The sequence below is a fragment of the Pseudomonas sp. SJZ079 genome (genome assembly GCF_007993865.1).
In the GTDB taxonomy this organism is placed as follows: domain Bacteria; phylum Pseudomonadota; class Gammaproteobacteria; order Pseudomonadales; family Pseudomonadaceae; genus Aquipseudomonas.
On sequence record NZ_VIUH01000001.1, the window covers coordinates 340,127 to 454,700 of the forward strand.

Below are 114,574 nucleotides of genomic sequence, written 5' to 3' on the forward strand. Positions count from 1 at the left end.
ACTCAGCCGGCGTCCGACATTTACGAGGACGAAGGCATCCTGATGATCAGCCCGGCGTCCACCAGCCCGGACATCACCTCGCGTGGCTATGAACTGATCTTCCGCACCATCGGTCTGGACAGCCTGCAAGGCCCGACTGCCGGCAACTACATCGCCGACCATATCAAACCGAAAAATGTTGCAGTCCTGCACGACAAGCAGCAATACGGTGAAGGCATTGCCACCGCGGTCAAGCAGACTCTGGAAAGCAAAGGCATCAAGGTTTCCCTGTTCGAAGGCCTCAACGCCGGCGACAAGGACTTCTCCGCCATGATTTCCAAGCTCAAGCAAGCCGGCGTGGACTTCGTCTACTACGGCGGCTACCACCCGGAGCTCGGTCTATTGCTGCGTCAGTCAGCCGAGAAAGGCCTGAAAGTAGGCTTCATGGGACCGGAAGGCGTGGGTAACAAGGAAATCTCGGCCATCGCCGGCCCGGCTTCCGAAGGCATGCTGGTGACCCTGCCGAAATCCTTCGACCAGGATCCGAAGAACCAGGCCCTGGTCGCTGCATTCAAGGCCAAGAACGAAGACTCGACTGGCCCCTTCGTATTCCCCGCCTACGCAGCCGTGCAAGTGATTGCCGAAGGCATCGAGAAAGCCGGCAGCACCGATACCGCAAAAGTCGCGGCCGCCCTGCGTGCCAACACCTTCGACACCCCGACCGGCGCCCTGTCCTTCGACGCCAAAGGCGACCTCAAGGACTTCAGCTTCGTGGTTTACCAATGGCACCAGGACGGTACTAAAACCGAAGCGCCTCTTAACTAAGAAGACGCTTCAGGCCTGAACCCAAAGCCCACTGCCGATGCAGTGGGCTTTGTTTATCAAAAGAATTCCGGTCTCACGCTGCGCCACAAGCGCCGCCTTGCGTGACGCGCCCAGGAGTTAGGCAATGCCTGATCTTTATCACTACCTGCAACAGCTGGTTAACGGTCTGACCGTTGGCAGCACTTATGCCTTGATCGCCATTGGCTACACAATGGTCTACGGCATCATTGGCATGATCAACTTCGCCCATGGCGAGGTTTACATGATTGGTTCGTACATCACCTTTATCGTGATTGCCGGGCTTGCCATGTTCGGCATCAACAGTTTGCCGATCCTGATGATCGCGGCCTTCGCCGGCAGCGTCATCGTCTGCAGTGCTTATGGTTACAGCATCGAACGAGTCGCCTATCGCCCCTTGCGCGGCGGCAACCGCTTGATCCCGCTGATCTCTGCGATTGGCATGTCGATCTTCCTGCAAAACCTGGTCTTGCTGTCCCAGGATTCCAAGGACAAAGCCATTCCCAATCCGCTGCCGGGAAACTTCGTGTTTGGTGAAAGCACCATGAATGGTGTGGTTATTTCCTACATGCAGGTGCTGATCTTTGTCGTCACCTTTTTAGTGATGGTTGGTTTGACACTGTTCATCTCCCGTTCGCGTCTTGGCCGCGCTTGCCGCGCCAGCGCCGAAGACCTGAAGATGGCCAACCTGCTGGGCATCAACACCAACAACATCATCGCCCTGACCTTCGTCATCGGCGCCGCCCTGGCCGCGGTGGCCGCCGTGCTGCTGGGCATGCAATACGGTGTGATCAACCCGCACCTGGGCTTCCTCGCCGGCATCAAGGCATTTACCGCCGCGGTATTGGGCGGCATCGGCAGCATTCCAGGTGCCGTACTCGGCGGCCTGGTACTCGGCATAGCCGAGGCCTTCGGTGCCGACATTTTCGGCGACCAGTACAAAGACGTGGTGGCCTTCAGCCTGCTGGTACTGGTGCTGCTATTTCGCCCGACCGGCATCCTCGGTCGTCCGGAGGTTGAAAAAGTATGACTTCTGCAGTTACGAAAAACCTCAAAACCGCCTTCTTCAGCGCCCTGTTGGTGCTGGCCGTAGCCTACCCGGTACTTGGCCTGAAGCTGACCATCGTCGGCATCAAGCTGGAAGTGCATGGCGCCAGTTCTGCGGGGCTGTGGGCCATCGCCGCGGGTGCCATCGCCATGTTCTTCTGGCAGCTGCTGCGCAGCCGGTTGAGTGCGGCCTGGGCTCTGGCGCCTAAACTGCCGCGCGTGCCGAGCCAAGCCAGCGACTTCTTGACCAAACCGTCGACGCAACGCTGGTTCGTCCTCGCGCTGGTTCTCGTTGGCCTGGCCTGGCCGTTCTTTGGCAGTCGTGGGGCGGTCGACATCGCTACGCTGATCCTGATCTACGTGATGCTCGGCCTCGGTCTGAACATCGTGGTCGGCCTGGCCGGCCTGCTCGATCTGGGTTACGTCGCCTTCTACGCTGTCGGGGCCTACAGCTATGCGCTGCTCTCTTACTATTACGGCCTGAGCTTCTGGGTATGCTTGCCGATCGCCGGCCTGATGGCCGCCTCCTTCGGCTTTATCCTGGGTTTCCCGGTGCTGCGCCTGCGCGGCGATTACCTGGCCATCGTCACCCTGGGTTTCGGCGAGATCATCCGCATCCTGCTGAACAACCTGACCTGGCTGACCGGCGGCCCCAACGGCATCGGCTCGATTCCCAAACCAAGCCTGTTCGGCCTGTCCTTCGACCGCCGCGCGGCCGAAGGTATGCAGACCTTCCACGAGTATTTCGGTGTCCCCTATAGCTCGATCAACAAGGTGATCTTCCTCTACCTGATCGCCCTGGTGCTGGTGCTGCTCACTCTGTTCGTGATCAACCGCCTGCTGCGCATGCCGCTCGGCCGCGCCTGGGAAGCCCTGCGCGAAGACGAGATCGCCTGCCGTACACTGGGTATGAACCCCACTGTGATAAAGCTCTCGGCCTTTACCCTGGGCGCCTGCTTCGCCGGTTTCGCTGGCAGTTTCTTCGCCGCCCGCCAGGGTCTGGTGACCCCGCAATCCTTCACCTTCATCGAGTCGGCGACCATCCTCGCCATCGTCGTGCTGGGGGGCATGGGCTCGCAGCTCGGGGTGATCCTCGCGGCCGTGGTGATGATCCTGCTGCCGGAGCTGATGCGTGAGTTCAGCGAATACCGCATGCTGATGTTCGGCGCCTTGATGGTGCTGATGATGATCTGGCGTCCCCAGGGCTTGTTGCCCATGCAGCGCCCACACCTGGAGCTGAAGCCATGAGCCGCCCGATTCTCGAAGTAAGCGGTCTGTCCATGCGTTTCGGCGGCCTGCTGGCGGTCAACGGGGTTGACCTGGTCGCCAATGAAAAACAAGTGGTATCGATGATCGGCCCGAATGGTGCCGGTAAGACCACGGTATTCAACTGCCTGACCGGCTTTTACCAGCCAACCAGCGGCAACATCCGTCTCGACGGCGAGCAGATCGAGGGCCTGCCAGGGCACAAGATCGCCCGTAAAGGGGTGGTGCGGACCTTCCAGAACGTACGCTTGTTCAAGGACATGACGGCGGTGGAAAACCTGCTGGTAGCCCAGCATCGCCACCTCAACACCAACTTCCTTGCCGGTTTGCTGAAAACCCCGGCATTTCGCAGGAGCGAGCGCGAGGCGATGGAGTACGCCGCGCACTGGCTGGAGCAGGTCAACCTGACCGAGTTCGCCAACCGCCCGGCCGGCACCCTGGCCTACGGTCAGCAGCGCCGCCTGGAAATCGCTCGCTGCATGATGACGCGCCCGCGCATCCTCATGCTCGACGAGCCGGCCGCCGGTCTCAACCCACGCGAAACCGACGACCTGAAAGCCTTGATCCGTATGCTGCGCGATCAGCACAACGTCACCGTGCTGCTGATCGAGCACGACATGAAGCTGGTAATGAGCATTTCCGACCACATTTTCGTGATCAACCAAGGCTGTCCGCTTGCCAACGGCACACCGGAACAGGTCCGCGACAATCCGGATGTGATCAAAGCCTACCTGGGGGAAGCTTGATGCTGTATTTCGACAATGTTTCCACCTTCTACGGCAAGATCCAGGCGCTGCATGACGTCAGCGTCGAGGTTCGCCAAGGCGAAATCGTCACCCTGATTGGGGCCAACGGCGCCGGTAAATCAACCCTGCTGATGACCCTCTGCGGCACGCCGTGCGCGTCCAGCGGCAGCATCCGCTACCAGGGCGAGGAACTGGTTGGCCAGGACACCCCGGAGATCATGCGCAAGAGCATCGCCGTGGTCCCGGAGGGCCGCCGCGTGTTCGCCCGCCTGACCGTGGAGGAGAACCTGGTGATGGGGGGCTTCTACACCGCCAAAAGCGACTTCCAGGATCAGCTGGATAAGGTGCTACACCTGTTCCCGCGTCTGAAAGAACGTTTCGAGCAGCGCGCCGGCACCATGTCCGGTGGCGAACAGCAGATGCTCGCCATCGGCCGCGCCTTGATGAGCAAGCCCAAGCTGCTGCTGCTCGACGAGCCATCACTGGGTCTGGCACCGATCATCATCCAGCAGATCTTCGACATCATCGAACAGCTGCGCAAGGACGGCGTCACGGTATTCCTGGTCGAGCAGAACGCCAACCAGGCGCTGAAGCTGGCCGATCGCGGATACGTGCTGGAGAACGGTCGAATCGTCATGCAGGGCAGCGGCCAGGAATTGCTGAACGATCCCAAAGTGCGCGACGCCTACCTGGGCGGTTAAAAACGACTGGCTCGACACGTTTTTAACCAATGCCGCATAGCCGCCTGACTAAACCGCTCCTCGGAGCGGTTTTTTTATCCGCGTCAGCGCACCCCGGCCAGTTACAATGACGGCCAACACTTTACCGATGACGCTACCATGACCGACCCTATCCGCCTGTCCAAACGCCTGATCGAACTGACCGGCTGCTCACGTCGTGAGGCTGAGTTGTATATCGAAGGCGGCTGGGTAATGGTGGATGGGGTGGTGGTGGACGAGCCGCAGTTCAAGGTGCAGGAGCAGCGCGTCGAATTGCATACCGATGCCGTCGCAGCCCCGGTCGAGCCCGTCACCTTGCTGCTGCACATCCCGGCCGGGCACAACAGCGCCGAGCGTATTGCCGACAGCATTAGTCAGGACACGCACTGGGCGGAGGACAGCTCGGGCATACGCATGCTCAAGAGTCATTTCGTCAACCTCAAGCCATGCATCCCCTTGCAGGCGGGTGCCGAAGGCTTGCACGTGCTGACCCAGGACTGGCGCATCGAGCGCAAACTGCGTGACGACCAGAGCAAACTGGAGCAGGAATATGTGGTCGAAGTCAGCGGTCAGCTGAGCGCCAAGGACCTCAAGCGCCTGAGCCATGGCCTGGTCTTCAATGGCTTCGCGCTGCCACCGTGCAAAGTCAGCTGGCAGAACGAAACCCGCCTGCGCTTCGCCCTGAAGAACCCACAGCCGGGGCAAATCGTCTTCATGTGCAATGAAGTCGGGCTGAAAGTATTGAGCTTCAAGCGCATCCGCGTCGGCGGTGTACCGCTGTCGAAAGTACAGCCTGGCCAATGGCGTTACTTGGCCGCTAAAGAGCGTTTCTAAGCGCCCTTCCCGCATTTACCTGGCAGTTAGGCCGAGTCCAGCTGCCCACTACGTTTTCAGGACAATCTCATGATCAATAACGATGTACTGCGCAGCCTGCGCTACCTGCTCGATATCAGCGATGCACAAGTGGCCTCAATCGTCGAGCTGGCTGGCCGGCCGACCAGCGAAGCCGAAGTCGGCGTGCTGCTGAAGAAGGACGACGAAGAGGACTATCAGGATTGTCCGGATGAGCTGATGGCGCACTTTCTCGATGGCCTGGTGGTCTTCAAGCGTGGTAAGGATGACAACCGCCCCGCGCTGCCGCTGGAGCTGCCGGTCACCAACAACATGGTGCTGAAGAAACTGCGGGTGGCCTTCGAACTCAAGGAAGACGACATGCATGCGATCATGCAGAGCGTCGATTTCCCGGTGTCCAAACCGGAAATGAGCGCACTGTTTCGCAAGTTCGGCCACAGCAACTACCGCACATGCGGCGACCAGTTCCTGCGCAACTTCCTCAAAGGCCTGACCCTGCGCGTGCGCGCCTGAACCTTAGCGAACCGACAGCGCAGCGCTGCATGGCGCTGCATTCCCAAGCGCAATAGTGGCTCCCGTATCGCGGTCGCGCGCATAGGGTAGTGGCATCCCCTCCCACAAGGACTCGCCATGCACCCTTACTTCTCCCTGCAAGGCCGCACCGCCCTGGTTACCGGCGGCACCCGCGGTATCGGCAAAATGATCGCCAAGGCCTTTGTCGAAGCCGGCGCCAACGTGTATGTCTGCGCCCGCGATGGCGAGGCCTGCGCGCAAACCGCCGAGGAACTGTCGGCCTTCGGCAGCTGCCACGGCATCGCCGCCAACCTGGCCCAGGAAGAAGGCGTGCAGGCCCTGGCCAGCCAGCTTGCCGCTGAAATCGGCCAGCTGGATATTCTGGTCAACAATGCCGGTACCACCTGGGGCGCGCCACTGGAAAGCTACCCGGTCAAAGGCTGGGAAAAGGTCATGCAGCTCAACGTCACCTCGGTGTTCAGCTGCATCCAACAGTTGCTGCCGCTGTTGCGCAAGGCCGGTTCGGCCGCCAACCCGGCGCGGGTGATCAATATCGGTTCGGTCGCCGGCATCACCTCGCACGGTGAAGATGCCTACGCCTATGGACCGAGTAAGGCCGCGCTGCATCAACTGTCGCGCATGCTCGCCCGCGAGCTGGTCGAGCAGCACATCAACGTCAACGTGATCGCCCCAGGGCGCTTTCCCAGCAAGATGACTCAGCACATCGCCAAGGACGAAGCCGCCATGGCCGAAGACAGCGCGCTGATCCCGATGAAGCGCTGGGGCCGCGAAGAGGAAATGGCCGCCCTGGCGATCAGCCTGGCGAGCACCGCAGGCGCCTATATGACTGGGAATATCATCCCGATCGATGGCGGTTTCAGCCTCTAAGAGCGGCCAGTCGGCTCAGACTGAAGACTGCCTGCAAGCCCTGAGACGGCCGGTTGCCTGGCCACTGGTCAGGCATACCGGCCGACGACTGTGGCCTTGCTAAGCTTAGTGACTGGGGCAATAGCACCTCACGCCGCACCGACGGCAAGGAGGTAGGCCATGAGCATGGCTGACTGGCGCATGCAGGGCGTCGAGTTTGCTACCTGCAACTGCAACTGGGGCTGTCCGTGTCAATTCAGCGCCCTGCCCAGCCACGGTAATTGCGAAGCCGTGGTGTCCATGCGGATCGAGCAAGGCCATTACAACCAGACAAATCTGCACGGCCTGTGCTGGGTCGGCGTATTTGCCTGGCCGCGCGCCATCCACGAAGGCAACGGTCGCTGCCAGCTGTTCATCGAGGACAAGGCCACGCCGGAGCAGCGCGAGGCGTTGCTGCGCATCCTCGCCGGCGAAGACACCGAGCCCGGCACTACCGTGTTCTCGGTGTTCGCCAGCACCATCAGCGAGATGCACGAACCGCAGTTCGTGCCCATCGAGTTCTCGGTGGATGTCGATCAGCGCGTGGCGCACACGCGAATACCCGGCCAACTCGAGGTGACTGGCGAGCCAATTCGTAACCCGATCACCGGCGAACCACAGGAGGCGCGGCTGACATTACCCAAGGGCTTCGAGTTTACCGAGGCGCAAATGGCCAGTGGCAGCTTCCAGACCCAGGGCGCGATCAAGATCGGCTCACAGGGCAGTCATGGCCACTTCGCCCGGCTGCACTTCACCGGCCAAGGGGTGGTGCGCTGAGCCTGCTTGACAGCTCCGAGCGGCTCGCCGAGCGCCTGCCGCACTGGCCTCTGCACAGGGAGCAGTGGCCAGTACTGCTCTGCCTGCTGACCCTGACGGGGCTGGCATGGCTGGCGCTGCAACGCATGGCCGTCGCGATGGCTGCGCCGGGCGGCATGGCGGATATGGCGATGGCCGGCATGCCGATGCCCTGGAGCCTGGTCGATGCGTTGCTGATGCTGGCGATGTGGGGGGTGATGATGTTCGGCATGATGCTACCCAGCGCCCTGCCGATGATCCTGCTCTACCAGCAGATACTGCACAAACGGTCGGCGAACGCGCAGCGCCACCTCGCCCTGCTGTTGTTCTGCCTGGCCTATCTAGTGGTCTGGGGCGGCTTCAGCCTGATCGCGACTGCGCTGCAGTGGGGGCTGGATCAGCTCGCCCTGCTCAGTCCGGCGATGCGCAGCCAAAGCCACTGGCTGGGTGCCGGCCTGCTGCTGGCTGCTGGCGTTTACCAGTGGCTGCCGGGTAAAGCCGCATGCCTGGCGCACTGCCGTGGTCCGGTGCTGTTTCTCATGAGCCACTGGCGCCCCGGCGTCGCCGGCGGCTGGCGCATGGGCCTGCGCCATGGTCTCTACTGCCTGGGCTGCTGCTGGGCGCTGATGGGCCTGCTGTTCGTCGGCGGGGTGATGAACCTGCTGTGGGTGGCGCTGATCGGCGCCTATGTATTGCTGGAGAAGCTCCTACCACACGGGCGCTGGCTCAGCCGATCTGCCGGAGCGCTGCTGATCGCCTGGGGATTCGCCTTGTTGCTGACTTAAGGCCACCTCGCGTTACGGGTAAGATGGCACTCCTTGCCACTGCTGGCCGCGTCCCCATGCCCTACTCCGTCTCGCCCATCGGCTTCATCCGTTCCTGCTTCAAGGAGAAATTTGCCATTCCTCGCCAACCGCAGCTGGCACCGGCGGCGCGCGGGGTATTGGAGCTGCTGACACCCTTCGACCAGGGCGAAGCGGTACAGGGCCTGGAGCAGGTCAGTCACGTCTGGCTGCTGTTCCTGTTTCACCAGACCCTGGAGGACAAGCCGCGGCTGAAAGTACGCCCACCACGTTTGGGCGGCAATCAATCGGTCGGCGTGTTCGCCAGCCGCGCCACCCATAGGCCGAATGGCATCGGTCAGTCGGTGGTCAAGCTCGACAGGGTCGAAGCGGGCAAGCTCTGGCTGTCCGGCATCGACCTGCTCGATCAGACCCCCGTGCTCGACATCAAACCCTATGTGCCCTATGCCGACAGCGTGACCGATGCCTACAACCGCATTGCCGACAGCGCCCCCAACCTGATCGAGGTCGAATGGCAGGAGACCGCGCGGGAACAGGCACATCGGCATGGCCTGCGCCTGGACCAACCGTTGTGCGAGTTGATCGAGCAGTGCCTGGCGCAGGACCCGCGCCCGGCGTACCAGCAGCCTTTGCCCGAACGTCGTTACGGGACACGCCTGTGGGATGTCGATGTGCGTTGGCACTACCCACAGCCAGGTCAGATTCGGGTATTGGAGGTGGTCGCAACCAGCTAGCAGGTTGACCTGCGCAGGCAGGGCCGATCGAAGCAACCAGCCGTAAACCACGGCAATGCCGCTGCTACCTCGCCGTCAGCTACGCTGCGGATTGAGCCCCAGCACATCCGCCTCTATCACCTGCTGGCTGAGAATCAGCGGATTGACCAGCGGCCTGCTGGCGAGGAAATGCGCGGTCTGGGTATGCGCCTCGAACGCGGCTTCGTCGTGGTAGAGCTCGTACAACCAGACGAGATCGGGATCACTGCGATCGCGCAGCACATCGAAGGTCACACAGCCCAGTTCGTCGCGTACCGAAGCCGCCGCATTGAGCGCCATGGCCTCGATGAAAGCATCGAAGCTGCCGGGTTTGAGTTGAGTCTTGAGTAGCAAGCAGTACACAGGGCGTTCCTTTTTGTCTTATATTCAACGCGAATTGTATACAAACTGGAGTACAGATAAATGCTCGAACGCCCCAGCCGCCTCAACGGCCTGCGCCACCTCGCCCTGCTGGTACCGAATCTGGAGGCCTGCGAACGCTTCTACGTCGATGTCCTCGGCATGCAGGTGCTGCACCGTGCCAATGACGACCTGGTCTACCTGACCTGCGGCAACGACAACCTCTCCCTCGGTCGCGCCTATGTCGAGAGCAGTGGTGTGCAGGCGATGGACCACTACGGTTTTATCGTCGACAGCGTGGAAGAACTGGAGGCTTGGTACCAGTACCTCAAGGCCCAAGACGTGACGCTGCTGGATCGCCCCTTCGATCATGGCGACGGAGCACGCAGCTTCCACCTGCTCGATCCCGCCGGTAACAAGGTGCAGCCGATCTATCACCCCGCCGTATCCGGACAGCGCTTCAGCCCGCCAGAAAAGGCCTGAGCCGCGCAAACGAAAAAGCCCGCCAAAAGGCGGGCTCGGTCTTCGCTCGCGCGCTTACTTCTCGACGAAGGCGCGCTCGATCAGGTAGTCGCCCGGCTCGCCCATGCGCGCCGAGACTTTCAGGCCGAAGCTCTCCAGCACCTGGCTGGTCTCGTCGAGCATGCTCGGGCTGCCACAGATCATCGCGCGATCGTCCTGCGGGTTGATCGGCGGCAAGCCGATGTCGCGGAACAATTTGCCGCTGCGCATCAGGTCGGTCAGCCGGCCCTGATTCTCGAACTCCTCGCGGGTCACGGTCGGGTAATAGATCAGCTTGCTCTTCAGCGACTCGCCAAAATACTCGTTCTGCGGCAAGTGCTCGGTGATGAACTCACGGTAGGCCACTTCGTTGGCATAACGCACGCCGTGCACCAGCACGACTTTCTCGTAGCGCTCGTAGGTCTCCGGGTCCTGGATCACGCTCATGAACGGTGCCAGGCCGGTACCGGTGCTGAGCAGATAGAGGTGCTTGCCCGGCAGCAAATCGTCCAACACCAGGGTACCAGTGGGCTTGCGGCTGACCATCAGCTCATCGCCCGGCTTGAGGTGTTGCAGCTGCGAGGTCAGCGGGCCGTCCTGCACCTTGATGCTGAAGAACTCCAGGTGCTCTTCATAGTTCGGGCTGGCGATCGAGTAGGCACGCATCAAGGGACGCCCCGTGTCCTGCTGCAGGCCAATCATCACGAACTGACCGTTGTCAAAACGCAGACCCGGGTTGCGGGTGGTCTTGAAGCTGAACAGGGTGTCGTTCCAGTGGTGGACGCTGAGCACTCGCTCGACGTTTAAATTACTCATGCAGGCTTCCTCGGAAAGTCGCGGACACCGATCGTGGGTGGTTGCACGGCATTCTAAGCGGAGGCAGAATATCTGTTAAGTTGATTATCAAGATATAGAATATCGGTTATATAGATATGCGATTTACGCTTAGACAACTCCAGGTATTCGTCATCGCCGCCCAGCAGCAGAGCGTTTCCCGCGCGTCCGAGGCGTTGGCGCTGTCGCAGTCGGCCACCAGCACCTCACTGAGCGAGCTGGAGCGCCAATCCGGCTGCCAACTGTTCGACCGCGCCGGTAAACGCCTGCGCCTCAACTCCCTGGGTCAGCAACTGCTGCCGCAAGCGGTGGCCTTGCTCGATCAAGCCAAGGAAATCGAACGCCTGCTGGTCGGCAAGAGCGGCTTCGGCTCATTGGATGTCGGTGCCACCCTGACGGTGGGTAACTACCTGGCAACCTTGCTGATCGGCCGTTTCATGCAACGCCACCCGGAGTGTCGGGTGAAACTGCAGGTGCACAACACCGCCCATGTCGTGCAGCAAATCGCCCAGTATGAGTTGGACCTGGGGATGATCGAAGGCGATTGCCAGCATCCAGATATCGAGGTGCAGCCTTGGGTCGAGGACGAGCTCGTGGTGTTCTGCGCACCGCAGCACCCACTGGCCAAACGCGGCGAGGCGAGCCTGGCGGAGCTGACCCGCGAGACCTGGATTCTTCGCGAGCAGGGCTCCGGCACCCGCTTGACCTTCGACCAGGCCATGCGCCACCACCCGGCGGCATTGAATATCTGCCTGGAGCTTGAGCACACCGAGGCGATCAAACGGGCGGTGGAGTCGGGGCTGGGTATCGGCTGCATCTCGCGCCTGGCCCTGCGCGACGCCTTTCGCCGCGGTAGCCTGGTGCCCGTGGAAACCCCGAGCCTGGATCTGCGCCGGCTGTTCTACTTCATCTGGCATAAGCAGAAGTACCAGACGCCGGTCATGCGTGAATTCCTCAGCCTGTGCCGGGAGTTGACCGCCGGCGTCAGGCGCAGCGATGAAATTGTGCTGCCGAACATCGCCTGAAGGCGTATGCCGCACTGCCGCGCGCGGCAGCGGCAACCCCCGTTCGCGGCTGACCGCCCGGTTCAGCCCAGTAGAATCACCGCCCAAACACTGGCGATGAGCGCCAGGGCGACGAATTGCGCGGCGCTGCCCATGTCCTTGGCTTTCTTCGACAAGGGGTGCAGGTCCAGCGAAACTCGGTCAATCGCCGCTTCAACCGCCGAATTGAGCAACTCGACGATCAGCGCCAGCAGGCAGACCCCAACCATCAACGCACGCTCGCCTCGGCTGACCTCGAAGTAGAACGCCAGCGGAATCAGCAGCAGGTTGAGCAGCAACAACTGCCGAAATGCGGCTTCACCGACAAAGGCCGCGCTCAGCCCGTCCAGCGAATAGCCCGCAGCATTGAGGATACGTCTCAGGCCGGTCTGGCCCTTGAATGGCGACATAGGATGCTGTCCACGATAATAAAAGCCCGGCAGGCTACGCCAACCCCAGGCAAAAGTCCGGGGAAATCTGTTAGTTGGCCGGGATCGATTCCATCTGCTGCAACAACAATGCGGCCTGGGTTCGCGTACGCACACCGAGCTTGCGGAATATCGCCGTGACATGCGCCTTGACCGTCGCCTCGGAAACACTCAGCTCGTAAGCGATCTGCTTGTTCAGCAAGCCCTCGCAGACCATGGTCAGCACGCGAAACTGCTGCGGCGTCAAACTGGCCAGCCCTGCACTTGCAGCTTTGGCCTCGGCGGAAACGCCGGCCGCTTGTTCGGACTGCTGAGGCCACCAGGCATCACCGTCGAGCACCTGGCGCACCGCTTGCTGGATGGTTTCCAGCGAACTCGATTTGGGGATAAAGCCGCTCGCCCCGAACTCGCGGGAGCGTGCCACCACTGCGGCATCTTCCTGCGCCGAGATCATCACCACGGGAATTTGTGGGAATTGCCCACGCAACAGGACCAACCCGGAGAAACCATGGGCGCCGGGCATGTTGAGGTCGAGCAACACCAGATCCCAATCCGCTTTCTGCGCCAGGCAGGCTTCCAGCTCGGCGATGCTGGCCGCCTCCACCAGGCGTACGTCTTGGCCCAAACCCAAGGTCAGCGCCTGCTGCAGTGCACTGCGAAACAGCGGGTGATCGTCGGCAATCAGGATTTCATAAACAGCCATTGGCAGATCCTGTTCTTGTTATATGAATACCGGTTGGCGGTATTTCCCGAGGCAGTGCCGAAAAGCACTTGATACTGCCATCCAGTTGCGCGGCAAGTACTACAGCCCGCAAGCGGAAATGCGCCGGAGGCGGCGCCCAGCATGCCGAGCGATGACGGGGTGGTCAAGCGCGATGCTTTGCGGCACAGTCAGCGCTTTTGTTCAGCGAGAACCTGTAATGCGGAACCAAGCCTTGCGCGCCGACCTGTTGATGCTACTGACCGCAATGATCTGGGGCTCGGCGTTTGTCGCGCAACGGCTGGGCATGGACTCGATTGGCCCCTTCCTCTACAGCGGCATACGCTTCGCGCTCGCTGCCTTGATTCTCCTGCCCCTGCTGCCATTGCTGCAATACCGCTCGCGCGGCACGCCGCAGCCCCCGCTAAACCGGCACTTGCTCGTAGGTGGCAGCCTGATGGGCTTGGCGCTAGCGCTGGGGATCAACCTGCAACAGGCGGGCTTGTTGTTCACCAGCGTGACCAACTCAGGCTTCATCACCGGTTTGTACGTGATCATCGTGCCATTGCTCGGCCTGTTCATCGGCCAGAAAACCGGCCTGGGCATCTGGCTGGGCGCCTCGCTGGCCGTGACCGGGATGTTCTTGCTGAGTGTCGGCGAAGGCTTTCAGGTCGCCTCCGGCGATTGGCTGCAGCTGGCCGGGGCATTCGTCTGGGGCGTGCATGTATTGTTGGTGAGCTTCTTCGCCGGGCGACATGATCCACTGCGCCTGGCCGTGGTGCAGTTCGCCGTGTGTGGGCTGATCAGCCTGCTGCTGGCACTAGTCTTCGAAGAGATTCGTCTCGACGCGATCATCGCCGCCGGTCCGGCGATTCTCTATGGCGGGGTGTTCGGCGTGGCGATCGGCTTCACCTTGCAGGTGGTGGCGCAAAAACACGCGATCGCCTCCCACGCCGCGATCATCCTCTCGCTGGAAGCGGTGTTTGCCGCGGTTGCCGGGGCCTTGCTGCTGGGCGAGTCACTGGAACTGCGTGGCTATTTCGGCTGCGCACTGATGCTCGGCGGCATGCTGCTGGCGCAGTTGTGGCCGAAGAAGTTACCGCCACAGGCGCAAGCTCAACTGCAACCGCAGCAAACCTTATAAGAACACCCCCAGCCGCTGATGCAGCGTATCGCTCAGGTCTACCGCGCGCGGCGCCTTAGCCGCCAGATAATGCTGACTGAAGACATCCAGATAGGCATCCAGCGCCTCAGCGGCGCTTAGATCGCCCGCCAGCTCCAGACACAGCGCGGCCACCTCGGCGGTACACAGGTGATCATCGCGCTTGGAACGCCGCAACCGATAGCGCGACAGCTGTTCCGGCTGCAGGCTCAGCACCGGCAAGCTGTCGAGGTAGGGGCTTTTGCGAAACATCTTGCGCGCCTCGGTCCAGGTCGCATCGAGCAAGACGAACAAAGGCCGCTTGCCAGCCTTCAGCTCGACCGTACTGACCACCCGTTCAGGCGCCGCATATTCGCCAGGAAACACCAGATAGGGTTGCCATTGCGGATCACTCAATAGCGCCGGCAAGGCCGGGTCGACCAGCGTGCGCAACCAGCCGAATGCCGAGGTATCGGCCAGCACGTCGGCAATCAGCCAGCCGGTATTGCTCGGTTTAAGCACCTCGATATCGTGCATCAACAGGCACACCGCCGATTGTGCCGCGACCCGCGGGCGCCAGGCGCACAGACAATGACTCAGGGCCAGCCGACAGGCGTGGCAACGCACCGCCTTGGAACCACGGGCGAGGAAGGGTTTTTCACTGCGTGCCAGACGCGCAGCACGTAAACGGGCGACGGCGTGGCTCATAGAGACAGCGCCACGAGGTAGGTAGGGGACGGCATACTTGATCCAGAGTCGACAATCGCGGCAGTCTAACAAAGTGCTTCCCGCCATAGCGCCACATGCGACTGACAGTACAAAGATCCAATGACCCAGTAAGATTGTCGCCTGCTGAACCTCTATGGGCACCCGCCTGTCGAAGGTTCGAACCGTTCCTGGAGAACCCCATGCTGCGCCTCACTGCTCTACTTCTCGCCTTGAGCCTGCCCTGCCTCGCCCACGCCGAGTCGCTGAAAGACTTCGAGCTGACCAAGCTGCTCGAACAGGTCGCACGGCAAAGCAGCCAAGGCACGCCACGCGCGATCAACGCAGACATCCTCGATCAGGGCTACACAGTCGAAGGCAATGAACTGGTCAACCACCTCAGCGTGCGTGCCGGCCATGCCGCACAGATGCGTGGCAACCCGGACACGGTACGCGCCCAACTCGCCAACAGCGTGTGCCGTAATGCCGGTTATCGCCAGCTGCTCGCCCAAGGTGCGGTACTGCGTTACGAGTTCAGCGAATACAAGAGCAATCGCCCGGTGAGCACAGAGCGCTTCAGCAGGAACGATTGCGGGCAACCGTAATAGGCGGGCCTCGCCGACAACAACAGTTAGCCCTTCTGGGTCCGCTGCTGCTCGTCGTCCGTGTCCAGCTCTGCGAGCAACGCCTCCAGATAGCGGGATCGGCGTCCCCCTCCGTCCAGACGCCGCAAGCATTCGTCCTGCAAGCTGAGACCGTTAGTCCGAGCCGTCTGCAACAGCAGACGGTAGAGGTCGATGTCGACCTCGATATTCAACACAGGCATGTCCGTCCCTCCATGACCCGCCAGCACGCTGCTGACGCCTCACTGTCCTTTCTTTAATGTCACCCATGTCCGCTCAATATTGGCACGCCGGATCGCCATGACCCGTGAGCGCTGCCCGCTCATGCTCGGCCAGCAGATCGCCCAAGGGCAGACTCAACAACTGAGCCGATGCTTCCAGCACGCTGGCCCAGTTGGCGCGATTAGCGAATAGCAATCCCGCTTCGTTCAGGGCGCCACCCTGATTACGATAGCCCAGTCCGCGATTGTTGCGCGCCTCCCCAAGAATCGGCCAAAGGTGTCCTGTGTCACTTCCGCACGCACATGAGTGAGCAATACACGGCGTTTGCACTGCTCGGGAAGCAGCACATTGCGCACGGCTGCCTCGGCCGCTCGCGTCTGCTTCACAACGATCGCGCGGTGCGCGAAAGCGGCCCGGCTCTTGTAGATAAATCAGGCGCCAGGCACAGCCTGCAACGCTCAGTCTAACTGCCGCACGGCGCATTCCCGCCAACTGGTAACCGCCTATCGCAAACAGCAGCAGCGCCTCATCGGCTGTCACTTGCTCATTCAGCACAATGGCACCGTCACGCGCCAGCACGAACAAATTGGCATACCAGATGGCACTGCAACAGGCACTGCACGAGCGGCTCAACGGGATCGTCACTATCCCCGAACAAAGCGAACAAATCGCCATCTGAACCGGACGGCTCTGTTGTACCTATTAATCGGTTCACCAAAGTCGGCTGAAAGACCGCGGGCTTGTTCGGCGTTTTCCTCACAAACTTTCACGGCCCAGCCATACTTTGAAAAGAGCTGGGCTTTTCAGGGAGTTGAAAAGATCCGGCCGGCATCCAGAAAGGAGAAGTTGAATGCCTTACGAACCGGACGATTACCTATCCCGTCACTTCCAAACCACCGGCATCGACCTGACCCATAAAGTCGATGAGCTGGTTAATTTGGTCGCCCCCACCGGCAGCCCGAACCTGAAACTCTATCGCGACATGCTGACCACGGTGATGCGCATGGCTCAGGCCGACCGCAACCGCTGGGACGCCAAGATCATGCTGCAAACCCTGCGCGAGATGGAACTCGCGTTCAGCACTTTGGAGAAGTTCAAACGCCGGCGCAAAGTCACCGTATTTGGCTCGGCGCGGACACCCACCGATCACCCTCTTTATGCCCTGGCCCGCGAACTGGGCGCCACCCTGGCGCGCCATGACCTGATGGTCGTTACCGGCGCCGGCGGCGGCATCATGGCCGCCGCCCATGAAGGTGCTGGCCGGGAAGACAGCCTGGGCTTCAACATCGCCCTGCCCTTCGAGCAGGGCGCCAACGCCACCGTCGAAGGTAGCGGCAACCTGTTGTCATTCCATTTCTTCTTCCTGCGCAAACTGTTCTTCGTCAAAGAAGCCGATGCGCTGGTGCTCTGCCCTGGCGGTTTTGGCACATTGGATGAGGCACTGGAAGTGCTGACGCTGATTCAAACGGGCAAGAGCCCGCTGGTACCCGTGGTACTGCTCGACCAGCCGGGAGGTAGTTTCTGGAAGGATGCAATTGGGTTTATCGAAAAACAGCTGCAAGGCAACGGTTACATCCTGGCGAGCGACATGAACCTGATGCGACTGGTGCACAGCGCCGAAGAGGCGGCCGAGGAAATTGCCCAGTTCTATCGTAACTATCACTCCACCCGCCTGCTCAAGGATCGCTTCGTGATCCGCCTGAACCATGCGCTAAACGATACCGCCATGCAGTTGTTGAACAGTGAGTTCGCCGAGCTGTGCCTGAATGGTGGATTCCGCCAGCAGCCACCTGCCGAGGCCGAACAGGACGAGCCCGAGTTACGCCACCTGACTCGCCTGGCGTTCGCCTTTAATGGCCGCGACCATGGGCGCTTGCGTGAATTGCTCAATACGGTCAACCAACCCCAGCACTGGGCTTAGTCCAGCGGGTTCAATCCGCCAGTCGAGCGTACAGCCCATGCGCGGCGCGGTTAGCTTAAGAGGGCAACCTCTTTAATCCTCAAGCGCGCCGCGCAACAGGCGGCCTATAAGCTCCACTGGATAGCCACGATAACTGAGAAAGCGCCCCTGCTGCGCCCGCTCGCGGGCGTCGCCAGGCAACTGACCGGCGAACTTGCGTCGCCAGGTACTTTCCAGTTGCTCGCGCCAGTCGATCCCACTGTCGCGCAACGCCTGCTCGATATCCTCACGCGCCAAACCCCGCTGCGTCAGCTCTTCGCGGATCCGCAGCGGCCCGTAACCGGCACGCGCGCGGTAACTGACGAAACTCTCCAGATAACGCGCCTCAGACAACAAGCCCTCTTCCGCCAGGCGGTCGAGGGCTGTGTTTATCAGGTCGAGGGGAGCGCCACGTTTGCGCAGCTTGCGCGTTAGCTCGACGCGTCCGTGTTCACGGCGCGCCAGTAGGTCCATGGCCGCCCGCCGCACTGCGACGGGATTATCGAGGACGATGGACATACTCGGCTAAATCAGGCGTCGGCTTCTGCGGCAACCAGATCGGCGGCGGCAGCTTTAGTCGGCGTGGCGGGAGCCAGCAACTTCTCGCGAATCAGGCCTTCGATGGTACGGGCCACCTCTGGATTATCTTCCAGGTACTTGGCCGAGTTGGCCTTGCCCTGACCGATCTTGTTGCCTTGGTAGCTGTACCAGGCACCGGATTTCTCCAGCAGACCCTGTTGCACGCCCAGATCGATGATCTCGCCGTTGCGGTAGATGCCCTTACCGTAAAGGATCTGGAATTCGGCCTGACGGAACGGTGGCGCGACCTTGTTTTTAACCACCTTGACCCGGGTTTCGCTGCCGACCACTTCGTCGCCCTCCTTCACCGCGCCGGTGCGGCGGATATCCAGACGCACCGAGGCGTAGAACTTCAGGGCGTTACCGCCAGTCGTGGTTTCCGGGCTGCCGAACATCACCCCGATCTTCATACGGATCTGGTTGATGAAGATCACCAGGCAATTGGCGTTCTTGATGTTGCCGGTGATCTTGCGCAGCGCCTGGGACATCAAACGGGCTTGCAGGCCCACGTGCATGTCGCCCATCTCGCCTTCGATTTCCGCCTTCGGCACCAGCGCCGCTACGGAGTCGATGACGATCACGTCGACGGCGTTGGAGCGCACCAGCATGTCGGTGATTTCCAGGGCTTGCTCGCCGGTATCCGGCTGAGACACCAACAGATCATCGACATTGACGCCCAGTTTTCCGGCATATTCGGGGTCAAGCGCGTGCTCGGCATCGACGAAGGCGCAGGTAGCACCCAGTTTCTGCGCCTCGGCAATCACCGACAGGGTCAGCGTGGTTTTACCGGAGGACTCCGGGCCGTAGATTTCGACTATCCGACCTTTCGGCAGACCGCCAATGCCCAGCGCGATATCCAGACCCAGCGAACCGGTGGAAATGGCCGGAATCGCCTGGCGATCGTGATCGCCCATGCGCATCACCGCGCCCTTGCCGAATTGCTTTTCGATCTGGCCCAGGGCTGCCGCCAAGGCGCGCTTCTTATTCTCGTCCATTGAAGTCCTCACGTGATCAAGAGGGCCTGACGGCCACCAACAACTGTATAAGTAGACAGTATTATTCCATAGGGCAAGTCGCCCGCCTACCCCAGTATTGGATTTTCTTCTGTAGCAAGCCGCAGCAGCCCCTCTAGTGCGGCCTCAACCGTTTGTCGGCGAACCTCGGCGCGGTCACCGGTAAACTGCCGGCGCACGCTGTATACCCTTTCCGCATCGCCCCAGGCCAGCCATACGGTGCCCACCGGTTTGTCTGGCGAGCCGCCATCCGGGCCCGCGACGCCACTGACCGCTACCGCGTAGCGTGCGCCGCTGTTGGCCTGGGCGCCACGCACCATGGCTTCGACCACCTCACGGCTGACCGCCCCCACGGAGGTAAACAGCTGCTCGGGCACCGCCAGCTGTTTACTCTTCTGCGCATTGGAATAGGTGATGTAACCGGCCTCGAACCAGGTGGAACTGCCGGGAACCCGGGTAATGGCCTCGGCAATCCCGCCACCGGTGCAGGACTCGGCGGCAGTTACTTGAACCTTGGCGGCAGCCAGGCGCCTACCCAGCTCTGTCGCCAGCCGAGTCAAACGTCGATCGTTTTCGGTCATTTGAACTCCAGGGGTGAACGCGGGTTAGAGAAAAACCCTAGACCAAGTATTTGGCTGGCTCAGGCTAATTGTGACTCAGCGCGCCAGCACAAGCTCGTCATGGTGCCGTCTCGAGCATCCCAGGCCGCCGCTGAATGGTCGGAGGCACCGAGGCGCTCGAGTCCTAGCAAACTACAGCGGAAGTGGCACACGATGGCAATCTTTACTGCACATGCTGGCGGCTAACCGCCTCGCCTCACCGGTTAGCGAGCAACCGTCTGACCTCGCGCTGAACCATGCTGGCGTATTCAGGTGGCGACATGTTCCCAAGCTGGCTTCGCAGCCACTCCTCCCACTTGCCTTTGCGCTTGGCCTTCTCGCCAACCAAACGCGCCGCATCGACCTTGGCACGATGCAAGTTCTGCTGCCACAGCTGGAAAAGTCGCGACTTCTCGTCCTCACCGGCATTGCGTACTTCGGCGGATTGGTTGGCCAAGTTAAAGCTCATCGAGCGCTCCAGTTCGTAAAAAAGGGCGCGCATTCTACGCATTTTATCCGGGCCCGCCAGGGCAACGATGCCACCAGCAATCGCTTAGTCGACGTCAAAGGCAGAGTTGCAGAGACGCGAGGAGAAGGCTCGATCAGCCTGGCCGGATGATCGAGCATCAGCTGACAAACTAATGGTCAGTTTACCGGATACTCCGCGACCACTTGATCGCTACCGGTCTTGCTCAAGCCGATGACCTGATAGGCCTGCTGCTGCCCACCGACCTCCATGCCGGGAGAACCTGTCGGCATACCCGGTACAGCGATCCCAAGCAGGTCGGAGCGTTTGCTCAACGCCACGATCTGAGCCGCAGGAACGTGCCCTTCGACGAATTTCCCATCGATCACGGCGGTGTGGCAGGCGGCTAAGCGCGGAGCAACGCCGAGGCGCTGCTTGACTGCCGTCATGTTCGACTCGACATGATCGATGACCTTGAAGCCATTGGCCTCGAGGTGCGCGACCCATTGCTTGCAGCAGCCGCAGTTGGCGTCGCGGTGCACATCGATGGTCAGGGGATCAGCCGCTTGCGCCGCAGAGCCGCTGAACAATGCCGCCAGTGCGGCGACACGCAGTAATCGCCCCCGGTGAAAGCGTCTTTTAGTCGGCATGCATGTGCTCCTTGCCATCGGCATGGGTGTGGGAACTGTCAGCCAGTTTGGACTTGGGCGCAGGCTTGTCAGCGGCTTGCTTGGCGCCATGGTGACTCATGTCAGCCTTTTCGCCGGCATGGTGATCTTCGTTGGCTGCGTCATGCTGGCTTGCCCCAGCCGCCTCGCCGGCGTGATGATCTTCGACGGCCGCGTCATGCTGACTGGCGCCAGCCATCTCAGCGGCATGCTGGTCTTCGCCTGCCGCTTCTGCGCCGCCGTGCTGGCCTTCATGGTTGTGCATGATGGTCTCGCCACCGCCATGCTGGTGACCGCTGCTGGCGGCGACCAGCGTTTGATACTGCTGCGCATCGAGCGTCGGCAACTGCTGCAGGAAGGCGACCATTCCCCAAATATACGGATCACCCATGCTCTTGCCCCACGCGGGCATGCCAGTGGCCTTGATGCCATGCTTGATGGTCCAGAAGGCCGCCGCCGGGTTGCCATCGACGCCCAGCCTGGTCAAGTTCGGCGGTGCGGGGTAGAGACTCTGGCTCAACTCGGTTTCGGCTGTGCCAGGGGCCAGGTGACAGCCGATGCACATCGAGTTGTAGTTACCGGCCCCGGCACGAATCAGCGTCTCATCCTGCAGATCAGGCACCTGGATATCCCGGGAGCGCACCTCGATGGAGCGATCACGGGCCATACTCAAGAAGGCATACACGGCCGGCAGATGGGGATCGTCGGCACCGACGTTAACCAGACCATAGTAGGCACCGGCGGTGACCGCGACGCTGGCGACAACACTGGCTGCAAGCAAGGTTTTAATGGTTCTTTTCATGTCAGGCTCTCAAAACCACAGCCGAATACCGGCGACCAAGCGTGCCTCGCTGACATCGCCGCCTTCATCGCGCAGCAGGTCGGCGGTATTGCCGTAGGCGCGATTCCAGGTCACCCCGATATAGGGCGCGAACTCGCGGCGGATTTCATAACGCAAGCGCAGGCCCACCTCCGTATTTGCCAGCCCGGAGCCAATACCGCGCTCAGGGTCGCTCTTGCCATAGAAGTTCACTTCAGCAGTGGGCTGCAGGATCAGGCGGTTGGTCAGCAGGATGTCGTAATCGCCTTCCAAACGTGCGGCAGTCTGGCCGTTCTCGCCGATGAAGGCCGTGGCTTCAGCTTCGAAGGCATAGAGCGCCATGCCCTGGATACCGAAGGCCGCCCAGGTCTGTGGCGAGCTGGGTTTGAAGTCTTGGCGCACCCCGCCGACCACGTCCCACCAGGGACCGATGGAGTGGCCCCAGAGCGCCTGGATTTCGGCATCTTCGGTCACGCCATTGGTCCGCTCACCTTCGGAGCGCAACCACAAACGGTCGATATCGCCGCCGATCCAACCTGAGGCGTCCCAACTGAGCACGCTGCCTTCATCGGCAGCCTGATACTCCAGCTGGTCGAACAGGAAGAACGAATTAATCGCGTCGTCATGCACGGCATGACCATCCAGCGGCGGGAATGCAGCTTCACGATCGGCATCGGTGAGCACGGGAATCGGCGTGCGACTGGTGGTGCGCGGGGAGTCCTGTGCATCGCCCTGGTCCATCTTGCTGTGATCCATGGAGCTGTGATCCATGGCGCCGTGGTCCATCGAGCTCATTGAGCCCTGGTCCATCTGCGCATGGTTCATTTTGCTGTGATCCATCGCGCCCATTGGGCCGGACTGCGTGGACTGCATGGCGCCATGCCCCATTGCCGCATGATCCATCGGGGCGTCGCCGCCGTACTGTTTGGCCGAGGGCTTTTTAGGCGTTGATGCAGGTTGTGCCTCGACCGTCGCCGCCGCGGCCGCAGATGAGTGCATCGAGTGATCCATAGGCTCGGCAGCGCTGGCCATGCCGGCCGTCACGGTGCCGAGCGAGACCGCCAGGGCAATCAGGCTCGGGCGAGAAAACCTACTGGTCATGATGGTTATCCGCCGCAGCCGGGTTGGCGCTGTGCCCATGCTGCTTGGTGTCATGCGCCATCTTGCTGTGATCCATCGAGGCATCCGCCATGGAACCCTTGGTCATGGCGGCGTGATCCATTTTCTGGGCGTCAGCGGCATGGCCCATGTGCTGGGTGGTGGCCTTGTCCGCAGCAGGCGCTGCGAGGTGTGCATGCTCGGCATGATCGCCGGCTGCAAGCGCGCCGGACAGCTGTGCAAGGCTCAGCCAGCCGAGCACCAAGGCGCTAGCGACCAGCGCTTTACGATTCATAAATGTGCTCATCATCGGTCTTCCTAATTACTCATCCACACGGACTTCACGGAACATGCCCATTTCCATGTGCAACAGCAGGTGACAGTGGTAGGCCCAACGACCTAGCGCGTCTGCAGTGACCCGGTAGCTGCGCTTGGAGCCTGGCGGCATGTCGATGGTGTGCTTGCGCACCATGAAATTGCCGTTCTCGTCTTCCAGGTCGCTCCACATGCCATGCAGGTGAATGGGGTGAGTCATCATGGTGTCGTTGACCAGGGTGATGCGCAGACGCTCGCCGTACTTGAGCCGCACAGGCTCCGAGCTGGAGAACTCGATGCCGTCGAACGACCAGGAGAATTTCTCCATGTGACCGGTCAGGTGCAGCTCGAGGGTACGGCCAGGCTCGCGTCCGTCCGGATCGGCGAAGGTGCTCTTGAGGTCGGCATAGGTCAGCACCCGACGACCGTTGTCGCGCAAGCCCATGCCCGGATCATTCAATTTATGGGTTGGCATCATGGTCTGCATGTCGACCAGCGGGTTGTTGGTCTCGGACGCCGGGTGCGATTGCATCTGGCCGCTCATGCCAGCCATACCGGCCATCTTGCTGTGATCCATGCCGGCCATGTCGCCCATACCGGCCATCTTGCTGTGATCCATGCCGGCCATGCTGCCCATACCGGCCATCTTGCTGTGATCCATGGCGGCCATGTCGCCCATACCGGCCATCTTGCTGTGGTCCATGCCGGCCATGTCGCCCATGCCAGCCATCTTGCTGTGATCCATGCCACCCATGCTGCCGTGGTCCATACCCATGTCGCCCATGCCGATCAACGGGCGTGGATCGAGTTCAGGCACAGGCGCGCTCAGCCCTTCACGCACGGCCAGAGTGCCGCGGGCATAGCCGGTGCGGTCCATGGACTGGGCGAAAATGGTGTAAGCCTCGGCACTGGACGTTTCAACGATCACGTCATAGGTTTCCGCCACGGCAATGCGCAACTCATCGACGCTGACCGGCTTGACGTGCTGGCCATCGGCGGCCACCACGGTCATTTTCAAGCCTGGGATGCGCACATCGAAGTAGCTCATGGCCGAGCCGTTGATGAAGCGCAGACGGAGCTTCTCGCCCGGTTTGAAGATACCGGTCCAGTTACCGTTGGGCGCCTGGCCGTTCATCAGGTAGGTGTAGGTGTAAGCGCTGACGTCGGCGAGATCGGTGGGACTCATCTTCATCTCCGCCCACATCTTGTGATCGGCCACGGCCGCGGACCAACCTTGCTGGCTGACGTCGTCGATGAAGTCACCGACTGTGCGCTTATGGAAGTTGTAGTAGTCCGACTGCTTCTTCAGCTTGGCCATGACCCGCGAGGGATCTTCATCGGTCCAGTCGCTCAGCATCACCACGTAGTCGCGATCGTACTGGAAAGGCTCCGGCTCTTTGGCGTCGATGACCAGCGGCCCGTAGACCCCGATCTGCTCCTGCAGCCCCGAGTGGCTGTGGTACCAGTAGGTACCGTTCTGCTGCACCTTGAACCTGTATTCGTACATGCCATCGGGCGCGATGCCATGGAAGCTCAGGCCGGGGACACCGTCCATGTTGGCCGGTAGGATGATGCCGTGCCAGTGGATCGAGGTGTCTTCACTCAGGCGATTGCGCACCCGCAGGGTGACAGTATCGCCCTCGCGCCAGCGCAGCAGAGGCCCCGGCAGACTGCCGTTGATGGTCATGGCGGTACGCGGCGAACCGGTGATGTTCACCGGGGTTTCGCCAATGAACAGTTCGAAATCGGTGCCGCTGAGCACGTTCGGCTGGCCTGGGCTGACGACTGCCCAGGCTGGGGCTCGCCACAGGCCTAGCCCTGCCAGTATGCCGCCGGCGGTCAGGCCCTTGACGAATGTTCGCCTCGAGGTTTTGGATTGCATGCCGTTTATGTCCAATCGATCAAAGGAAATCAGTGCTGAGTAGCCAGCGCGCAGACTTGCAGCTTAGGGAGCTCGCCCAGGAAGACTGCTCGGCCCCACGCCACCCAGCCACAGCTTGGTTCAATGCGCGCGGCCAGCGAGCCCAGAAACTGCCACAGTTAAACCGTCGGGGTGATTACATTTCTGTCAGCTTGGGCACGCCCTGCCAAGATCAGCAGCTGGCGTGGTCAGTCATCTTGGCCTGGCTTTTGACCGAGGGCGCCTCACGCTTCTGCGCCTGGGCAACTTGCTCGACTTGCGACGATACTTGCTGAGCTTGCTCGACGCGGGCAAGGGTTCGCTCGGCGCCCCCTTCGGCCAACGCCAAGGAGGAAAGGCTCAGGGCGGCGACTACGAAGAGCGTTTTCATGGATTTCATCTGGGTATCCTCAAGTGCGATTCGGTTAGCCCATCGACGCCACCTCTCACAGTGGTACTTAGGGCTGAGCTTCAGGCTCGCAGTGACCTTAACTGGCAGACCCTGTCGGCAACCTGAGGCGAACATTACGGTTCAGTCAGTTCGATATGGTCTTCGTAAAAGGCCACCTGCGGTTGGGTAGCGCTTGGCTCAAGCGAGCGCCCGAATGCCTGGGCTTGGTTAATCCAGGCTCGGATAATGGAGCCCATCAACCCGGCAGTGCGATGCCTCATAGCGCCACCACCCCGAGCGCACACTGCAGCAGCGCGAACTCAACCGGCACAACTGGAGCAATACGACCGGGCCGCACCGATTTGAACGGCGCTAACAACACCGGCATGTTGCATCCTCTGCATGCGTCAGACTGCAAGCGCTCACGCACCTTGCTCACCCCCAGCCGCATTTCGGCGGCTAGAGAAGTTAAGAATTCTATGGGTTAGCTATGTGCCCAAACCGGGAGACCTACTGTCAGCGTGTTACCGGGCGATCTTGACGGGGTAGCCCAAGGCTTCGATCAAGGCGCCTATATGCTCCGGGCTTTCAGTGCTCTCAACCCTTACTTTGCCGCTAGGACGGTCGATCGATACGCTGGCCTCGGCATCGTCCGCCTTGATCGCACGGGTGATCTTACTGACACAACTTCCACACCCCATGCCTGACACTTCCAAGACGAACATACGGGTTCTCCTCAAGTTAAGCGGCCAGTTGAACCGCAGCTACAGCTTCAGCCTTGCCACGACAGCAAGGTCAAGAGCCGCTATAACCTCATTTCGTTGTCGACAACCCGCGGCAACCCTGAGCTCGGCGTTGCGCCCAGTGCGGCCATCCCGCTCGGCGAACTGATCCGGGAGGATTACATTTCTGTCAGCTTCTAGTTGCTTGGCCCATCTCCCTGCACACTTATGCAGTCCTTTAGGTATGAGCGGTCATATGAAACTTCTAATCGCAGAAGATGAACCCAAAACCGGCACCTATCTGCAGCAAGGGCTTAGCGAGGCCGGATTCACTGTCGACCGGGTCACCACGGGAACGGATGCCCTGCAACATACGCTCAGCGACGCCTACGACCTGCTGATCCTGGACGTGATGATGCCCGGGCTGAGCGGGTGGGAGGTCCTGCGTCAGGTCCGTGCTGCGGGTAAAGACGTCCCGGTACTGTTCCTGACTGCCCGCGACCATGTAGAAGACCGGGTCAAAGGACTTGAACTGGGCGCTGACGACTACCTGATCAAGCCTTTCGCTTTTTCCGAGCTGCTTGCCCGAGTCAGAACGCTTCTACGCCGAGGGAACAGTGCGCCAGTGCAGACGCACATGCGGGTCGCCGATCTTGAGGTCGACCTGATGAAGCGTCGGGCGGTTCGTAGCGGCAAGCGCATTGACCTGACCGCCAAGGAGTTCGCGCTCCTGGAATTGCTACTGCGTCGGCGCGGCGAGGTACTGCCGAAGTCGCTGATCGCCTCGCAAGTCTGGGACATGAACTTCGATAGCGACACCAACGTCATCGAGGTGGCCATCAGGCGTTTGCGCGCGAAAATCGATGATGACTTCGAGCCCAAGCTTATCCACACCGCTCGCGGCATGGGCTACATGCTGGACGCCCCGGAGAGCACATGAGGCGCCTGTCCCTGACCGCACGCCTGAGCCTGATGTTCATGCTCGCAGTGACTGGGGTACTGATAGTGGCCGGGCTCAGCTTTAATCGTCTGAGCCAGCATCATTTCGAAGCCCTTGATCGGCAAGAGCTGCTGGAAAAGGCCCATGCGGTCCAGGGTATTCTCGGAGAGCTGAAGAGCCTCGAGAACTTTGCAGCACTGAAGCCGCAACTGAGTGCCTTGCTCGGCGCCCACAGAGACCTGAAAGCGGTCATCAAGGACAGCGCTGGCCGGGTGCTGTTCGCCGATCCTGGGCCGGTCGATCTTCCCGAACGCTTCAACGTCATCGCGAGCAACGTCATCTGGATGTGGCAGGATCGGCAGCAGGTGTTTCGTGGCCTGACCCAGCAGGTAACAGGCCCCGCCCTGGAGACCCCTCTGACCCTGGTGCTGGTGCTCGATGTAACCCAGCACATGCACTTCTTTAATGCGCTGGAGCGTTGGTTCGCGATTGGTCTGATCATCAGCGCCCTGGTCAGCGCCGCACTGGGCTGGGTATTGGCCCGCAGTGGTTTAGGCCCCTTGCGTCAGGTCACTGCAGTGGCGGCCGCCATGTCAGCCAAGTCGCTCAAAGAACGCATTCCCCTGGCGCCGGTGCCATTAGAACTGCAGCAACTGGTTTCATCCTTCAACGCCATGCTGTCACGCCTGGACGAGGCCTTTGTGCGGCTCTCCAATTTCTCCGCCGACATCGCGCACGAGCTGCGCACGCCCGTCAGCAACCTGATGACCCACACCGAGGTGGTGCTGTCCAGAAAGCGCAATACCGAGGACTACGAGAACAACCTGCACTCGAACCTGGATGACTTGAGACGCATGTCGCGGATGATCGATGACATGCTCTTCTTGGCCAAGGCGGACAACGGCTTGATCACCCCGGAACATAAGAAGATTGCCCTTGAGCAGGTAATCGACAAACTGTACGAGTATTACCGCCTGCTGGCAGACGAACATCATATCGAGCTCAAGCTGACCGGCTCTGGCGAGGTTCAGGGTGATGTACTGATGCTCCACCGCGCCATTTCCAACCTGCTGTCCAATGCCCTTCGCTATACGCCAGAGCACCACGCCATCACTGTGAATATCAGTCAGACCACGCAGAGCACCCTGCTGACCGTGGAGAACCCGGGCGAGACCATCTCACCCGAACACCTTGAACGACTGTTTGACCGCTTCTACCGCGCGGACCCTGCCCGCCGCGAAGGCAGCCCGAGCAATGCGGGCCTCGGCCTGGCCATCACCCGTTCCATCGTCGAGGCGCACCAGGGCAAGATCTGGTGCACCTCAGCCAATGGCCGGACCGCATTCCATATGCAGTTTCCTCGGCCGGAGGACTCTGCCGCGCAGCAATGACAACGGACGAACCTTGAATAGCGGGCGGGTCTCTCGCCTGTGGCGATTAACGATCAGCGCTACCCAACGCCGCCCACCTGCACCTGCTTGTGATCGGCAGCCCGTGGTACCCTTGCGCCCATTTCTAAACAGTTGGGCCGCAGGGCATCGGCATGCGGGTCTGGTTCTATTCAAATTGGATAGCCAACCCGTCGCTCAACGGGTCGCAGCCACCTGCTACGGCCTGCACCACGCCCGGCGAACAGCCCCAAAATCTGCCCCATCCAATTTAAAGACTCGCGCTAACTATCGAATGAATATGGCTACTCTGGATTTATCCGCTCACACCCCGATGATGCAGCAGTACTGGCGACTGAAGAGTCAGCATCCGGATCAGCTGATGTTTTACCGCATGGGCGACTTCTACGAGATCTTCTACGAGGACGCCAAGAAGGCGGCCAAGTTGCTCGACATCACCCTGACCGCGCGTGGCCAATCCGCCGGCCAGGCCATCCCCATGTGCGGGATTCCCTATCACGCCGCCGAAGGTTATCTGGCCAAACTGGTCAAGCTCGGCGAATCGGTGGTGATCTGCGAGCAGATCGGCGACCCGGCGACCAGCAAAGGCCCGGTGGAGCGCCAGGTGGTGCGCATCATCACCCCCGGCACGGTCAGCGATGAAGCCTTGCTCGATGAACGCCGCGACAATCTGCTGGCTGCGGTATTGGGCGACGAACGCCTGTTCGGCCTGGCGGTACTGGATATCACCAGCGGCCGTTTCAGCGTGCTGGAGATCAACGGCTGGGAAAACCTGCTGGCCGAACTCGAACGCCTCAACCCGGTCGAGCTGCTGATTCCGGATGACTGGCCGCAAGGCCTGCCGGCCGAAAAGCGCCGTGGCGCAAAGCGCCGTGCGCCCTGGGACTTCGAGCGCGATTCGGCGCTCAAGAGCCTCTGTCAGCAGTTTGCCACTCAGGACCTGAAGGGCTTCGGCTGCGAGAACCTGACCCTGGCCATCGGCGCCGCCGGCTGCCTGCTCGGCTATGCCAAGGAAACCCAGCGTACCGCCCTGCCGCATCTGCGCAGCCTGCGTCATGAGCGCCTCGACGACACGGTGATTCTGGATGGTGCCAGCCGGCGCAATCTGGAGTTGGACGTGAACCTCGCCGGCGGTCGCGACAACACCCTGCAGTCGGTGGTCGATCGCTGCCAGACCGCCATGGGCAGCCGCCTGCTCAGTCGCTGGCTGAATCGTCCGCTGCGTGATCGCCTGGTGCTGGAGGCGCGCCAGGAGTCAATCGCCTGCCTGCTCGAGCGTTATCGCTTCGAGACCCTGCAGCCACAACTCAAGGAAATCGGCGACCTGGAGCGCATCCTCGCCCGTATCGGCCTGCGCAATGCCCGCCCACGGGATCTGGCGCGCCTGCGTGACGCCCTGGCGGCGCTGCCTGAGCTGCAAACGGCCATGGCGGAACTGGACTCGCCACACCTGAGTGAGCTGGCCGACACGGTGCGTACCTACCCCGAGTTAGCCGAGCTGTTGGCGCGCGCGGTGATCGACAATCCTCCGGCGGTAATCCGTGACGGCGGCGTACTGAAGACCGGCTACGACGTCGAACTGGACGAGTTGCAGTCGCTCAGCGAAAACGCCGGGCAGTACCTGATGGACCTGGAGACCCGGGAAAAAGCCCGTACCGGCCTGGCCAATCTCAAGGTCGGCTATAACCGCGTGCATGGCTACTTTATCGAGCTGCCGAGCAAGCAGGCCGAACAGGCACCCGCCGACTATATCCGCCGGCAGACCCTGAAAGGCGCCGAACGTTTTATCACCCCGGAGCTCAAGGAGTTCGAAGACAAGGCGTTGTCGGCCAAGAGCCGCGCCCTGGCCCGCGAGAAGCTGCTGTATGACGAGTTGTTGGAACACTTGATCAGCCATCTCGCCCCTTTGCAGGACAGCGCCGCCGCACTGGCCGAGCTGGATGTGCTGAGCAACCTGGCCGAACGGGCGCTGAATCTCGATTTGAATCGCCCACGCTTCGTCGACGAACCCTGCATGCGCATTGAGCAGGGTCGTCATCCGGTGGTCGAGCAGGTGCTGTCCACGCCGTTCGTCGCCAACGACCTGAGCCTGGATGATGCGACACGCATGCTGATCATCACCGGGCCGAACATGGGCGGTAAATCCACCTACATGCGCCAGACCGCCTTGATCGTACTGCTCGCGCATATCGGTAGTTTCGTCCCGGCGGCCAGCTGCGAATTGTCCCTGGTTGACCGCATCTTCACCCGCATCGGCTCCAGCGACGACCTGGCCGGTGGCCGCTCAACCTTTATGGTGGAGATGAGCGAGACCGCGAACATCCTGCACAACGCGACCGAACGCAGCCTGGTGCTGATGGACGAAGTCGGTCGAGGCACCAGCACCTTCGATGGCCTGTCGCTGGCCTGGGCCGCCGCCGAGCAACTGGCCCACCTGCGTGCCTATACACTGTTCGCTACCCACTACTTCGAACTCACCGTGCTACCGGAAAACCAACCGATCGTAGCCAACGTGCACCTCAACGCCACTGAACATAACGAGCGCATCGTCTTTTTGCATCACGTCCTGCCCGGCCCCGCCAGCCAGAGCTATGGTTTAGCGGTCGCCCAGTTGGCCGGCGTACCCAACCCGGTGATCCTCCGTGCCCGTGAGCACCTGGCCCGGTTGGAAACCACCAGCCTGCCACACGACTTGCCACATCCCGAATCCGGTCAGAGCAGCACGCCGCAACAGAGCGACCTGTTTGCCAGCCTGCCACACCCCGTGTTGGAAGAATTATTGAAGATCAACCTGGATGATCTAACGCCACGTCGAGCACTTGAGCTGTTATATACATGGAAAGCACGAGTCTAACGTCCGCCCGTTCAAGCTGTTAGAATCGCGCGCGCTTTGGAGTCTGCGGCCTATAGCCGAGCGTCGCAGCAATAGTTTCCGAGCCGAGGGGCTGTCTATGAGGGACCGCCCCCTGCCTTAGCCTGAGGAGAGAATTAGAAATGACCTTCGTCGTCACCGACAACTGCATCAAGTGCAAGTACACCGACTGCGTGGAAGTCTGTCCGGTGGACTGCTTCTACGAAGGCCCGAACTTCCTGGTGATCCACCCGGACGAGTGCATCGACTGCGCGCTCTGTGAGCCAGAATGCCCAGCCCAGGCTATCTTCTCCGAAGACGAAGTGCCCGAGGACATGCAGGAATATATCGAGCTGAATGCTGACCTGGCCGAGGTCTGGCCAAACATCACCGAAAAGAAAGAAGCTTTGGCTGACGCCGAAGAGTGGGATGGCGTGAAAGACAAACTGCAGCACCTGGAACGCTAAGCTATATCCTGCGCTAACTAGAAGACCCGCCTAGAGCGGGTCTTCTGCTTTTCTTCAGGCAAAAAAAGGGGCGGTATTACCCGCCCACTCTTTTGTCCCTATTCCCTCTATTTCCCAGCTCATCATCCTGATGAAGTTGCATCCCGCTACTGTCCTGGCCACCATCCTTAGCAACCCGTGTCTGTCCGTTGACACAGGTGTAATACTAGCGCTTTCCCGGTCCCGCACAAGTCACGCACAGCGCGCCGAGGACAGCGAATCCATCTAACACAAAATTTAAACTTCATAAAAATCAGCAAGTTATCTAAAACAAAAAAGAACAATAGCGCTTTACCAGCCCTCGTTCACCGCAATCACTTACACACCGTGTAAGTGATGACTTACGCGCCCGCGCACAAAAAACCCGGCAGAAGCCGGATTCAGTGTGGATGAGTGGGTGATATCACTGAAACAAGGCATCACTCGATAGACCATTCTTTTCCAGAATTTCCCTCAATCGCTTGAGTGCCTCAACCTGGATTTGCCGCACGCGCTCACGGGTCAGGCCGATTTCCTGGCCGACTTCTTCCAAGGTACAGCTTTCATGGCCACGCAGACCAAAGCGGCGCACCACCACTTCACGCTGCTTATCGGTCAATTCACACAGCCATTGATCGATGCTTTGCGAGAGATCATCGTCTTGCAATAACTCGCACGGATCGGTGGGACGGTCATCGGTCAGGGTGTCGAGCAGCGTTTTGTCCGAATCCTGACCCAGCGAGACATCCACCGAAGACACCCGCTCATTCAGGCCAAGCATGCGCTTGACGTCACTCACCGGTTTATCCAGCAGATTGGCAATCTCTTCGGCTGAAGGCTCGTGATCGAGCTTCTGGGTGAGCTCACGAGCGGCGCGCAGGTAGACATTGAGTTCTTTGACCACATGAATCGGTAAGCGGATGGTCCGCGTCTGATTCATGATTGCCCGTTCGATGGTCTGACGAATCCACCAGGTCGCATAGGTCGAAAAACGGAAACCGCGCTCGGGATCGAATTTTTCGACAGCCCGGATCAGGCCGAGGTTGCCCTCTTCGATCAAGTCCAGCAGAGACAAACCACGATTGACGTAGCGGCGAGCAATTTTCACCACCAGACGCAGATTGCTCTCGATCATGCGCTTACGCCCAGCCGGATCGCCCTTCTGCGCTAGGCGTGCGAAGAACACTTCCTCTTCGGGGGTGAGCAGGGGGGAAAAGCCAATTTCGTTGAGATACAGCTGAGTCGCGTCGAGTGCGCGAGTGTAGTCGATGTACTTGTGCTGCTTGCTGCTGGTGGAGTTTTTAGCCTTAGTGCGAGCGGGTTGCTTTTCAGCCTCCTCATTCGACACATCGTCCAAGACAATGCCTGGCTCCATCAGGAGCACTTCATCGTCGACGTCAAACTCCGGCGCTTCTTTTTTTTTGAGTGCCATTATTGTTGTCCCTTGCTGAGTTCGACAGCAAGCTCGGGCGGCGCCACTCTCCTTGGCATCACCAAAGCCCGTCCATCCCACGTGGAGGATCAGGCTGAACGCAGATCAACGGCGAGGCAGGTACTGCAGTGGATCGACAGGTTTTCCCTGACGGCGAATTTCGAAGTGAAGCTTCACCCGGTCGGCTCCTGTGGAACCCATTTCGGCAATCGTCTGCCCGACTTTGACCCGTTGTCCCTCCTGCACCAGCAGCCTGCGGTTGTGTCCGTAGGCACTTACGTAGGTATCGCTGTGTTTGATGATCACCAACTCGCCGTAGCCCCGCAAACCACTCCCGGCGTACACAACTGACCCATCAGACGCAGCTAAAACAGGCTCGCCCAATTCCCCGGCGATATCAATGCCTTTATTCAAACTCCCGTTTGAGGAAAATCGCCCGATGACTGTGCCCTTCGACGGCCAAGCCCAGCCGGCTGCAGAGCGCGGCACCGACTGCACAGGAGTGGTCGCAGGCGTGACCTTGATGGGCACTGGTGCTGTAGTCGCAGTGCGCGCCGGAGGGGCTTGAATCGGGGCCGTCGGTCGACTGACTGGCGCCTTGGTCACCAGCACGGGCGCAGGCGCCCTGACAACCTGGCGAGCCGGCTGGCGACCATCGAAACGAATTACCTGACCGACCCTAATCAGATAGGGCGGCGCTATCCGGTTGCGCGCGGCTAGAGCCTTCCAATCCCAACCGAAGCGAAACGCAATCGAATAGAGCGTATCGCCCCGCCGCACCACATAGTGGCCTTTAGTGACTGGCTGGCGCTGCCGGGTAGACGCGCCACCAGCGTGATTGCGATCGACAACCTGCACGCCTCCTGGCGGCGGACTGGCGCATCCACTCAATAAGGCGCTAAGAATCAGGGCAGCCAACAGGCATCCAGCGCTAGCGTAGCGAATTCGCGGTTGCATGGCAGTTGAACTCACCCGGCTCTCCCGTTTTGGCGTCTAAGTATTGGCGCGTATTGTGCCGGAATTATTCGACGCAGCCAGCGCTTTGCTGGTTGCGCCCGGCCAGCCACTCCAAACCGAGCACCAGAAACACACCGGTCAAGGCCAAGAGGAGAGCCAACACTAACTGTGGATCCTGGCCACTGATCTCGGCGAAGCGTCCCGGCAAGAGATTGACCTGTGACAGCGGCACTTGCAGGCCGTGGCTGTCGGTGCGCCAGGTCAGGGTTTCCTTCCACGGCCAGACCTTGTTCAACGAGCCCAGCATCAAGCCCGTCAGAAAAGCCAGGGCCAAGTCACGCCAACGTACCAGCAGCCAGCGCAATACCCCGGCAAAGCTGACGATACCGACCAAGCAACCGCTGGCGAACAACACCAGCACGCCCAGATCCAGGCTTTTCACTGCCCCGAGAACAACCGGATACAGGCCCAATAACAGCAGAATGAAACTGCCGGAAATCCCGGGCAATATCATCGCGCAGATGGCAATTGCACCCGCCAAGAACAGGCTCAATGGGTCGCTACTCCACTGCGTCGGTGACGCCACGGTAATCCAGTAAGCGAAGGCCACGCCGCAAACGAAGCTGACAGCACGACTCCAGTTCCTGCGCTGAATCTCCCGCGCCACCATATGGGAAGAAATCAGGACCAAGCCAAAGAAAAACGACCAGACCAAAATAGGCTGCTGGACCAACAGATAAGTGATCAAGCGCGCCAGACTGATGACGCTGGTCAGAATACCCGCCAGCAAAACCAGCAAAAACGTGGCATTGGCTGCCTGCCACGCGGCGGCAACCCGGCCACGCAGCAGTAAACCGAGCGCAGCAGGCACGCTGGCTATCGAACGCAGCAATTCATCGTAAATACCGGTGATGAAGGCCACGGTGCCACCGGAGACACCGGGAACGACGTCGGCCGCGCCCATGGCGATGCCCTTGGCGTAGAGCAAAAAGTAGTTTTTCATAGACCCATCTAGACAGAAATCAGGCCAAAGGCCCATTGAGCAACGGCACGAAACGCACCGAATCCAGTACGTGCCTGGAGAATCCATGCTCTTCGCGCGTGATGAGCAACAGCTGTTGCACATCGCCGGCACCGACTGGAATCACCAAACGCCCCCCAGGCGCCAACTGGTCAAGCAGGGCCTGCGGCACCTCGGCGGCGGCAGCGGTCACGATGATGCCGTTGTACGGCGCCAGTGCCGCCCAACCTTCCCAGCCATCACCCCAACGAAACACCACATTGCGCAGACTGAGCTCGGCCAGACGCTCTTTTGCGCGATCCTGTAAGCCCTGAATACGCTCGACGGTAAACACCCGCTCGACCAGTTGCGCCAGGACTGCAGTCTGGTAGCCGGAGCCGGTGCCGATCTCCAACACCTTATCCAGCGGCCCAGCTGCCAACAGCAGCTCACTCATCCGCGCCACCATATAGGGCTGCGAGATGGTCTGGTTATTGCCGATCGGCAGCGCGGTGTCCTCATAGGCGCGGTGCGCCAGGGCCTCATCGACAAACAGGTGTCGCGGGGTCCGCCGAATCACTTCCAGCACCTGGGCGTTCGACAGCCCCTCTTCATACAGGCGCTGAATCAGCCGCTCGCGGGTACGCTGCGACGTCATGCCGATACCATGCCGGTGCAGCTCATCTTGCTCGCGATTCATTAGAGCAAACCCTCAAGCCAAGGCTGCAAACTGCTGAAGCCATCCTGAAAGGTACGATCCAGCTGCAACGGCGTTATAGAGACGTAACCCTGCATGACCGCATGAAAGTCCGTCCCCTCGCCACCGTCCTCGGCATCGCCGGCGGCCGAAATCCAGTATCCCTCTTTACCCCGTGGGTTAACCACCTTGACTGGCGCTGCGGCCCGCGCACGGTGCCCCAGGCGGGTCAGCTGGATGCCGCGAATATGCTCCAGAGGCAGGTTGGGAATATTGACGTTGAGCACGGTGCGCGGCGGTAAATCGAGACGCTCATGGGCCGCCACTAACTTGCGCGCGATATAAGCGGCAGTCGGTAAATTCTCTGCAGAGCGCGACAGCAAGGAGAAGGCGAACGCCGGGCGCGCCAGGAAACGGCCCTCCAAGGCGGCGGCCACGGTGCCTGAATACAGCACGTCATCGCCGAGATTGGCCCCCAGGTTGATGCCCGATACCACCAGATCCGTCGGATACGGCAACAGACCGTTCAAGCCCAGATGAACGCAATCGGTGGGCGTGCCATTCACGCTGATAAAGCCATTGGCTAAGGTTTGTGGGTGCAGCGGACGGTCGAGGGTCAGCGAACTGCTGGCACCGCTTCTATCCTGATCGGGAGCAATCACCGTGCAGTCGGCATAATCGGCCAGTGCAGCATGCAGCGCGGCGAGGCCCGGTGCAGCCACTCCGTCATCGTTAGAAATCAGAATACGCATGGGTTATCCGTCTGCCCTGCCGGCAACAGATCGACGAGTTCGCGCACCAATACGGTGGCAAAGCATCCAGCCGGCAGGACGAATTCCAGTTGCAGAATGTCAGGCTCGGGATAATGCCACGTCAGGCTGCCAATGGGGAGGCGCAGTATGCGTCGTTCGTGCGCCATGCCCGCTTCAACCAACCATTCGACCAGTGGCGTCTCATGATGCGCGATGGCCTGCTCCTGAAGCTGCACCGCAACTCCCGTGGGCGAAACGCCGGCGCCCCACAGCGGACCGGTCGGATGCAGGTCGAGAATGGCCAGTCGCGGATCGCTGCACTCCGCCTCGCCGGCCATGAAGAAGCTGCGACTGTCGGTAAACGCCAGCAGGTCGCCGACCCGGGCCTGATTCCAGGTACCGTCGGCGACTCGCTCGGCCAGCAATCGATTGAACAGATAGCTGCGCGCCGCCGACAGCAGGCGCGAGCGCAGGTTGCGCCGCTCAGGCAAGACCTTGCGCTCGGCATACACGCGGGCCTCGAAGACATTGCCACCCTCGTAACCGAAACGCTGCAAGCCAAAGTAGTTGGGGATGCCTTCCTCGACGATGCGTTGCAATCGCTGTTGCAAGGCATCGCGGTCGGCATCCAGCTGAGTCAGGCGCAGGGTAAAACCATTGGCCGAATGAGCGCCGCGCTGGAGTTTGCGCAGATGACGGGCGACCTTGAGCACTTTAAGGTCCGCCCCTTCTGCAGCCGCCAGTTCGGGGTCGGCCTTGCCCGGTAAATGCAGGCTGAACCACTGCCGAGTCAGCGCCTGGCGATCCTTCAATCCGGCATAGCTGATCATCCGCAGCGGCACACCCGCGGCACGGGCGATGCGGCGTGCCGCCTCTTCGGTATTCAGGCCGCGCTTCTCCACCCACAACCAGAGATGCTCGCCCTCACCGGCCAGGGGGATATCCAGTACTTCATCGACCTGAAAGTCTTCCGCACTGGCCTTGAGGACCGCTCTGCCGCAGGCCTCGCCATAGGCACGCGGGCCAAGCAGTGCGAGTTCATTCATAGGCTGACCAACAACGCGACGGCATGCACCGCGATGCCTTCCTCGCGTCCGGTAAAGCCCAGCTTCTCGGTGGTGGTAGCCTTGACGTTGACCTGCTCCAGGGCGACTTGCAGATCATCGGCAATCAGCTCGCGCATGGCCGGGACATGCGGCGCCATCTTCGGCGCCTGGGCGACGATAGTGGCGTCGACATTAGCGACCTTCCAGCCCTTGGCCTGAATCAGGCCGAGCACATGGCGCAGCAGCACACGGCTGTCGGCGCCCTTGAAGCGCGGGTCGGTGTCGGGAAAGTGCTGGCCGATATCGCCCAGCGCGGCGGCGCCGAGCAGTGCGTCACTCAAGGCATGCAACAGCACATCGCCATCGGAATGAGCGATCAATCCGAATCGATGAGGAATCAGCACGCCACCGAGGGTGATGAACTCGCCCTCGCCAAAACGGTGTACGTCGTAGCCATGGCCAATACGCATGGAAGCGGTCATATCAAAGTCGGGCCTTGAAAAAGTCAGGGCCCGATTCTACAGGACTCGCAGCATCTAGGCGTTCCGTTGCCCGGATGAAATCCGCGAGCGTGAACGCCCAACCTCGCCCACACTGCATCCGGGTTATTTGAGGGCCTGGGCGTGATGACGAAGATGATCGTCAATAAAGCTGGCGATAAAGTAGTAGCTGTGGTCGTAGCCGGGCTGCAAACGCAGGGTTAGCGGGTGCTCCGCCGCCAGCGCGGCAGCTTGCAAGGCCTCGGGCTTGAGCTGATTACTGAGAAAGTCATCGCGGTCGCCCTGATCGACCAGCATCGGCAACTTCTCCGCGGCCTCACTGAGCAGCGCGCACGCATCCCACTCACGCCAGCGTGAGCGATCTTCACCCAGATAACGGGAAAAGGCTTTTTCACCCCAAGGACAGTTCAGCGGATTGGTGATCGGCGCAAAGGCCGACAGCGACTGGTAACGTCCCGGGTTGCGCAAGGCACAGACCAAGGCGCCATGACCGCCCATGGAATGACCACTGATGCCGCGCTTGTCGCTAACCGGGAAGTTCGCCTCGATCAGCGCCGGCAACTCCTGCACGACATAGTCATGCATGCGGTAATGCTTGGCCCAGGGCTCCTGGGTGGCATTCAGGTAGAAACCGGCGCCCAGGCCGAAATCCCAGGCGCCGTCCGGGTCGCCCGGCACCTCGGAACCACGCGGACTGGTGTCCGGCGCAACGATGATCAGCCCCAGCTCGGCGGCAAGCTTGTGCGCGCCGGCCTTCTGCATGAAGTTTTCATCGGTGCAGGTCAAGCCAGACAACCAGTAGAGCACCGGTAGCTTGGCACCCTGTTCGGCCTGCGGTGGCAGGTAAACGGCGAACGTCATGTCGCAGTTGAGCGTGTCCGAACGATGACGGTAACGCTTATGCCAGCCACCGAAGCTTTTCTGACAGGAGAGGTTTTCAAGAGTCATGTTTTCAGCTCACATCAAACAGGAGTTAGCAGTGACGGAGAACTCCATCCCTGCAAAACGCCCCGCATCAAGCGGGGCGTAAGCGACTTAGAAGTGAATGACCGTACGAATGCTCTTGCCTTCATGCATCAGGTCGAAGGCCTGGTTGATATCGTCCAGCGGCATGTTGTGGGTGATGAAGGTATCCAGCGGAATCTCGCCCTTCTGCGCCTTTTCCACATAGTTCGGCAGCTCGGTACGGCCTTTCACGCCACCGAAGGCCGAACCGCGCCAGACGCGACCCGTCACCAACTGGAACGGGCGCGTGGAGATTTCCTGGCCCGCACCGGCCACACCGATAATCACCGACTCGCCCCAACCCTTGTGGCAGCACTCCAGTGCCGCACGCATCAACTGCACATTGCCAACACACTCGAAGGAGTAATCCACGCCGCCGTCGGTCATCTCGACTATGACCTCCTGGATCGGCTTGCTGTGTTCCTTCGGGTTGACGAAATCGGTGGCGCCCAGTTGCTTGGCAATGTCGAACTTGCTCGGGTTGATGTCGACAGCGATGATCCGCGAGGCCTTGGCCATCTTCGCGCCGATGATCGCCGCCAGGCCGATGCCGCCGAGACCGAAAATCGCCACGGTGGCGCCTTCTTCGACCTTGGCGGTATTCAGCACTGCACCAATACCGGTGGTGACGCCGCAGCCTAGCAGGCAGACCTTGTCCAGCGGCGCGTCCTTGGGAATTTTCGCCAGGGAGATTTCCGGCAGCACGGTGTACTCGGAAAACGTCGAGCAGCCCATGTAGTGGTAGATCGGCTGGCCCTGGTAGGAGAAGCGCGAGGTGCCGTCCGGCATCAGCCCCTTACCCTGGGTCGCGCGCACCGCCTGGCACAGGTTGGTCTTGCCCGAGGTGCAGAATTTGCAGGTCCGGCACTCGGCGGTGTACAGCGGGATCACATGGTCGCCAACCACCAGCGAGGTGACGCCTTCGCCCACGGCCTCGACGATACCGCCGCCCTCATGGCCGAGAATGCAGGGAAACACGCCCTCCGAATCTTCACCAGACAGGGTGTAGGCATCGGTATGGCAAACGCCGGTGGCGACGATGCGCACCAACACTTCACCAGCCTTCGGCGGCTCGACATCCACTTCGACGATTTGCAGCGGCTGATTGGCAGCGAAAGCAACGGCGGCACGTGACTTGATCATTTCTGGGTTCTCCGTGGAGTGGAAAAACTCAGTGTATTTCATGCACCAACAGGGATAATCAATCAATTGATAAAACATTATTGCTGGGCTGGGATAATCGATGAGCGAGCAAGGCTGGCAGGGGTTGGATGAATTTGTCGCAGTCGCCGAGTGCGGCAGCTTTATGCGCGCGGCCGAACGCCTAAGGGTGTCGTCCTCCCACGTCAGCCGCCAAGTGGCGCGTTTGGAGGAGCGGCTGCAGGCGCGCCTGCTCTACCGCACCACCCGCCGCGTTTCACTGACCGAGGCCGGGCAAACCTTCTTCAGTCGCTGCCAGCGGCTGATCGAGGAGCGCGAGGAAGCCTTCCTCGCCGTCAGCGACCTGCACGGCACGCCAAAAGGCCTGCTGCGCATGACCGCCGCCGTGGCCTATGGCGAGCGCTTTATCGTACCGCTGGTGAACGAGTTCATGGCGCAACACCCGCAACTGCGGGTCGAAATCGAGCTGTCCAACCGCCCCCTGGACCTGGTGCAGGAAGGTTATGACCTGGCCATTCGCCTCGGCCGCCTCAGCGAGTCGAGCCTGGTCGCCACCCGCATCGCACCTCGCGCGCTCTACCTCTGCGCATCGCCGAGTTATCTGCAGCGCTACGGCCGACCACACACCCTGTCGGAATTGGCCCAACACAATTGCCTGATAGGCACCAGCGACACCTGGATGTTGCAAGTCCAGGGCCGTGAACAACCCTTCAAACCCAGCGGCAACTGGCGCTGTAACAGTGGCCAGGCGGTGCTGGATGCCGCACTCAACGGCCTAGGATTATGCCAGCTACCCGACTACTACGTGCTCGAGCCGCTGCGCCAAGGCGTGCTGGTTTCACTGCTAGAGGACAACCGCCCGCCTGACAGCGCGGTCTGGGCGGTCTATCCGCAGCGGCGCTACCCGCTGCCGAAAGTCCGCCAGTTGATCGACAGCCTCAAGCAGGGGCTGGCCCTGCGCCGCGAATATGCCTGAAGAAAAACCACAGGATGTAACAGAGAACAGCGACCAGCAAACGTAGAGCCCCCCAGCAGCCGGGGCAGCAGGCGTATCTATCCAGGTAACGAATAGCAACCAGGGTCAGGCCTGTCTCGAAACGGGCGGGGCTAAACAGACAGAATCCTGCTTGACCTGGACTGTCACAAAGCAGGATTCTTAGCCCAAGGCTCTCGTCAGGCGAGCCTGAGTCACGACGCCATACACAAGGAAAAGCACCATGCAAATTCTAGTGAACAGCGACAACCATATTGATGGCTCCGAAGCACTGGCCGTAAAAGTACGGACCCATATCGAACACAAACTCCAGCGTTTCGAGGAGCACCTGACCCGAATCGAAGTCCACCTCAACGATGAAAATGCGCACAAACACGGCGCCCTGGATAAACGCTGCCAAGCCGAAGCCCGGATCAAGGGGCGCGCGCCGATCTCCGTGACGCACAATGCCGAATCGCTGCACCTGGCCTTTGAGGGAGCAGCGGAAAAACTCAGCCATGCCGTCGAGCGTGTCATCGGCAAGGCGCGAGAAGCGCGCGTCAAGCAAGTCTTCACCGACGTGCATGCCCCGGAGGAAGAGCTTTCGGACATCGAGTAACTGCGCCGGCCCCGGTCGGTGCAATGTTTCTTTTGCGCTGACCACTTGAAACCGCCGCGACCTGTTCGCGGCGGCCTTCAAATCCCAACCTTCCCGCCTTGCCTTAACTCACCCAAGCGCCTGACACCGTAACTGGTACAGTCTTAATCGGGCGTTCTATCGCGCCAGAGTTGGCTCAACCACTGCAAGTCTTCGGGATGGGTGATCTTCAGATTGTCCGCCCGCCCCTCGACCAAGCGCGGCGCCAAGCCCATCCACTCGATGGCCGAGGCCTCATCGGTGAGCCTGACGTCCGCCGCCAAAGCCGCCTGCATGGCCTGGCGCAGTGGCCCCAAACGAAACATCTGCGGCGTGTAGGCTTGCCAGATCGTCTGCCGATCGACGGTTTGCAGCACCCGCCCATCGTCGCCCACCCGCTTGAGCGTATCGCGCACCGGGACGCCCAACAGCCCCCCCACCAAATCCTCGGCCAGGGTGCCAAGCAGCTTGTCCAGGTCCTCACGGGCCAGATTGGGTCGAGCCGCGTCATGCACCAGCACCCAGTCTGAATCGCCCGCCCCTAACTCCGTCATGCGCAGCAAACCGCTGAACACAGAATCAGCCCGTTCGCAGCCTCCTGCGACGCGCTCGATACGAGAGTCGCGGGCACAGGGCAACGCAGGCCAGAACGGATCGTCCGTCGCCACACTGACCATCAAGCCTTTGAGTTGTGGGTGATCGAGAAAACAGCTCAGGGTATGCTCGAGAATCGAGCGCCCCGCTACCTGCAGGTACTGCTTGGGCCGATCGGCGCGCATCCGCACACCGATACCGGCCGCTGGAATCACCACCCAGAAACCGGGCAGAACGGACTTAGTCACTCGGCCAACTGATAGAGGGTCTCGCCCTCTTTGACCATGCCCAACTCGTGGCGGGCGCGCTCCTCAACGGTTTCCATGCCCTTTTTCAGCTCCCTGACTTCCGCCTCGAGGATGCGATTACGCTCCAGTAGGCGCTCGTTCTCGCCCTGCTGATTGTCGATCTGCTGACTTAGCTCGGTCACCTGGGCCAGGCTCCCGTCGCCCACCCACAGGCGATACTGCAAGCCAGCCAGCAGCAGAATGAGCACAACGAATAACCAATAAGGATTACGCATAACGGCAAAAGTATCCGAACGAAAGAAGGGCGACTCGCGCCGCCCTTCTTTTATCACGCCTGCAATCAACCACGAAACTCGGCGCGGCCGCGATACGCCGCCTTGCCTGCCAACTGCTCTTCGATGCGCAGCAACTGGTTGTACTTGGACACCCGGTCGGAGCGGCACAGCGAGCCGGTCTTGATCTGACCCGCGGCGGTGCCCACGGCCAGGTCGGCAATGGTGCTGTCTTCGGTTTCACCCGAGCGGTGCGAGATCACCGCGGTGTAGCCTGCGGCCTTGGCCATCTGGATGGCTTCCAGGGTCTCGGTCAGGGTGCCGATCTGGTTGAACTTGATCAGGATCGAGTTGCCGATCGACTCATCGATGCCGCGCTTGAGGATTTTGGTATTGGTTACAAACAAGTCGTCGCCGACCAGTTGAACTTTTTTGCCGATTTTATCGGTCAACACCTTCCAGCCAGCCCAGTCGGATTCGTCCATACCATCTTCGATGGAGATGATCGGGTAACGCTCGGCCAGACCGGCCAGGTAATCGGCAAAACCAGCAGCGTCGAAGACTTTGCCTTCGCCAGCCAGGTCGTACTTGCCGTCGCTGAAGAACTCACTCGATGCGCAGTCCAGGGCCAGGGTCACGTCGTCACCCAGGCTGTAGCCGGCATTGGCCACGGCCTCTGCGATAGCCGCCAGAGCGTCTTCGTTGGAGGCCAGGTTCGGCGCAAAACCACCTTCGTCACCGACGGAGGTGCTCAAGCCGCGTGCTTTCAGCACAGCCTTGAGGTGGTGGAAAATCTCGGTGCCCATGCGCAGCGCGTCGGCGAAGGTCTTGGCACCAACCGGCTGGACCATGAACTCTTGGATATCGACGTTGTTATCGGCATGCTCACCGCCGTTGATGATGTTCATCATCGGTACCGGCATGGAGTACACGCCTGGGGTGCCGTTGAGGTCGGCAATGTGCGCGTACAGCGGCACGCCTTTGGCCTGAGCAGCGGCCTTGGCAGCAGCCAGGGATACCGCGAGAATGGCATTGGCACCCAGGGTGGCTTTGTTTTCGGTGCCGTCAAGGGCGATCATCGCCTGATCCAAGGCTTGCTGGTCAGCAGCATCTTTACCCAACAGCAGATCGCGAATAGGGCCATTGATATTGGCCACGGCCTTCAGCACGCCCTTGCCCAGGTAACGACTCTTGTCGCCATCACGCAGTTCCAGCGCTTCGCGCGAACCGGTGGATGCACCGGACGGCGCGCAAGCGCTGCCGATGATGCCGCCATCGAGAATCACATCGGCTTCCACAGTCGGGTTACCACGGGAATCGAGAACCTCACGGCCTTTGATGTCGACGATCTTTGCCATTGCGTGTAGCACTCCAAAAAGTTGACGAAAAGGGTAGTACCGAGATGCACACTCATTCAGTGCGCAGTGCGCGCGGGAGGCTACTCCAGCGCACAACATGTACCGACTAATTAGTCACATTGTATACAAAGCGCACTTTACCGGAGAACGGCCGTTTCAGGCAGTCTCAATCGGCGGAAAACTCTTGATCAGATCATCCAACTGCTTGAGTTGGGTGAGGAAGGGCTCCAGCTTGTCCAGACGCAAGGCGCAAGGGCCGTCGCACTTGGCGCTGTCCGGGTCTGGGTGCGCTTCCAGGAACAGTCCGGCCAAGCCCTGGCTCATGCCGGCCTTGGCCAAGTCGGTGACCTGGGCACGACGCCCGGCGGCGGAGTCGGCACGCCCGCCCGGCATCTGCAGGGCATGGGTGACATCGAAGAATACCGGGTACTCGAACTGCTTCATGATGCCGAAGCCGAGCATGTCCACCACCAGGTTGTTGTAACCGAAGGAGGTTCCGCGCTCGCAGAGGATCAATTGATCGTTACCCGCCTCCACGCACTTGGCCAGGATGTGCTTCATTTCCTGAGGGGCGAGGAACTGGGCTTTCTTGATGTTGACCACCGCACCGGTCTTGGCCATGGCCACGACCAAGTCGGTCTGCCGCGAGAGGAAGGCCGGCAACTGGATGATGTCGCACACATCCGCCACCGGCTGTGCCTGATGGGGCTCATGCACATCGGTGATCAGCGGCACGCCGAAAGTTTTCTTCAGCTCTTCGAAAATCTTCAGGCCCTCATCCAGACCAGGGCCACGGAACGAGCTGACCGAAGAGCGGTTGGCCTTGTCGAAGCTGGCCTTGAACACATAGGGAATCCCGAGTTTCTCGGTGACTCGCACGTATTCTTCGCAGGCGCGCATCGCCAGATCGCGCGACTCGAGGACATTGATGCCGCCGAACAGCACGAACGGCTTGTCGTTGGCGATCGCTATGTCACCAACGCGGATGATTTTCTGCGCCATGCCTTAGGCCTTCTTCGCTTTCTGAACCAGAGCGGCGTTAACGAAGCCACTGAACAGCGGGTGACCGTCACGCGGCGTCGAGGTGAACTCGGGGTGGAACTGACAGGCGACGAACCAGGGATGATCCGGCGCTTCCACCACTTCGACCAGGGCGCCGTCGCCAGAGCGACCGGTAACCTTGAGGCCAGCCTCGGTCAGCTGCGACAGCAGGTTGTTGTTCACTTCGTAGCGGTGCCGGTGGCGCTCGACTATCACATCCTTGCCATAACACTGGTGCACGTTAGAGTCGGCCTGCAACTGGCAATCCTGAGCGCCGAGACGCATGGTGCCGCCCAGATCGGAAGCATTGGTGCGCTGTTCGGTAACGCCCGTGGCGTCCTGCCATTCGGTGATCAAGCCCACGACCGGATGCTCGCTGGTGGTGTCGAACTCGGTGGAGTTGGCATCCGTCCAGCCCAGCACGTTGCGGGCAAACTCAATCACGGCAACCTGCATACCGAGGCAGATGCCCAGGTAGGGAATCTTGTTTTCGCGGGCGTATTGCACGGTCTGAATCTTGCCTTCCACGCCCCGCAGGCCGAAGCCGCCAGGGACCAGAATGGCATCGGCGCCCTCGAGCAGGCTAACGCCCTTGTTCTCGATGTCTTCGGAGTCGATATAACGCAGATTGACCTTGGTGCGATTCTGGATACCGGCATGACTCATCGCTTCGATCAGTGACTTGTAGGCATCCAGCAGCTCCATGTATTTGCCCACCATGGCGATGGTGACTTCTTGTTCCGGATTGAGCTTGGCATCGACCACCCGATCCCACTCGGACAGGTCGGCCCCGCCGCACTCCAGGCCGAAACGCTCGACGACAAAGTCATCCAGGCCCTGGGCATGCAACACGCCCGGAATCTTGTAGATGGTGTCGACGTCTTCCAGGGAAATCACCGCACGCTCTTCAACGTTGGTGAACAGGGCGATCTTGCGCCGCGAAGACACATCCACCGGATGGTCGGAGCGGCAGATCAGCACGTCCGGCTGCAAGCCGATGGAACGCAGTTCCTTGACCGAATGCTGGGTTGGCTTGGTCTTGGTCTCGCCAGCGGTGGCGATGTACGGTACCAGGGTCAGGTGCATCAGCATGGCACGCTTGGCGCCCACTTCGACGCGCAACTGGCGAATCGCTTCGAGGAACGGCTGTGACTCGATGTCACCCACCGTGCCGCCGATCTCGACCATCGCCACGTCAGCATCGCCGGCGCCCTTGATGATGCGGCGCTTGATCTCATCGGTGATGTGCGGGATGACCTGAATGGTCGCGCCCAGGTAATCACCCCGGCGCTCGCGGCGCAGCACGTCTTCATAGACGCGACCGGTGGTGAAGTTGTTGTTCTGGGTCATGGTCGTGCGGATGAACCGCTCGTAGTGGCCCAGGTCGAGGTCGGTCTCAGCGCCGTCGTGGGTGACGAACACCTCACCGTGCTGGAACGGGCTCATGGTGCCCGGATCGACGTTGATATAGGGATCCAGCTTGAGCATCGTGACCTTCAGGCCCCGCGCCTCCAGGATAGCCGCCAATGAAGCCGAAGCGATGCCTTTCCCCAATGAAGAAACAACACCACCCGTGACGAAGATGTAGCGCGTCATGAAAAACCCTAGAAGTCTGCGTTTAAGCGGTTTGCGCCGCCGGGGAAAGCGAAGGAAGGCCGGAGCCCCCAATTACGATCAGCGCCGTAACTGGCAAGCGGTTGCCGACTCCAATTCTCAAGACGAATTCTCAAGACGAAAAGGAATCTACAAAAGCTCTAATAAGACGGGAGCGTAGTCTACCGGAAAGGCCTTTTCAGCTCAAACCTTGATCACAGGTCGGCGGCCGCCAACTGAGCCGCCACTGGCCATCGGTTGGCCCGTCCAATCCCCTCAGGTTGGCCACGGCGCGCACCTCGTCACTGCACAACAGCAACGGCAGGCGACCTCGAGCGAAAACCGGCACCTGCCGCTCATTGAGCAGACGCTTCAGATCGCGATGACCGCGCCCCGGCAGATTCAGCAGCTCGCCGCCCTGGCGATAGGCCAGACGCCATTCACCGGCGGGCAACTGACCATCAATGTACGCACTGCCATTGCCCGGCAAGTTCAGCGTTTGCTGCGCCCGCAGCGGAGTCTCTGGCGCAGCGGGCGCCTGCAGCCACTCGCCCGCCAACCACCACAACCGCTGGTCGGCTCGGTGCACCGCCCCTGTCGCCAGACGCCAGACCGGAGCCGTATCGCTGGCGGCATCACGCAGACTCCGCCAGCCAGCCCAGTGCTCGGTATCCGGCATCAAGGTCAAATCGCGCAACCAGTAACGCAAGGCGTTGCGCTGACGCGCCTCACTCAAGTCGCGCAAAGGCGCCAAAGCCAGGCTCTGCAGATTCAACCAGTGAAAGGCGCATGGTGTCCGCGCCGACTGCAGATCCTGCTGCGCCAGCTCGTCGAGCAGCTGCGCGGCCTCGCTCAGGTGCCCTGCGGTTCGCGTCATGTTGGCGGCAACCTGCGGCCAGCGCGTAGCCAGTACCGGCATCACCTGGTGACGCAGATAATTGCGTGAGAAGCGGTTATCGAGATTCGACGGGTCCTCCACCCACAACAACTGGTGCTCGACGGCGTAAGCCTGCAATTCGGCTCGGGAACAGCTGAGCAAAGGCCGCAGCAAGTGGCCCGCACCGAGCGGCCGACTCGGCGGCACTGCCGCGAGACCCGTCACGCCGGCACCGCGTAGCAGACGAAACAACAGGGTTTCCGCCTGATCATCGCGATGCTGCGCAGCGAGCAGCACCTCACCCGCACCCAGCACAGCCTTGAACGCCGCGTAACGCGCATCCCGCGCGGCGCGCTCAAGACTCGCACCCGGCCGTACCTGAACAGACTGGATGAGCAACGGCACACCAAGCGCATCACACACACCCTGACAGTGCGCAGGCCAGGCATCAGCCGAGGCTTGCAAGCCATGATGGATATGAATAGCGGAGAGTGGCGGCAACGCCTCGGTTTGCCCGAGGCTGGCCAATAGATGCAACAACACGGTGGAATCGAGGCCACCAGACAGGGCGATGCGCCAGGCTGGCGCATCGCGCCAGGGCGCCAGATTTTCCAGCACCCTGGCCTGCAGACTCATTTAGGCGACGCCGTAGCTCATCAAACGCTCGTAACGGCGCGCCAACAGCTCGGTCGTGTCCAGCGTTTTCAAGGTTTTCAGCTGCGCTGCCAGTTCCTGACGGATCGATTCGGCGGCGGCGGCCGGGTCGCGATGGGCGCCACCCAACGGCTCGGCAATCACCTTGTCGACAATGCCCAGGCCTTTTAGCCGCTCGGCGGTAATGCCCATGGCCTCGGCGGCATCCGGTGCCTTGTCTGCGGTCTTCCACAAAATAGATGCACAGCCTTCCGGGGAAATCACTGCATAGGTGGCGTACTGCAGCATGTTCAAGCGGTCACACACACCAATGGCCAAGGCACCACCGGACCCCCCTTCGCCAATCACCGTGGCAATCACCGGGATCTTCAAGCGAGCCATCACCCGCAGGTTCCAGGCAATGGCCTCGCTCTGCCCACGCTCCTCGGCGTCGATCCCTGGGTAGGCACCCGGCGTATCGATAAAGGTCAGGAGTGGCATCTTGAAGCGCTCGGCCATTTCCATCAAACGACAGGCCTTGCGGTAGCCCTCTGGGCGTGGCATGCCGAAATTGCGACGGACCTTCTCACGCACCTCGCGGCCCTTCTGATGACCGATAACCATCACCGGCTCACCGTCCAGACGCGCCACACCGCCGACAATCGCCGGGTCGTCGGAGAAATGCCGATCGCCATGCAACTCATCGAACTCGGTAAAGATGTGCTGCAGGTAGTCCAATGTGTAGGGGCGCCGTGGGTGACGGGCCAGCTTGGCGATCTGCCAGCTGTTCAGGTTGCCGAAAATACTTTCGGTCAGGGTGCTGTTCTTGTCCTGCAGGCGAGCGATCTCGTCGCTGATATTCAGCGAATTGTCATTGCCGACCAGGCGAAGCTCTTCGATCTTGGCTTGCAGGTCGGCGATCGGCTGTTCGAAATCGAGATAATTCGGGTTCATAGGCATCCGTCTTGCGTCGACGGCCAAGTGGCCGGGGAGCTGTATCCGTTTGGCGCCCTACCTTATAGGATCAGGCACATTCAGGTCGACACCAGGGTTTGTCCAAAAAGCATCCAAACACAGGTTTTCGTACAAAGCCTAACTAGTGTCGCTGCCAAGGTGCGAGGCCTAAGCCCCACAAATCAGCGGTAGTGCAGGAAGACGTTGTCTCGCCCGAACTGGTCACGCAATGCCTGAATCAAGCTGTCGGCCGGTTCGATTTTCCACCCCTCGCCAAACTGCAACAAGGCCCGCGCATCGTCACCCGTGTAATCCAGGGTGACCGGGCAGGCGCCACGATGACGACCGCACAACTCAGCCAACCAACGCAGGCGGTCGCCCTTCAATGCAGCACTGGCGACCTTCAGGCGCAGGCTGTCGGCCAATCCGGTGCGGGCTTCCTCCAGGCTCATCACGCGCTTGGCGCGCAGGCGCAAGCCACCGGAAAAATCGTCGTTGCTCACTTCGCCTTCGACCACCACCAGGGCATCGGTTTGCAGCAAGGCCTGGGCGCTATTGAAGGCATCGGCGAACAACGAGGCTTCGATCCGCCCTGAGCGGTCATCCAGGGTGATGAAGCCCATCTTGTCACCCTTCTTGTTCTTCATCACCCGCAGATTGATGATCAGGCCGGCGACAGTCTGGCTATCGCGCGCCGGTTTCAGGTCGATGATCCGCTGGCGTGCGAAACGTCGCACTTCGCCCTCGTACTCATCGATCGGGTGACCGGTCAGGTACAGACCCAGGGTGTCCTTCTCGCCCTTCAGGCGTTCTTTCAGCGACAGTTCGCGAGCATGGCGGTGGCTGGCATAGACATCCGTCTCGGCATCGGCAAACACCCCACCGAACAGGTCCATATGGCCACTGTCATGGCTGCGCGCCGTCTGCTCGGCCGCTTGCACGGCCTCCTCCATCGAGGCGAGCAGCACCGCACGGTTACGGTCGATGTTGGCCTGGTAGGCCTTGATCTCGTCATGAAAATACGGCCCCAGGCGATCCAGCGCGCCACCCCGGACCAGCGCCTCGAGGGTGCGTTTGTTGATGCGTTTAAGGTCGATCCGCGAGCAGAAATCGAACAGGTCCTTGAACGGACCATCGCGACGCGACTCGACAATGGCCTCGACCGGACCTTCGCCCACGCCCTTGATCGCGCCCAAACCATAGACGATTCGACCGTCGTCATTGACCGTGAACTTGAACTCCGAGGTATTCACGTCCGGCGCATCGAGGCGCAGCTTCATGCTGCGGCACTCCTCGATCAGGGTCACCACCTTGTCGGTGTTGTGCATATCCGCCGACAACACCGCGGCCATGAAAGCGGCAGAGTGATGGGCCTTGAGCCAGGCCGTCTGATAAGACAGCAGGCCATAGGCGGCCGAGTGCGACTTGTTGAAACCGTAGCCGGCGAACTTTTCCACCAGGTCGAAGATGTTACCGGCCAGGTCTGCATCGATGTTGTTATTGGCGCAGCCTTCGATAAAGCCGCCGCGCTGCTTGGCCATCTCCTCGGGCTTCTTCTTACCCATGGCGCGACGCAGCATGTCCGCACCGCCCAGGGTGTAGCCGGCCATGACCTGGGCGATCTGCATCACCTGTTCCTGGTACAGGATAATGCCGTAGGTGGGCTTGAGCACCGGCTCCAGACCCGGATACTGATAGTCCTGGTGCGGGTAGGAAATCGGTTCGCGGCCGTGTTTACGGTTGATGAAGTCATCCACCATGCCGGATTGCAGCGGCCCCGGACGGAACAGCGCCACCAGGGCGATCATGTCTTCCAGGCAGTCGGGCTTGAGCTTCTTGATCAGCTCCTTCATGCCGCGCGACTCGAGCTGGAACACTGCCGTGGTCTCGGCCTTCTGCAGCATCGCGAAAGTCGGCTTGTCATCCAGCGGGATAAAATCGATGTTCAGGTCGGGCAGGCCTTGCTTGGCCTGCTCGCGGTTGATGGTCTCCATCGCCCACTTGATGATGGTCAGGGTGCGCAGGCCGAGGAAGTCGAACTTGACCAGGCCGGCCGATTCCACATCATCCTTGTCGAACTGGGTGACCAGGCTGCCGCCCTCGTCATCACAGGCAATTGGCGAGAAGTCGGTCAATTTGGTCGGTGCGATCACCACGCCACCGGCGTGCTTGCCGGTGCCGCGGGTAATGCCTTCGAGCTTGAGCGACATGTCCCAGATTTCCGCCGCCTCCTCGTCGACCTTGAGGAAGTCGCGCAGCGGCTCCTCCATCTCGTAGGCTTTCTCCAGGGTCATGCCGACCTCGAAGGGAATCATCTTCGACAGACGGTCCGCCAGGCCATAGGACTTGCCCTGCGCCCGCGCCACGTCGCGCACCACCGCCTTGGCCGCCATGGTGCCGAAGGTGATGATCTGGCTCACCGCATTACGTCCGTATTTCTCGGCCACGTAATCGATCACCCGGTCGCGGCCATCCATGCAGAAGTCGACGTCGAAGTCGGGCATCGACACCCGCTCGGGATTGAGGAAGCGCTCGAACAGCAGGTCATAGGCCAGCGGGTCGAGGTCGGTGATCTTCTGAACATAGGCCACCAACGAGCCGGCACCCGAGCCTCGGCCAGGGCCCACCGGCACGCCATTGCTCTTGGCCCACTGGATAAAGTCCATGACGATGAGGAAGTAACCGGGAAAGCCCATCTGGATGATGATATCCAGCTCGAAATTCAAGCGGTCGATATAGACCTGTTTCTTCGCCTCGTAGTCCGGGGTGTCCTTGGGCAGCAACACCTCCAGGCGCTCATCCAGACCATCGAAGGAGACCTTGCGGAAGTACTCGTCCATGGTCATGCCGGCCGGCACCGGGAAGTCGGGCAGGAAGTATTTGCCCAACTGCACCTCGATATTGCAGCGCTTGGCGATCTCCACGGTGTTTTCCAGCGCTTCCGGCAAGTCGCTGAACAACTCCCACATCTCTTCCGGGGTCTTCAAGTACTGCTGATCGGAGTAACCACGCACACGCCGCGGGTCATCCAGCGAGCGCCCCTCACCGATGCACACCCGGGTTTCGTGAGCCTCGTAATCGCCCTGCTTGATAAAGCGCACATCGTTGGTCGCCACCAACGGGGCGCCGACACGCTCGGCTAACGCCGCGGCGGCGTGCACATGTTCTTCATCGTTGATCCGACTGGTGCGCTGCAGCTCCAGATAGAAACGCTCCGGGAACACCGCCAACCACTCACGCAGCAGCGCCTCGGCATCGGCCAGGTCGCCATTGAGCAAGGCATGACCGATCTCGCCCTCCTTGGACCCGGATAGGGCGATCAGTCCTTCGGCGGCGCCCTTGACCCAGTCACGCCGGATAATCACCAGGTCGTTGCTCTGCCCCTCGGTCCAGCCGCGCGAGACCAACTCGGTGAGGTTGCGATAGCCCAGGGTATTCATCGCCAACAGGGTCATGCGACTCAGCGGGCCATCTTCCGCGTCACTGGCCATCCAGATATCGGCGCCACAGATCGGCTTGATCCCGCCGCCCATCGCCGCCTTATAGAACTTCACCAGCGAGCACATGTTGCTCTGATCGGTAACCGCCACCGCAGGCATGCCCGCACCGGCAACGGCCTTGATCAAGGGCTTGACCCGAACCAGACCATCGACCAGGGAGTACTCGGTATGCAGACGCAGGTGGACGAACGAGGCGGTCATGGCAGTCCTATACAAAACACAAAAACGACAAGGCCCGGATTGTACCGGGCCTTGGGCGAAACATCAGCTCAAGGCGTAACCGCATAGCGTTTGCCCCCGGATAAAGGTCGAAGATGATCTGCACGCCTTCGCCACCCAGCGCTATGCGAAAAAGGTGGAGACAGCGCGGTCCTTTACTAAGTGGGGGGGCCGGCGTACGAGGGGACGACTGAAACGCTCAGTCAGACAACCTTGTTCAGCGCGTTAGCACTCAAGCAACTTGCGCACGGGTGCGAACGAACGCCGGTGAATCGGCGTTGGCCCCAGACGCTGCAGGGCTTCCAGATGCACCGCCGTGGGGTAGCCTTTGTGTCCGGCGATGCCATAGCCGGGGTATTGCGCATCCAGCACGCGCATTTCGCGGTCGCGACTGACTTTGGCCAGGATCGACGCGGCGGCGATCGCCGGCACCTGGCTGTCGCCTTTGACGACAGCGGCGCTCGGCACCTGCAGACGGGGGCAGCGATTGCCGTCGATCAACGCCAGCTTGGGCGTGATGCTCAAGCCCTCGACCGCGCGCTGCATCGCCAGCATGGTGGCGTGGAGAATATTCAGACGGTCGATCTCCTCCACCTCGGCCCGGGCAATGCACCAGGCCAGGGCCTTCTCACGAATCTCATCGAAGAGTGCGTCGCGACGCGCTTCGCTGAGTTTCTTCGAGTCATTCAAGCCGAGAATCGGCCGCTGCGGATCGAGAATCACTGCGGCGGTCACCACGGCGCCACAGAGCGGACCACGGCCGACCTCATCGACCCCTGCCACCAGCTCCTGCACCAGGCTGAAATCCAGTCCCAACTGCATCAGCCCTGCTCCGTCAACTTGAGCACCGCCTCTGCCGCCTGGGCAGAAGCATCGCGACGCAGGGCACGGTGAATCACATCGAACCCTTCGGTTTGCACTTCGCCCCCCGTAAGCAGCGGCGCCAATAACTGAGCCAAGGCCTCCGGCGTGGCGGCATCCTGAATCAACTCGGGCACCAACAACCGCTCAGCCAACAGGTTGGGCAAGGAAATATAAGGGCTGGTCACCAGGCGCTTGAGAATACGATAAGTCAGCGGCGCGACCTTATAGGCCACCACCATCGGCCGCTTGTACAGCAAGGCCTCCAGCGTGGCGGTGCCGGACGCGATAAGCACCGCGTCACAGGCCGCCAGTGCATCGTGGGAGCGCCCGTCGAGCAGGGTCAACGGCAAATCACGCCCCACCAACAACTGCTCCAGCTGCTCACGCCGCTCCGGGCTGGCGCACGGCAAGACGAAACGGATGCCTGGGCGCAGGGTCCGCAAGCGCACGGCGGCATCGAGAAACAAGCCACCCAGGCGCGCCACTTCACCCCCCCGGCTACCGGGCATCAAGGCGACGACCGGGCTGTCCAGCGGCAAATCCAGAACCGCGCGCGCCGCCCTACGATCCGCCTGCACGGGAATCGCGTCGGCCAGTGGATGCCCGACGAAACGAACCGGCACTTTGTGTGCGTCGTAGAACTGCGCCTCGAAAGGGAACAGCGTCAGCATCAGGTCGCAGGCTTGGCGAATCTTCAGCACCCGTTTCTGGCGCCACGCCCAGACCGAAGGGCTGACGTAGTGCACCGTCTTGATCCCCGCACGGCGCAGCGTGAGTTCGACATTCAGGTTGAAGTCCGGTGCATCGATGCCAATGAACACATCCGGTTTGGCGGCGATCAGAGTGCGGATCAGGCGCTTACGCCGCGCCAGCAACTCGGGCAAGCGGCCGAGCACCTCGACCAGGCCCATCACCGCCAGACGCTCCATCGGGAAATACGAATTCAGCCCTTCGGCCTGCATCAGCGGGCCGCCGACACCGATGAACTCGACATGCGTATGACGGGCTTTCAGCGCCTGCATCAGACCAGCGCCGAGAATATCGCCAGAGGCTTCGCCAGCCACCAGCGCGACGCGCAATACATCGCCCATAAATTAGCGGGTGATGCCGCGTTTGGAAGACTCGATCGAGTCGCGGAACACCGCGACTTCGGGGAACTGCGCGGAAGGCTCGGCCAACTCCAGCAGCGCCTGTTCGATGGTCAGCCCCTGACGGTACACCGTCTTGTAGGCACGCCGCAGGGCCTGGATGGCTTCGGCACTGAAACCACGGCGGCGCAGGCCCTCGAAGTTCATGCTCCGCGCTTCCGCCGGGTTCCCCGAGACCGTCACATAAGCCGGCACATCCTTACCAATTGCAGTACCCATGCCGGCAAAACTGTGGGCGCCGATATGGCAGAACTGATGCACCAGGGTGTAGCCGGATAAAATTGCCCAGTCTCCAATGTGCACATGACCTGCCAGCGCCGTATTGTTGACCAGGATGCAATGGTTACCGACCACACTGTCATGGCCTATATGGGCATAGGCCATGATCAGGTTGTGGTCACCCACAGTGGTCTCGTCACGATCCTGGATCGTGCCGCGATGCATGGTGACACCTTCACGGATGATGTTGTGATCACCGATCACCAGGCGCGTTGGTTCGCCCTTGTACTTGCGATCGGGTGTGTCCTCACCCAGCGAGGAGAATTGGTAGACCCGGTTGTGCTTACCAATTCTGGTTGGCCCTTTGATGATGACATTAGGGCCAAGCACTGTACCCTCGCCAATTTCCACTTCGGCCCCAATAATCGACCAAGGGCCGACGACCACGTCGTCGGCCAGCTTGGCGCTGGGATCGATAATGGCGCGAGGGTCAATCAAACTCATAGTTTGCGTTCCGCACAGATAATTTCAGCCGAACAGACTTCCTTGCCATCCACGCTGGCCTTGCAGGCAAACTTCCATATGCTGCGCTTGTTGCTCAGGTAAGTGGCCTCGAGGATCAATTGATCGCCCGGTATCACTGGCTGACGAAAGCGTAGTTTGTCCGAGCCCACGAAGTAATACAGGGTACCGTCAGACGGCTTCACCCCCATCATCTTGAAACCGAGGATTCCAGCGGCCTGGGCCATGGCTTCGATAATCAGCACACCCGGCATAATCGGATGCCCAGGAAAATGACCATTGAAGAATGGCTCATTGATGCTGACATTCTTATAGGCACGCACACACTTGCCCTCAACATCCAGGTCCACCACCCGATCCACCAGCAGGAACGGGTAACGGTGCGGCAAGTATTCGCGAATTTCGTTGATGTCCATCATTTCCGGAGAAGCCTGTAGTAAAAAAATAAGAGCACGGCAGTTACCGGCTCAGGCATCAGATGAGAGGTTGCCGCTTGAGGTCACGGCAGCCAGCTGTTTTTCCAGCTGTTTGAGACGCCGTGCCATATCATCCAACTGACGAATCCGTGCTGCGCTCTTCTTCCACTCACTCGCCGGCTGCATCGCGGTTCCAGAGGAGTAAGCCCCAGGCTCGGTAATCGAACGGGTGACCATGGTCATACCGGTGACGAATACGCCATCGCACACCTCGATATGCCCGACCATGCCGACACCGCCGGCGATCATGCAATTCTTGCCAATCTTGGTGCTGCCAGAGATACCCACGCACCCCGCCATCGCGGTGTTGTCACCGATCTGCACGTTGTGCGCGATCATGATCTGGTTATCCAGCTTGACCCCGTTGCCTATCAGCGTGTCGGACAACGCACCGCGGTCAATGGTGGTATTGGCGCCAATTTCGACATCGTCCCCGATACGCACCCCGCCGATTTGCGCGATCTTCAGCCAGACACCCTTCTCACTGGCAAAACCGAAACCTTCGCCACCAATCACCGCACCCGACTGAATCACTACCCGCCGACCGATACGCACATCGTGATACAGGGTCACTCGCGGTGCGAGCCAACCACCTTCACCGATCACCGAGCGCGCGCCGATCACGCAATGCGCGCCGACCGTGACGCCGGCGGCGATCTGCGCCCCGCTCTCGACCACAGCATAAGCGCCGATACTGGCGCTGCTATCGACCTGCGCATCGACGGCAATCAGCGCAGTCGCATGCACACCAGCCAAGACTTGCGGCTTGCGATCGAACAGATGAGACAGTGTTGCGTAAGCCAGGTAAGGATTGGCCACGACCAGCGCGTCGCCGCCGTAGTTGTCGGCGTCGGCCGCAGTCAACAAGACCGCGCCAGCACGACAATCGTCCAGGTATTTGCGGTATTGCGGGTTGGCCAGGAAGCTCAGCTGATCGGGGCCGGCATCCTGCAAGGTAGCCACACCGCCGATCGCTTTATTGGCATCGCCACGCAGCTCCGCCCCCAGACGCTCAGCCAGCTGGCCGAGCTTAAAAACGACTGCCGTCATGATCAGCGCAGCTGATTCATGCGCTCGATAACTTGGCGAGTGATGTCGAATTGAGGTTTGACATCGATCACTGCACCGCGCTCGAGAACCAGGTCGAAGTTGCCTTTCTTGATCACTTCTTCAACGGCTTTATCCAGGTTCGGCTTGAGCTTCTTCAGCATTTCGCGATCGGCGATGGCTTTGGCTTCGTTCAATTCCTTGGACTGAAACTGGAAGTCGCGGGCTTTCTGCTTGAATTCCAGCTCCAACCGCTCGCGCTCGGCGGTCTGCATCTTCTCGCCATCCTTGACCATACGATCCTGAATGCGCTTGGCATCGCTTTCCAGGGTCTTCAGCTTACTCAGCTGCGGGCCAAACTTCTTCTCGGCATCCACGGCATAACGCTTGGCCGCATCGGACTCGAGCAGGGCCATTTGATAATTGAGCACCGCCACCTTCATTTCGGCGAACGCTGGGGTGGCCAGCAGGGCAGCAGTTAATAGAACCAGTTGGGTCAACTTACGCACGATGCACTCCTGCAGAAACTGTTGTCGTTGTTCGGTAAACAGGCGTTTAGAACGTCTGACCGAGAGAGAATTGGAATACTTGGGTATCGGCATCGGCAGGCTTCACCACCGGCATTGCCAGGCTGAAGCTCAGCGGACCTAGGGCGGTGATCCAGGTCAGGCCGACACCGACCGAACTGGCCAGATCACCGGGGTTGATGCTGCCGCAATCGGTCTGGGAGCGACCGCATGTGGTATCGAAGACATTACCGACATCCCAGAACAGTGCGGTACGCAGCGAACGCTGATCCTTGACGAACGGCAGCGGGAAGAGTAATTCCACGCCACCCTGAACCAGCACATTACCACCGAACGGCAGTGGGTCTTGATCCGGATCCGCCAACGTACCTTTGTTGCCGGTCACCGCCTCACCGCGGCTTGGGGTGCTACGCGGACCCAGGCTGCTGTCCTCGAAGCCACGCACCGAGTTGAAGCCACCGGCATAGTAGTTCTCGTAGAACGGTAGTTCCTCGGTGGAACCATAGCTGTCGCCATAGCCCAGCTCCGTATGGAAACGCAGGGTGTAGTTATCGGTGATCGGTTTGAACACCTGGCCACGGTAGTCGACCTTGAAGAACGACAGATCGCTGCCCGGCACCGTAGACTCAAGCACCAGGCTCTGGGAATATCCACGGTTGGCCATTACGCCGCGGTTCAGCGTCGACTCGGACCAGCCAACCGAGGCCTTGAGGTTCAGGTAGCTATCACCTTCGCGCTCAAGAAAGTTGAAGATCTCATCGACAGTGAACGCACCGGTGTTGATGGTGTCCTGCTGGACTGTCAGACCATAGGTCAGGCGCGCGGTCTCGCTGATCGGGTAACCGATGCTCAGCCCCGCCCCCAGACTGTCCACCGCAAAACTGGAAACCTGAGTATCCAGCTCATCGTAGTCGGTGGTGCGGTAGAAGGCGTTATAGCCCAGGCTGACGCCGTCCGGCGTCCAGTAGGGGTCGACGAAGCCGAAGTTGTAGCGGCTCTGGAATTGGCTGCGGGTCAGGCCAACGCTGACCTTGTTGCCGGTGCCGAGAAAGTTGTTCTGGGTGATCGATCCACCCAAAATCAAACCGGCATTCTGCGCGAAACCGACACTGGCGGTAATCGAACCGGAAGCCTGTTCTTCAACGCTGTAGTTGACGTCAATCTGATCGTCGGTGCCCGGTACCTGCGGGGTTTCGACGTTGACTTCCTTGAAGAAGCCCAGACGCTCGAGACGGGTTTTCGATTGATCGATCAAGTAGGTCGAGGCCCAACCACCCTCCATCTGGCGCATCTCACGACGCAGCACTTCGTCTTCCGACTTGGTGTTACCACGGAAGTTGATGCGGTTGACGTAGGCACGCTTACCGGGATCGACGAAGAAGGTGATCGATACCGTGTTGTCCTCATCATGGGCCTCCGGCACACCATTGACGTTGGCAAAGGTGTAGCCCTCGTTACCCAGGCGGCGGGTGATCAGCTCGGACGTGGTGGTCATCACCTTGCGCGAGAACACCTGCCCTTCCTTGGCCAGCAATAATGCCCTGACATCTTCCTCAGGCACCTTCAGGTCACCACTGAGGCGTACTTCGCGAACGGTGTATTTCTGCCCCTCGTCTACGTTGACGGTGATGTAGACGTGCTTCTTGTCCGGGGTAATGGAGACCTGGGTGGAGGAGATGTCCATGTTGATGTAGCCGCGATCCAGGTAATAGGAGCGCAGGCGTTCCAAGTCACCGGAGAGTTTCTCACGGGCGTACTTGTCATCGTTCTTGAAGAAGGACAGCCAGTTACTGGTCTTCAACTCGAACAGGTCGATCAGGTCTTCGTCGGCGAAAACGCTATTGCCCACCACGTTGATGTGTTGGATGGCCGCGACCGAGCCTTCGTTGATATTGATCTTCAGCGCCACGCGGTTGCGCGGCTGGGGAATCACTTCGGTTTCGATCTCCGCGGAGTAGCGGCCCTGGGCCACATACTGACGCTGCAGCTCGTTACGCACCCCTTCGAGGGTCGCACGCTGGAAGATTTCACCTTCTGCCAGACCAGATTGATTGAGGCCCTTGAGCAGGTCTTCGCTGGTAATGGCCTTGTTGCCATCGATCTCGATGCTGGAAATCGACGGGCGCTCGACTACGGTAATGACGAGTACATCGCCATCACGACCGAGCTGAATGTCTTGAAAGAATCCGGACTTGAACAGTTCGCGGGTGGCCTCGACCAAGGCGCGGTCGTCGGCTTGTTCACCGACGTTCAGCGGCAAGGCGCCGAACACGCTGCCCGCAGACACCCGCTGGAGGCCATTGACGCGAATATCGGAGATGGTGAAGGACTCGGCGTGAACTTCGGCGATCATCAATGCGGCAAGCACCGCAGGTAGCAGCAGACGTTTCATGAAGTCCTTTCTTATTCCAGCTGACGATAAAAAATCTGCCGCTTAAGGCGACACTTTTTGTAAATGCTGAGAGCGTAATTCTGTAACGATTACAGTCGACTCAAATCGTTGACCAAGGCCAGCAACATCACCCCGATCACCAAGCTGATGCCAATCTGCATCCCCCAACCTTGCACCCGCTCCGACAGTGGCCGCCCACGCGCCCACTCGATCAGGTAAAAAAGCAGATGCCCCCCATCTAACACAGGGATCGGCAATAAATTGAGAACCCCCAAACTTATGCTCAAGTAGGCGAGGAAATTCAAAAAATCCCCGAAACCCGACTCAGCTGAAGCGCCCGCCACTTTAGCAATGGTTATCGGCCCGCTCAAGTTTTTTACCGAGAGCTCACCGAAGAGCATTTTCTTCAACGAATCAAGGGTCAACACACTCATGGTCCAGGTGCGCCGGAACCCTTCAGCAACCGCCTCCAAAGGCCCGAAACTGACCTCGCGAAGCATCTCAGCCGGCCACTCGCCGCCCTGTACGCCAGCCCCCAGGTACCCACTGCGCGCCTCGCCCTCGCCACGCGCAGCCAGTTTCACCGGTACATCCAGCATCTGTTTGGCACGTTCGACCGTCAGGCTGACCGGCTTACCCGGCAACGCGCGCACCCGATCGACCACCTGTTGCCAGTCGTCGAGCGCCTGTCCGTTCAACGCCACTAAGCGGTCGCCGACCTGCAAACCCGCCGCATGAGCGGGACCTTGCGGATCTAGCTGCGCCAAGATCGGCACCAAAGCTGGACGCCAAGGGCGGATACCCAGCGAGGCGATAGGGTCTGGCTCGTCGACACCCTTCAACCAATCGTTCAGCACGATTTGTCGCGGGGAGTCCAGCGTAGAGCCCTGGTCGCGCACATTGACCAGCAAGGTGCCGCTCTCCCCCAAACGACGCACCAGCTGCAAATTAACCGCAGCCCACCCCGTGGTTGGCTCACCATTGACCGCAACGATCTCCTGCCCCGCCTGCAGCCCCGCTTCGGCGGCCAGACTGGCGCTCTCAACCGCGCCGATGACCGGGCGAATCTGCTGGCTGCCGAGCATCGCTACCAGCCAGAAAAACGCCAATGCCAGCAGGAAGTTGGCCGCCGGCCCAGCGATCACGATGGCAATACGCTGACCCACGGTTTTGCGACTGAAGGCTTGATCCAACTGCTCAACCGGCACATCGCCTTCGCGCTCGTCGAGCATTTTGACGTAGCCACCCAGCGGGATCGCGGCGATCACAAACTCAGTGCCCTGCCGATCATGCCAGCGCAACAGTGGGGTGCCGAAACCGACCGAAAAACGCAGCACTTTCACGCCACAACGCCGCGCCACCCAGAAGTGACCGAACTCATGGAACGTGACCAGTACCCCCAGCGCAACCAGGGTGCCGACAATCATATACAGCGCACTCATCAATCTTCTCCTCGTCGGCTATTCGCGACGACTCAGCCACTGCTCGGCAAGGGCGCGCGCCCGATGGTCAGCCGCCAGTACCGTATCCAGGCATTCGACCGCGACGGCAGCCTCGGTGTTCAGCACTGCATCGATGATACTCGCGATCTCGGGAAAGCGGATGCGCCGCTCAAGAAAGGCCGCCACCGCCACTTCATTGGCCGCATTGAGCATGGCCGGCGCGGTCCCACTCGCCTCCGCCGCCTGACGCGCCAGACGCAGACAAGGAAAACGCTGCTCGTCCGGCGCCTGAAAGTCCAAGCGCGCAATGGCGAACAAATCCAACGGTGCAACGCCCGAATCGATCCGCTGCGGCCAGGCCAAGGCATGACTGATCGGCGTACGCATATCCGGATTGCCCAACTGCGCCAACACCGAACCATCGACATAATCGACCAGCGAATGGATCACGCTTTGCGGATGAATCACCACCTCGACCTGAGCCGGCCGGGCGTCGAACAACCAACAGGCCTCAATCAACTCGAGCCCCTTGTTCATCATGCTCGCCGAATCCACCGAGATCTTGCGCCCCATCGACCAATTGGGATGGGCGCAGGCCTGCTCGGGCGTGACCTCGGCCAACTGCTCCAGCGGGGTTTCGCGAAACGGGCCACCGGAGGCGGTCAACAAGATCCGCCGCACCCCGACGGATTGCAGACCACGCGCATAGTCACCGGGCAAACACTGGAAGATGGCGTTGTGCTCGCTATCGATTGGCAGCAGCACAGCACCATGTTTGCGTACCGCCTGGATAAACAGTGCGCCGGACATCACCAGCGCCTCTTTATTCGCCAGCAGGACCTTTTTGCCTGCCTCGACGGCAGCCAGGGTCGGCTTGAGCCCTGCAGCGCCGACGATAGCCGCCATCACCGCATCCACCTCGGGATGCGCGGCCACCTCACAAAGCCCCTGCTCACCGAACAGCACCTGGGTTGTCAGGCCCGCCGCATGCAGCCCACCCTGCAGCTGGCGCGCCGCCTGGGCATCCTGCGCCACCGCAAAACGCGGACGGTAAACCATGCACAGCGCCTCCAGCTCAGCCAGACGACTGAAGCCAGACAAGGCGAAAACACTATAGCGCTGAGGGTGACGTGCGATGACATCCAGGGTGCTCAGGCCGATCGAGCCGGTCGCCCCCAGCACCGTGATCTGCTGTAACTGACTCACAACGCGCCCCAGCCCGCCAGCCACAGCAAGGCCGCGAACACCGGAATGGCCGCCGTCAGGCTGTCGATACGATCCAGCACACCGCCGTGCCCCGGCAGCAAGTTGCTGCTGTCCTTGATTCCGCTCTGGCGTTTGAACATGCTCTCGGTCAGATCACCGACCACCGAGATCAGCACGACCACAGCCGCACCCAGCACGCCCAGCGTCAACTCACCACCAGACCAACCCCGGTAGACACCGACCGCAGCGGCGACCAGCACGCTGGTGAGCAGACCACCGATCAAGCCTTCCCAGCTCTTGCCCGGACTGACCCGCGGCGCCAGCTTGCGCTTACCGAAGGCCTTGCCGGAAAAATAGGCACCGATATCCGCCGCCCAGACCAGGACCATCACCGCCAGGATCAGGCCATTGGCCAGCGGCCATTGCTTGAACAGCACCAAGCCCTGCCAGGCGGGCAGCAATATCAGCAGCCCGATCAACAGCTTGCCCGGGGCGCCCCCCCAATACCGGCTGCTGGCGGGATAGCCCAGCACCAACAAGGTAGCCAACACCCACCAGACAACACCGAGCAACAGCACCCAAGCGGCTAAAGCAGGCAGTTGATAGAGCCCGAACAGCAAGGCAGCGACCACGCAAGCATAAGCCACACGCTGCAGTTGTGCAGTGAAACCCGCCAGACGCGCCCACTCCCAGCCACCCAAACTGACCACCGCGCCGATGAATAAGGCAAATGCCTGGCCATCGAGCAGGAAAAACCCGCCCAACGCGACAGGCAGCAGCACCAGCGCGGTAATCACTCGTTGTTTAAGCATTAAGCACGCGCCTCGGCTTCGACCTGTTCACTGGTTTTGCCAAAGCGCCGCTGGCGCTTGGCGAAGTCCGCCAGCGCCTTGCGCATGGCGTCGTGCTTGAAATCCGGCCAGAGCAGGTCGGAGAAATACAGCTCGCTGTAGGCCAGCTGCCACAACAGGAAATTACTGATGCGATGCTCGCCACCGGTGCGAATGCACAAATCCGGTAACGGCAGATCACCCGTCGCCAAGCAGCCTTGCAGCAACTCAGGCGTTATATCTTCAGGCCGCAAATGCCCACCCTGAACCTCGCGTGCCAGGCGCTGCGCGGCCTGAGCGATATCCCACTGGCCGCCGTAGTTGGCCGCGATCTGCAGCACAAAACGCCTGTCCCCAGCGGTCTGCGCCTCGGCGTCACGCATGGCCGCCTGCAATTCCGGATGAAAACGCGAGCGATCTCCGATGATACGCAAGCTGATGTCGTTGTCATTCAGCCGTTTGGCTTCGCGACGTAGCGCGCCAAGGAATAGCTCCATCAGCGCGCCGACCTCTTCCGCCGGTCGCTGCCAGTTTTCGCTGGAGAAGGCGAACAGGGTCAGCACCTCGACCCCAGCCTCGGCACACACCTCAATCACCGCGCGCACCGCATCGACGCCCGCTTTATGCCCGGCGACGCCTGGCAACAGACGCTTTCTCGCCCAGCGGTTGTTGCCGTCCATGATGACCGCCACATGCCGCGGAACGGCCGGCTTGGCCTTCTTCACTGATTTTTCCATGGCAGAAAGACTGGCGGCCGTCAGACGGCCATCAGATCCGCTTCTTTCTGCTTCACCGCCACTTCGATCTCCGCGACGAACTTGTCGGTCAGCTTTTGCACCTCATCTGCGGCGCGACGCTCTTCGTCTTCGCTGATTTCCTTCTCTTTGACCAGATCTTTCAGCTGGCTCAACGCATCACGACGGATATTGCGCACCGCCACGCGGGCATCTTCCGCCGCATCGCGCGCCTGCTTGGTGAAGCCCTTACGGGTCTCCTCGGTCAGCGCCGGCATGGAGATCAGCAGCAGCTCGCCCAGGTTGGTCGGATTGAAGCCCAGACCAGCACTCTGGATGGCCTTATCAACGGCAGCCAGCATGTTGCGCTCGAACGCCACAACCTGCAGGGTGCGGGAGTCCTTGACGGTCACGCTGGCAACCTGATTCAAGGGCGTATCGGCACCGTAGTAAGGCACCATCACCCCACCCAGAATGCTCGGGTGCGCCTGACCGGTACGGATACGACTGAACGCATGGGCCAGCGATTCCAGGCTTTTCTGCATACGCGCCTGGGCGTCTTTCTTGATCTCGTTGATCATTCTTCACCTTCCTCGATCAGAGTACCTTCGGCGCCACCCACTACAACATTCAGCAGGGCGCCAGGTTTATTCATATTGAACACACGCAGCGGCATCTTGTGGTCGCGGCACAGGCAGATGGCCGTCAGGTCCATCACGCCCAGCTTGCGATCAAGCACTTCATCGTAGGTCAGACGGTCGAACTTCTCCGCATGCGGATCCTTGAACGGATCGGCAGTGTATACACCATCAACCTTGGTCGCCTTCAACACCACATCGGCATCGATTTCGATGGCCCGCAGACATGCCGCGGAGTCGGTAGTAAAGAAGGGATTACCAGTGCCAGCGGCGAAAATCACCACCTCACCGGTTTTCAGATGACGCAAGGCCTTGCGTCGGTCGTAGTGGTCGGTCACACCCACCATGGAGATGGCCGACATGACGATCGCCGGGATATTCGAACGCTCCAGCGCATCGCGCATCGCCAGGGCATTCATCACCGTCGCCAGCATACCCATGTGATCGCCAGTAACCCGATCCATGCCCGCCGCACTCAATGCCGCACCACGGAACAAGTTGCCGCCACCGATCACCAAGCCTACCTGAACACCGATGCCAACCAACTGGCCAACTTCCAGCGCCATGCGGTCGAGCACTTTGGGGTCGATACCAAAGTCTTCCGAGCCCATCAAGGCCTCGCCGCTAAGCTTGAGTAGAATGCGCTTGTAACGCGGTTGACGACCACTCACCTGCTGAGCCATTACCAGTCTCTCCTGCAGCGGTTGAATTCTGCGCGGGCTGATCGCCCGCAATTATCGAGTGTTTCGACAACGCTCTTGACTGTGGGTGCCACCCGACACTCACCGCCAACAAACTGCCACCCTAGTTCGACAAAGAGGCCGCACGCATACGCGGGCAGCCTCTTCGGGGCGACAGAATTGAATCCGTCTTACTGCTTGCTGGCAGCCAGTTGCGCAGCGACTTCTTCAGCGAAGTTGTCGACTGGCTTCTCGATGCCTTCGCCTACCTGGAAGCGGGTGAAGGAAACGATTTCTGCGCCAGCTTTCTTGGCCAGTGCACCGACCTTGATTTCCGGATCCTTGACGAAGGCCTGCTCAACCAGACTGGCTTCGGCGAGGAACTTCTGGATGCGGCCGCCAACCATCTTCTCGACGATTTCTGCCGGTTTGCCTTTGATCTTGTCTTCGTTGAGGCTCATGAACACGGCTTTCTCGCGCTCGATGGCTTCTGCGGAAACCTCCGAAGGCAACAGGAACTCCGGGTTGCTGGCAGCCACGTGCATGGCGATATCTTTGGCCAGATCAGCGTCACCGCCCTTCAGGACCACGACCACACCGATCTTGTTACCGTGCAGATAAGCATTGACCACGTCGCCTTCGAGACGAGCCAGGCGGCGGATATTGACGTTCTCGCCAACTTTGGCCACCAGCGCTTCACGAGCAGGCTCCTGAGCGGCGATCAGCGGAGCTGCGTCGGTCAGTTTGTCGGCGAAGGCTTTTTCAATGCTGGCATTGACGAAGTTCTTGAAGTCGTCTTGCAGAGCCAGGAAGTCAGTTTGCGAGTTGACTTCCAGGATCACGGCCGACTTGCCATCTTCGGCAACTTTCACACCGATGGCGCCTTCAGCAGCAACGTTGCCTGCTTTTTTAGCGGCCTTGATCGCACCGGAAGCACGCATGTCATCAATGGCTTGCTCGATGTCGCCGCCGGCCTTGGTCAAGGCCTTTTTGCAATCCATCATGCCTTCGCCGGTACGCTCGCGCAGTTCTTTGACCAACGCTGCAGTAATCTCTGCCATTTCAAATTCCTCTTGGAGTAGGTTGTTAACCATTCCACCCGCAAAACGGGCGCTCAATTCTTAACGCATTGCCGGCAATTAACAGGGCCGCTTGAAGCTGCAGCACGGCAATGGTTTTCAAGGTGGCAAAAAGGGGGCAAAGCCCCCTTTTTGCGAACTAAGCAAACGCTAAGAGCGTTTCACTCAGCCTTCAGCAGCTTCTGCAGCCGGGGCTTGCTCGACGAATTCGTCGGTGCCGCCGCCAGTGTTGCTGCGACCACGCACGATGGCGTCAGCCATGGCACCCATGTACAGCTGGATAGCGCGGATGGCGTCGTCGTTACCTGGAATGATGTAATCGATGCCTTCTGGGCTGCTGTTGGTATCAACCACACCAATAACCGGAATACCCAGCTTGTTGGCTTCGGTGATAGCAATGCGCTCGTGGTCAACGTCGATTACGAACATGGCGTCTGGCAGACCGCCCATGTCCTTGATACCACCCAGGCTACGATCCAGCTTTTCCAGATCGCGGGTGCGCATCAGGGCTTCTTTCTTGGTCAGCTTGGTGAAAGTGCCGTCCTGGGACTGAACTTCCAGATCACGCAGACGCTTGATCGAGGCGCGGATGGTTTTGTAGTTGGTCAGCATGCCGCCCAACCAGCGATGATCGACGAACGGCGAGCCACAACGAGCCGCTTCTTCGCGAACGATCTTGCCAGCGGAACGCTTGGTGCCAACGAACAGAATCTTGTTCTTACCGGCAGCCAGCTTCTCAACGAAAGACAGCGCTTCGTTGAACATCGGCAGGGTTTTTTCAAGGTTGATGATGTGAATCTTGTTACGCGCGCCGAAAATGTACTTACCCATTTTCGGGTTCCAGTAACGGGTCTGGTGACCGAAGTGCACACCGGCCTTCAGCATATCGCGCATATTGACTTGGGACATGATAGTTCCTTAATAAGTCGGGTTAGGCCTCCACGCGTCCCAATCTCCAACCCTTGCGGGCACCCAGGAAACTGTGTCGACACGTGTGCGGATTTAAGCTTCAGGGCAGACAGCCCGTAAAGCGGCGCGTTTTATACCATAAAGTCCCACCTCAGGCTACAGGCAATCCACAGCGCGCTGTCGCCCGGGCCTGGGCTGAACGCCTTTGGCGTGCCGCTGCCAGCCGCCTTCTCTGGTAGAATCAGAACTTTGTCAATTTCACCTTGCGCCGCTGAGCGCCGAGAGAGCCCGCATGACCGTCACAATCAAGACGCCTGAGGAAATCGAAAAAATGCGTGTAGCCGGTCGCCTGGCTGCCGATGTGCTGGAAATGATCGGCGAACACGTCAAGCCCGGCGTCACCACCGAAGAGCTGGATCGCATTTGTCACGACTATATAGTCAATGAGCAGAAGGCCATCCCTGCGCCGCTCAACTACAAAGGCTTCCCCAAGTCGATCTGCACCTCGATCAACCACGTGGTCTGCCATGGCATCCCCAACGAGAAGCCACTGAAAGACGGTGACGTGCTGAATATCGACATCACCGTGATCAAGGATGGTTACCACGGCGACACCAGCAAGATGTTCATGGTCGGCAAGGTAGCCGAGTGGGCCGAGCGCCTGGCAAAAGTCACTCAAGAGTGCATGTACAAAGGTATTCAGATCGTGCGCCCGGGTACGCGTTTGGGCGACATCGGCGAAGTGATCCAGAAGCACGCCGAGAAGAACGGTTTCTCCGTGGTGCGCGAATACTGTGGCCACGGCATCGGTGCGGTGTTCCACGAAGAGCCGCAGGTGCTGCACTACGGCCGCGCCGGCACTGGCATGGAACTGAAAGAAGGCATGACCTTCACCATCGAACCGATGATCAACCAGGGCCGTGCGGAAACCCGCCTGCTCGGTGATGGCTGGACCGCGATCACCAAGGACCGCAAGCTCTCGGCGCAGTGGGAGCACACCATCCTGGTGACTGCCGACGGTTACGAAATTTTCACCCTGCGCAGTGACGACAGCATCCCGCGCACCTCGGCCTGACCGGCCCAGCGTCGCCATTGCCCTGTACTCGCTCTATTAAAGAAGGCTGCTGCATGTCGCAGGTAGATCCCGAACTGTTCGACCGCGGCCAGTTCCAGGCCGAACTGGCCTTGAAGTCCAGCCCCATCGGCGCCTTCAAGAAAGCCATTAGCCGCGCCCATGACGTGCTCGACGCACGTTTCAAGGCCGGTCGCGAGGTCCGCCGCCTGGTCGAGGATCGCGCCTGGTTCGCCGACCAGATCCTGCGTGAAGCCTGGGACCGCCTGGCCTGGAGCGAGGACGCCGCTATCGCCCTGCTGGCGGTCGGCGGCTATGGTCGCGGCGAACTGCACCCCTACTCGGACATCGACCTGCTGATCCTGCTCGACAGCGCCGACCATGAAACCTTCCGCGAGCCGATCGAGCGCTTCCTCACCCTGCTCTGGGACATCGGCCTGGAAGTCGGCCAGAGCGTACGCTCGGTCGATGAGTGCGCCGAGGAAGCCCGCGTCGACCTGACGGTGATCACCAACCTGATGGAAAGCCGCACCATCGCCGGTCCCGAACGCCTGCGTCAGCGCATGTTGGGCGTCACCAGCAGTGAACAGATGTGGCCGAGCAAGGAGTTCTTTCTGGCCAAGCGCAAAGAGCAGCGCGCGCGCCACGCCAAGTACAACGACACCGAATACAACCTCGAGCCCAACGTCAAAGGCTCACCCGGCGGCCTGCGCGACATCCAAACCATCCTCTGGGTCGCCCGCCGCCACTTCGGCACCCTGAATCTGCATGCCATGGTCGGCCAGGGTTATTTGCTGGAAAGCGAGTATGAGCTGCTCGCATCGAGCCAGGACTTCCTCTGGAAGGTGCGCTACGCCCTGCACATGCTGGCCGGCCGCGCCGAGGATCGCCTGCTGTTCGATCATCAGGGCCAGGTCGCCGCGTTGCTCGGCTTCGAGGGAGTAGACCGCAAGCGCACCATCGAGCACTTCATGCAGAAGTACTACCGTGTGGTGATGGCCATCGCCGAGCTGAGCGATCTGATCAATCAGCACTTCGAGGAAGAAATTCTCCGCGCCGGCGAAGTCAGCCCGGCGCAGCCGCTGAACAGCCGCTTCCAGGTGCGTAACGGCTATATCGAAGCGATTCACCCGAAAGTCTTCAAACGCACGCCGTTCGCCATTCTGGAAATTTTCGTGGTCATGGCCCAGCACCCGGAAATCGAAGGGGTGTGCGCCGACACCATCCGCCTGCTGCGTGACCATCGCCACCTGATCGACGACGAATTTCGCACGGACATCCGCAACACCAGCCTGTTCATCGAGCTGTTCAAGTGCAAGGAAGGTATCCACCGCAACCTGCGCCGGATGAATCGCTACGGCATTCTCGGCCGTTACCTGCCGGAATTCGGCCATATAGTCGGGCAGATGCAGCACGACCTGTTTCACATCTACACCGTCGATGCGCACACCCTGAATGTCATCAAGCACCTGCGCAAACTGGGCAAACCGGGCGTGGCGGAGAAGTTCCCGCTGGCCAGCGAGCTAGTCGAGAAGCTGCCCAAGCCCGAGCTGATCTACCTCGCCGGCATCTATCACGACATCGGCAAGGGTCGCGGCGGCGACCACTCCGAGCTGGGCGCGGCGGATGCCGAAGCCTTCTGCGTACGCCACCAGCTGCCCAGCTGGGACACCAAACTGATCGTCTGGCTGGTGCAGAGCCACCTGGTGATGTCGACTACCGCGCAGCGCAAGGACTTGTCCGACCCGCAGGTGATCTTCGACTTCGCTCGCCAGGTCGGCGATCAAACCCGCCTGGATTACCTCTATGTACTCACCGTGGCCGATATCAACGCCACCAACCCGAGCCTGTGGAACTCCTGGCGCGCCAGTCTGATGCGCCAGCTCTATACCGAGACCAAGCGGGCATTGAGCCGCGGCCTGGAGAATCCGCTGGATCGCGAGGAGCAGATTCGCCTGAACCAAAGCGCCGCCCTGGAGATTCTGGTGCGTGGTGGCACCGACCCGGATCACGCGGAGCAACTCTGGGCGCAACTGGGCGATGACTACTTCCTGCGCCACACAGCCGACGATGTCGCCTGGCACACCCTGGCCATCATCCAGCACCCGAACGACGGCAACCCGCTGGTACTGATCAAGGAAACCACTCAGCGCGAATTCGAAGGCGGCACGCAGATATTCATCTACGCCGAGGATCAGCACGACTTCTTCGCCGTGACCGTAGCCGCCATGGCGCAGCTCAACCTGAACATTCACGACGCGCGCATTCTCACCTCGACCAGCCAGTTCACCCTCGACACCTATATCGTCCTGGAAGCCGACGGCAGCTCGATTGGCGACAACCCGGCACGCATCAACAAGATCCGCCAGGGGTTGATCGATGCCCTGAAAAACCCGGACGAATACCCGAACATCATTCAACGCCGCGTGCCGCGCCAGCTCAAGCACTTCGCCTTTGCGCCGCAGGTGACCATCCACAACGACGCCCACCGCCCGGTGACCATACTCGAACTGAGCGCACCGGATCGACCGGGCCTGCTGGCGCGGGTCGGGCGGATCTTCCTCGAGTTCGACCTGTCGATCCAGAATGCCAAGATCGCCACCCTCGGCGAGCGCGTGGAAGACGTGTTCTTCGTCACCGATGCCCACAACCAGCCACTGTCCGATCCGCAGTTGTGTATCCGCCTGCAAGAGACCATCGTCGCGCGCCTGTCGGATGCCCAAGGACAGCAGCCCGAGCCGAACCAGATCAGCTTTTAACCCGTAGGGTGCAGTAAGGCCTGAGGCCGCATTGCACCGTTCCATCCACGACCGGCAGCGCCCTGCGCTGCGCTTATTGACGCCCTACAGCCATGAACCAAGCTTTAAACGATTTGCAGCCCTACCCCTTCGAGAAACTCCGCGCCCTGTTGGCCGAGGCGCAGCCGCCCAGCGACAAGAAAGCCATCGCCTTGTCGATTGGCGAGCCCAAGCATCGCTCGCCCGCCTTCGTCGCCGAAGCGCTCGCCGCCAACCTCGACCAGCTGGCGGTGTACCCGACCACCCTGGGCATTGCCGCGCTGCGCGTCGCGATTGCCAACTGGTGCAGCCGGCGTTTCAATCTGCCAGCAGGCTGGCTCGATCCGGCACGCCACGTGCTGCCGGTCAACGGCACCCGCGAGGCGTTGTTCGCCTTTACCCAGACGGTGGTTCAGCGCAGTGCTGCCGATCAGGAACCTGGCCTGGTGGTCAGCCCCAATCCGTTCTATCAGATCTACGAAGGCGCAGCGCTGCTCGCCGGCGCCCAACCGCATTACCTGCCGTGCCTGGAAGAGTACGGTTTCAATCCGGACTTCGACGCCGTCAGTGCGGACGTCTGGCAACGCTGCCAGGTTCTCTTCCTCTGCTCGCCGGGCAATCCGACCGGTGCGCTGATCCCCGTGCAGACCCTGAAGAAGCTGATCCAGCTGGCCGATGAATTCGATTTCGTCATCGCCGCCGACGAGTGCTACAGCGAGCTGTACTTCGACGAGGCCAACCCGCCCGCCGGCCTGCTGACCGCCTGCGCCGAGCTGGGACGGGATGACTTCAAGCGCTGTGTGGTGTTTCACAGCCTGTCCAAGCGCTCCAACCTGCCGGGCCTGCGTTCGGGCTTCGTCGCCGGTGACGCCGACATATTGAAATCTTTCCTGCTGTACCGTACCTACCACGGCTGCGCCATGCCGGTGCAAACCCAACTGGCCAGCGTCGCCGCCTGGAACGATGAAGTGCATGTACGGGCCAACCGTGCGCTGTACCGCGAGAAGTTCGACGCGGTGCTGGCGATTCTCGACGGCGTACTGGAGGTGCAGCGGCCGGATGGCGGTTTCTACCTGTGGGCGCAAACCCCGACAGACGACGAGAGCTTCACCCGCGAGCTGTATGCGCGCGAGCACGTCACCGTGGTCCCGGGCTCCTACCTGTCGCGCAACGTCGAGGGTGTCAATCCGGGCGCCAACCGCGTGCGCATGGCCTTGGTCGCCCCCCTGGCCGAATGCGTCGAAGCCGCCGAACGGATCCGCGCCTTCGTCACGAACAGCGATACCGTGAAGAATTTGAAGAGTTTGTAAGCATGAGCAGAACCCTCTACGGCATCAAAGCCTGCGACACCATGAAGAAAGCCCGCACCTGGCTCGACCAGCACGGGGTAAGCTATGCGTTTCATGATTACAAAGCCGTCGGCATCGACCGCGGCAACCTGCAGAAGTGGTGCAACGAACATGGCTGGGAAACCGTTCTCAACCGTGCTGGCACCACCTTCCGCAAGCTGGACGACGCACAGAAAGCCGACCTGGACCAGAACAAGGCCATCGAACTGATGCTCGCCCAGCCATCGATGATCAAGCGCCCCGTGCTCGACCTCGGTGACAAGACCCTGATTGGCTTCAAGGCCGAGCGCTATGCCACTGACGTGGTCTGAGCGACGGCAACCTCATTCGAATTTGTTGTAAGGAAAACACCATGACCACCACCCTGTTCAGCCTGGCCTTCGGCGTTGGCACGCAAAACCGTCAAAACACCTGGCTGGAAGTGTTCTACGCTCAGCCGCTGCTCAACCCGGCTAGCGAATTGACCGACAAAGCCGCCGAAAAGCTCGGCTACAGCGGCGGCAACCAGGCCATCAGCCTGACCACCCAGCAGGCCGGCGAACTGGCTGAAGCCATCAAAGCCATCGACGCCAACCAAGCCAAGCTGCTGACCCGTCTGGCGGAAAGCCACAAGCCACTGGTCGCCACCTTCCTCGCCGAAGACGCGGCGCCGACCAGCACCCCCGAGGCCTACCTCAAGCTGCACCTGCTCTCCCATCGCCTGGTCAAGCCGCATGGCCTCAACCTCACCGGGATATTCCCGTTGCTGCCCAACGTCGCCTGGACCAGCCAGGGTGCCGTTGACCTGGCCGAACTGGCCGAGCGTCAACTGGAAGCGCGCCTGAAAGGCGAGTTGCTGGAAGTCTTCTCGGTGGACAAGTTCCCGAAAATGACCGACTACGTGGTTCCGGCCGGCGTACGCATCGCCGACACGGCGCGGGTCCGTCTGGGCGCCTACGTCGGTGAAGGCACCACCGTGATGCACGAAGGTTTCGTCAACTTCAACGCCGGTACCGCCGGCCCGGGCATGATCGAAGGCCGCGTCTCCGCGGGCGTGTTCGTCGGCAAGGGCTCGGACCTGGGTGGCGGCTGCTCGACCATGGGCACCCTGTCCGGCGGTGGCAACATCGTGATCTCCGTCGGCGAAGGCTGCCTGATCGGCGCCAACGCCGGCATCGGCATCCCCCTGGGCGACCGCAACACCGTGGAGTCCGGCCTGTACATCACCGCCGGCACCAAGGTGGCGCTGCTCGATGGCGACAACAAACTGGTCAAGGTGCTCAAGGCTCGCGACCTGGCCGGCCAACCGGACCTGCTGTTCCGGCGCAACTCGCAGAGCGGCGCGGTGGAGTGCAAGACCCACAAGTCGGCCATTGAGCTGAATGAAGCGCTGCACGCCCACAACTAAAAAGTTGCTTTAACACGGCTGCGCTCGCCCATACGGCGTTGCAATAAGGCTCGGACGCGTCATTTACTACAGTAAACTCCGCGTCCTCGCCTTATTGCGCCTTGTCTGGCCTGCGCTCGCGACGCGTTAAACTCAACTTTTAGCCGCCAGATAAATTCTGGAAAAACAATGTCTCTTATCTCCCCCTGGCGCGCCGACTTCCCTGGCATCCTGGCCCTTGAGGCCGAGGGTCAGACCTACCTGGACAGCGCCGCCACCGCGCAAAAACCGCAGGCCGTGCTGGATGCGCTGCTCGGCTACTACGCCGGCGGTGCGGCCAACGTGCATCGTGCCCAGCACCTGCCCGGCGAGCGCGCCACCCGCGCCTTCGAAGGCGCACGCAGCCACATCGCGCACTGGCTGAATGCCGCCGACCTGACCCAGATCGTCTTCACCCGCGGCGCCACCGAGGCCTTCAACCTGTTGGCGTACGGGCTGGAGGCGGAGTTTCAGCCCGGTGACGAAATCGTCATCAGCGCCCTCGAACACCACGCCAATCTATTGCCCTGGCAACAGCTGGCTCGGCGGCGCCAGCTCAAGCTGATCGTGCTGCCGCTGGAGCGCAGCGGCCTGATCGACCTCGAACAGGCCGCCCGGCTGATCGGCCCGCGCACCCGCCTGCTGGCCGTCAGCCAACTGTCCAACGTGCTGGGCTGCTGGCAACCGCTGCGCGAGCTGATCCAGCTGGCCCAGGCCCAAGGGGCACTCAGCGTGGTCGATGGCGCCCAGGGCGTGGTGCATGGCCGCCACGACGTGCAGGCGCTGGGCTGCGATTTTTATGTGTTCTCCAGCCACAAGCTCTACGGGCCGGACGGCGTCGGCGTGCTCTACGGCCGGGCCGACGCCTTGCAACGGCTGCGGCACTGGCAGTTCGGTGGAGAGATGGTGCGAGTGGCGGATTATCAGGCCGCCGAATTCCATAGCGCGCCCCTGGGCTTCGAAGCCGGGACGCCGTCGATCGCCGGGGTGATCGCCCTCGGCGCCAGCCTGGATTACCTGGCTGGCCTGGAGGCCGCCGCCGTCAGCGGCCACGAAGCCGCGCTGCACGCCAAGCTGCTTGCCGGCCTGGCCGCACGCGAAGGCATTCTGCTGCTCGGTGCGCCGCAGGTGGCACTGGCCAGCTTCGTGGTCGACGGCGTGCACAATGCCGACCTCGCCCACTTGCTCACCGAGCAAGGCATCGCCGTGCGCGCGGGTCACCACTGCGCCATGCCGTTGTTGAAAAGCCTCGGCCTGGCCGGCGCCATTCGCGTGTCGCTGGGGCTGTATAACGATGGCGAGGATCTGCAGCGCTTCTTCGCCGCGCTCGACCAGGCCCTGGAGCTGCTGCGATGAGCCTGCCCAGTGCGGCGCAGGAGGCGCTGGGCGCCTTCCAGCAGGCCGGCAGCTGGGAACAACGCGCGCGCCTGCTGATGCAATGGGGCGAACGCCTGGCCCCGCTGCTCGACGCGCAGCGCAGTGAAACCCAGCGGGTGCATGGCTGCGAAAGCCAGGTCTGGCTGGTCGCCGAGGTGCAGGACGGCCACTGGCAGTTCCGTGCGGCCAGCGATGCCCGATTGATCCGCGGCTTGCTCGCCGTGCTGCTGGCGCGGGTCAACGGCTTAAGCAGCAGCGAATTGCAGGCGCTCGACCTGGCCGACTGGTTCGCCCAGCTAGGCCTCTCGCGTCAGCTCTCGCCGTCGCGCAGCAATGGCCTGAATGCGGTGCTGCAGCGCATGCGTGAGCTGGCCGTCAGTCGACCAACGTAAGCCCGTTCTCGGCGCACCACTGCGCCAATTCCGCGTGCGTACGCTGCGCTTCATAGGCATGCCAATCGTCCAGCTCGCCGATATCCAGTAGCCAGTCTTTGTAACGGGAATACGCGCCTTTGCGGCGAAACATATCCTCCACGTGCTCATGGTCTAATTGCTTGGCGAGCACGAAGTCGAAGACCAGTTGCTTGCCTAAGTCGAGCTCGTATTTTCCCGGAATCGCCAGGCAGGCATCGGCATCGAAGTCCTCCGGCAATTCATCCGAGCAGTCGCCGTACGGGTCGACGCAATAAATCGCGCCGTTTAGCGGATCGATAAAACACTCCACATCGCCTTGCCCGGCGCTCACCATTTCGTAGGCCAGTTCGAGTTCGGCATAACTGACCTTGATCGGACTATTGCTCATCGTCATCAATCGCCCCTGTTGATTGCAGCCATCGAAGCATATTGCCCCGACAACCCGCGGCCAAGCGCTTGAGCGAAACCGAATCGATACACGGTCGCGACCATCCGCGAGCATCACACAACGCCTTATTGGCCGCGCTCCGACGGCCGCCGCGTGCCGGCCACCAGCTTGTCGACGATCCGCGCTGCGGCGACCATGCCGAAGCTGGCGGTGACCATCATCGCCGCGCCGAAGCCGCCGGCGCAGTCGAGCTTGACCCCTTCGCCGACGAAGCCCTTGTACTGACACACCGTGCCGTCCGGCTTGGGATAGCGCAGCTGCTCGGTGGAAAACACGCAGGGCACGCTGTAGTTACGCCCCGGGGTGCGCGAGAAGTTGTAATCGCGACGCAGGGTCGAACGCACCTTGGACGCCAGCGGATCATTGAAGGTCTTGTTCAGGTCGCCGACCTGAATCTGGGTTGGGTCGATCTGCCCGCCAGCGCCGCCAGTGGTGATGACCTGGATCTTGCGTCGCTTGCACCAGGAGATCAGCGCCGCCTTGGCGTTGACGCTGTCGATGCAGTCGATCACCGCGTCCATCTGCTCGGTGATGTACTCGGCCATGGTCTCGCGGGTGACGAAATCGGCCACCGCATGCACCACGCAGGCCGGATTGATCGCCCGGATACGCGCCGCCATGACCTCGACCTTGGCCTGGCCGACCGCCCCCTCCAGCGCGTGGATCTGCCGGTTGGTGTTGGTAATGCACACATCGTCCAGATCGAACAGCGAGATCTCGCCCACCCCCGAGCGGGCCAAGGCTTCGGCCGCCCAGGAACCCACACCGCCAATACCGACTACGGCGACATGCGCGGCCAGCAGGCGCTCGGCCCCCTCGCGACCATACAGGCGGGCAATTCCGGCAAAGCGTTGTTCATCAAGCGGCATTTCATCACCTCAACACCCAGGACGCGGGCAGGCGCGCATTATAGGAAGCTCGCGGCCATGGCCCAAGCGCCACATGCACCCTGGCACTGCAAACGCATGCCCAGGGCTTAAAGCTATAACCGGCTGCGGGTTAATTCTCCGCTCACAACAAAACCAGCTGCCGGAGCCTGCCATGCGTAACTTCAGCTTTCACAACCCGACCCAGATTCACTTCGGCGAAGGCCAGATTGCCAAGCTTGGCCAGGAAATCCCCGCCGGCAGTCGCGTGCTGGTCACCCATGGCGGCGGCAGCATTTTCCAGAACGGCGTCTGGGCTCAGGTCGAAACCGCACTGGCCGGCTTCTTTGTCAGCCGTTTCGCCAACATCGAGGCCAATCCGCAGTTCGACACCCTGCTGCGCGCCGTGGAGCAGGCCAGGCGTGACCACTGCAACTTTGTCCTGGCGATCGGCGGCGGCTCGGTGATCGACGGCAGCAAGTTCATCGCCGCGGCGCTGTGCCACGCTGGCGATCCGCTCGAACTGCTCAGCGGCAGCCGGATCGAGGCCGCGCTGCCGCTGGGCTGCGTGTTGACCCTGGCCGCCACGGGCTCGGAGAGCAACCCGCATGGCGTGGTCACCCATGTCGAGCGCCAAGCCAAGCTGCCGTTCTCCAGCCCGTTGCTCTATCCGCGCTTCGCCATACTCGACCCCTGCACCACCTTCAGCCTGCCCGCGCGGCAGATCGGCAACGGCGTGGTCGACGCCTTCGTCCACACCATCGAGCAGTACCTCACCTACCCGGCCAATGCGCCCTTGCAGGACCGCTATGCCGAGGGCCTGTTGCAGACTCTGATCGAGGAAGGCCCCAAGGCCCTGGCCAACCCGCAGGACTACAACGCCCGCGCCAACCTGATGTGGTGCGCCACCCAGGCCCTCAATGGTCTGCTCGGCTGTGGCGTGCCGCAGGATTGGGCGACCCATATGATTGGCCACGAACTGACCGCGCTGTACCACATCGATCATGCGCAGACGCTCGCCGTAGTGCTCCCGGCGCTGCTGGCCGAACGTCGCGAGGCCAAGTGGAGCAAGCTGCTGCAGTACGCCGAACGGGTGTGGCACTTGCGCGAGGGCAGCGAAGCCGCACGCATAGAGGCCGCCATCGCCGCCACCCAGGCGTTCTTCACGGCCATGGGGGTGCCGACGCGTTTGTCCGAACATGGCCTGGATGCCGATGTGATCCCCCAGGTCCTGGCGCAACTGGAACGACATCGGATGACCGCCCTGGGCGAAGACCGCGATATCGACCTGACCACCAGCGAACGGATTCTGCTGCGCGCGCTGTAGGCTGGTGTAGAGCACAGCGACAGAACGGCAGGAAGTCGTTCTGCACAGCTTTAGCTGCCCGCAGGGCGAGGTGTATGGCTGCACCTCATGAAACCCTGCCAGCAGGTGTACGCAACGGCGCCGCACAGGCGGATTTTTGCCGTCGATCCGCCACATGCTGCGAACTTCCAGTGGTCCCGCTTGATCAAATTTCCGAGAGCCCGCAAAACCCCGCGACACGGGCTATTGCGGCGCTATACAGCCCATGGACGGCGGAGTAGCATGCGCGCCATCTGGCGTTCGCCAGCTCCTCTGTTCCACTCTTCGGAACCTGACACCGCTATGCCTTCGCGTAAATTTGGTTTCAACCTGGTCATGGTCTTGGCGGTCGCCGCCCTGTTTACCGGTATCTGGGCCCTGTACAACCGTCCGGTGAGCGCGCCGGACTGGCCCGAACAAATCTCCGGCTACTCCTTCTCGCCCTTCAGGAAAGGACAGGACCCACAGAACGACAGCTACCCGAGCGACGATCAGATCCGCTCTGATCTCGAGCTGCTGGCCCGGCAGACGGACAATATCCGCACCTATTCGGTGGACGGCAGCCTGGCCGATATCCCGCGCCTGGCCGAGGAATTCGGCCTGCGCGTGACCCTGGGTATCTGGATCAGCCCGGACCAGGCGCGCAACGAACGCGAGATCGCCAAAGCCATCGAGCTGGCCAACAGCTCACGCAGTGTGGTGCGCGTGGTGGTCGGTAACGAGGCGCTGTTTCGCCGCGAAATCACCGCAGAACAATTGACCGACTACCTCGACCGGGTGCGCGCCGCCGTCAAAGTGCCGGTGACCACCTCGGAACAGTGGCACATCTGGGAGCAGAACCCGCAGCTGGCCAAGCATGTCGACTTGATCGCCGCGCATATCCTGCCCTACTGGGAATTCATGCCCATGGAGCAGTCGACCGAGTTCGTCCTCGACCGCGCCAAGGAGCTGAAGCGGCTGTTCCCGAAAAAGCCCCTGCTGCTGTCCGAAGTGGGCTGGCCGAGCAACGGTCGCATGCGTGGCGGCGCCGAGGCCACTCCGGCCGATCAGGCCATCTACCTGCGCACCCTGCTCACCGCCTTGAATGCCAAGGGCTACTCCTACTTCGTCATCGAAGCCTTCGATCAGCCCTGGAAAGCCACGGATGAAGGCTCGGTCGGCGCCTACTGGGGCGTATACAACCTCGAGCGCCAGGCCAAGTTCGCCTTCGAGGGCCCGGTAGTCGCCATCCCGCAATGGCGCCTGCTGGCCATCGCCTCGGTGGTCATGGCCCTGCTGGCCCTGGCCCTGTTGCTGATCGACGGCAGCGCCCTGCGCCAGCGCGGCCGCACCTTCCTGACCTTCGTCGCCTTTGCCGGCGGCTCGGTGCTGGTATGGATCGGCTATGACTACAGCCAGCAATACAGCACCTGGTTCAGCGCTACCGTCGGCCTGTTGCTCGGCATCGGCGCCTTTGGCGTGTTCATCGTCCTGCTCACCGAGGCCCATGAACTGGCCGAAACTGTGTGGATGAGCACCCGTCGCCGGCCGTTCCAGCCGGTGTTGGCGGACAGCGCCTACCGCCCCAAGGTATCGGTGCACGTGCCCTGCTACAACGAGCCAGCGGAGATGGTCAAACAGACCCTCGACGCCCTGGCCAACCTCGACTATCCGGACTTCGAAGTCCTGATCATCGACAACAACACCAAGGACCCGGCGGTGTGGCAGCCGGTGCAGGCCTATTGCGAGACGCTCGGCCCGCGCTTCAGGTTCTTCCACGTCGCGCCGCTGGCCGGCTTCAAGGGCGGTGCGCTGAACTACATCCTGCCGCACACGGCAAAGGATGCCGAAGTGATCGCGGTGATCGACTCCGACTACTGCGTCGACCGCAACTGGCTCAAGCACATGGTGCCGCACTTCGCCGACCCGAAAATCGCCGTGGTGCAGTCGCCGCAGGATTATCGCGACGACCAGGAAAGCACCTTCAAGAAGCTCTGCTACGCCGAATACAAGGGCTTCTTCCACATCGGCATGGTCACCCGCAACGACCGTAACGCGATCATCCAGCACGGCACCATGACCATGATCAGGCGCAGCGTGATGGACGAGTTGCAATGGGCCGACTGGACCATCTGCGAAGATGCCGAGCTCGGCCTGCGCGTGTTCAAGAAAGGCTATGCCGCCGCCTATGCCCACAACAGTTTCGGCAAGGGGCTGATGCCGGATACCTTCATCGACTTCAAGAAACAGCGCTTCCGCTGGGCCTACGGCGCCATTCAGATCATGAAGGGGCATGCCCGCAGCCTGTTCCTCGGCCGGGGGTCCGAACTCAATCGTGGCCAGCGCTACCACTTCATCGCCGGCTGGCTGCCCTGGGTCGCCGATGGCCTGAACATCTTCTTCACCGTCGGCGCACTGCTCTGGTCGGCGGCAATGATCATCGTGCCGCAGCGGGTCGACCCGCCACTGCTGATCTTCGCCATCCCGCCGCTGGCGCTGTTCGTGTTCAAGGTGGCGAAGATCGTCTTCCTCTACCAGCGCGCCGTGGGCGTCAACCTGAAAAAGGCCTTCTGCGCCGCCCTGGCCGGACTGTCGCTGTCGCACACCATCGCCAAGGCGGTGCTGTACGGTTTCTTCACCACCAGCATCCCATTCTTCCGCACGCCGAAGATGGCCAGCAATCACGGTATTCGGGTGGCCCTGATGGAAGCCCGCGAAGAAGTATTCATCATGCTCCTGTTGTGGGGCGCGGCAGCCGGCATCACCGTGGTACAGGGCATGCCCAGCACTGACGTGATGTTCTGGGTGGCCATGCTGCTGGTGCAGTCGCTGCCTTACCTGGCCGCGCTGATCATGGCACTGCTCTCGTCATTGCCAAAACCGCAGGCGAAAGCCACGGACGAGCCTATCGCCGTCTAGCGTCGAACTGCCAGGAAACAGCCTCACGGCGGCCAATGGCCGCCGTTTTGCTTTAAGATGTCGGCCTTTCCGCTTGATGCCGCTCTGGAGCCGCAATGACTGCCCCCTCCCCGACTCTCTCCCCGACCCTGGAACTCGCCTGCGACCTGATTCGCCGCCCGTCCGTCACCCCGTTTGACGAGGGCTGCCAGGAGTTGATGATGCGCCGCCTGGGTGCGCTCGGCTTCAAGGTCGAGCACATGCGCATCGAAGACGTGGAGAACTTCTGGGCGACCCACGGCGAGCAGGACGGTCCGGTGCTGTGCTTCGCCGGCCACACCGACGTAGTGCCCACCGGCCCGCTGCAAGCCTGGCAGCACGCCCCCTTCGCCGCGCTGATCGATGAGCAGGGCATGCTCTGCGGACGTGGCGCCGCCGATATGAAAGGCAGCCTGGCGTCGATGATCATCGCCGTCGAGCGCTTCGTCGCCGACCATCCGCAGCACAAGGGCAGCATCGCCTTCCTGATCACCAGTGACGAGGAAGGCCCGGCCAAGCATGGCACCAAGGCGGTGATCGAACGTCTGGCCGCGCGCGGCGAGCGTCTGGACTGGTGCATCGTCGGCGAACCCTCGAGCACCTCGCTGGTCGGCGACGTGGTCAAGAACGGGCGCCGTGGCTCGCTCGGCGCCACCCTCACCGTGCGCGGCGTGCAGGGTCACGTGGCTTACCCACACCTGGCGAAGAACCCGATCCACCTGGTTGCCCCGGCGTTGGCCGAACTGGCCGCCGAACACTGGGACGATGGCAACGCGTTCTTCCCGCCGACCAGCTTCCAGGTCTCCAACCTCAACTCGGGCACCGGCGCGACCAACGTCATTCCCGGTGAGCTGCAGGCGATCTTCAACTTCCGCTTCTCCACCGAATCCACGGTCGAAGGCCTGCAACAGCGAGTCAACCAGATCCTCGACAAGCACGGCCTGGACTATCACGTGGAGTGGGCCCTGTCCGGCCTGCCGTTCCTCACCGAACCGGGCGCCCTGCTCGATGCGGTAGCCCACAGCATCAAAAGCGTGACCGGCCGCGAAACCACCCCGAGCACCAGCGGCGGCACTTCCGATGGCCGCTTCATCGCCACCCTGGGCACCCAGGTGGTCGAGCTTGGCCCGGTCAACGCTACCATCCACCAGATCAACGAGCGCGTGCTGGCCAGCGATCTGGAAGTACTGACCGAGATCTATTATCAAACTCTCGTGAAACTGCTCGCCTAATGCTGACCTGCCCCATCTGCCTGCAGGCGCTGAGCGCCGTCGACAATGGCGTGGCCTGCCCGGCCAATCACCGTTTCGACCGTGCGCGCCAGGGCTACCTGAACCTGCTACCGGTGCAGCACAAGAACAGCCGCGACCCCGGTGACAACGCCGCCATGGTCGAGGCCCGGCGGCGCTTTCTCGACGGCGGCCACTATGCGCCGCTGGCCAAGCGCCTGGCCGAACTGGCCGCCGGTTATGCGCCCGCGCGCTGGCTGGATATCGGCTGCGGCGAGGGTTACTACACCACACAGATCGCCGATGCCCTGCCACAGGCCGAGGGCTACGCCCTGGATATCTCCCGCGAAGCGATCAAGCGCGGCTGCAAGCGTGCACCCCAGCTCGAGTGGCTGGTGGCAAGTATGGCCCGCGTACCGCTGAGTGACGCCAGCTGCCAGTTGCTCGCCAGCGTGTTCAGCCCGCTCGACTGGCAGGAAGCCCGGCGCCTGCTCGCCCCCGGTGGCGGTCTGCTACGCATGGGACCCACCCGCGACCATCTGCTGGAACTGCGCGGCAAGTTGTATGACCAGGTGCGCGACTACGACGACCAGAAGCACCTCGAGCTGATCCCGCCCGGCATGCAATTGGCACACAGTGAAACCCTGACCTTCAACCTGCAGCTGACCAGCAACGAGGCCCGTGCCGACCTGCTGGCGATGACCCCCCACGGCTGGCGCGCCAGTGCCGAACGTCGCGCGGCGGTGATCGCCGAGCCGCTCGAGGTGACGGTTGCCATACGCTACGATTGGATCGAAAAACTTTAGGCTCCCCAGGAACAGATGACCATGCGCCAACCGGATATCGAGATTTACCTGAAAGATGCCGACCACACCGCCATCGCCGCCTGGTTGAGCGAGGCGCTGGGCCCCTGCACGGCCTGGCAACAGAAAGGCCAGACCTTCAAGTGCAGCGCCGCGGGTGTGCCCGTAACCTGGCTGCCGAAGGCCGTGGGCAAGTGGCACAGCCTGCACCTGAATAGCGACACCACCCCCTGGGACGACGACCTGGCCTGCGCGCAAGCCGCGTTTGCCGCGCTCAACGTCGAGGTGCGTTGCGCGCCAGGCAGTTGGCAGGAAGAGGAAAGCGTCGAGCAGGCCGACCGCTGGATGCGCATCAGCGCCGATGGCGTCGAGGAAATCACCTGGCGCACCGGCTGAGTGAACCCCACTACTGGCAATGGACCAGTAGCAGACACGAAAAAGCCCGTCGATGACGGGCTTTTTTTGAGATCAGGTTTTACAGCGCGGCAACATCTTCCGCCTGCAAGCCTTTCTGCCCTTGGGTCACCGCGAACTCGACCTTCTGGCCTTCGGCCAGGGAACGGTGGCCGTCACCGCGAATGGCGCGGAAGTGGACGAACACATCGGCTCCGCTCTCACGCTGAATAAAGCCATAACCCTTGGAATCATTGAACCACTTGACGGTTCCAGTCTCACGATCAGCCATTGCCACAATCTCCAACTCACAATTTTTATTGTCTCGAAAAGACGCTTCGACGGGTCGTTGCTACAGCGCTTCCTGGTATCACCGCCCCCAGCCGAGATCAGTTGGGATCAGGCCTTACCGAGAGACGCCAACAACCACCGCCCAGCAGTATAGAGCAGGTTTTGTGACTGAAAAGCCGTTTATCGAAACAGCCAGAAGCCATACAGGGCAAGCCTTACAGCACTGTTACCACGTGCATTCAGGCTCACCAGCCCCTGTCGATCGGCAAGCGCCTAGCATGGCAGGCATGGCGTAGCCCGGATGCAATCCGGGGGAGACATCTGCACTGAGCGACTCTCCCCGGATTTCATCCGGGCTACGGTTTGGCGCTGCTCAATCAGGACTGCTGGCGCCGACGCCAGAGCCACAGCGCCAGCACGCCGAGGGTCAACAGCAACGGCACCAGGGCGATGTTGGCAAACTTCAGGCTACGCCCCAACGCCTCGATATCGGCGTTCAACTGATAGCGCACCTCGCGCAACTCCTTGCGGATTTTCACCTTCTCCTGAAGAAACTGGCGCACCGTGGCCTGCTGTTCCGGGGTCAACTCCAGCGCCTTGCTCGGGTCATCGCTACGCTGCAGGGCGGCGAGCTTCTGCTCGGTGTCTGCCAGACGCGCTTGCAGGGCCTGCTCCTTCTCGCGGAAACGCACTTCGGCGTCACGCTGAATCGCCTCGACCACCTCGAAGGGGCGAGTGAAACGCCCACGCGAACGCACGCTGATCAGCGCATCGGAACCGCTCAGGTTGTCCAGGGCGTTGATTGCGAAAGCGGCATTGTCGGCCCAGGGCTGCGGAATGCGCTGACCGAAGAAGTCCTGCACCTGCACCCACATGCGATCGGTGAGCAGGTCGGTGTCGGCCACCGCGATCACATTGATGCTATCCGCCTGTTTAAGCCCGTCCTTGCGTCCCTCGATGCCGTCCGGGTAGGCCGATTGTGCCGGACCGCTGATGCGCGCGGCGATGGCATAACGCTCACCGGTCGGCTGCAACTCACGGATCAACTCTTCCGGGTTTTGCAGCAGGCCGAAGCGTTTGGCATCGAACGGCATGGCGTACTGCGAACTCTGCAGCAGCGGGATAAAGCGGGTTTTCGCACCCTCCAGCGGTTCGAGAATACCGGCAGTGGCCACCGTCAGGTTTTCCAGGGCGGCGGTGCTGATGTCGTCCTGGTCCAGGGCGTTCTTCGGCAGGCTCAGCCAGGCCGCATGGCGTACCGCACGCTGACCCTGCCCCATGCTCACGGACATGGCGTAGGAGCCATCGCCGAGTACCTTGTCCGGCACCATGCGCAGGCCCCAGGCCTTGAACAGCGGCGTCAGGCTGGAAGACTTGTCGATGGCCATCTCACCCGGCATACCCGCCTGGGTATCGGCTTCACTGAAGGGGTCGACGAAGGCCAGCAACTTGCCGCCGCGCAGGACAAACTGGTCGATGGCGTAGAGGGTCTGCTCGGGCAGCTGCTTGGGATGGATCAGCAGCAGCACCGAGACCTGCTCGGGGATCAGGTCGATGTCGGCCTTCAGGCTCTCGATCTTGAACAGCTGGCGGATTTCCTCCATGACCATCCAAGGGGGCGTTGGCTGACGCGCCTGCATGTCGAAGCCGCCATTGATCGGCAGGCCGGACAGCACGCCGACCACCGGCCGTTCAGGCTTCGCCAGGCTCTGCACCAGGCGGCTGAGCTCGTATTCGAGGAACTCCTCCTGGTCCAGGGCAAAGAACGGGATCACCTGGGTGTCGCCCTGAGCATTCTTGCCCGCCAGGCCGAGGTAGAGCTGATCACCGCCCTGCTGCAGCGGGATGCCCTGCAAACCGAACTCGGCGGCCTTGTCCTCGTCCTCGGAGAACGGCGCCGGATCGATGATGCGCAGCTGGATCTTGCCATCGGCCGCACGCTGATAGGCCTTGAGCATTTCCTCGACACGCTTGGCATAGTTGCGCAGCGCCGGCAGGTCCTTGGCCGTGGTGTCGGAGAAGAAAAAGTCCAACTCGATCGGCTGCTCCAGCTCGGCGAGGATCTGCTCGGTGCCGGCGGATATGGTGTAGAGCTTCTGTTCGGTCAGGTCCAGGCGGGCGCCACTCAGGCTCAGGCTGGAAAACAGATTGAAGGCGAGAAACGCCAGGGCAATGAGTAGCAACCCGGCGCTGGAGTACATCAGCTTTTTCATGGGCGTCCTCAGTCAGCTTTCTTCAGATCGATGACCACCGCGGTCGCCGCCAGCCAGGCGGTGATCAGGGTGAGGAAGTACAGCAGGTCACGCAGGTCGATCACGCCCTTGCTGATGGCCTCGAAACGGGTCAGAAAGCTCAGCGAGGCCACGGCATCCACCAGCCACTGCGGCGCCCAGCCACTGAAACCGTCGAGCACCATGGGGAAACCGCTGACCATGAACAGGAAGCTCACGCTGACCGCGAGGATGAAGGCGATCACCTGGTTCTTCGCCAGCGCCGACATGCACGAGCCGATCGCCAGATAGGCGCCCGCCAGCAGCCAACTGCCGATATAGCCGGTGACGATGGCGCCGTTGTCCGGCTCACCCAGGTAATTGACCGTGATGATCATCGGGAAGGTCAGCAGCAGCGCCAGACCGGCGAACACCCAGGCGGCGAAGAACTTGCCGGTGACCGCCTCGAAGCGGGTGATCGGCAGGGTCATCAGCAGTTCGATGGAGCCGGACTTGCGCTCCTCGGCCCACAGGCGCATGGCGATGGCTGGCACCAGGAACAGGTACAGCCAGGGGTGGAAATTGAAGAACGGTGCGAGGTTGGCCTGGCCACTCTCGAAGAAGCCGCCCAGGTAGAAAGTGAACACCCCGGACAACACCAGGAAGATCACGATAAATACATAGGCCAGCGGCGTGGCGAAGTAGCTCGCCAGCTCGCGTTTGAAGATTATCGGCAACTGCGTCATACCACCTCCCCACGGGTCAGACTACGGAACACTTCATCCAGGCGCCCGCGCTCGACATTCAGCTCACTGACCTTCCAGCCGCGCTCGGCGATCAGCCCGTTGACCTGCGGCAAGATCACCTCACCGGGTTTGGCCAGCACACTGAGGCTGTGCTCGCGGGCGTTCTCCTCCACCCCGGCTACCCCCGGCAGTGCCGCCAGCGCTTGCCGATCCAGGGCCTGGTCGGCCACCAGGGTGACCGCCTGGTGGTAGCGCGAGCGGCTCTCCAGCTCCAGCGGCGTGCCATCGGCCAGCAGCCGGCCCTGGCCGATCACCACCGCACGGGTGCACACCGCACTGACCTCTTCGAGGATATGGGTGGAGATGATCACGATCTTGTCGTGCGCCAGGCTCTGGATCAGCTTGCGCACCTGGTGCTTCTGGTTCGGATCGAGGCCATCGGTGGGCTCATCGAGAATCAGCACCTTGGGATCATGCAGGATCGCCTGGGCCAGGCCGACCCGACGTTTGAAGCCCTTGGACAGGGTCTCGATGGACTGGCCGAGGACGGGCTCGAGCTCGAGTTGAGCCACCGCCCTGGCCACCCGCTCGCGCTTTTCGGCGCCCTGGTAGCCACGCACCGCGGCGATGAATTCGAGGAAACCGCGCACCGTCATGTCTTCATAACAGGGCGCACCTTCCGGCAGGTAGCCGATCTGTCGCTGGGCCTTGAGGGTGTCTTGCTGGATGTCGAAACCGAGGATGCTCGCCGTGCCCGAAGTCGGCGCGAGGAAACCGGTCAACATCTTCATGGTGGTGGACTTGCCGGCACCGTTCGGGCCGAGAAAGCCCAGCACCTCCCCCTGCTGGACGCGGAACGACAGGTTGTCGACTGCAGTGTGTTGTGCAAAACGCTTGGTCAGGTTTCTTATTTCAATCATGGCCTTTCACCATTGCGGTAACAGGCCCCGCTCGCTACCCGTGCAGGAGCAAGCCGGGCGTTTAAGTGCCGGCGGACTATAAGGAGTCGGCCATGGCCAGTGCAAGCCGGCAACCAAGGGAGCAAGAGCCTTGCACTGGGTAGCCCGGATGCAATCCGGGGAAAATCCTCCATCAGCCCACCCGCTCCCGGATTGCATCCGGGCTACCTTCAACGTCGCCATCATGGCGCCGGGTCTGCTGAGGCCATGATGGATTATGCGTCGTCTTGAACTTGGGTTTTGCTCAGGCATGTACCCCCGCCGCCCAGGCTATGCTCGGCGAATCAAGCAGTTACAAGATTTTGCCGGCACGCGTGCGATCCGTCACACTAGGCGCCCCGAGCAATCGCTCGTTTTACCTAGCCAGCAGACTTCGTATGACCCGCTCCCCGTTTCGCCGTCTCGTGTTCGGCAGCCTGCGTCGCCTTCTGTACCTGTGGGTACGCTCGGAAACCATCAACCAGTCGGCCTTCAGCCTCAAGCTCGACCGCAGCAAGCCGGTGTTCTATGTGCTGCAACAGCCGTCGCTGAGCGACCTGGCGGTGGTCGATACGGAATGCCAGAAAGCCGGCCTGCCGCGCCCGGTGCTGCCGGTCGAGGTCGGCGGACTGCTGGAGCCAGCGGCCTTCTTCTACCTGACCCCGGAGCCAGACTGGCTCGGCCGACAGGACAAACGCGGCAGCTCGCCGACCCTGGCGCGGGTGGTCGGTGCGTTGAATCAACACACCGTGGACGACGCGCAGATCATCCCGGTCAGCGTCTTCTGGGGCCAGTCGCCGGACCGCGAAACCAGCGCCTGGAAGCTGCTGTTCGCCGACAGCTGGGCGGTAACCGGGCGCTTGCGCCGGCTGGTCAGCATCCTGATCCTCGGGCGCAAGACCCGCGTGCAGTTCTCCACGCCGATCCACCTGCGTGAACTGGTCGAACAGGACAAAGGCCACGAGCGCACCCTGCGCATGGTCCAGCGCATGCTGCGGGTGCACTTCCGCAACCAGAAGGCCGCGGTGATCGGCCCCGACGTGTCGCACCGGCGCAACCTGGTCAAGGGTCTGGTGCACGGCCCGCAGGTGCGCCAGGCGATTCTCGAGGAAAGCCAGCGCGAGAACATCTCGCTCGACAAGGCCGAGTCTCTGGCGCTGCGCTATGGCAACGAGGTCGCCTCGGACTACACCTACACGGCGATCCGCTTCCTCGAACTGCTGCTCAGCTGGTTCTGGAACAAGATCTACGACGGCATCAAGGTCAACCACATCGAGGGCGTACAGGAAGTGGCCCAAGGTCACGAGGTGATCTACGTGCCCTGCCACCGCAGCCATATCGACTACCTGCTGCTGTCCTACCTGCTGTTCAAGAATGGCCTGACCCCGCCGCATATCGCCGCCGGCATCAACCTCAACATGCCAGTAATCGGCGGTTTGCTGCGCCGCGGCGGCGCCTTCTTCATGCGCCGCACCTTCAAGGGCAACCCGCTGTACACCGCGGTGTTCAACGAGTACCTGCACACCCTGTTCAGCAAGGGCTTCCCGGTCGAGTATTTCGTCGAAGGCGGACGCTCACGCACCGGGCGCATGCTCAGGCCGAAAACCGGCATGCTGGCCATCACCCTGCGCAGTTTCTTGCGCAGCAATCGCCTGCCGGTGGTGTTCGTGCCGGTGTACATCGGCTACGAGCGGGTCCTGGAGGGCCGCACCTACCTCGGCGAATTGCGCGGTGCGAGCAAGAAGAAGGAGTCGATCTTCGACATCTTCAAGGTCATCGGCGCGCTCAAGCAGCGCTTCGGCCAGGTCTCGGTCAACTTCGGCGAGCCGATCAAACTGGCCGAGTTCCTCGACCAGCAGCAGCCGGACTGGCGCAGCCAGGCGCTCGGCCCGCAGTTCCGCCCGAGCTGGCTCAACGAGACCACCAACCGCCTCGGCGAACGGGTAGCCCAGCACCTCAACGAAGCCGCTGCGATCAACCCGGTCAACCTGGTTGCGCTGGCGCTGCTGTCGACCAGCAAACTGGCCCTGGACGACCTCGCCCTGGTCCGGGTACTCGACCTCTACCTGGCGCTGCTACGGCGCGTGCCCTACTCGCCGCACACCACCCTGCCGGACGGCGATGGCCAGGCGCTGATCGACTACGTCAAGGGCATGCACCTGCTCGCCGAACAGAGCGATGCCCTCGGCAAGATCCTCTACCTGGACGAGCACAACGCGGTGCTGATGACCTACTACCGCAACAACGTGCTGCACATCTTCGCCCTGCCCGCACTGCTGGCGAGCTTCTTCCAGAGCAGCGCGCGGATCAGCCGCGAGCAGATCCTGCGCTTCACCCGCGCGCTCTACCCCTACCTGCAGTCCGAGCTGTTTATCCGCTATACGCTGGAGCAGCTGGATTCCGTGGTCGACCAGTGGCTAGGGGCGTTCGTCGAGCAAGGCCTGCTCAAGGTCGAAGGCGACGTGTATATCCGCCCGGCGCCCAGCTCGCGGCAGTTCGTCCTGCTGACCCTGCTCTCGCGCGCCATCGCCCAGACCCTGCAGCGCTTCTACATGGCCACCGCCTTGCTGCTCAACGCCGGACAGAACGCGATCAGCGCCGAAGACCTGGAAGATCTCTGTACCGTCATGGCCCAGCGCCTGTCGATCCTGCATGGCCTCAACGCCCCGGAATTCTTCGACAAGAGCCTGTTCCGCCACTTCATCCAGAGCCTGCTGGACGAAGGCGTGCTGCGCCAGGACGAAGCCGGCAAACTCAGCCACCACCCCCTGCTCAACGAACTGGTCGAAGGCGCCGCCAAGCGCGTGCTGCCGGCCGAACTGCGCCTGTCGATCCGCCAGGTGGCGATGGATCGCAGCGAGGACGCGCTGGAAGTGGTTTGAGGCCTTAGCCAGCCACTAACCAAGGCCGCATAGCGGCCTTGGTTTTATCTACGCAGATAAAAGTCGCGGGTTGGTGTTTGTCAGAAGTGGAGGTTTGGGTGCGTTTGCAAAATTGGACGGATGACTCCAGCAGCCACAAGCATTCCGAAGAGCAGAAAACGCATTAGTGTCTCTGTATTCTTGCCAGGCGTTCCCATGCGGCCCAAGAGCCTGGAGTTAACCGGACCCGCGAAGCGGGTTCCGATTACATGACCAGTTATCCGGCAATACATGGCGACGCACACTAATCAGCTCTGGCGACCGCTTCTACTTCCACAAGCGTGGCCTTGGATGCCAGAGAGGCGACACCAATGCCAGTGACTGCTGGACGTGAACTGCCCAGGAAGTTGGCCAGGATGGGTGCCAAAGACTCCATGTGGTCTTCCAGTTCTCCACGGATATACAGCCGCAGATGCAGCAGACTGTCGATGCTGGCGCCGGCAGCAACAAGTGCCGTCCGTAAATTTTCTAGTGCAGCGTCAAACTGGCCCGAGACCGAGCTCTGCGACACTTGATATTGGTGATCCCAATCGACCTGACCGGAAACAAACACCAGTGAGCTCTCGGTATCAAGCACTGCCTGTGACATACCAAAGGGGCTACCGTCATACAGTTGTTCAGGGTTTACTAGTTTCTTGGCCATTTGTTCACCTCTGCTTATTGATCGTGAAGCATAAACGTTGAGCTAACCGGCGCTTTCCGTGACGCTATAACCTTGGCTAACACCGAGCGCTTCTTCCCACGCGACACCGTGATTGCAGGCGATTTCTTGGTTTGTCATGTCAGTTTTCGTCTTGATTGAATTCCCGCTGCAACATCGGCGAAGCTTTGACGACGATATCTGGTTAATTGACGAATGGACGTCTACACAGACGCGAAAAGAATTCGCGGTGCTCCGCCCTACCCGTAAGAGCAGGAGAAATCCTTGAACGGTGATGCAAGGAGAATTCATAGCAAGTGAATCAATCCAGGAAGCGTCATGGGAATCCGTCGTGTAAACAGGTGCTGATATATTGCGCGGCCGGCACTACCAGAGTGCCTGCCACGCTTGAGCCGGTGGAGCTGCATTGATGTTGCACACGAATCTGAACGAGATCCTGGTCTTCATGGCTGTCGTTGATGCAGGAAGCTTCATCGCCGGCGGGCAAGCGATGGGCCTGACCAGATCGGCGGCGGGAAAAGCCGTGAGCCGCCTCGAAGACAGGCTCGGTGCGCGACTGCTGAACCGTACGACGAGGACGCTGAGTCTCACCGATGAAGGTCGGGTGTTCTACGACCGGGGTTTGCAGATACTCGCAGCGGTCGATGACGCGGAGGCGAGCGTGGCTGGGCCTGTCGGCACGCCACGGGGATTGCTGCGGCTTACCGTTCCCGACGCCTTCGGGCGGCTCGTGCTGCTTCCGCTACTGAAGAAGTATCTCGAGGCTTGGCCCGACGTCCAGATCGAGGTGAGCTTCACCGATCGCCTAGCCGACATTGTCGAGGAGGGCTTCGATCTGGCTGTGCGGATTGGCAGCGTCAACTCGGACAAGCAGCTGGTCTCCCGGGTAGTCGCCAGGTACAAGGCGATACTTTGCGCAGCGCCATCCTACATCGCCGAGCACGGTGAACCGCTGACCGTCGATGCGCTCGTCGGCCACGACTGCTTGTTCTTCAGCAGCCGCACTCGAAGGCAGAGCTGGCGCTTCCGCGACGACGGCGGTTCCTGGGTCAAGGCACTGGGGCGAAGCCGTCTGAGACTGGATAGCGGAGAGGCCATCCGTGATGCCGCCGTCGCGGGACTCGGGATTGCCTTTCTTCCGGACTTTCTGGTTGCAGAGGACGTAGCTGCCGGTCGCCTGCAGCAGGTACTACCCGCCCTCGAGGCTGGAGACGTAGAGATCGTGACGATCTATCCGAGCAAACGCCTTCTGGAACCCCGTGTCAGGCGTTTCATCGATCTCATGGTCGAAGAGCTTGGTAGCTGATTGCGCAGCAGAAAATAGAAAGTGCGGGCATAGAAAATGACAAAATGCATTTTTCGGCTCCGTCCGCTTCACGCCCTGAGGAAATCAGTCGACCCCAAGCGCTCATTGGCGCACTGACCTCAACCTCATGAGTTTGCTCAATGCGCTTGCCGAATCATCTTCAGCAGTGCGCAATACGACGCCTCCGAGAACCATGCGCTGGCTTTTCCAGACGGATGGGGCCTTTTTTCACAACGCGTTGCGGCGCCCGACAAGCGAAGGAACATTGCTATGCAAGACCACCCCCTCGATGCCAGCGACTTCGAGTTCATCGAAGACACCCTGCTGAAATACGGCGACGATCACTCCGTGCTCAACGCATCCGAGCTCGATGGTTACTTCACGGCCTTGGTCTCCAGCCCCGTGCAGGTGGATATCGCCGAGTGGTTCCCGGCCATCTGGGGCGGGCAGAACCCGGATTGGCAGAGCCCCGATGAGGGCAAACGGTTCATAGAATTGAGCGTGCGTCACATCAACGCACTGGCCACCCAACTGGCCATGCATGCGCAGGCGTTCAAGCCACGCTTCGAACAGACCGAACACCATGGCCAGCCACTGACCCTGGCTGAAGAGTGGTGCTTCGGTTACCTGCGTGGCGTCGGCGTGGGCAACTGGCCCGAGCTGCCAACGCCCCTGGCCGCGCAGCTGCAGGCGATTGCCTTCTGCGCCGAGCAGGACAACTTCGAGCCCCCGGCGGATCTGGATGTGGCGCAACATTGTCAGCAGATAGCGGCCATCGAAACTGCTGCTCATGCCTTGCATGACCACTGGGTGGCTCAGCGCTAACAGCGAATATTCACAGCGCAACAACGCTGGCTCGCGAGTGCCAGATACGGGGTATATCACCCACCTAGCCAGCGGCCCAACACAGTGAAGCCCGCTGGATAGGTGGGTAGCGGGCGTCTGAGGCCCCGATACTGCGTTGCCGCTCCTCGCCATAGCCCGCTATGACTCATCGCAGCGCCTTGTCTCGGTACCTCAACCATCCGAACTTGAGTTAACCCACTAACCGTACAGGCCACTAACGCGCCAACCAAGCCTCCGCTGCACCCACATCACTGCGTTCGAATGCTTTGATTTCCAGACCGGGAATCAGCGCGCCTTCCATTTCACTGGCTTTACGCAGCCAGGCTTTATCTGCCAGCACCGCCGCACGGTCGAACTTCCTGATCAGTCTGAACAGTTTGGGAAGACGTGAAAGCTCCACGCCGATAGCCCCGAGCGTTGGCAGGTCGAAGTCATCGATTCGATAGAGCATGCGTCCATGCTCGATGCCCTCCGTCTTGCTGATGAGTTCATCCAGCGCAGTTCTCATCTGCTCACTGTTGAGCTTGCCACTGAGCTCTATATCGACACGATTGGGACCGTTTGTGATGACCTTGAACATAGGGACTCCTTAGCCATAAGTGAGTAACGAAACGGCCTGTCCTCGGCCGAAACAGGCAGCGCCCATGTGCGCAACTACCTCCAATAAGAATAGTCCTATGCGCGACCCTTCAGCGGCGCAGGGCTTGCCTGCCGAACGGAACCTGAGCATCACTGCAGCGCAGCACCCCAGCATTTGCACGCCGATCTCGTCTGTTGCGCTGGATAAGCGGGCCGCGCTGGTGAGCGCGGCTGAAAAACAGTAGCGTGTGACGCCACACTGAACTCACTGAGGAACCGTCATGAGCATTACCCGTTACGAAACAGCCGCACGCATGAGCCGCGTCGTGGTGCATAACCAGACCGCCTACTTGTGCGGGCAGGTCGCCGAGGACCGCAGCGCCGGCATTGAGGAGCAAACGCGGACCATGCTGGCCAAGGTCGATACCCTGCTGGCGTCGGTCGGCAGCAATCGCGAGCAACTGCTGTCCGCCACCATCTACCTGAAGGACATGAGCCTGTTCGCCGCGATGAACAGCGTGTGGGACGCTTGGGTACCGACGGGCTTCGCCCCGGCGCGGGCCTGCGTGGAAGCCTCGATGGCCAGCCCTGAGCTACTGGTAGAGATCTCGGTAATCGCCGCCATTCCGGCTTAACGACCGACGACTTGTTGCGCTTACTTGAGCCTGGGTCATCGCCCATGCCCCGCCGCGTTCAGGTGTGTTACTGCTTATTCGTGGGCATGAATAAGCAGTAATCGTGCTCCAGCACTTCCCCGCACTCTTACAAAGCGGGACGCGAGGCTCACTCCGGCCAACTCCGTGTGCCCAGGATGACCCAAGCCCTTACTCAGAACCTTCCAGGCATAGTTTCCCCGGTCCCTGGTTCGCTGCCCGGCACGTTTCTATCGCCTCGATCAGCGCCTGCTTTTCTATGGGCTTGGTGATGAAGCCATCCAGCCCTTGAGACAAGTAACGCTCCCGGTCCCCGGCCATGGAGTGGGCCGTCACCGCGACCACGGCAGGGCATTTGTCCTGTAACAACCCGCGAATTCGCCGGGTGGCTTCCACCCCGTCCATTTCCGGCATGGAAATGTCCATCAGAATGATGTCGAAGACCTGCGCTTGAGCCACTTCAATAGCTTGCGCACCGCCGTCGACGTAGTGCAGATCGTAACCCGTGCCCTCCAGCAGGCATTCGACCACCAGTTGATTGGTGGGCGAGTCGTCAACCACCAGCACCCGGCGCTTCGAGTAGCTGGTCAAGATGGGTTCGGCGTCGGGAGACTCTTCGGCAACCGCCTCGGCGCTGGCGAGCGCGAGCGGCACGGTCACCAAGAAGCGCGCACCACCCAGCGGCGCCTCAGCCGTCTCGATATCACCACCCATCTTCCGCGCCAGGCGTCGGGACAGGGCCAGGCCCATACCGGCACCGCCATGCGCGCGGGAGAGTGAGGCATCACCTAGCGCGAAGGGCTTGAACAGGTGGCTTTTAGCCGCCTCGGTGATACCTGGCCCCGAATCGTCGACGCAGAAACACAGGGCAACACGGCCGTCCTGCCGAGCCGTCGCACTGACGGAAAGACGGATCACCCCTTGTTCGGTGAACTTCACCGCATTGGACAGCAGGTTGAACAATATCTGTCGCAGGCGAACGCTATCACCGATGCACTGTGCGGGAATCCCTTCATCTATGACGTACTCGAACCTCAGGTCTTTTTGTTCGCTGCTGAAGTCGGCATAACTCAGGACCGGCTTCATCAAGTCGCTTAGACGGAAAGCCGTGCTCTCCAACTCGAGCGCGCCTGACTCGATCCGCGACAGATCGAGAATTTCATTCACCAGGGCCAGCAGGTGTTTGCCGGAGCGGTTGGCCACCAGCACCCGCTCCTTCTCATCGGCGGCCAAATGTGTCGATGACTCCAACACCGTCAGCACACCGATCACTACATTGAGGGGCGTGCGCAGTTCATGACTGACCGTCGCCAGAAAGGTGTTCTTCGCCTCGTTGGCGGCATCCGCCCGCAATCGAGCCTCGGTGAGTTCACGCTCTTTGCACTTGAGGTCGGTGATATCGACACGAATACCCGCCAGCCCGCCATCACGCATGCGCCGCTGAATCACCCGCAGCACTCGCCCGTCGCTCAGGTGCTCCTCATAGTGGGACTCACCCTTGGCGTGCTGCTCGAGTTTTGAGCTGAGCAACTGCGCATCCTGCGTACCGTTCACCTGATCCGCAGTGGCGGCGTACTGGCCCTGCTCGATCCCATACTGGATCAGGCTGCTAGCCGTCGCACCGACCCGGATAGCCGGCTGACTACGCTGGTAGGTTGAACGAAAATTGTCGTTGCACAGAACCAGACGATCCGTCGCATCGAAAATGGCGAAGGCATCGGGAATGGCCTCGATGGCATCGACCAGACGGTTCTCGCTCTGGCGCAGATTATCCGTGGCCTCCTCCACCATTCGGCGCAAGCGTACGGGCAGGCGCAGCAAGGTATAAAAACCAGCCGCCAGCAGCAGGGCCACGGCATAGAAGAAGAGCCGCTGTTCGACCTTGTAACCGTCCTCGGTCAACCAACCTTGGACCGGCACCGCAGCCAATTGCCACACACCACCCGGCAACACCACATCCATGGTGATGGGCGTGCTGTTGAACACCTCGGGCTGCCCATAAATCTGATCACCCTGAGCCCCGAGCCCATCCTTACCGCGAATGCCGATCTCAATATCCACCATGTCCGTGGCCACTTGCCGGGCCCGCTCTACCACAGCGAGCCAATCGACCAGAATGCTGGCAAACCCCCAGAAGCGTTCGCCGGAGCTGTCGCTGCTTTTGACGAAGATGGGGTAGCGACCAATGATGGCCACACCGCCCTGGATCAGCTTGACCGGCCCGGCGACCCACAGCTGACGAGACTCGATCGCCTTGTTGGCGGCCAGTCGCCGGTTGGGGTCGGCGAGTAAGTCATGACCGATTGCGCCTTTATTGCCGGCATAGGGCCAGACGTAGGTGACGATCCCCTTCGGCGCCAGCTGCAGGCTCATGATCCGATGATCACTGCCGGCCAGCTCGGAAGCGATGTGATCGAACAGCTGTTCATCGATTTCGCTCGCCGTCATGGGTAAGCCGATCAGGCCCTTGACCTGATACAGGTCACTGTTGAGAAAGGACTCGAGTTGCGCCCGCACGATCGACAGTTTCTGGAGCACTTGTTGCTCTTTCAGCAAGCGGTTGGCACGGAAATCTTCCTCGAAGTAGACCTGAATGCCCGCAAGCGCGGCGCCCCCGAGGATAGAGGCCAATACCGCTGCGGCATACCACTTCTGCCACCAGTGCCGGCGCGATGCACTGCCAGCCTTATCGGCAACAGGGGAAACTCGCAGGTTGCGGTTAACGCTCGACATGATCAGTACTCCTCAACATCTGAAGTATGACTTTGCAAATTGCAGACCAAGGGTCCGAGAGCAGGGAAAAGGCGATGAAGTGGTTACGTCTGCACTAGGTGTGCAATACCCTGCCATTGCCACAACGAATCATTAAGTATTTGAAATTAAATGATTTTTATCACAAATACAGACAACCATCGGCACCCAGCGTGCTGCACGCGCGCAGGGGGAGCGAACTTCACACTCAGGCCCTTCTCAGTTCGCTTTGCAAATTGCAACGCAAACTGAGAAGCCTCTAGCCAAGCTCGCTCTGCGCCGAATCTTTTTCCCAGACCTGACGCTTGCGGTATAGCGTCGAGGCGCTGACCTCGAGCAGTGCGGCAGCCTTAGGCAAGTTGCCCCCGCAAATCGCAATAGCACGCTCGATGATGCGTTTTTCCTCCAGCCATAAAGGGCTGATTTCGCCGTCCGAGCGACGTGGCTCGCTCTCAGCAGCCAAGGGCGCGATCGCACTCGAACGCTGTACCCGAACCTCTGCGGCACCTCTTTCCAGGGCAGAACCCAGCGAATCCGGCAGCATGTCACAGGTGATCTCGCGGCCTTCGCCCAGCACCACCATGTTCATGATGACGTTCTCCAACTCACGCACATTGCCCGGCCAGGGGTAGGCCTGCATGATGGACTGCACCTCACTGGAGAAGGATTGGAAAGACTTGTTTTCTCGCGCATTGATGCTGCCCAGCAGCTTATTGGCGATCAGCATGCAGTCGCTGCCCCGCTCGCGTAACGGAGGTACGCGCAAGGGGATCACGTGCAAGCGGTAATAGAGGTCCTCGCGAAAGCGCCCGGCCCTGACCTCCTCCAACGGGTCGCGATTGGTGGCGCAGACGAAACGAATATCGACTTGCTGGCTAACGCTCGAACCGACCTTCTGGAAGGTGCCTAACTGGATGAAACGTAGCAGCTTGCTTTGCAAGTCCAGGTCCATCTCACAGAGTTCGTCGAGAAACAGGGTGCCGCCGTTCGCCAGCGTAGCCGCACCATCGCGCTCAGCATGGGCGCCGGTGAAGGCGCCCTTCATGTGACCGAATATCTCACTCTCCATCAGCTCGCGGGGTATGGCGGCACAGTTGATGGTGATCAAGGGCTTATCACTGCGATCACTGCGGCGGTGAATCGCCTCCGCACACAACTCCTTGCCGGTGCCGCTCTCGCCGGTAATGAAAATGCTCGCCCGACTGGACGCGGCACTCTCGATGATCCGGTAGACCCCTTGCATCATCGGTGAAGCACCGACCAGGCTTTCGAACTGGTCTCGCTCGTAACGCTGCTGATAGCTGTCGACCATGTCTTCCAGGCGATGCTGTTTCAGCACGTTATTCACGGTCAGCATGAGCCGGCTGGCATCGATGGGTTTGGTCAGGAAGTCGACGGCCCCCAGGTGCACGGCATCCATCGCCACCGTCGCCGAGTCGTTGGCGGTCACCACGACGGTTGGCACATCGATCGTGTTGTCGTTGATGAAGCGCAGCACATCGAAGCCATGCATGTCCGGCAAGGTCAGGTCCAGCAGTACCAACTGAAATTCATGCTGGGTCAGGGCCTGCACGGCCTCGCTGCCACTTTCCGCATGCACGACCTGATGACCTTGGGTTTCGAGGTACTGCCGATAAAGGGTGGCCAATGGCAGGCTGTCCTCAACCAGTAGAATGGCGGTGGCGCTGACTGGCTCTTGCATAGGCTCTCTCCTTTTACGCCGACTGCTTGATATTGAAGCGCTGGCGATACACCGCCAGGGTCTCCTGCAAGGTCTCCTCGGTCTCCGGGAGCAGCTGTGCCACCCGCTCTTTATCCAGGCGCTTGCAGGCCAACTCGAGTTCCCGCGCCAGAGCGGATAACTGGTTGGCGCCGAAGGTAGCCGCATTGCTTTTCAGGGTATGCGCCTCATCCTCGACGCCATGGCAATCCATCTCGGCCAACTTACCGAGCATGGCGTCCATCCGCCGCTGCGCCTCGAGCACAAACATGTTGATCATGCGTTCCAGCATGGCGTTCGAGGTCTCGGCGGCCAAGCGCTCGAGGACGGCCTCATCGATCAGTTTTAAACCGCTCATGGTATCTGCCTCTCTATCGTTGTTATTAAGCGTGCAGGTTGCTATCGGTCGCGATTACCCCCCTATCAGCCACGGCAGCATCTGCGCCTTCCGACATCCAACTGAAACAGTCGCCTGGCCGTGAGTCGCTCAACATGTACCTAACGGTGCTGCGGACTCTGGGTTCATCGCCAATGCTCGAAATGCTTGCCTACGAAAATGAAAAGCAATTTCAAGGCCAGACCAAAACACCCCTATTACGCAGCAAATAACCGGCAATTCGCCTCCACATTCGCATCCTGCTTTGCATTTTGCAAAAACCGCCTGGTATTCAGACCCATTTTGCAGTTGATTGAGGGCGCACTCAGCCAGCGCCGAACGTAATCCCCTTGCCAGGTCGTCGAATGCGCTTAATCCGCGTGGGTGGCACGCTTTTCGCTGGTCAACTATAAAATTACCCCGACAAGAGGGAGAGCGATCATGGCCGAGTCGAGGGCATTACACAGATACCGGGGTACACCCCCAACGCAACAACCGGGCATGTCCGTCCTGGTGGTCGACGATGACGAACTGATCCGCATGCACCTGCAACTAGCGCTGTCGAATGAAGGCTTCGAGATCATCGAGGCGCAAAGTGGCCCTGATGCATTGAGCTTGGCCATGACCCAGGACTTCGACATCGTATTGATGGATGGCCGCATGCCCGGCATGGACGGCTTCGCTACCTGCGAACAGTTCAAACGCTTGCCTGGTAAGGCCTTGACGCCGGTGGTCATGCTCACCGGTTTGGATGATCTGGAATCGATCAAACGAGCCAGCGAGGTCGGTGCCACCGACTATCTGACCAAGCCCCTGAGCGTCTCGGTGCTGGCCAAGCGCCTGCGACATATCGTGCATGCGCAACGCAATTGCATCGAGCTGGAAAACGAACGGGCCAGCCAGACCGCCCTCCTCCACGCCATTCCCGACGCCATACTGCGCTTCGATGCCGAGGGTATCCTGCTGGCCTCAAAGTTCCCGGAACCGGCCCCTGCTACCCTCAGAATGAGGGCCGCAATCGGCAGCAGTATCGATACCATCTTCGCCGGTATCGCACAGTTCGAGCCGAATCAGGCCCTAAAGCGGGCTCTGCGCGGCGATACCACGCCGTTGCAGATCAGCTGGTGCGACACCAGCGAGACCACCTATGAAGTACGCTTGGTTGCCAGCGGCACCAATGATGTGATCTGTATCCTGCGTGATGCCACTAAACAGGTGCGTCAGCAGCGCCACATCGAAAAGTTGTCGCTAACCGACAGCCTGACGGGGCTGCCCAATCGCGCCTGCTTCCTGCAAGTGGCCCAGCGTCACCTCGACACGGCCCCGGAGCAGCCGTTGTGCATGCTGCAACTGAGCTTTGCAAGCTACCCGTCTGTCAAGAACAGCGTTGGCCGAAAAATCGCAGACAAGGTCATCAGCGGGGTGGCCGAGAAGCTGCTCAGCTCGACAGGGGCATCCCAGCAGCACGGGGACTATAGCGCCAACTGCCTGCCCTTCATCGCCCGTACTGGCGACTCAGAATTCCATGTCCTGCTGCGCAGCGACCCCGACCAGAGCGAGCTGAAGTTGCTGATGCAGCGCGTATCGGAAGCCTTCGAGCCGCCCATTCAGGTCGATCAGTATGAATTCTGCATGCCGCTGCGTTCCGCAGCGGCCTGTACTCAGGCGGGCAATGTCAGCGTCGATGAACTGCTGAAAATGAGTGGCCTGGCAGCACAGAAAGCCAGCCAACAACTCAGTGCCGACACTGTGTTTTACACCCCGCAGTTTCAACTGGAAACACAGCGCACCCTGAACCTGGAAACCCAGTTACGCAAGGCCATTGCCCAAGGTGAACTGGACCTGGTCTATCAACCCAAGGTCTGCGCGACAACCGGTCAACTGCGCAGCGTCGAAGTGCTGAGTCGTTGGAACCACGCAGAGCTCGGCCCGATCTCGCCCGCAGAATTCATTCCACTGGCGGAGGAAACCGGCTTGATTCTGCCCTTGGGCGAATTCGTCCTGGAGCGTGCCTGCCAGCAGAGCAGGCAATGGCAGCTCGCGGGTTATGCCAACATCCCAATCGCCATCAACGTTTCGGGTCACCAGTTCAACCAGCGTCAGGTGGACCAGCAGCTGTTCCGCTTGCTCGAACGCATGCAGGTGCCGGCGCAGGCAATCGAGCTGGAAATCACCGAAAGCGTACTGGTCGAACAGCAGCACGTACGCGCAGTGCTGGAGCGGATCAGAGAACGCGGCATCCGCATTGCGGTCGACGACTTTGGTACCGGACACTCCTCCCTGAGCATGCTCAAGGAGTTTCCCATCGACATCCTCAAGATCGATCGTGCATTCGTGAAGGACATCACCGATACACACCATTCCTACAGCATCGTCGATACCATCATCGCCCTCGGGCACTCCCTGCAACTGACGCTGGTGGCCGAGGGCATCGAGACCGAAGCCCAACTGAGCTACCTGCGTGAGCGCAACTGCCATTTGATCCAGGGCTACCTGACTGGCCGGCCGATGACACCAGGCGATATCGAGGAACAGTTTCTGCGAGTTCCGAAAAAGTCTTGATCGCGGCCCAACGTCCAGGATCTTGCTAGTGCTTTAGCCGTACCCGGTGCGGTCACGCACGCCCGGCGCAACACAGAGTAGCCACTGCGCTAGTTGCCCCGGCGCCGCGCTACCCGCTACCCACTATCCGATAGTTATGACCGAGGCTGGCCCGCCGAACAGGAGGCTCGATTAAGCGGATACGGTGTTGGAGCTTGACCTTGTGACCGCTGGTATTGATAATGACCGCCGGTCACAAAGTCACTTTGAAAAACTCCTATGACTATTCCAAGCAGAAAATCACGCCAATTCGAGTTACGCGGCCAGGAAATCCTGGATGCGGCGTTGGTGCTATTCGAGTCGGAGTCATGGGAAGAGGTCACTGTGGCGGAAATTGCTCAGCAAGCCGAGGTCGGTAAAGGCACGATCTACAAGCACTTTGCCAGCAAGGACGAGATCTACGCGCAGCTGGCCATGTACTTCCAGCGTCAAATACTGGCGCGCTTTTCGACCATTGATTCGCGCTTGCCGGTGATCGAGCGCTTCCGTCAGCACATGCATGCAGCATGGGAAATGCACCTGTCGAGCAAGGAACTACACCGAGTATTCCTCTACTGCAGCCGTCCCGGTTTCCGCTCCCGGCTGTCGACGATCACCTTGAGCGACATGCAGGCCATCGAGCAGCAAGTCGCGCAACCCACTCATCTCTTGATAGCCGAAGGCATCGAGCAGGGTATCTTCCCGCCGAAGCCGCTGGCAAAACTGTTGTTCGGGGCGCAGTCGGCGTTCTGGGGGGCGATTCAGTTGGTGTGGAGTGGTTATCTGGGTGAGATCGATCAAGCCGAACACTTGGACGAACTGACCAGATTTATCTTGGCCGGCCTGATTTACCACGACCAGCCCATCGATTTACCGGGGCGATCAACGCTTGACGAAAGCTGAGTGTATTTTTGCCTATTCGTGACCGGCGGTCTAAAAATGACCATTAGTCAAAATACAGGCTATGAACGTTCCATCGTCGGCAATCCGTACGGCCTAACTCAGGTCATCGTTGAGTTGAACTGGCTCGCTGACCATCAACGCGTTGCACAGATTACGCATCACGCTCGCTATCAGAGGATGGAATACCTTTGCCGAACCTAGCCCCTCTCGTAAGTGCGCTACGCACTTGGTTGCCGATACTAGGCATCTCGCTGCTGCTGGGCGCCTGTGCCACGGGTGCCCCTCCTCGCAGCGCTTACGTTGCTCTGCCACCGGCGTATGACAGCGCCCTCACTGCGGCGCCCGCCACAAGCCTCAATCAGTGGTGGACGCTGTATGACGATGCGCAGCTCACAGCATTGACATCACGTGCACTGGCCCAGGGGTTTAGCGTTCGTGAAGCCCTGGCACGCCTGCAAGAGGCCCGGGCACTGCGCTCGGTGAGCCTGGCGAAATTCGACTTGCAAGGCGATCTCCAGGGCAATGCCGAGTATCGCCAGACACGTGACCTGGAAAGCCACAACACCTCGATACCTGCTGGGCTGCCAGCCGGCCTGGACCTCGGCCCAGGCGTGGACAGAACCAGCATCGCAAAGACCGCCAACCTCAGCCTGCCGGTTAGCTGGGAGCTCGACTTGTTCGGCCGGCGTGGCGCCACCCAACGCAGCGCCGAAGCGGATGTCGAGACCGCCCGCTTCGAGGTCGAGGCAGCACGCGCGGCCATCGCTGCTGAGGTCGCCCGCTCGCTGTTTCAAGCGCGCGGTTTGCACGTGCAGCGTGATGAGGCGCGGGAAACCCTGCGTATTCAGCAAGACTTGATGGCGCTGGTGACGGAGCGGGCGCGACGCGGGCTGACCCCGTCCAGCGAAGTTGATCGTGTCGCCAGCGACGTCGCCCAAGCCGAGGCACAGGCCGAGGATTTCAATGCGGCCCTGTTAGCCGCGCGACGTGCGCTGCTCGCCGTGGTTGGCAATGGTACCGATCCACTGGCGGAACTCGAGGTCACCCCGACGCTTGGTGAAGTACCGACGATGCCGGCCACGCTGCCAGGCGATCTGCTGACGCGTCGCCCCGACGTGCGCAAGGCCACCGCGCAGATCGAACGGGCGGCCAACCAGGTTCGCCTCGCCGAACTGGCATTCTTCCCCCGATTGACGCTCAACCCGGGAGCCGGTCTCTCCATCCAGCGCGGCGCGCTCGACGCCAGTTCAATCTTCTGGTCATTGGGCGCAGGCCTGACCATGCCCATTCTCGATCGCCCGCGGCTTAAGGCGCAGCTGGCTATCGAAGGCGCACGTGCCGAACAGGCGGTGCTTGCCTATGAACGCACCGTGCAGACCGCTTTCTCGGAGGCCGACCAATCACTGGTGCGACTGCTGGCCGATCGACGTCGGGTCAGCACCTTGGCCGGCGGTGAAATGCGCGCGCGCACAGCTTACTCCGCGGCGCTGAGGCGCTATGAGTTGGGCTTCGCCGACCTTCAGGAACTGCTCGATGCCGAACGGGCATGGCGAACCACTCGTTCCGCGCTGACCGGCGCGAAAGTCGAAGCCCTGCAGCGTTCGGTCCAGGCTTTCCAGGCGCTCGGCGGTGGCTGGAATGCCGCCCAGTCGCAACCAATTTCAGACAGGTAATACGCTATGAATCTTAGAAACTGGGCGTTGCCGCTAACCGCCGCGCTGATACTGAGCGCAGGCTGTTCGAAGGCCCCCGAAGTCAGCGAGTCCCAGGTTGAGTCGGAGGACGCACGCGCCGTCAGCGTGACCCAAGTCGTGCTGCATCCAATGGCCAGCAGCCTGACCGCCTCAGGTTTACTGATACCACGCGAGGAGGCGGCCGTCGGCTCGGAGCTGTCCGGCTTCAGGGTCGCCGAGGTACTGGTCGAGGAAGGGGCAACGGTCAAAGCGGGGCAAACACTCGCCAAGCTCGATTCCGAACTGCTGCAAGCGAAGATCGCCCAAGCGGCCGCCAGCGTTGCTCAGGCCAAGGCTCAAGCCACCCAGGCGCGAGGCGAAGCCGCACGCGTCAAGGGGCTCGATGGCACTGGCATTCTTGCGGACGAGCAGATTCAGAGCCGGCGCGCCCAGGCACAGAGCGCCATAGCGGCGGTGCAGGTCGCGGAGGCGCAACTCAATGAGCTGCGCACCCAGGAGCGACGGATGTTGATCCGCGCGCCTGTTGCGGGCACCGTGCTTGAGCGCATGGTGCGTCCAGGGGATGTCGCCAGCCCTAGCCAGCCGATGTTCCGCATCGCCCGCGATGGTCTGATCGAGCTGGACGCAGAAGTACCCGAGGACAGCCTGGCAAGTATCGTCGTCGAGCAAAGCGCAGTGGTGACCCTACCTTCGGGTACCGAGCTGACGGGAACGGCCCGCCTGTTATCGCCACGCGTCGATCCGCTCACCAAACTCGGCCGGGTTCGCGTACGCCTGCCGCATGACCCGGCACTGCGCGCAGGCGGTTATGCCCGCGTAGTGTTCAGCCGTGCAGCCACCCCAGTGCCCGCGGTCCCGGAAAAAGCCGTGCAGTTCGAAGCCAGTGGCCCGCTGCTGATCGTGATCGACGACCACAACCGCGCCCACCGCGTACCGATCCATACCGTCACCCGTGCCGACGGCTTCGTTGCCATCGAACAAGGGCCTCCGGTCGGCACCCGCGTCGCCCTCGGCGGCGGGGCCTTTCTCCTCGATGGCGACCTAGTCGCCCCTGTCGAGTCGAAGCCTGCGGCAGGCAATGACCAGGCGAGGAACTGAGGATGAACGTGCAAATATCCGCGTGGGCGATCCGCAATCCGATTCCAGTGGCGGTACTGTTCATCGCACTGATGATCGCCGGTATGGCGGGTTACCGTTCGCTGCCGATCAAGCTCTACCCCGATGTGTCTTTTCCGATCGTGCAGGTCACCGTGACCTTATCGGGCGCGGCGGCTAGCGAAGTCGAGACGCAGATCACCCGCGAAGTCGAGGCAGCTGTGTCGAACGTCGCGGGCGTCGATCATGTGCAGTCGAGCGTATCTCAGGGGCTGTCGAGCACGACTGTGGAGTTCGAGATCGGCGAGGACCCGCAGAAAGCCACCGACGAGGTGCGCTCGGCCATCGACCGCATCCGTGGCAACCTGCCGCGCGGCATCGAAGAGCCCATCGTGCAGCGCTTCGACGTCGACTCCGCGCCTATCGTGACCTATGCCGTGGCCACCGACAGCCTATCGGACGTTGAACTCAGCTGGTTTGTCGATGACACCGTCGCCCGTCGCCTGATCACCGAACAGGGCGTGGCCCAGGTGACTCGAGTCGGCGGGGTCGAGCGCGAGATCAACGTCACGCTCGATCCTGACCGGCTCGAGGCACTCGGCCTGACCGCTCCCCAGGTGAATAACGCCCTGCGCGGCGCCAGCACCGACGTGCCGGGCGGACGCTCCGAGATAGGCAACCGCGAACAGACGGTGCGAGTACTCGGCGCCGCCGAAACCACCGCAGGGCTAAGCGACATGGTGATTTCCACTGGAAATGGCCGCGAAGTGCGTTTGTCCGACGTTGCCACGGTTGCCAGTGGCGCTGCCGAACGGCGCGGCTTCGCGGCCCTCGACGGACGTTCGGTGGTGGGCTTTCAGGTCAAAAAAACCAAATCGTCCTCTGACGTTGCGGTGGCCAAAGCAGTGGAACAGGCCACTGCGGAACTGGCCAAGGCTTATCCGCAGGTCAAGTTCGAGCGCATCGTCTCAACCGCAAGTAGCACGCAAAACAGCTTCTCGGCCACCCTCGACGCGCTGATCGAGGGCATGGTGCTCGCCGCACTGGTGGTATTCATCTTCCTGCGTAATTGGCGCGCCACCGTGATCGCCGCGCTGGCCATGCCCATCTCGCTGATTCCAACCTTCGCCGCTATGAGTTACATGGGCTTCAGTCTCAACATGATCACCCTGCTGGCGCTGACTTTGGTGATCGGCATTCTGGTGGACGATGCCATCGTCGAGATCGAAAACATTCAGAAGCGTATCGAGGCCGGACAAAGCCCTTATAAGGCAGCCCTGTTCGGTGCCGACGAGATTGGCCTGGCCGTGGTCGCCACCACGCTGACCATTGTCGTGGTGTTCCTCCCCGTGTCATTGATGGGGGGGTTCGCCGGCCAATTCTTCAAGGAGTTCGGTTTCACCGTGGCGCTTTCGGTGCTGTTCTCACTGCTCGTGGCTCGATTGCTGACGCCACTGCTGGCCGCCTACTTCCTCAAACCAGCGACCCGTATTCACCAGCCAAAGCCGTTCACCGGCTTCTATCGCCGCGCGCTGGATTTCGCTCTGGCGCATCGTTGGCTGTCGCTGGGCTGCGGTGGCGCCCTGTTGGCGGGTTCTGTGCTGCTGGCCGCGATGCTACCCGCAGGCTTTTCGCCGCCGCAGGACAACGGCATCGTCGAGTTGACGCTCGAAGGCGCTCCTGGCGCGACCTTGGCCGACATGCGCCGCAGCAGTGAAACCCTGACCAGCAAGCTGAAAGCCTTGGCCGATGTCGAAACGGTGTTCACTACCGTCGGTTCCGGCAGCAGCGATGGCGACGTTCGTTCGGGGCGAGTCACCGTACTGCTGAAGGAGGACCGTGCGGTCACTACACAAGTGTTTCAGGTGGACCTCAAGCCACTGCTGCTGAGCATTGCCGACGTGCGCCTGGGTTTCGCAGCCTCCGGCGGCGGTGGCAGCAGCACGGTGCAGGTACTCCTCGCTAGCGAAGATGCGGACCTGCTGTCGGAGACCGCCCTGACTCTGGAACGGCAAATGCGCGGCCTGGCGCAGCTGAGCAACGTCCACCAGGTCACCCCGCGCCCAGGTTCGGAGCTGATCATTTCGCCCAAGCCGGCGGAAGCGGCGCGACTTGGCGTAACCGCAGAAACACTGGGTTCGATCACCCGAGTGGCAACCCTCGGCGACGTCGACGCCAATACCGCGAAGTTCAACACCGGAGAGCAGCGTCTGCCGATCCGCGTGCGCCTGCCTGGCGATGCCCGGGCCGACCTGGACACCCTGCGTAACCTGCGCGTGCCGACCGCAAGCGGCGCCTCGGTGCCGCTCTCCGCGGTCGCCGATATCCGTTTTCAACCCGGTGCTGCCAGAATCGATCGTTTCGACCGCAAACGCCGCGCGACCATCGAGGGTCAACTCAACGGCGTGTCCCTCGGCGACGCCGACCAGGCGATCAAGCAGTTACCGATCATGCAGGCCCTGCCTGAAGGCGTCAGCCAGCCGGCGTATGGCCAGAGCGAGAACATGGCCGAACTGTTTGGCAGCTTCGGCGCAGCCATGCTGGCCGGCATCGGTCTGATCTTTGCCGTGCTGGTGTTGCTGTTCAAGAGCTTCTTCAAACCGATCACCATTCTGGCCGCACTGCCGCTGTCGCTGGCCGGCGCCTTCTTCGGGTTACTCGTGGCCGGCAGCGAACTCGACCTTCCGGCCCTGATCGGCCTGCTGATGCTGATGGGACTGGCGGCGAAGAACTCCATCCTCCTGGTGGAGTTCGCCATCGAACTCGAACGCACCGGCGTCTCGCAAAAAGATGCGCTGATCCGCGCCTGCCGCGAACGCTCTCGTCCTATTGTGATGACCACGGTAGCCATGGCCGCCGGCATGCTGCCAACGGCGCTCGCCCTTGGCGAAGGCTCCGAGTTTCGCGCGCCGATGGCCATTGCGGTAATCGGCGGTCTGATCAGCTCGACGCTTCTCTCGCTGGTGCTGGTACCAGTGGTCTACGAACTGATCGACGACTTCGAGATGTGGCTCAAACCGAAACTCGCCAAGCTGGTGGTTCCTCGAACCGATCAGGAAGAAGTCGATGCTTAGCCACCTCTGCAACCTAGGCGTACAGCCGCTGAGTGGCACTCAGGGTCAAGGGCACCGTGATCAAGACTCAATAGTTGCCACGCCCCCCTTGTTACACCCAGCTCATCTGGCGGCCCTCAATAACCGAAACTCAGTGCATGACCACAACACCTAAGCCCATGCCAGGTTCTGCCAGTGCCGACGATTTCTCACCAAGTCGAGAATCTAGGAGTTACACCATGACCGAATCACAGAAGTGGGCGGCTTTCGATATTGCCGAAATTCGCCTCGACCTCATGATTAGCCATTTCGACGATCTCATCAGCCATGCGCAACGCCGCTCAATTTGCACAGCAGAGCAGATAGCACGGTGGCAGCTGGAGCACGACAAGCTGGTGCAGGCCAAAGCCGTTGTGACCTTGGATGATCAGGCCACGATTGAATGGATAAACAGCACTTATGGATCCATCGTACAAACGATCTTGCAACGTAAATGGCACCCCTAGGCTCGAGGAATCGATAGCCATGGCACTGGCCCTTAAAGCCTTCTGGGACGTGCCAACCTCTAGACAACGCCACCCAGCACCACCGCTCAACCAGGTGTTCACACTGGTCTAAGGCGCGAAGGTACCCTCGCCCCGTGGCGGCGTGCTGCGCCAGCTGTTGGCGCCGGCATCGGCCGGCAGGTTGACCCGAAACGGCGCGCTGAAAGCCTCCAGCGCGTTCTGCTCCGGGTCACCTGGGGCTGCCACAGACTCGGCGGCTTTCAGCTGAACGAAGGCCTCGCAGAGAATCTCGCCCTCAAGCGGCGCAAGAATGGGATCAATTAGCTGCTTGAGCGGCTCACTGATAGCCGACTTCTCCAGCACCTGATTGATTGCAACAAAAACCACCGAATTGATCAGCTCGTTCGGTTGCAGGGCCATTGCCTGCGGGCAGCACAGGGTGCCTACTTCGATGGGTTCGAGCTGCTCGCCGAAGGGCAGCAACGTCAGGTTGATCGTGCTGCGCGTGAGCTCCAGGGTGCTATTAATCAACGGCAAGTAGTTGGCCAACAGATCGCCCTCATCTTCATAGGACTCTGGGCAGGCGCAGGGCTCCAGGTTGCTCACCAGGCACTCACTGAAGCTCGCTTCGGTGCCGGTCTGATCGAGGCTGACGGCTTCGCAGGGTTTGCCCTGCACCACTTTCTGCGACACCCAGCGCGAGCCGATCGCCTCGGACTCCAGCGGGCAGGCTTGCGCAGTCTCGCGAAACAATGCGCCAGGCAGACCGCTACTGCCGCGCCCGACCGCATAGTTGGGTTGACCCTGCAAGGCATTGAAATAACTGACGCTGCCCGAACCCGACACGCCATCGACCCCGGTGTTATCTGCCGACTCGTCGCTGGTACTCTTGATACAGGGGTCGCCCTCACAGCTGTTACCGGCATAGTAAAGCGGCTCACGGCTGGTGAAGCGGTCATCGCGGATGCCGATCAGAGTGCGGTAGTTACTCGCCTGGCTACGATCGATATAGAACAAGCGGGGCGCATCGTGTTCGTCGAAGCCGACCGCCTCACCAAGTACCTGGCCCTGAGCATCGACCACTATGGCCGCCTGCGACTGTTGACTCACGTAGCGCTTAACCAGCGCATCACGAATCGCGACGATGCCGACCAGAGTTCCCAGTACCAGGATGGTGGTCAGGAGCAACAGCTCCATGGTGATGACAAACCCGCCTTGTGACTTCCTCGATCCCGCCAGAGCGGAACGACCCTTGTTGTTATTGGTAGTAGCACTATTCACCAGACACCCCTCCTTTGCCCGTTAGCCAGCCTGCATGACGCACTCAAACCAACTGCTTGAGAATCTGCACTGCGTCATAGAGCTGTACGCCAGCCGGAAAAATAACCAACAGCAGAAACATGGGCAGACCCACCAAACCCAGGGGAAACAACATTTCCATGCTTTTGCGGTTGAGCAACTGGCTGGCCTGCACGCGTTGTTTCTCCCGCAGCACCCGGGACTGCTGCTCCAGAGTCTGCAGAATCGGCGCACCGACCTGCGTACCGACTTCCAGAATGGCGGCGAGGCGACGCAGCTCCTGCACTCCGGTTCTCACTTGCATGGCGCGCAGGGCGACTCTCAGCGACTGGCCGGCATTCAGCTCGGCACAAACCAGAGTGGCTTCACGCGCCAACGGATGATCCCCTTTGAAACCAAAGCGCGCGGCGTACTCGAAGGCTTGCGACAGTGGCGAACCAGATGCGAGGTAGGCCCGCAGCAAATCGACAAAGAATGCCAGGGCATACAGCACGCGTGTGCGTCGCTGCCCCCTGCGCCGCAACAGCCAGAGGTCAACGGCGAAAAAACCGCCGGTACCGATGACCAGGAGCACACCCCAGTGGCTCCACTGGCTATTCCATTCCTGCCAGGCCAGCGGCAACAACAGCGCCAACGCCAGCTTGCTGGGCCAATACAGCCACACTAAATTGCGCGGCATGATGCCCGCCTGACGAATCAATCGCGCCGGAAACAAGCAGCGGCTGAACAGCCCCGTGGCCGGCTCGGACTCCAGCTCCATTTCAGTGTCTGCCGGGGCCAGCTCCGAGCGCTGCAACACAAACACCAGGCCCAGACACAACAGCAGTGCAATCACCATAGCGACATCTAACCAAAGTCCGGCCATCACTCATCACTCCTCAGAATCCGTCTCATCCACAGGAAACCCAGGACCTGACAGACCAGCGCCGAGAGCATGAACACCGGCCCCAGTGGATGGTTAGTCAGCGGTGTCAGCCAGGTTGGTTCTTTCCAGAGGAAAAAGGGGATGAGTACGTAGGGAAAGAACGCGGCAAAAAACAAGGCATAACGGGCGCCCGAGAGCTGACCCAGCAGACGCTGTCGATAGGCACTGCGCTCGCGCAGGATGCTGCCCAAGGCGGCGAGTAGCCCCTCGAAATCGCCGCCGGCATGCCAGCGGGAAGTCAGGGTATTAACGAACAACCTGACGCCTTCGCTCGCATACAGCTGCACCAGAGGGTTGGTCGCCGATTCAATCGATGCGCCTAGTTTGAGGCGACGCACCACCTCCTCGACAGCCTCGCGAACAAACCCTTGCGACGCATCCGCCGCCACCTGCAGCGCCAGCAGCGGTGGCGCACCGCCTGCCGTTGCCGCATGCATCAGGTCGACGACATCGACCAGCGCCGTTTCAAAACGCCGCGCACGCCAGGCCACCAGGTCTTTCATCATCAGACCCGAGAGCGGGATCAAGGCGATACCGGCGACCACCGCGAGGGTAACGTGCTCGGGAAACAAGGCGAGGAAAACACTGCAGATAGCCACGCTGGATAGCAGAGTGCCGGCGATGAACACCACAGGGCGCAAGTTGATATTGAGGATGAGCAGAGCCTTCTGCAGCCCCTCGAACCACTCCCGCTGTTCGCCGAGGCTCGCCATATCGTGTGCATCTGCCACGGCTGGCTCGCCCCGCCAGCGGCGCAGAACAAAAGCAGCAGAGCCAAGTAATGCCCCGAGAGCCAATAGCCATAAAAAGATCTCAGCCATGGTTGCCCTCCTTGGCCCCGGATTGCTCCAGCACTGAGAGGCTGAGCGGCAGTTCATAGCCACGGTGACCGACTGTCGCCAGGAAGCGCGGCGAGTATTCGCAATGGGCATGCCGGCCAAGCCGATTCAATGGCTGAATCGCTTGCCCGCTGTCCTGAGACTCGATGCGCTCAGGCACGAAGCGAAATATCTCGCGTACTTGCAGGCGGCCATTGTCGGCGATGACCTCGCCAATACTGCTGATACAGCGGCTGCCGTCGCGCAAGCGCGCCACCTGCACGACCAGCTGAATGGCCGAGCCGATCATGTCGCGGATCGCCTCGCGCGGCAGCCCCACATCAGCCAGCAACGCCAGCGACTCAAGACGTTTCAGTGCATCGCTGGGGCTGTTGGCGTGTACGGTCGAGAGGCTGCCGTCATGGCCGACAGTCATGGCCTGCAGCATTTCGAATACTTCGGTGCCACGCACCTCGCCCACAATAATGCGATCGGCGCGCATGCGCAGGGCATTACGCAGCAGCGCGCGCAAGTCGACCTGACCACGCCCTTCACTATTGCCCTGGCGCGCCTCCAGCGTCACCACATGGGGGTGGCGCAGTTGCAGTTCCGCCGATTCCTCGATGGTAATCACCCGCTCGCCGACGGGAATGTACTGCGAGATGCCATTCAACAAGGTGGTCTTGCCTGCAGCCGCGCCACCGGCGATCAGGATGTTCAGCCCCGCGGAGATGGCCAGACCGAGCAGGTCGAGCATTGGTTGCGTGAGCATGCCGCTCTGCAACAAGGATTCGACCGAACTCTGTGCCTCGGTAAACCGGCGGATGGAGACCACCGGCCCCTTGCTGCAGAGTGGCGGGATCATGGCATGCAGCCGGCTGCCATCGGGCAGTGTGGCATCCACGGTTGGGCAGTTGCTATCCAGGTGCTTGCCTTGAGCCGCAATCAGTCGATCGAGAAAGCGCCGCAGGTGAGCCTCGTTATCGAAGGCCAAGCTGGTCCGGCTCAGCTGACCGCTGCGATCGACCCAGACCTCATCCGGCCCGTTAATCAATATGTCCGAGACGCCAGAGTCGATCATCAAGGCCGCCAGCGGTCCAAAGCCCTTGACCTCCTGCAGCACTTCTTCGCACAAAGCGGCTCGGCTGGCCGCCACTATCGGCTTACCCATCTCA

At 61.0% G+C, this 114,574-nt stretch carries 110 protein-coding genes (2 of these 110 cut by a window edge); 45 read left to right on the forward strand and 65 right to left on the reverse strand.

Features of this window, described 5'->3' with window-relative positions; all coding sequences use genetic code 11:
• The 11 genes from FBY03_RS01560 to tsaA form a co-directional block, all read left to right on the forward strand.
• Positions 1-804, forward strand: the 3' portion of a protein-coding gene (locus tag FBY03_RS01560) for a branched-chain amino acid ABC transporter substrate-binding protein (RefSeq protein WP_147170432.1). The gene continues 324 nt to the left of window position 1, outside the view; 804 of the gene's 1,128 nt are visible here — the last part of the coding sequence; its start codon lies beyond the left edge, outside the window; its stop codon occupies positions 802-804.
• A gap of 124 nt (positions 805-928) precedes the next feature.
• A complete protein-coding gene (livH, locus tag FBY03_RS01565; RefSeq protein WP_147170433.1) occupies positions 929-1,852 on the forward strand; it encodes a high-affinity branched-chain amino acid ABC transporter permease LivH in 924 nt (307 codons plus the stop codon).
• Entirely contained in the window at positions 1,849-3,117 is a 1,269-nt protein-coding gene (locus FBY03_RS01570) for a high-affinity branched-chain amino acid ABC transporter permease LivM (protein ID WP_147170434.1), read from the forward strand. Before livH ends, FBY03_RS01570 begins: the two co-directional genes overlap by 4 nt.
• Positions 3,114-3,881 carry a high-affinity branched-chain amino acid ABC transporter ATP-binding protein LivG gene (livG, locus tag FBY03_RS01575; protein WP_147170435.1) on the forward strand — a complete coding sequence of 256 codons (768 nt, stop codon included), beginning with the start codon at positions 3,114-3,116 and terminating at the stop codon, positions 3,879-3,881. The genes FBY03_RS01570 and livG overlap by 4 nt, the downstream gene beginning before the upstream one ends.
• On the forward strand, positions 3,881-4,582 hold the full coding sequence (locus tag FBY03_RS01580; protein ID WP_147170436.1) for an ABC transporter ATP-binding protein: 702 nt from the start codon (positions 3,881-3,883) through the stop codon (positions 4,580-4,582). Before livG ends, FBY03_RS01580 begins: the two co-directional genes overlap by 1 nt.
• 138 nt (positions 4,583-4,720) lie before the next feature.
• Complete coding sequence (locus tag FBY03_RS01585) at positions 4,721-5,434, forward strand: rRNA pseudouridine synthase (protein ID WP_147170437.1); 714 nt, start codon at positions 4,721-4,723, stop codon at positions 5,432-5,434.
• A 69-nt stretch (positions 5,435-5,503) separates the two neighbouring features.
• Positions 5,504-5,965 carry a DUF1456 family protein gene (locus FBY03_RS01590; protein WP_147170438.1) on the forward strand — a complete coding sequence of 154 codons (462 nt, stop codon included), beginning with the start codon at positions 5,504-5,506 and terminating at the stop codon, positions 5,963-5,965.
• Between the two features lie 117 nt (positions 5,966-6,082).
• Entirely contained in the window at positions 6,083-6,853 is a 771-nt protein-coding gene (locus FBY03_RS01595; RefSeq protein ID WP_147170439.1) for an SDR family oxidoreductase, read from the forward strand.
• A 159-nt stretch (positions 6,854-7,012) separates the two neighbouring features.
• Positions 7,013-7,648, forward strand: a complete 636-nt coding sequence (locus FBY03_RS01600; protein ID WP_147170440.1) for a DUF1326 domain-containing protein — start codon at positions 7,013-7,015, stop codon at positions 7,646-7,648.
• 125 nt (positions 7,649-7,773) lie between these two features.
• A complete protein-coding gene (locus tag FBY03_RS01605; protein ID WP_147170441.1) occupies positions 7,774-8,451 on the forward strand; it encodes a DUF2182 domain-containing protein in 678 nt (225 codons plus the stop codon).
• 56 nt (positions 8,452-8,507) lie between these two features.
• Positions 8,508-9,203, forward strand: a complete 696-nt coding sequence (gene tsaA, locus FBY03_RS01610) for a tRNA (N6-threonylcarbamoyladenosine(37)-N6)-methyltransferase TrmO (RefSeq protein WP_147170442.1) — start codon at positions 8,508-8,510, stop codon at positions 9,201-9,203.
• 75 nt (positions 9,204-9,278) lie between these two features.
• On the opposite strand, the gene FBY03_RS01615 is transcribed toward tsaA, so the two are convergent.
• Positions 9,279-9,584, reverse strand: a complete 306-nt coding sequence (locus tag FBY03_RS01615; protein WP_147170443.1) for a putative quinol monooxygenase — start codon at positions 9,582-9,584, stop codon at positions 9,279-9,281.
• A gap of 60 nt (positions 9,585-9,644) precedes the next feature.
• Here FBY03_RS01615 and FBY03_RS01620 point away from each other — a divergent pair, with 60 nt between their 5' ends.
• On the forward strand, positions 9,645-10,064 hold the full coding sequence (locus FBY03_RS01620; protein WP_147170444.1) for a VOC family protein: 420 nt from the start codon (positions 9,645-9,647) through the stop codon (positions 10,062-10,064).
• Between the two features lie 54 nt (positions 10,065-10,118).
• On the opposite strand, the gene fpr is transcribed toward FBY03_RS01620, so the two are convergent.
• Positions 10,119-10,898: a ferredoxin-NADP reductase gene (gene fpr / locus FBY03_RS01625; RefSeq protein WP_147170445.1), complete on the reverse strand. Its 780-nt coding sequence runs from the start codon at positions 10,896-10,898 to the stop codon at positions 10,119-10,121.
• A 116-nt stretch (positions 10,899-11,014) separates the two neighbouring features.
• Between fpr and FBY03_RS01630 the strand changes: the two genes are divergently transcribed.
• Positions 11,015-11,941: a LysR family transcriptional regulator gene (locus FBY03_RS01630; RefSeq protein WP_147170446.1), complete on the forward strand. Its 927-nt coding sequence runs from the start codon at positions 11,015-11,017 to the stop codon at positions 11,939-11,941.
• A 62-nt stretch (positions 11,942-12,003) separates the two neighbouring features.
• On the opposite strand, the gene FBY03_RS01635 is transcribed toward FBY03_RS01630, so the two are convergent.
• Positions 12,004-12,369 carry a diacylglycerol kinase gene (locus FBY03_RS01635; protein ID WP_147170447.1) on the reverse strand — a complete coding sequence of 122 codons (366 nt, stop codon included), beginning with the start codon at positions 12,367-12,369 and terminating at the stop codon, positions 12,004-12,006.
• Between the two features lie 70 nt (positions 12,370-12,439).
• On the reverse strand, positions 12,440-13,090 hold the full coding sequence (erdR, locus tag FBY03_RS01640; protein ID WP_147170448.1) for a response regulator transcription factor ErdR: 651 nt from the start codon (positions 13,088-13,090) through the stop codon (positions 12,440-12,442).
• Between the two features lie 217 nt (positions 13,091-13,307).
• Between erdR and FBY03_RS01645 the strand changes: the two genes are divergently transcribed.
• Complete coding sequence (locus FBY03_RS01645; protein WP_147170449.1) at positions 13,308-14,231, forward strand: DMT family transporter; 924 nt, start codon at positions 13,308-13,310, stop codon at positions 14,229-14,231.
• On the opposite strand, the gene FBY03_RS01650 is transcribed toward FBY03_RS01645, so the two are convergent.
• Positions 14,226-14,936: a tRNA-uridine aminocarboxypropyltransferase gene (locus FBY03_RS01650; RefSeq protein ID WP_147170450.1), complete on the reverse strand. Its 711-nt coding sequence runs from the start codon at positions 14,934-14,936 to the stop codon at positions 14,226-14,228. The two genes, FBY03_RS01645 and FBY03_RS01650, sit on opposite strands and share 6 nt — an antisense overlap.
• A 200-nt stretch (positions 14,937-15,136) precedes the next feature.
• Between FBY03_RS01650 and FBY03_RS01655 the strand changes: the two genes are divergently transcribed.
• Positions 15,137-15,538 (forward strand): quorum-sensing-regulated virulence factor family protein, encoded by a 402-nt coding sequence (locus tag FBY03_RS01655; RefSeq protein ID WP_147170451.1) that lies wholly within the window; start codon positions 15,137-15,139, stop codon positions 15,536-15,538.
• Positions 15,539-15,564: 26 nt separating this feature from the next.
• Here the strand turns inward: FBY03_RS01655 and FBY03_RS01660 are convergent, their stop codons facing one another.
• Complete coding sequence (locus FBY03_RS01660) at positions 15,565-15,759, reverse strand: hypothetical protein (protein ID WP_147170452.1); 195 nt, start codon at positions 15,757-15,759, stop codon at positions 15,565-15,567.
• Between the two features lie 73 nt (positions 15,760-15,832).
• Entirely contained in the window at positions 15,833-16,363 is a 531-nt protein-coding gene (locus FBY03_RS01665) for a hypothetical protein (protein ID WP_147170453.1), read from the reverse strand.
• Between the two features lie 265 nt (positions 16,364-16,628).
• Between FBY03_RS01665 and FBY03_RS01670 the strand changes: the two genes are divergently transcribed.
• A complete protein-coding gene (locus tag FBY03_RS01670) occupies positions 16,629-17,699 on the forward strand; it encodes an LOG family protein (RefSeq protein WP_147170454.1) in 1,071 nt (356 codons plus the stop codon).
• Positions 17,700-17,771: 72 nt separating this feature from the next.
• Here FBY03_RS01670 and recX read toward each other — a convergent pair whose 3' ends face one another.
• The 11 genes from recX to FBY03_RS01725 form a co-directional block, all read right to left on the reverse strand.
• Positions 17,772-18,236 carry a recombination regulator RecX gene (gene recX, locus FBY03_RS01675; protein ID WP_147170455.1) on the reverse strand — a complete coding sequence of 155 codons (465 nt, stop codon included), beginning with the start codon at positions 18,234-18,236 and terminating at the stop codon, positions 17,772-17,774.
• Between the two features lie 11 nt (positions 18,237-18,247).
• Positions 18,248-19,291, reverse strand: a complete 1,044-nt coding sequence (gene recA, locus FBY03_RS01680; RefSeq protein ID WP_147170456.1) for a recombinase RecA — start codon at positions 19,289-19,291, stop codon at positions 18,248-18,250.
• Between the two features lie 86 nt (positions 19,292-19,377).
• On the reverse strand, positions 19,378-19,890 hold the full coding sequence (locus tag FBY03_RS01685; RefSeq protein ID WP_147170457.1) for a CinA family protein: 513 nt from the start codon (positions 19,888-19,890) through the stop codon (positions 19,378-19,380).
• Positions 19,891-20,125: 235 nt separating this feature from the next.
• On the reverse strand, positions 20,126-20,377 hold the full coding sequence (locus FBY03_RS01690) for a hypothetical protein (protein ID WP_147170458.1): 252 nt from the start codon (positions 20,375-20,377) through the stop codon (positions 20,126-20,128).
• 176 nt (positions 20,378-20,553) lie between these two features.
• Positions 20,554-21,024, reverse strand: coding sequence for a DUF411 domain-containing protein (locus FBY03_RS01695; RefSeq protein ID WP_147170459.1), 471 nt, complete (start codon positions 21,022-21,024; stop codon positions 20,554-20,556).
• Positions 21,014-21,844 (reverse strand): cytochrome c, encoded by an 831-nt coding sequence (locus FBY03_RS01700; RefSeq protein ID WP_147170460.1) that lies wholly within the window; start codon positions 21,842-21,844, stop codon positions 21,014-21,016. Before FBY03_RS01700 ends, FBY03_RS01695 begins: the two co-directional genes overlap by 11 nt.
• Positions 21,845-21,853: 9 nt before the next feature.
• Positions 21,854-22,963, reverse strand: coding sequence for a copper resistance protein B (locus tag FBY03_RS01705; RefSeq protein WP_147170461.1), 1,110 nt, complete (start codon positions 22,961-22,963; stop codon positions 21,854-21,856).
• Positions 22,953-23,255 carry a hypothetical protein gene (locus tag FBY03_RS01710; protein ID WP_147170462.1) on the reverse strand — a complete coding sequence of 101 codons (303 nt, stop codon included), beginning with the start codon at positions 23,253-23,255 and terminating at the stop codon, positions 22,953-22,955. Before FBY03_RS01710 ends, FBY03_RS01705 begins: the two co-directional genes overlap by 11 nt.
• Before the next feature lie 27 nt (positions 23,256-23,282).
• Entirely contained in the window at positions 23,283-25,157 is a 1,875-nt protein-coding gene (locus FBY03_RS01715) for a copper resistance system multicopper oxidase (RefSeq protein ID WP_147170463.1), read from the reverse strand.
• 211 nt (positions 25,158-25,368) lie between these two features.
• Positions 25,369-25,575: a co-regulatory protein PtrA N-terminal domain-containing protein gene (locus FBY03_RS01720; RefSeq protein WP_147170464.1), complete on the reverse strand. Its 207-nt coding sequence runs from the start codon at positions 25,573-25,575 to the stop codon at positions 25,369-25,371.
• Between the two features lie 515 nt (positions 25,576-26,090).
• Complete coding sequence (locus tag FBY03_RS01725) at positions 26,091-26,291, reverse strand: heavy-metal-associated domain-containing protein (RefSeq protein ID WP_147170465.1); 201 nt, start codon at positions 26,289-26,291, stop codon at positions 26,091-26,093.
• A gap of 253 nt (positions 26,292-26,544) precedes the next feature.
• Between FBY03_RS01725 and FBY03_RS01730 the strand changes: the two genes are divergently transcribed.
• The 4 genes from FBY03_RS01730 (at position 26,545) to fdxA (ending at position 31,955) form a co-directional block, all read left to right on the forward strand.
• On the forward strand, positions 26,545-27,228 hold the full coding sequence (locus tag FBY03_RS01730; RefSeq protein ID WP_147170466.1) for a heavy metal response regulator transcription factor: 684 nt from the start codon (positions 26,545-26,547) through the stop codon (positions 27,226-27,228).
• Positions 27,225-28,619, forward strand: a complete 1,395-nt coding sequence (locus FBY03_RS01735) for a heavy metal sensor histidine kinase (protein ID WP_147170467.1) — start codon at positions 27,225-27,227, stop codon at positions 28,617-28,619. Before FBY03_RS01730 ends, FBY03_RS01735 begins: the two co-directional genes overlap by 4 nt.
• 292 nt (positions 28,620-28,911) lie before the next feature.
• Positions 28,912-31,491: a DNA mismatch repair protein MutS gene (gene mutS / locus FBY03_RS01740; protein WP_147170468.1), complete on the forward strand. Its 2,580-nt coding sequence runs from the start codon at positions 28,912-28,914 to the stop codon at positions 31,489-31,491.
• A gap of 140 nt (positions 31,492-31,631) precedes the next feature.
• Positions 31,632-31,955 carry a ferredoxin FdxA gene (gene fdxA, locus FBY03_RS01745; RefSeq protein ID WP_147170469.1) on the forward strand — a complete coding sequence of 108 codons (324 nt, stop codon included), beginning with the start codon at positions 31,632-31,634 and terminating at the stop codon, positions 31,953-31,955.
• 442 nt (positions 31,956-32,397) lie between these two features.
• Here the strand turns inward: fdxA and rpoS are convergent, their stop codons facing one another.
• The 9 genes from rpoS to FBY03_RS01790 all read right to left on the reverse strand — a co-directional run bounded on the left by rpoS (position 32,398) and on the right by FBY03_RS01790 (position 40,505).
• Positions 32,398-33,405 (reverse strand): RNA polymerase sigma factor RpoS, encoded by a 1,008-nt coding sequence (gene rpoS / locus FBY03_RS01750; RefSeq protein ID WP_147170470.1) that lies wholly within the window; start codon positions 33,403-33,405, stop codon positions 32,398-32,400.
• A 105-nt stretch (positions 33,406-33,510) separates the two neighbouring features.
• Complete coding sequence (locus FBY03_RS01755; RefSeq protein ID WP_147170471.1) at positions 33,511-34,362, reverse strand: peptidoglycan DD-metalloendopeptidase family protein; 852 nt, start codon at positions 34,360-34,362, stop codon at positions 33,511-33,513.
• Between the two features lie 64 nt (positions 34,363-34,426).
• Positions 34,427-35,365, reverse strand: coding sequence for a DUF368 domain-containing protein (locus tag FBY03_RS01760; protein WP_147170472.1), 939 nt, complete (start codon positions 35,363-35,365; stop codon positions 34,427-34,429).
• A 19-nt stretch (positions 35,366-35,384) separates the two neighbouring features.
• Entirely contained in the window at positions 35,385-36,020 is a 636-nt protein-coding gene (locus tag FBY03_RS01765; RefSeq protein WP_178090535.1) for a protein-L-isoaspartate(D-aspartate) O-methyltransferase, read from the reverse strand.
• A 41-nt stretch (positions 36,021-36,061) separates the two neighbouring features.
• Positions 36,062-36,811 (reverse strand): 5'/3'-nucleotidase SurE, encoded by a 750-nt coding sequence (gene surE / locus FBY03_RS01770; protein ID WP_147170474.1) that lies wholly within the window; start codon positions 36,809-36,811, stop codon positions 36,062-36,064.
• Positions 36,799-37,857 (reverse strand): tRNA pseudouridine(13) synthase TruD, encoded by a 1,059-nt coding sequence (truD, locus tag FBY03_RS01775; protein WP_147170475.1) that lies wholly within the window; start codon positions 37,855-37,857, stop codon positions 36,799-36,801. The genes surE and truD overlap by 13 nt, the downstream gene beginning before the upstream one ends.
• Positions 37,854-38,327 carry a 2-C-methyl-D-erythritol 2,4-cyclodiphosphate synthase gene (gene ispF, locus FBY03_RS01780; RefSeq protein WP_147170476.1) on the reverse strand — a complete coding sequence of 158 codons (474 nt, stop codon included), beginning with the start codon at positions 38,325-38,327 and terminating at the stop codon, positions 37,854-37,856. The genes truD and ispF overlap by 4 nt, the downstream gene beginning before the upstream one ends.
• 135 nt (positions 38,328-38,462) lie before the next feature.
• Entirely contained in the window at positions 38,463-39,305 is an 843-nt protein-coding gene (gene fghA, locus FBY03_RS01785; protein ID WP_147170477.1) for an S-formylglutathione hydrolase, read from the reverse strand.
• An 87-nt stretch (positions 39,306-39,392) separates the two neighbouring features.
• Positions 39,393-40,505, reverse strand: coding sequence for an S-(hydroxymethyl)glutathione dehydrogenase/class III alcohol dehydrogenase (locus tag FBY03_RS01790; RefSeq protein WP_147170478.1), 1,113 nt, complete (start codon positions 40,503-40,505; stop codon positions 39,393-39,395).
• A 100-nt stretch (positions 40,506-40,605) separates the two neighbouring features.
• Here FBY03_RS01790 and FBY03_RS01795 point away from each other — a divergent pair, with 100 nt between their 5' ends.
• Together FBY03_RS01795 and FBY03_RS01800 are read left to right on the forward strand one after the other, a co-directional pair.
• Positions 40,606-41,499, forward strand: a complete 894-nt coding sequence (locus FBY03_RS01795) for a LysR family transcriptional regulator (RefSeq protein ID WP_147170479.1) — start codon at positions 40,606-40,608, stop codon at positions 41,497-41,499.
• A 241-nt stretch (positions 41,500-41,740) separates the two neighbouring features.
• Positions 41,741-42,115 (forward strand): HPF/RaiA family ribosome-associated protein, encoded by a 375-nt coding sequence (locus tag FBY03_RS01800; protein ID WP_147170480.1) that lies wholly within the window; start codon positions 41,741-41,743, stop codon positions 42,113-42,115.
• A gap of 143 nt (positions 42,116-42,258) precedes the next feature.
• Here the strand turns inward: FBY03_RS01800 and ispD are convergent, their stop codons facing one another.
• The 23 genes from ispD to rpsB all read right to left on the reverse strand — a co-directional run bounded on the left by ispD (position 42,259) and on the right by rpsB (position 68,135).
• The gene (gene ispD / locus FBY03_RS01805; protein ID WP_256677827.1) at positions 42,259-42,975 is read right to left on the reverse strand and encodes a 2-C-methyl-D-erythritol 4-phosphate cytidylyltransferase; all 717 of its coding nucleotides are present in this window, start codon (positions 42,973-42,975) and stop codon (positions 42,259-42,261) included.
• On the reverse strand, positions 42,972-43,250 hold the full coding sequence (gene ftsB, locus FBY03_RS01810; protein ID WP_025165223.1) for a cell division protein FtsB: 279 nt from the start codon (positions 43,248-43,250) through the stop codon (positions 42,972-42,974). The genes ispD and ftsB overlap by 4 nt, the downstream gene beginning before the upstream one ends.
• 65 nt (positions 43,251-43,315) lie before the next feature.
• Positions 43,316-44,605: a phosphopyruvate hydratase gene (gene eno, locus FBY03_RS01815; protein WP_147170481.1), complete on the reverse strand. Its 1,290-nt coding sequence runs from the start codon at positions 44,603-44,605 to the stop codon at positions 43,316-43,318.
• Positions 44,606-44,761: 156 nt separating this feature from the next.
• A complete protein-coding gene (gene kdsA, locus FBY03_RS01820) occupies positions 44,762-45,607 on the reverse strand; it encodes a 3-deoxy-8-phosphooctulonate synthase (RefSeq protein ID WP_147170482.1) in 846 nt (281 codons plus the stop codon).
• Positions 45,608-45,610: 3 nt separating this feature from the next.
• Positions 45,611-47,242 (reverse strand): CTP synthase, encoded by a 1,632-nt coding sequence (locus tag FBY03_RS01825; RefSeq protein WP_147170483.1) that lies wholly within the window; start codon positions 47,240-47,242, stop codon positions 45,611-45,613.
• Between the two features lie 196 nt (positions 47,243-47,438).
• The gene (gene tilS / locus FBY03_RS01830; protein WP_147170484.1) at positions 47,439-48,752 is read right to left on the reverse strand and encodes a tRNA lysidine(34) synthetase TilS; all 1,314 of its coding nucleotides are present in this window, start codon (positions 48,750-48,752) and stop codon (positions 47,439-47,441) included.
• Positions 48,753-49,703: an acetyl-CoA carboxylase carboxyl transferase subunit alpha gene (gene accA / locus FBY03_RS01835; RefSeq protein ID WP_147170485.1), complete on the reverse strand. Its 951-nt coding sequence runs from the start codon at positions 49,701-49,703 to the stop codon at positions 48,753-48,755. It abuts the gene before it with no gap.
• Positions 49,704-49,885: 182 nt separating this feature from the next.
• Positions 49,886-53,404, reverse strand: coding sequence for a DNA polymerase III subunit alpha (gene dnaE / locus FBY03_RS01840; protein ID WP_147170486.1), 3,519 nt, complete (start codon positions 53,402-53,404; stop codon positions 49,886-49,888).
• Positions 53,405-53,647: 243 nt separating this feature from the next.
• On the reverse strand, positions 53,648-54,244 hold the full coding sequence (gene rnhB, locus FBY03_RS01845; protein WP_147170487.1) for a ribonuclease HII: 597 nt from the start codon (positions 54,242-54,244) through the stop codon (positions 53,648-53,650).
• Positions 54,244-55,377, reverse strand: a complete 1,134-nt coding sequence (gene lpxB, locus FBY03_RS01850) for a lipid-A-disaccharide synthase (RefSeq protein ID WP_147170488.1) — start codon at positions 55,375-55,377, stop codon at positions 54,244-54,246. The genes rnhB and lpxB overlap by 1 nt, the downstream gene beginning before the upstream one ends.
• 3 nt (positions 55,378-55,380) lie before the next feature.
• Entirely contained in the window at positions 55,381-56,157 is a 777-nt protein-coding gene (gene lpxA, locus FBY03_RS01855) for an acyl-ACP--UDP-N-acetylglucosamine O-acyltransferase (protein WP_147170489.1), read from the reverse strand.
• Positions 56,154-56,594: a 3-hydroxyacyl-ACP dehydratase FabZ gene (gene fabZ, locus FBY03_RS01860; RefSeq protein WP_147170490.1), complete on the reverse strand. Its 441-nt coding sequence runs from the start codon at positions 56,592-56,594 to the stop codon at positions 56,154-56,156. The genes lpxA and fabZ overlap by 4 nt, the downstream gene beginning before the upstream one ends.
• A 48-nt stretch (positions 56,595-56,642) precedes the next feature.
• On the reverse strand, positions 56,643-57,701 hold the full coding sequence (gene lpxD / locus FBY03_RS01865) for a UDP-3-O-(3-hydroxymyristoyl)glucosamine N-acyltransferase (protein ID WP_371920734.1): 1,059 nt from the start codon (positions 57,699-57,701) through the stop codon (positions 56,643-56,645).
• A gap of 2 nt (positions 57,702-57,703) precedes the next feature.
• Positions 57,704-58,207: an OmpH family outer membrane protein gene (locus FBY03_RS01870; RefSeq protein ID WP_147170492.1), complete on the reverse strand. Its 504-nt coding sequence runs from the start codon at positions 58,205-58,207 to the stop codon at positions 57,704-57,706.
• Positions 58,208-58,253: 46 nt separating this feature from the next.
• Complete coding sequence (bamA, locus tag FBY03_RS01875) at positions 58,254-60,617, reverse strand: outer membrane protein assembly factor BamA (RefSeq protein ID WP_147170493.1); 2,364 nt, start codon at positions 60,615-60,617, stop codon at positions 58,254-58,256.
• 89 nt (positions 60,618-60,706) lie between these two features.
• Positions 60,707-62,059 carry an RIP metalloprotease RseP gene (gene rseP, locus FBY03_RS01880; RefSeq protein WP_147170494.1) on the reverse strand — a complete coding sequence of 451 codons (1,353 nt, stop codon included), beginning with the start codon at positions 62,057-62,059 and terminating at the stop codon, positions 60,707-60,709.
• Between the two features lie 18 nt (positions 62,060-62,077).
• Positions 62,078-63,265, reverse strand: a complete 1,188-nt coding sequence (gene ispC / locus FBY03_RS01885) for a 1-deoxy-D-xylulose-5-phosphate reductoisomerase (protein WP_147170495.1) — start codon at positions 63,263-63,265, stop codon at positions 62,078-62,080.
• Entirely contained in the window at positions 63,262-64,077 is an 816-nt protein-coding gene (locus FBY03_RS01890) for a phosphatidate cytidylyltransferase (RefSeq protein ID WP_147170496.1), read from the reverse strand. Before FBY03_RS01890 ends, ispC begins: the two co-directional genes overlap by 4 nt.
• Complete coding sequence (gene uppS / locus FBY03_RS01895) at positions 64,077-64,820, reverse strand: polyprenyl diphosphate synthase (protein WP_371920735.1); 744 nt, start codon at positions 64,818-64,820, stop codon at positions 64,077-64,079. The genes FBY03_RS01890 and uppS overlap by 1 nt, the downstream gene beginning before the upstream one ends.
• A gap of 32 nt (positions 64,821-64,852) precedes the next feature.
• The gene (gene frr / locus FBY03_RS01900) at positions 64,853-65,410 is read right to left on the reverse strand and encodes a ribosome recycling factor (RefSeq protein WP_147170498.1); all 558 of its coding nucleotides are present in this window, start codon (positions 65,408-65,410) and stop codon (positions 64,853-64,855) included.
• Positions 65,407-66,150 (reverse strand): UMP kinase, encoded by a 744-nt coding sequence (gene pyrH, locus FBY03_RS01905; RefSeq protein WP_025165203.1) that lies wholly within the window; start codon positions 66,148-66,150, stop codon positions 65,407-65,409. The genes frr and pyrH overlap by 4 nt, the downstream gene beginning before the upstream one ends.
• A 188-nt stretch (positions 66,151-66,338) precedes the next feature.
• The gene (tsf, locus tag FBY03_RS01910; protein ID WP_147170499.1) at positions 66,339-67,208 is read right to left on the reverse strand and encodes a translation elongation factor Ts; all 870 of its coding nucleotides are present in this window, start codon (positions 67,206-67,208) and stop codon (positions 66,339-66,341) included.
• A gap of 183 nt (positions 67,209-67,391) precedes the next feature.
• Positions 67,392-68,135 (reverse strand): 30S ribosomal protein S2, encoded by a 744-nt coding sequence (gene rpsB / locus FBY03_RS01915; protein WP_029866280.1) that lies wholly within the window; start codon positions 68,133-68,135, stop codon positions 67,392-67,394.
• Positions 68,136-68,427: 292 nt separating this feature from the next.
• Between rpsB and map the strand changes: the two genes are divergently transcribed.
• From map to FBY03_RS01950, 7 genes are all read left to right on the forward strand, one after another.
• Entirely contained in the window at positions 68,428-69,210 is a 783-nt protein-coding gene (gene map / locus FBY03_RS01920) for a type I methionyl aminopeptidase (RefSeq protein WP_147170500.1), read from the forward strand.
• 53 nt (positions 69,211-69,263) lie between these two features.
• A complete protein-coding gene (locus tag FBY03_RS01925) occupies positions 69,264-71,966 on the forward strand; it encodes a [protein-PII] uridylyltransferase (protein WP_147170501.1) in 2,703 nt (900 codons plus the stop codon).
• Between the two features lie 92 nt (positions 71,967-72,058).
• Positions 72,059-73,294 (forward strand): succinyldiaminopimelate transaminase, encoded by a 1,236-nt coding sequence (gene dapC, locus FBY03_RS01930; RefSeq protein ID WP_147170502.1) that lies wholly within the window; start codon positions 72,059-72,061, stop codon positions 73,292-73,294.
• 2 nt (positions 73,295-73,296) lie between these two features.
• A complete protein-coding gene (locus FBY03_RS01935) occupies positions 73,297-73,644 on the forward strand; it encodes an ArsC family reductase (RefSeq protein WP_147170503.1) in 348 nt (115 codons plus the stop codon).
• Positions 73,645-73,685: 41 nt separating this feature from the next.
• Positions 73,686-74,720: a 2,3,4,5-tetrahydropyridine-2,6-dicarboxylate N-succinyltransferase gene (gene dapD, locus FBY03_RS01940; protein ID WP_147170504.1), complete on the forward strand. Its 1,035-nt coding sequence runs from the start codon at positions 73,686-73,688 to the stop codon at positions 74,718-74,720.
• A gap of 168 nt (positions 74,721-74,888) precedes the next feature.
• On the forward strand, positions 74,889-76,094 hold the full coding sequence (locus tag FBY03_RS01945) for an aminotransferase class V-fold PLP-dependent enzyme (RefSeq protein WP_147170505.1): 1,206 nt from the start codon (positions 74,889-74,891) through the stop codon (positions 76,092-76,094).
• Positions 76,091-76,507 (forward strand): SufE family protein, encoded by a 417-nt coding sequence (locus FBY03_RS01950; protein WP_147170506.1) that lies wholly within the window; start codon positions 76,091-76,093, stop codon positions 76,505-76,507. Before FBY03_RS01945 ends, FBY03_RS01950 begins: the two co-directional genes overlap by 4 nt.
• On the opposite strand, the gene FBY03_RS01955 is transcribed toward FBY03_RS01950, so the two are convergent.
• Entirely contained in the window at positions 76,491-76,922 is a 432-nt protein-coding gene (locus tag FBY03_RS01955; protein WP_147170507.1) for a hypothetical protein, read from the reverse strand. The two genes, FBY03_RS01950 and FBY03_RS01955, sit on opposite strands and share 17 nt — an antisense overlap.
• A gap of 119 nt (positions 76,923-77,041) precedes the next feature.
• A complete protein-coding gene (tcdA, locus tag FBY03_RS01960) occupies positions 77,042-77,845 on the reverse strand; it encodes a tRNA cyclic N6-threonylcarbamoyladenosine(37) synthase TcdA (protein ID WP_147170508.1) in 804 nt (267 codons plus the stop codon).
• A 172-nt stretch (positions 77,846-78,017) separates the two neighbouring features.
• Between tcdA and FBY03_RS01965 the strand changes: the two genes are divergently transcribed.
• The 5 genes from FBY03_RS01965 (at position 78,018) to FBY03_RS01985 (ending at position 84,531) form a co-directional block, all read left to right on the forward strand.
• Positions 78,018-79,169 (forward strand): iron-containing alcohol dehydrogenase, encoded by a 1,152-nt coding sequence (locus tag FBY03_RS01965; RefSeq protein ID WP_147170509.1) that lies wholly within the window; start codon positions 78,018-78,020, stop codon positions 79,167-79,169.
• 321 nt (positions 79,170-79,490) lie between these two features.
• Positions 79,491-82,085, forward strand: coding sequence for a glycosyltransferase (locus FBY03_RS01970; RefSeq protein WP_147170510.1), 2,595 nt, complete (start codon positions 79,491-79,493; stop codon positions 82,083-82,085).
• 95 nt (positions 82,086-82,180) lie between these two features.
• Entirely contained in the window at positions 82,181-83,335 is a 1,155-nt protein-coding gene (gene dapE / locus FBY03_RS01975) for a succinyl-diaminopimelate desuccinylase (RefSeq protein WP_025165189.1), read from the forward strand.
• Positions 83,335-84,138, forward strand: coding sequence for a putative RNA methyltransferase (locus FBY03_RS01980; protein WP_147170511.1), 804 nt, complete (start codon positions 83,335-83,337; stop codon positions 84,136-84,138). The genes dapE and FBY03_RS01980 overlap by 1 nt, the downstream gene beginning before the upstream one ends.
• A 21-nt stretch (positions 84,139-84,159) precedes the next feature.
• Positions 84,160-84,531 (forward strand): hypothetical protein, encoded by a 372-nt coding sequence (locus FBY03_RS01985; RefSeq protein ID WP_025165187.1) that lies wholly within the window; start codon positions 84,160-84,162, stop codon positions 84,529-84,531.
• A 79-nt stretch (positions 84,532-84,610) separates the two neighbouring features.
• Here FBY03_RS01985 and FBY03_RS01990 read toward each other — a convergent pair whose 3' ends face one another.
• The 4 genes from FBY03_RS01990 to FBY03_RS02005 all read right to left on the reverse strand — a co-directional run bounded on the left by FBY03_RS01990 (position 84,611) and on the right by FBY03_RS02005 (position 88,695).
• Complete coding sequence (locus tag FBY03_RS01990; RefSeq protein WP_025165186.1) at positions 84,611-84,820, reverse strand: cold-shock protein; 210 nt, start codon at positions 84,818-84,820, stop codon at positions 84,611-84,613.
• 376 nt (positions 84,821-85,196) lie between these two features.
• Positions 85,197-87,032 (reverse strand): Gldg family protein, encoded by a 1,836-nt coding sequence (locus FBY03_RS01995; RefSeq protein WP_147170512.1) that lies wholly within the window; start codon positions 87,030-87,032, stop codon positions 85,197-85,199.
• Positions 87,033-87,040: 8 nt separating this feature from the next.
• Positions 87,041-87,775, reverse strand: coding sequence for an ABC transporter permease subunit (locus FBY03_RS02000; protein WP_025165184.1), 735 nt, complete (start codon positions 87,773-87,775; stop codon positions 87,041-87,043).
• Positions 87,772-88,695 (reverse strand): ABC transporter ATP-binding protein, encoded by a 924-nt coding sequence (locus FBY03_RS02005; protein WP_025165183.1) that lies wholly within the window; start codon positions 88,693-88,695, stop codon positions 87,772-87,774. Before FBY03_RS02005 ends, FBY03_RS02000 begins: the two co-directional genes overlap by 4 nt.
• 416 nt (positions 88,696-89,111) lie before the next feature.
• On the opposite strand from FBY03_RS02005, the gene plsB reads away from it, so the two are divergent.
• Positions 89,112-91,595, forward strand: coding sequence for a glycerol-3-phosphate 1-O-acyltransferase PlsB (gene plsB / locus FBY03_RS02010; protein ID WP_147170513.1), 2,484 nt, complete (start codon positions 89,112-89,114; stop codon positions 91,593-91,595).
• A 283-nt stretch (positions 91,596-91,878) separates the two neighbouring features.
• Here plsB and FBY03_RS02015 read toward each other — a convergent pair whose 3' ends face one another.
• The gene (locus FBY03_RS02015) at positions 91,879-92,277 is read right to left on the reverse strand and encodes a RidA family protein (protein WP_147170514.1); all 399 of its coding nucleotides are present in this window, start codon (positions 92,275-92,277) and stop codon (positions 91,879-91,881) included.
• A gap of 427 nt (positions 92,278-92,704) precedes the next feature.
• On the opposite strand from FBY03_RS02015, the gene FBY03_RS02020 reads away from it, so the two are divergent.
• Together FBY03_RS02020 and FBY03_RS02025 are read left to right on the forward strand one after the other, a co-directional pair.
• Positions 92,705-93,601, forward strand: a complete 897-nt coding sequence (locus tag FBY03_RS02020; RefSeq protein WP_147170515.1) for a LysR family transcriptional regulator — start codon at positions 92,705-92,707, stop codon at positions 93,599-93,601.
• 270 nt (positions 93,602-93,871) lie between these two features.
• A complete protein-coding gene (locus FBY03_RS02025; RefSeq protein WP_147170516.1) occupies positions 93,872-94,426 on the forward strand; it encodes a UPF0149 family protein in 555 nt (184 codons plus the stop codon).
• Between the two features lie 235 nt (positions 94,427-94,661).
• Here FBY03_RS02025 and FBY03_RS02030 read toward each other — a convergent pair whose 3' ends face one another.
• Positions 94,662-95,027 (reverse strand): STAS/SEC14 domain-containing protein, encoded by a 366-nt coding sequence (locus FBY03_RS02030; protein ID WP_147170517.1) that lies wholly within the window; start codon positions 95,025-95,027, stop codon positions 94,662-94,664.
• A gap of 97 nt (positions 95,028-95,124) precedes the next feature.
• Between FBY03_RS02030 and FBY03_RS22955 the strand changes: the two genes are divergently transcribed.
• Together FBY03_RS22955 and FBY03_RS02035 are read left to right on the forward strand one after the other, a co-directional pair.
• The gene (locus FBY03_RS22955) at positions 95,125-95,271 is read left to right on the forward strand and encodes a hypothetical protein (RefSeq protein WP_156088612.1); all 147 of its coding nucleotides are present in this window, start codon (positions 95,125-95,127) and stop codon (positions 95,269-95,271) included.
• A 36-nt stretch (positions 95,272-95,307) separates the two neighbouring features.
• On the forward strand, positions 95,308-95,661 hold the full coding sequence (locus FBY03_RS02035) for a RidA family protein (protein ID WP_147170518.1): 354 nt from the start codon (positions 95,308-95,310) through the stop codon (positions 95,659-95,661).
• 189 nt (positions 95,662-95,850) lie between these two features.
• Here FBY03_RS02035 and FBY03_RS02040 read toward each other — a convergent pair whose 3' ends face one another.
• From FBY03_RS02040 to FBY03_RS02050, 3 genes are all read right to left on the reverse strand, one after another.
• Positions 95,851-98,412, reverse strand: a complete 2,562-nt coding sequence (locus FBY03_RS02040; protein WP_147170519.1) for a response regulator — start codon at positions 98,410-98,412, stop codon at positions 95,851-95,853.
• A gap of 277 nt (positions 98,413-98,689) precedes the next feature.
• Positions 98,690-100,132: a sigma-54 dependent transcriptional regulator gene (locus FBY03_RS02045; protein WP_147170520.1), complete on the reverse strand. Its 1,443-nt coding sequence runs from the start codon at positions 100,130-100,132 to the stop codon at positions 98,690-98,692.
• 13 nt (positions 100,133-100,145) lie between these two features.
• A complete protein-coding gene (locus tag FBY03_RS02050; RefSeq protein ID WP_147170521.1) occupies positions 100,146-100,508 on the reverse strand; it encodes an Hpt domain-containing protein in 363 nt (120 codons plus the stop codon).
• A 519-nt stretch (positions 100,509-101,027) separates the two neighbouring features.
• Here FBY03_RS02050 and FBY03_RS02055 point away from each other — a divergent pair.
• The 6 genes from FBY03_RS02055 to FBY03_RS02080 all read left to right on the forward strand — a co-directional run bounded on the left by FBY03_RS02055 (position 101,028) and on the right by FBY03_RS02080 (position 110,357).
• Positions 101,028-103,088 carry a bifunctional diguanylate cyclase/phosphodiesterase gene (locus tag FBY03_RS02055; RefSeq protein WP_178090526.1) on the forward strand — a complete coding sequence of 687 codons (2,061 nt, stop codon included), beginning with the start codon at positions 101,028-101,030 and terminating at the stop codon, positions 103,086-103,088.
• A 258-nt stretch (positions 103,089-103,346) separates the two neighbouring features.
• On the forward strand, positions 103,347-104,009 hold the full coding sequence (locus FBY03_RS02060; protein ID WP_147170523.1) for a TetR/AcrR family transcriptional regulator: 663 nt from the start codon (positions 103,347-103,349) through the stop codon (positions 104,007-104,009).
• Positions 104,010-104,239: 230 nt separating this feature from the next.
• Entirely contained in the window at positions 104,240-105,682 is a 1,443-nt protein-coding gene (locus FBY03_RS02065; protein ID WP_256677833.1) for an efflux transporter outer membrane subunit, read from the forward strand.
• 6 nt (positions 105,683-105,688) lie between these two features.
• A complete protein-coding gene (locus FBY03_RS02070) occupies positions 105,689-106,801 on the forward strand; it encodes an efflux RND transporter periplasmic adaptor subunit (protein ID WP_147170525.1) in 1,113 nt (370 codons plus the stop codon).
• A gap of 2 nt (positions 106,802-106,803) precedes the next feature.
• Positions 106,804-109,872 carry an efflux RND transporter permease subunit gene (locus tag FBY03_RS02075; RefSeq protein WP_147170526.1) on the forward strand — a complete coding sequence of 1,023 codons (3,069 nt, stop codon included), beginning with the start codon at positions 106,804-106,806 and terminating at the stop codon, positions 109,870-109,872.
• A gap of 218 nt (positions 109,873-110,090) precedes the next feature.
• Positions 110,091-110,357, forward strand: a complete 267-nt coding sequence (locus tag FBY03_RS02080) for a hypothetical protein (RefSeq protein WP_147170527.1) — start codon at positions 110,091-110,093, stop codon at positions 110,355-110,357.
• A gap of 108 nt (positions 110,358-110,465) precedes the next feature.
• Here the strand turns inward: FBY03_RS02080 and FBY03_RS02085 are convergent, their stop codons facing one another.
• The 4 genes in view from FBY03_RS02085 to FBY03_RS02100 are tightly spaced (at most 43 nt apart) and all read right to left on the reverse strand, a layout consistent with a single transcriptional unit that may run on beyond the window.
• A complete protein-coding gene (locus FBY03_RS02085) occupies positions 110,466-111,638 on the reverse strand; it encodes a hypothetical protein (protein WP_147170528.1) in 1,173 nt (390 codons plus the stop codon).
• A 43-nt stretch (positions 111,639-111,681) separates the two neighbouring features.
• Positions 111,682-112,494 carry a type II secretion system F family protein gene (locus FBY03_RS02090; protein ID WP_178090528.1) on the reverse strand — a complete coding sequence of 271 codons (813 nt, stop codon included), beginning with the start codon at positions 112,492-112,494 and terminating at the stop codon, positions 111,682-111,684.
• Positions 112,495-112,520: 26 nt separating this feature from the next.
• A complete protein-coding gene (locus FBY03_RS02095; RefSeq protein WP_178090529.1) occupies positions 112,521-113,402 on the reverse strand; it encodes a type II secretion system F family protein in 882 nt (293 codons plus the stop codon).
• A protein-coding gene (locus FBY03_RS02100) for a CpaF family protein (RefSeq protein WP_147170531.1) crosses the window boundary here: on the reverse strand, positions 113,395-114,574 show its 3' portion. Its footprint extends 164 nt past the window's final position; only the last 1,180 of its 1,344 coding nucleotides appear in the window; the start codon falls outside the window, past its right edge; the stop codon is at positions 113,395-113,397. The genes FBY03_RS02095 and FBY03_RS02100 overlap by 8 nt, the downstream gene beginning before the upstream one ends.

Coding starts and splice junctions, on each gene's coding strand:
- mutS (WP_147170468.1), top strand. CDS start 28,912: ATGAATATGGCTACTCTGGATTTATCCGCTCACACCCCGATGATGCAG.
- FBY03_RS02070 (WP_147170525.1), top strand. CDS start 105,689: ATGAATCTTAGAAACTGGGCGTTGCCGCTAACCGCCGCGCTGATACTG.
- ftsB (WP_025165223.1), bottom strand. CDS start 43,250: ATGCGTAATCCTTATTGGTTATTCGTTGTGCTCATTCTGCTGCTGGCT.
- FBY03_RS01890 (WP_147170496.1), bottom strand. CDS start 64,077: ATGCTTAAACAACGAGTGATTACCGCGCTGGTGCTGCTGCCTGTCGCG.
- FBY03_RS02040 (WP_147170519.1), bottom strand. CDS start 98,412: ATGTCGAGCGTTAACCGCAACCTGCGAGTTTCCCCTGTTGCCGATAAG.
- FBY03_RS01620 (WP_147170444.1), top strand. CDS start 9,645: ATGCTCGAACGCCCCAGCCGCCTCAACGGCCTGCGCCACCTCGCCCTG.
- FBY03_RS01735 (WP_147170467.1), top strand. CDS start 27,225: ATGAGGCGCCTGTCCCTGACCGCACGCCTGAGCCTGATGTTCATGCTC.
- FBY03_RS02050 (WP_147170521.1), bottom strand. CDS start 100,508: ATGAGCGGTTTAAAACTGATCGATGAGGCCGTCCTCGAGCGCTTGGCC.
- FBY03_RS01965 (WP_147170509.1), top strand. CDS start 78,018: ATGCGTAACTTCAGCTTTCACAACCCGACCCAGATTCACTTCGGCGAA.
- FBY03_RS01765 (WP_178090535.1), bottom strand. CDS start 36,020: ATGACGTCGCAGCGTACCCGCGAGCGGCTGATTCAGCGCCTGTATGAA.
- FBY03_RS01795 (WP_147170479.1), top strand. CDS start 40,606: ATGAGCGAGCAAGGCTGGCAGGGGTTGGATGAATTTGTCGCAGTCGCC.
- FBY03_RS01990 (WP_025165186.1), bottom strand. CDS start 84,820: ATGGCTGATCGTGAGACTGGAACCGTCAAGTGGTTCAATGATTCCAAG.
- fdxA (WP_147170469.1), top strand. CDS start 31,632: ATGACCTTCGTCGTCACCGACAACTGCATCAAGTGCAAGTACACCGAC.
- FBY03_RS01730 (WP_147170466.1), top strand. CDS start 26,545: ATGAAACTTCTAATCGCAGAAGATGAACCCAAAACCGGCACCTATCTG.
- truD (WP_147170475.1), bottom strand. CDS start 37,857: ATGAATGAACTCGCACTGCTTGGCCCGCGTGCCTATGGCGAGGCCTGC.
- FBY03_RS02035 (WP_147170518.1), top strand. CDS start 95,308: ATGAGCATTACCCGTTACGAAACAGCCGCACGCATGAGCCGCGTCGTG.
- recA (WP_147170456.1), bottom strand. CDS start 19,291: ATGGACGAGAATAAGAAGCGCGCCTTGGCGGCAGCCCTGGGCCAGATC.
- FBY03_RS01630 (WP_147170446.1), top strand. CDS start 11,015: ATGCGATTTACGCTTAGACAACTCCAGGTATTCGTCATCGCCGCCCAG.
- FBY03_RS02000 (WP_025165184.1), bottom strand. CDS start 87,775: ATGACGCAGTTGCCGATAATCTTCAAACGCGAGCTGGCGAGCTACTTC.
- FBY03_RS01790 (WP_147170478.1), bottom strand. CDS start 40,505: ATGATCAAGTCACGTGCCGCCGTTGCTTTCGCTGCCAATCAGCCGCTG.
- FBY03_RS01705 (WP_147170461.1), bottom strand. CDS start 22,963: ATGACCAGTAGGTTTTCTCGCCCGAGCCTGATTGCCCTGGCGGTCTCG.
- FBY03_RS01690 (WP_147170458.1), bottom strand. CDS start 20,377: ATGAGCTTTAACTTGGCCAACCAATCCGCCGAAGTACGCAATGCCGGT.
- FBY03_RS01710 (WP_147170462.1), bottom strand. CDS start 23,255: ATGAATCGTAAAGCGCTGGTCGCTAGCGCCTTGGTGCTCGGCTGGCTG.
- FBY03_RS01995 (WP_147170512.1), bottom strand. CDS start 87,032: ATGAAAAAGCTGATGTACTCCAGCGCCGGGTTGCTACTCATTGCCCTG.
- lpxD (WP_371920734.1), bottom strand. CDS start 57,701: ATGACGGCAGTCGTTTTTAAGCTCGGCCAGCTGGCTGAGCGTCTGGGG.
- FBY03_RS01825 (WP_147170483.1), bottom strand. CDS start 47,242: ATGACGCGCTACATCTTCGTCACGGGTGGTGTTGTTTCTTCATTGGGG.
- pyrH (WP_025165203.1), bottom strand. CDS start 66,150: ATGGCTCAGCAGGTGAGTGGTCGTCAACCGCGTTACAAGCGCATTCTA.
- FBY03_RS02075 (WP_147170526.1), top strand. CDS start 106,804: ATGAACGTGCAAATATCCGCGTGGGCGATCCGCAATCCGATTCCAGTG.
- recX (WP_147170455.1), bottom strand. CDS start 18,236: ATGTCCATCGTCCTCGATAATCCCGTCGCAGTGCGGCGGGCGGCCATG.
- FBY03_RS01695 (WP_147170459.1), bottom strand. CDS start 21,024: ATGCCGACTAAAAGACGCTTTCACCGGGGGCGATTACTGCGTGTCGCC.
- tcdA (WP_147170508.1), bottom strand. CDS start 77,845: ATGCCGCTTGATGAACAACGCTTTGCCGGAATTGCCCGCCTGTATGGT.
- bamA (WP_147170493.1), bottom strand. CDS start 60,617: ATGAAACGTCTGCTGCTACCTGCGGTGCTTGCCGCATTGATGATCGCC.
- FBY03_RS01970 (WP_147170510.1), top strand. CDS start 79,491: ATGCCTTCGCGTAAATTTGGTTTCAACCTGGTCATGGTCTTGGCGGTC.
- FBY03_RS01635 (WP_147170447.1), bottom strand. CDS start 12,369: ATGTCGCCATTCAAGGGCCAGACCGGCCTGAGACGTATCCTCAATGCT.
- ispF (WP_147170476.1), bottom strand. CDS start 38,327: ATGCGTATTGGCCATGGCTACGACGTACACCGTTTTGGCGAGGGCGAG.
- lpxA (WP_147170489.1), bottom strand. CDS start 56,157: ATGAGTTTGATTGACCCTCGCGCCATTATCGATCCCAGCGCCAAGCTG.
- rpsB (WP_029866280.1), bottom strand. CDS start 68,135: ATGTCCCAAGTCAATATGCGCGATATGCTGAAGGCCGGTGTGCACTTC.
- FBY03_RS01755 (WP_147170471.1), bottom strand. CDS start 34,362: ATGCAACCGCGAATTCGCTACGCTAGCGCTGGATGCCTGTTGGCTGCC.
- FBY03_RS01950 (WP_147170506.1), top strand. CDS start 76,091: ATGAGCCTGCCCAGTGCGGCGCAGGAGGCGCTGGGCGCCTTCCAGCAG.
- fabZ (WP_147170490.1), bottom strand. CDS start 56,594: ATGATGGACATCAACGAAATTCGCGAATACTTGCCGCACCGTTACCCG.
- map (WP_147170500.1), top strand. CDS start 68,428: ATGACCGTCACAATCAAGACGCCTGAGGAAATCGAAAAAATGCGTGTA.
- accA (WP_147170485.1), bottom strand. CDS start 49,703: ATGAACCCGAATTATCTCGATTTCGAACAGCCGATCGCCGACCTGCAA.
- lpxB (WP_147170488.1), bottom strand. CDS start 55,377: ATGGGCGATGTATTGCGCGTCGCGCTGGTGGCTGGCGAAGCCTCTGGC.
- dapD (WP_147170504.1), top strand. CDS start 73,686: ATGACCACCACCCTGTTCAGCCTGGCCTTCGGCGTTGGCACGCAAAAC.
- FBY03_RS22955 (WP_156088612.1), top strand. CDS start 95,125: ATGCGCGACCCTTCAGCGGCGCAGGGCTTGCCTGCCGAACGGAACCTG.
- FBY03_RS01715 (WP_147170463.1), bottom strand. CDS start 25,157: ATGCAATCCAAAACCTCGAGGCGAACATTCGTCAAGGGCCTGACCGCC.
- FBY03_RS02020 (WP_147170515.1), top strand. CDS start 92,705: ATGTTGCACACGAATCTGAACGAGATCCTGGTCTTCATGGCTGTCGTT.
- FBY03_RS02045 (WP_147170520.1), bottom strand. CDS start 100,132: ATGCAAGAGCCAGTCAGCGCCACCGCCATTCTACTGGTTGAGGACAGC.
- FBY03_RS02005 (WP_025165183.1), bottom strand. CDS start 88,695: ATGATTGAAATAAGAAACCTGACCAAGCGTTTTGCACAACACACTGCA.
- FBY03_RS01660 (WP_147170452.1), bottom strand. CDS start 15,759: ATGCCTGTGTTGAATATCGAGGTCGACATCGACCTCTACCGTCTGCTG.
- fghA (WP_147170477.1), bottom strand. CDS start 39,305: ATGACTCTTGAAAACCTCTCCTGTCAGAAAAGCTTCGGTGGCTGGCAT.
- frr (WP_147170498.1), bottom strand. CDS start 65,410: ATGATCAACGAGATCAAGAAAGACGCCCAGGCGCGTATGCAGAAAAGC.
- FBY03_RS02030 (WP_147170517.1), bottom strand. CDS start 95,027: ATGTTCAAGGTCATCACAAACGGTCCCAATCGTGTCGATATAGAGCTC.
- FBY03_RS01570 (WP_147170434.1), top strand. CDS start 1,849: ATGACTTCTGCAGTTACGAAAAACCTCAAAACCGCCTTCTTCAGCGCC.
- surE (WP_147170474.1), bottom strand. CDS start 36,811: ATGCGTATTCTGATTTCTAACGATGACGGAGTGGCTGCACCGGGCCTC.
- FBY03_RS01935 (WP_147170503.1), top strand. CDS start 73,297: ATGAGCAGAACCCTCTACGGCATCAAAGCCTGCGACACCATGAAGAAA.
- FBY03_RS02080 (WP_147170527.1), top strand. CDS start 110,091: ATGACCGAATCACAGAAGTGGGCGGCTTTCGATATTGCCGAAATTCGC.
- FBY03_RS01670 (WP_147170454.1), top strand. CDS start 16,629: ATGCCTTACGAACCGGACGATTACCTATCCCGTCACTTCCAAACCACC.
- FBY03_RS01580 (WP_147170436.1), top strand. CDS start 3,881: ATGCTGTATTTCGACAATGTTTCCACCTTCTACGGCAAGATCCAGGCG.
- plsB (WP_147170513.1), top strand. CDS start 89,112: ATGACCCGCTCCCCGTTTCGCCGTCTCGTGTTCGGCAGCCTGCGTCGC.
- fpr (WP_147170445.1), bottom strand. CDS start 10,898: ATGAGTAATTTAAACGTCGAGCGAGTGCTCAGCGTCCACCACTGGAAC.
- FBY03_RS02060 (WP_147170523.1), top strand. CDS start 103,347: ATGACTATTCCAAGCAGAAAATCACGCCAATTCGAGTTACGCGGCCAG.
- FBY03_RS01700 (WP_147170460.1), bottom strand. CDS start 21,844: ATGAAAAGAACCATTAAAACCTTGCTTGCAGCCAGTGTTGTCGCCAGC.
- FBY03_RS01645 (WP_147170449.1), top strand. CDS start 13,308: ATGCGGAACCAAGCCTTGCGCGCCGACCTGTTGATGCTACTGACCGCA.
- kdsA (WP_147170482.1), bottom strand. CDS start 45,607: ATGGCGCAGAAAATCATCCGCGTTGGTGACATAGCGATCGCCAACGAC.
- FBY03_RS02095 (WP_178090529.1), bottom strand. CDS start 113,402: ATGGCTGAGATCTTTTTATGGCTATTGGCTCTCGGGGCATTACTTGGC.
- livG (WP_147170435.1), top strand. CDS start 3,114: ATGAGCCGCCCGATTCTCGAAGTAAGCGGTCTGTCCATGCGTTTCGGC.
- erdR (WP_147170448.1), bottom strand. CDS start 13,090: ATGGCTGTTTATGAAATCCTGATTGCCGACGATCACCCGCTGTTTCGC.
- tsaA (WP_147170442.1), top strand. CDS start 8,508: ATGCCCTACTCCGTCTCGCCCATCGGCTTCATCCGTTCCTGCTTCAAG.
- FBY03_RS01725 (WP_147170465.1), bottom strand. CDS start 26,291: ATGTTCGTCTTGGAAGTGTCAGGCATGGGGTGTGGAAGTTGTGTCAGT.
- FBY03_RS01590 (WP_147170438.1), top strand. CDS start 5,504: ATGATCAATAACGATGTACTGCGCAGCCTGCGCTACCTGCTCGATATC.
- eno (WP_147170481.1), bottom strand. CDS start 44,605: ATGGCAAAGATCGTCGACATCAAAGGCCGTGAGGTTCTCGATTCCCGT.
- FBY03_RS01655 (WP_147170451.1), top strand. CDS start 15,137: ATGCTGCGCCTCACTGCTCTACTTCTCGCCTTGAGCCTGCCCTGCCTC.
- rpoS (WP_147170470.1), bottom strand. CDS start 33,405: ATGGCACTCAAAAAAAAAGAAGCGCCGGAGTTTGACGTCGACGATGAA.
- FBY03_RS02025 (WP_147170516.1), top strand. CDS start 93,872: ATGCAAGACCACCCCCTCGATGCCAGCGACTTCGAGTTCATCGAAGAC.
- FBY03_RS01585 (WP_147170437.1), top strand. CDS start 4,721: ATGACCGACCCTATCCGCCTGTCCAAACGCCTGATCGAACTGACCGGC.
- dnaE (WP_147170486.1), bottom strand. CDS start 53,404: ATGACCGCCTCGTTCGTCCACCTGCGTCTGCATACCGAGTACTCCCTG.
- FBY03_RS01685 (WP_147170457.1), bottom strand. CDS start 19,890: ATGACCGAAAACGATCGACGTTTGACTCGGCTGGCGACAGAGCTGGGT.
- FBY03_RS01600 (WP_147170440.1), top strand. CDS start 7,013: ATGAGCATGGCTGACTGGCGCATGCAGGGCGTCGAGTTTGCTACCTGC.
- FBY03_RS01980 (WP_147170511.1), top strand. CDS start 83,335: ATGCTGACCTGCCCCATCTGCCTGCAGGCGCTGAGCGCCGTCGACAAT.
- FBY03_RS01760 (WP_147170472.1), bottom strand. CDS start 35,365: ATGAAAAACTACTTTTTGCTCTACGCCAAGGGCATCGCCATGGGCGCG.
- FBY03_RS01595 (WP_147170439.1), top strand. CDS start 6,083: ATGCACCCTTACTTCTCCCTGCAAGGCCGCACCGCCCTGGTTACCGGC.
- FBY03_RS01720 (WP_147170464.1), bottom strand. CDS start 25,575: ATGAAATCCATGAAAACGCTCTTCGTAGTCGCCGCCCTGAGCCTTTCC.
- dapC (WP_147170502.1), top strand. CDS start 72,059: ATGAACCAAGCTTTAAACGATTTGCAGCCCTACCCCTTCGAGAAACTC.
- rnhB (WP_147170487.1), bottom strand. CDS start 54,244: ATGCAGTTGGGACTGGATTTCAGCCTGGTGCAGGAGCTGGTGGCAGGG.
- FBY03_RS01985 (WP_025165187.1), top strand. CDS start 84,160: ATGCGCCAACCGGATATCGAGATTTACCTGAAAGATGCCGACCACACC.
- FBY03_RS01955 (WP_147170507.1), bottom strand. CDS start 76,922: ATGACGATGAGCAATAGTCCGATCAAGGTCAGTTATGCCGAACTCGAA.
- FBY03_RS02055 (WP_178090526.1), top strand. CDS start 101,028: ATGTCCGTCCTGGTGGTCGACGATGACGAACTGATCCGCATGCACCTG.
- FBY03_RS01605 (WP_147170441.1), top strand. CDS start 7,774: ATGGCCGTCGCGATGGCTGCGCCGGGCGGCATGGCGGATATGGCGATG.
- FBY03_RS01800 (WP_147170480.1), top strand. CDS start 41,741: ATGCAAATTCTAGTGAACAGCGACAACCATATTGATGGCTCCGAAGCA.
- FBY03_RS01650 (WP_147170450.1), bottom strand. CDS start 14,936: ATGAGCCACGCCGTCGCCCGTTTACGTGCTGCGCGTCTGGCACGCAGT.
- FBY03_RS01945 (WP_147170505.1), top strand. CDS start 74,889: ATGTCTCTTATCTCCCCCTGGCGCGCCGACTTCCCTGGCATCCTGGCC.
- FBY03_RS02090 (WP_178090528.1), bottom strand. CDS start 112,494: ATGGTGATTGCACTGCTGTTGTGTCTGGGCCTGGTGTTTGTGTTGCAG.
- livH (WP_147170433.1), top strand. CDS start 929: ATGCCTGATCTTTATCACTACCTGCAACAGCTGGTTAACGGTCTGACC.
- FBY03_RS02015 (WP_147170514.1), bottom strand. CDS start 92,277: ATGGCCAAGAAACTAGTAAACCCTGAACAACTGTATGACGGTAGCCCC.
- rseP (WP_147170494.1), bottom strand. CDS start 62,059: ATGAGTGCGCTGTATATGATTGTCGGCACCCTGGTTGCGCTGGGGGTA.
- dapE (WP_025165189.1), top strand. CDS start 82,181: ATGACTGCCCCCTCCCCGACTCTCTCCCCGACCCTGGAACTCGCCTGC.
- tsf (WP_147170499.1), bottom strand. CDS start 67,208: ATGGCAGAGATTACTGCAGCGTTGGTCAAAGAACTGCGCGAGCGTACC.
- tilS (WP_147170484.1), bottom strand. CDS start 48,752: ATGAGTCTGCAGGCCAGGGTGCTGGAAAATCTGGCGCCCTGGCGCGAT.
- FBY03_RS01925 (WP_147170501.1), top strand. CDS start 69,264: ATGTCGCAGGTAGATCCCGAACTGTTCGACCGCGGCCAGTTCCAGGCC.